Below are 85602 nucleotides of genomic sequence, written 5' to 3'. Positions count from 1 at the left end.
AGGACACGGCGCCCGCCGAGAGCTACACCCTAGAGTTCGTCGGCAGCGTCAGATGTGTATAAGAGACAGCTGGGGGTCGGGGCGGCCGTCGCCGCTCCCTGGCCGAGCGTGCAGAACGAGCCCGCCACCGCGACCGTGACGCCGGTGCCGGGAGATGCGACGATCGTCTGCAACGGAGCCTTTCGGGCTCTGGGACGCGACTCGAGTCAGGCGGATCTGCTCGTCTCTGCGGCCGCCCCGGACCTGCGGGTCGACGACCGCGACCACGAGACCAGCACCACAGACCTCGCCATGCCCGGTGTGCTCGGCGGAGAGGGCGCGAAGAGCATCACGGCTGCGGTCGCCGACCGCACGGCGCCGCTGATCTCCGCAGCGGAGTCGGTGAGTCTCGACGAAGAGGATCTGCGCGGATACGCCGCCGCCCCCTGCCGTGAGGCCGGGATGCGCTCGTGGCTCGTCGGCGGCGACGGATCGACGGGATCGTCCGATGTGATCCTGCTGTCGAACCCCGCCGACGTCGCCTCGACCGTGGAGCTCAACGTCTACGGCGCCCAGCGGAGGACGACGACCAAGATCGTGCCGCCGAAGACCCAGATCACGCTCACCCTGGCATCCGTCGCCGGGGCCGAGTCCCGTCCGGTCATCGAGGTCGTCGCCGCCGGGGCCCCGGTTCGCGCGGCGCTCCAGTCGGCGCACGTGCGCACGCTCGACGCGGTCGGCATCGACGTGCAGGACGGCGTCGGCGGCGCGCAGCGGAGCCTTCGTCTGCTGGGTGCGCACTCGCAGCCCATCTCCGACGGCGACGACTCCACCGGCATCCTGCTGCGCCTCCTCGCACCCGACGAGGACGCCACCGCGACCGTGCGCGTCCGCGGCGCCGACGGCACCGCGGGCTCCGACGAGTACGTGGTCGAGCTCACCGCGGCCACGCCCACCGAGGTCTCCCTGACCGGGATGGGCGCGGGCGCGCACGACATCGAGATCGACGCGACCGCCCCGGTCGTGGCCGGCGCCCGCCAGACCGCACGTGCGCAGGGTCGCGAGGACTTCGCCTGGATGCTGCCCGCCCCGCAGCTGACCGGCACCGTGCCGTTCACCGTTCCCCGTGGCGCGTCGGCGACACTGTACCTGAGCAGCGCCGAGGAGAGCACCACCACGGTGACGCTCGCGGGGATCGACGAGCGGATCGTGGAGCTGCCCGCCGGCGGTGCGGAGCAGATCCCGCTGCAGCCCGGCGAGCACGTGCTCAGCTCCGACGGAGCAGTGCACGCCGCGGTCGGCCTGCTCGGCGATGCGGCCATCGCGGGCTGGCCGCTGTGGGCGCCGCCGGCGACGCAGCAGCCGATCGTCGTGCGCCCCTGACGCGCGCCGCCCGCCCCGTGCCGTCAGAGGGTGGGCGCTGGGTGGTTCAGTGGTCGCGACCGTCCGGACCGAGCTCCCACGGCTCGCGTCCGACATACTCGGCCGCGGCGTGGAACACCGCGCTCTCGACGGCCATGCGGCGATGGGCCGCGTCGTCATGCCCCTTCGGCAGCAGGCGCTCGATGGGAACCCGGTACAGCGTCACGCGCTGCGCGGCCGGATCCGCGCGCCAGAGCGGGATGCCGTCGGCGCGATCGTGCGCGGGCATCGCGGCGATCTCGAAGCGGACGTCGCGCAGCTCCTCCCAGGTGCCGCGGAGGTACTCGACAGCGCTGCCGACCGTGATCTCGAACCGGTCGAGTCGCCCGTCGAGTNNNGGCGCGGGGGAGGAGCGGCGGGCGGGCATGCCGAAAGTCTATGCGCTGCCGCGCGGCTGCACCTCTCATACGCGACCCGGTCATAGTGTGGAGGCGATGGACGACAGACTCCGCCTCGACCAGAGACCGCGCTTCGATGAAGGACCGCGCCTCGACGCGCACCTGGCCGTCGACGAACGGCTCTGCTCGAAGGTCGCCTGCGCGCGCGAGGCGGTCGCCACGGTCACCTTCGACTACGCCGATCAGATGGCCGCGCTCGGTCCGCTCGGACCTGGCAGCGACCCGCACGCGCACGATCTCTGCGCGCAGCATGCGGAACGGCTCTCGGTGCCCGCCGGCTGGCTGGTGATCCGCCACGAGGCGATGCGCTCGTGACGCATCCCGTGACGAGGTGCGCGCGGGCGTGACCGTGCGCGGGTGACCGAGGCGAACCTCAGAGCCCGATGCGTCGTCCGCTCAGGCGCTCGGCGCGCTCGTCCGCGAGCGCCAGCGCTCGTCGCTCCCGCTCCCGGCGCAGCACCGTGATCCCGAGCAGCAGCTCCTCCGGCGTCACCGCGGGCAGCGGCGAGATGTACGACTGTGCCTCGCGGGCGAGCTCGTGCGCAACGCTGGCGCGCGCCGACGGCGACAGACGCTGCGCGTTGGCGAGGAACTGGGAGATGCGACGGGCGAGCCGGTCGGGCATCCGCGCGACGTCGGCCACGGTCGCCCAGCCCTGCAGCGACGGCGGCAGATGCGGCTGGTGCGAGGGCAGAGCGGGTGTGCGCACGCGCTGCGAGTAGGTGCCGGCGACGAGGTCGCCGAGCCGCTGGGAGCGCGCGGTGAGCGCCCCGGTGATCACCGCCGCGCCACCGAAGGTCATGTAGACCTCGAGCACGCCCACCAGGGCGCGGATGAAGCTGTGGCGGAAGGTGATCGCCCCGCCGTCGACGCGCACGATGCGGCCGCCGACCGCGAGCTTGCCGACGCTGCGGCCGCGCATCGCGACCTCGACGGTGACCGGCAGCACGAGGAAGCTCAGCACCGCCGCGCAGATCATCAGAATGCGGAAGGTGTGCTCGCTCAGCAGTCCCTCGGTCATCAGCCACACCTGCACGAAGGTGACAGCGAGGAAGACGGCGAACCCGATGGCCATGTCGATCAGCGCGCCGGCGGCGCGCAGCACGAAGCCGACCGGCTGCACATCGATCGCGACGGCTTCGCCGGACAGGATCTCCTGTTCATCGGTGATCGTGGCGGACATGAGTACAGTAAATCAGGTGGATGCCGACGCCCTCGCCGATGCTCGCCGCCCGGAATGGGAACGGCTCGATGCGCTGAGCCGCAGACGGCGGCTGAGCGGCGCCGAGGTCGACGAGCTGATCGTCCGCTACCGCGCGGCATCGGCCGATCTCGCCGAGCTGAAGACCTCGGTCGGCGACTCCCCGCAGGGCGCGTATCTCTCGACGATCCTCGCCGCCGCACGACTGAGGTTCACCGGAGCGGGTGACAACGTGCTCGCGCAGGCGGCGCGGTTCTTCGCGCTGCAGCTGCCCGCGGCGCTCTACCGGATCCGCTGGACCACCGGGGTCATCGCGATCGCCTTCCTGCTCGTGGTCTCGATCACCGGAGCATGGATCGCCTCCGACCCGGCGCTGATCGCGACGCTCGGGCCGCCCGACGTGCTCAGACAGTACGCCGAAGAGGACTTCGTCGACTACTACGGTCCGATGGCGTCGTTCGCCGGAATGGTGTGGCTCAACAACGCCTGGATCGCCATGCAGTGCGTGCTGTTCGGGGTGACGGGCGTCTGGCCGGTCTGGATGCTGATCCAGAACGCGTTCGGGCTCGGAACCTCGGCGGCGGTGATGTCGGCCTACGGGCACCTCGACACGATGGTGCTGCACATCCTGCCGCACGGGCTGCTCGAGCTGACCGCGATCTTCGTCGCGGCCGCCGCCGGCCTGCACATCTTCTGGGCGTGGGTGGTCCCGGGCCGACGCACCAGGGCCGAGTCGCTCGCCGCAGGGGGCCGTTCCCTCGCCACGGTCGCGATCGGCCTGGTCTTCGCCCTGTTCCTCTCGGGCCTCGTCGAGGGCTTCGTGACCGGCTCCGATCTGCCGTGGCCGGTCAAGATCGGGATCGGAGCGGTGGCTCTGGGCGCGTTCCTCTTCTACATGCTCGTCGTCGGGCGGCGCGCGGCACGCCGAGGCGAGAGCGGTGACCTCGTCGAATACGAGGCGGGCACGCCGACGCTCACGGCCGGCTGAGCGGCACCTCGCCGCCGTCCGACTCGTCACCGTCCGACTCGTCACCGTCGGGCTGCACACCCTCGGAGTCCACTGTGCCGTCGAACAGCGCACGGTACGCGACCCCGACGGCCGCGGCCGCGAGGGCGGGGAAGACGAGGAACACCCAGAGCTGCGCGAGCGGATCGATCCCGCCGTAGATCGCCGTCGCGATCGAACGGGCGGGGTTCCCGGCGCCCCCGGCGACCGGGATGGCGACGAACTGGACAGCGGCGAAGGTGAGACCGATCGCCACGCCGGCCGCTGCGCTGCGGCGCACGGGGTGCGTCACGCTGAGGAAGACCAGCACGAGCAGGACCGTGAGGATCACCTCGATGACGATCACCGCCGGCATCCCGAATCCGCCCGGCGAGAGCGTGCCCCATCCGGTGCTCGCGAACCCGGCGTCCTGAACCCGCTCCAGCCAGCGCTCGGGTCCGAACAGGCCCACGACGATGAGTGCCGTCGACGCGATCACGGCGCCGACGACCTGGGCGAGCACGTACGGCAGCACGTCGCGCCACGCCAGGCGGCCGGCAGCGGCGGCGCCGATGGTGATAGCGGGGGAGAAGTGCCCGCCGGAGATCCCCGAGAACGAGCTGAAGGCGGCGAGCAGGGCGATGCCGAACGCCAGGGCGACCGTGAGGTTGACCGCGGACCCCGCCCCCGGATCGACGAACAGCATGGCGGTGAACAGCGACGCCCCGATGCCGAGGAACACGATCAGGAACGAGCCGAAGCCCTCGGCGGTGAGTCTGGCGCCGCGCGAGGCGGCCGCCGCTGCGTCGGACGTGCGGGGTTCGGTCATGCCGGTTCTCCTCATCCTGCCGGCGTCGCGCCGGATCGTCCTTCGATGATCCCGCATGGCGATGCGAGCCGGGCCGGCACACGCCGAGGCCCCTTCATCGCGGGGATGAAGGGGCCTCGGGTTCGCGGGGCTGGGACTACTCGCCGATCCCGATCGGCTCGGGCTCGCCGATCGGTGCGCCGGCGAGCGCACGCAGCTGAGTCTCGAGGTCCTGATCGACCTGGCCCCAGTACCAGAAGAAGCGCTCCTGGATGGCGGGCACGGTCAGTCCGTTGTACTGACCGACGAGGGTCTGCACGAAGCGCTCGCGCGCCTCGTCGTCGAAGACCTCGCGGTACAGGATGCTGGCCTGCACGAAGTCTCCGTCGTCCTCGCGCAGCGTCGCCGCCGAGCGCACCAGCTCGCCGTCCGACTCCCAGCTCGCCTCGACACCGAGCAGCGGGTCGGCCTCAGGGCCGCCGGCCGCGCCGTACGAGTTCGGGGTGTACACCCGGTGCTCGGCGGGCGCGTAGTGGTACTGCATCTGACCCTCGTGCATGTAGTTGCGCACCTGGGCCGCGTGCGGCTGGTTGACCGGCAGCTGGTTGAAGTTCGCGCCGATGCGGTAGCGCTGCGCGTCGCTGTACGAGAACACGCGGGCCATCAGCATCTTGTCGGGCGAGATGCCGGTGCCGGGAACCTGGTTGCCGGGCGAGAAGGCGGCCTGCTCGATCTCGGCGAAGAAGTTCTGCGGGTTGCGGTTCAGCGTGAACGTGCCCACCTTGATGCGCGGGTAGTCCTTCTTCGACCAGGTCTTGGTGAGGTCGAAGGGGTTGAAGCGGTAGGTCTTGGCCTCTTCGTACGGCATGATCTGCACGTAGACGTCCCACTTGGGGAAGTCGCCGCGCTCGATCGCCTCGTAGAGGTCGCGACGGTAGTAGTCGGCGTCCTCGCCCGCGATGCGCTCGGCCTCGCCGGCCGACATGCGCTCCACGCCCTGGTGGGAGAGGAAGTGGTACTTCACCCAGAAGCGCTCGCCCTGTGCGTTGACCCACTGGTAGGTGTGCGAGCCGTAGCCGTTCAGGTGACGCCACGAGCGCGACAGGCCGCGGTCGCCCATCACGTAGGTGACCTGGTGGGCCGACTCGGGGGAGAGGGTCCAGAAGTCCCACTGCATGTCGGCGTCGCGCAGACCCGACGCGCCGAGACGCTTCTGCGAGTGGATGAAGTCGGGGAACTTCATCGCGTCGCGCAGGAAGAAGGTCGGGGTGTTGTTGCCGACGATGTCGAGGTTGCCCTCGGTGGTGTAGAAGCGCAGGGAGAAGCCGCGCACGTCGCGCCAGGTGTCGGGCGAGCCCTGCTCGCCGGCGACGGACGAGAAGCGCAGCAGCGTCTCGCTCTTGGCGCCCGGCTGGAAGACGGCCGCGCGGGTGTACGCCGAGACGTCCTCGGTGACCTCGAACTCGCCGAATGCTCCGCCGCCCTTGGCGTGCGGGTTGCGCTCGGGCACGCGCTCGCGGTTGAACGAGGCGAGCTTCTCGACCAGGTAGCGGTCGTGCAGCGCGGTGACGCCGTCGGCGCCGACGGTCAGCGAGTGCGCGTCGCTCGCGACGGGCGTTCCTGTCTGTGTGGTGGTTGCGGGCTTGTCAGCCATTGCCGTTCCTTTCGCATTCATGACAGAGGGCTCGGTACGTGACCGCGGCTTCGAGAATCCTCATGCCGTGGTCGTGGGAGGGGTGCAGGCAGGGGGCGGCGCCGACCGCGCAGGCGACGTCTTCGACGCGGCCGCAGCTGACGCACTGCAGGTGGTGGTGGTTGTCGTCGCTCGGCAGCTCGTACAGCGCGCTGCCGACGTCGGGCAGGTTCACGCGCTGCACGACGGCGGCGTCGGTGAGATCGTTCAGGATGCCGTGGACCGTCGCCAGCGCGATGCCGGGAAGCGTGTCGCGGATGCCGGTGAAGACGAGGTCCGCCGAGGCGTGCGGTCTTTCGGCGAGAGCCTCGAGCACCCTGGTCCGCTGCACGGTGACGCGCAGTCCGGCGTCGCGCAGGCGCTGCTGCGCAGCGGTGTCGGAGAGGGCCATGCCCCCACCTTATTCTGAATCACTCAGAAAAGCGAATGATTCGCGTCAGCGTGTCAGAGGCGTCCTGCGGCCTTCAGCTCGAGGTATCGGTCGGCGATGCGCGGCGGCAGCTGCTCCGGATCCGCGGCGATCGCCTCCCCGCCGGCGCGGCGGATGGCGTCGGCGACGACCTGCGCATCCGCCATCGTCTGCTCGGCCGCGGCGGCGAGGTAGACGTCCGCCCTGGACTCGCGGCGGCGGGCGAGCTCGCCGATGGCGTCGTCGGTCACCGAGCCGACGAGCACGGTCGTCGCGCGCGACGCGATCGGGAACGCGCCGAGGAACCCGCGGGCGGTCTCCGCCGCATCCTGCGCGGTGAGGACGACGATCAGCGACGGTCGGGTGGTGAGCGTGCGGATCGCGGCGAACGCGCCTGCCCAGTCGGTGTCGACCAGGCGGGCGTGCACCGGGGCCATCGCATCGGTCAGCGCGGGCAGCAGCGCCGCGCCTTCGACTCCGCTGACGCGCGCGCGGGTCACCCGGTCGTACATGAGCAGGTTGATGTGATCGCCCGCACGGGCGGCCAGGGCCGAGAGCAGCAGGGCGGCCTCGAGCGAGGCGTCCAGCCGAGTGCTGTCGCCGACCCGGGCGGCGGCGGTGCGGCCCGTGTCGATCAGGATGACGACCTGACGGTCGCGCTCCGGGCGCCAGGTGCGCAGCATGGTGGTGCCGGCACGTGCGGTCGCGCGCCAGTCGATCGAGCGGATGTCGTCCCCGCGCACGTACTCGCGCAGTGAATCGAACTCGGTGCCCTGCCCTCGCACCTGGATCGACGTGTTCCCGTCGAGCTCACGCAGCCGCGCGAGACGCGAAGGCAGGTGCTTGCGCGAGCTGAACGCCGGCAGCACCCGCAGCGCCCCCCGCACGTCGTGTCGGGCCTGTCGGCCGGCGAGCCCCAGCGGTCCGCGGGAGCGCACCATGACGAACTCGGCGGCCAGCTCGCCTCTGCGACGCGGCAGCAGCGGCACCTCGACCCGGCGCCGCTCACCCGCGGGGATGCTGAGCTGCGCGCGCTCCTCAGGGGCGCCGGCCGTGGGCTGCCACGCGTCGCGCAGCTGCCCGCGGAGCGCGCGGGAGCCGATGTTCTGCACGGCGACGGTTGTCTGCACCGGCTCGCCCAGCCGCGCGCGTGCGGGGATCGACCGGGTGACGATCAGCGAGCGCGGGCTCGCCGCCGTCATGACGTCGATGGTCACGAGCAGCCCGCACAGCAGCAGCCAGCCTCCGAACACCGCCCACGGCGACGCACCGGCGGCGCCGAGCAGCGCCGTCGGCACGACCCCCAGCGCGATCAGCGGGGCGAGAAGAGCGGTGACGAACATGTCAGATCGGCACCCGGGTCTGCTGCACCACGGACTGCAGCACGGCGTCGGCGGAGACGCCCTCCATCTGGGCATCCGGTCGCAGCTGCAGTCGGTGCCGCCACACGGGCATGAGCATGGTCTGCACGTGATCGGGGGTCACGGCCGTGGAGGCGTTCAGCCAGGCCCACGCTTTGGCTGCCGCGAGCAGCGCGGTCGAGGCGCGCGGGCTGGCACCCAGCTCGACCGACGGCGACTGCCGCGTGGCGCGGGCGAGGTCGACGACGTACCCCAGCACGTCGTCGTTGACCTGGACGCGAGCGGCCGCGTCCTGCGCGGCGCGGATCTCGTCGGCGGTCACGGCCGCCTCGATGCCCGTCAGCAGGCGCGGGGAGAATCCGCCGGCGTGCAGCCGCAGCACCGAGACCTCGGCGTCGCGCTCTGGCATCCCGACGACGAGCTTCATCAGGAACCGGTCGAGCTGGGCCTCGGGCAGGGTGTACGTGCCCTCGTGCTCGACGGGGTTCTGCGTGGCGGCGACGAGGAACGGTTCGGGAAGCGGGCGGCTCAGCCCGTCAGCCGACACCTGTCGCTCCTCCATCGCCTCGAGCAGCGCGGCCTGCGTCTTCGGCGGGGTGCGGTTGATCTCGTCGGCGAGCAGGATGTTCGTGAACACCGGTCCGGCACGGAACTCGAACTCGCCGGTGCGGGCGTCGTACACGAGCGAGCCCGTGACATCACCGGGCATGAGGTCGGGGGTGAACTGCACCCGCTTGGTGTCGAGTCCGACCGCGCGGGCGAAGCTGCGCACCACGAGGGTCTTCGCGACCCCGGGCACACCCTCCAGCAGCACGTGACCGCGCGCCAGCAGCGCCACGAGCAGACCGGTGACCGTGCCGGCCTGCCCGACCACGGCCTTGTCGACCTCGGTGCGGACGCGGTGCATCGCCTGACGAAGCGCGTCGTCGTCCAGTGCCGCGGTGGGGGTGATGCTCTCGTCGCTCACGGGCGATTCCTTTCGGTTTGGGCGGCCCAGACCGCCGTCTCGAGTTCGGCGAGTCGTCTGGCGAGCTCGACGAGCTCGCGATCGTCGGCCGGCGCGGGGCCGCCGAGCAGGTCGTGCAGGGATCCGCGCGGCACGCCGAGGCGGTCGGATGCCGCATCCGCGACCTCCTCGGCCGTCGCCCGCGGGCTGAGGGCGAGACGCGTCGCGAGCCTGGCCCTCGTGCCCGCTCGGATCGCGGCGGCGGCATGCGGAGCGTCCGCCGCCTTCGCCGTGAGGCGCGCGCGGCCGTGCATGGTCTCGGATGCCCGGACCGTCACGGGCAGCGACTCGGCGACCAGCGGGCCGAATCGTCCTCCGCGCCACCAGATCGCGGCGATTCCGGCGAGGAGCAGCAGCAGGATGGCGGGTGTGAGCCAGGCGGGGGTCAGCTCGCCGAGGGTCGCGGGAGTGTCTGCCGCACGGTCGCCGTCCTCGAGCGACCCGACGTACCAGACCACGTGATCGGTCTGTGCGAGCAGGGCGAGCCCGAGCGCGGCGTTGCCGTCTTCGGCGAGATGGCGGTTGGAGAGCATGCGGGTCGCCTCGATGAACGAGATCCGTGCTCCCTCGCGTTCGGCGACGAGCAGGGCGGCTGCGCCGTCCGCGTCGCGGAAGCAGCCGTCGACGTCGTCGGCCGGCTCGAACATCCGCTCGGCCTGGACACCGCCCGTGTCGGCGAACTCGGGTCGATCGCAGCTCGCCTCGACCGCATCGAGGCCGCCGGCACCGGTGCTGGCTGCTCCGGTGCCGAGATCGAGGAGCTCGAGCATGCGGGCGCTCGTGCCGAGCAGCACGACGCGGTCGGCCTCGTCGAGCAGATCGAGCACCGCGTCGTCGGTGAGCGCCACCGGGTCGGTCAGCACCAGCGTGCTGCCGGGATCGAGCGCGGCGCCGGCAGCGGTGCGGCTGCGCACCACCTCGACCTCGGTGCCCTGCTGTCGCACCAGTTCGGCCACGGCCTTCGCACCGCCGGGCGCCGGCGACTCCGGGTTGAGGACGCCCTCGAGCGAGGGTGCCGTGGTGACCAGGCGCAGCGAGAGCAGTGCGATGCCGATCAGCAGGGCGACGACGAGCACCCATCCCCGCACGTTGCCGCGGCGGCCCTGGGGTCGCGCAGCGGCGGTGCTGTCGGGGACGCCGGGTGCCGAGACGGCGAGGCTCATGCGTGCACCGCCTGCGTGTCGGCGCCGAGCCGCGGGGCGGTCGCCTGGATGTGCTCGTCGGCTGCGGCGAGCTCGCGGTAGTCGGTCTCGCTCGCAGTCGTGCCCAGGTAGCGCACCCGATCGAAGAGGGTGGCGGCCTCATGCAGCGACTCGGTGAGCTGGGGGAGAGCGGGCGCCGCCTCGCGCGCGATGCCCTGTGCTGTGGCGCCGGGAGCCGGATCGATCAGATCTCGCTCGAGCAGCCCCCTGGCGAGCGCCCGGAAGCGCAGCACCACAGCGTCGTTCCAGTCGCCGTCGCGCGCTCGGCGCTCGGCATCGGCGCGCAGCTGGGTGGCGGAGCGATCGTTCTTCTCCCCGAGCAGATCCGTGCCGCCGCGCACCGTCCGTGACGCGCGGGGTCGGCCCCACACGAGGAGGGCGACGACCACCGCGGCGACCACGACGATCGTGATCAGCGTGAGCGCCAGGGGTGCGACGGCGCCTGTGCCGTCGCCGCCGAACAGGCCGAAGAACCACTCGGCCACGTCGGCGGCGAGCTGGTCGAACCAGTTGGGCTTCGCCGCCTGGTACTCCGCCTTGGACAGCTCCTCCTGCGCACGCCGGCGCGCCTCGTCACCGTCGGGGACGAACACGTCTGCGGCGGTGAGCAGTGCGATCATCCGGCTCCGCCCGGCGCTGCCCAGTCATCCGAGGGCGGTGTGGCGGTCGGGGCGGCCGCCGCGGGCGGTGCGGGTGCCCCCGCCGCGGCGGAGGGCGACGTCGGCTGCGGCTGAGCGGCGTAGGGCGGCAGCGCCTGAGGGGCCTGCGGCGGTGCCGGATACGCCTGCGGCGGTGCCTGATAGGGCTGCCCGGGGTATGCCTGCGGTGGGTACGGCTGTCCGGCGTACTGCTGTCCGGGGTATGCCTGCGGTGGGTACGGCTGCCCCGCGTATCCGGCGACCGGCCGCCTGGGCGGGGGAGTCTTCGACACCGCGCGTGCCGGATCGACCGCGTACGGGTCGCCGAGCTCGGTGTCGGGCGCACCGTGCGCGCTGCGCTCGACGAAGGCGATGAGCGTCTGGTCGAGACCCTCGTACCGCATGCGGCTGTCGAGGTAGATGAGAGTCGCGCCGGTGCCCTGCACGACGAGCGTGATCGCCTGCACGGCGAGGACGAGGATCTGCGGGAGGATCGTCAGCGCCAGGAAGCCGATCACCTCGCTCTCATCCGGCGACCCGGACGGCGCCATCACGCCTCCGAGCACGCCCGAGAGGATCGACCCCGGCACGCTCACCACCTGCGCGGCCAGCCCCATGATCGCGCTGATCAGGAACATCACTCCGAGCGCGGGCCAGAACCGGCCCCGGATGAGCCGCCAGGAGCGCACGAGCGCCGCGCCGAGCGTCGCCTTCTCGAGCACCAGCGCAGCGGGCACCACCAGCAGCTTCGTGCTCAGCCACACGACGAGCGGGATGCTGGCGAGCACGAGCAGCACGATGAGCCCGACCGCGAGACCGATCGAGCTGTTCGAGAAGTCGCTGCCGGCCATGATCGCGACGGCGGCGCCGCCGACGGCGAGCATCCAGAGCAGCACGGCGAGACCCTGCAGCAGGGCGTAGCCGAACAGACGCCAGAACGCCGGGCGCACCCGCGACCACAGGGAGCGCAGCGGGGCCTTCCGGCCGAGCGCGGCGAAGGACACATCGGCGGCGACGAGACCCTGCACGATCGAGGTGAAGGCGACACTCGCCAGCGTCAGCACGACGCCCACCACGATGCCCAGCGCGACGGTGCCGGCGATGATCGGACCCTGGTCCGGCGAGCCGGCCGGCACGCTCGCGATCCGCGCCGCCGAGAAGCCGGCGACGAGCACGATCACCACGACGGCGATCGCGGTGATGCCGAACTGCACGGCCACGGCGAATCCGAACAGCACCTTGGGGTTGTGCCGAAGAGCGCTGAACGACCGCCCCAGGATCATCCCGAACGTCATCGGATGCAACGGGATCGCACTCTTCTTCGGTGCGGGGGTCCAGACCTGACCGCTCATTCGCACTCCCTCCCTGCGCCCTCCCATCGTGGCACACCGCCCGGTGGGCACGTGCGCCCGCCTCCGCGCGGGCGAAGCATTCTCAAGTAGGCTGATCCGAGTCGCCTCACAGGGCGCTGCCGGTGCCGCACAGGGAAGAAAGCTGAGGCTGAGCGGAACATGACCTCTCGTATCCTCGTGGTCGACGACGACACGGCGCTCGCCGAGATGATCGGCATCGTGCTGCGCACCGAGGGCTTCGAGGCGCTGTTCTGCGCCGACGGCGCGCAGGCGGTCGACGAGTGGCGCTCGAGCCGTCCCGACCTCGTGCTCCTGGACCTGATGCTGCCGGGGATGGACGGCATCGAGATCTGCACCCGCATCCGTGCCGAGTCCGGTGTGCCCGTCATCATGCTCACCGCCCGCAGCGACACGGCGGACGTCGTGCGCGGTCTCGAGGTCGGCGCCGACGACTACATCGTCAAGCCGTTCAACCCGAAGGAGCTGGTGGCGCGCATCCGCACCCGGCTGCGGCCCGCGCCCCAGACCGAGACCGAGGTTCTGCGGGTCGGCGACCTGACGATCGACGTCGACGCGCACGAGGTGCGCCGGGGAACGGCACCCATCGCGCTGACGCCGCTCGAGTTCCAGCTTCTGGTCGCCCTGGCATCCAAGCCGCAGCAGGTCTTCTCCCGCGAGATGCTGCTCGAGCAGGTGTGGGGCTACCACTACAAGGCCGACACGCGCCTCGTGAACGTGCACGTGCAGCGGCTGCGTGCGAAGGTCGAGCTCGACCCCGACAACCCCCGCATCGTCACGACGGTTCGCGGCGTGGGCTACCGCGCCGGCAGCGTCGGCTAGGTCCGATCGTGGCCGTGAACCCTCCGACGCGCGTCACCGCCGCGCTCTGGGGCGGGCCTCGCCGGTGGCCGGAGGTCGTGTCGGCGCTGTGGCGCACCTCGATGCGCTTCCGTGCGACGGCGACCACGCTGCTGCTCACGTCGCTCGCGATCTTCATCATCTGCGTGGTGATCGCTCTGGTGATCCGCGGCGACCTCTTCGAGTCGCGCAAGGACGAGGCGCTGCACAACGCCAGAGCAGCGGTGTCCGCCGCGCAGAAGCAGCTCGACTCGGGGCAGACCGGCGACGACCGCGCCACCATCGCCGCGGTGTGGGGCGAGGCGCAGCGTGTGCTGGGCCGCACGGCCTCGTCGAGCCGCATCGTGGGCTTCATCTCCTCGGCCCAGGGCGACGGCTACACGCCGACCGGCTTCCGCAGTCTGGAGTACTCATCGGGGCAGATGGCGCTGAGCGACGAGCTGCGCACGCGCGTGCAGCAGGTGACGACGCGCCAGGCGTGGCAGTCGATCGCCCTGCCGCAGCCTGACGGCACCGTCGCCGCGGGGATCGTCGTCGGCCAGCTGCTCGAGTTCCGCGGGGTCGGCACCTACGAGGTCTACATCGCCTACGACCTGGTCGACGCCGACGAGACCCTGCTCTTCGTGCAGCGCACGCTCTGGTTCGCCGGGATCACGCTCGTCGCGCTCATCACCGGCATCCTGTGGCTGGTGCTGCGCTCGGTGTCCGCGCCGATCATCGAGGCGGCCGAGACCAGTGAGCGTCTCGCCGCGGGCGACCTCGAGGTGCGCCTGCCGGTGTACGGCGAGGACGAGCTCGCCAGCCTCGGACGCTCGTTCAACGCCATGGCCGACAGCATTCAGAGTCAGATCAAGGAGCTCGCCGAGCTCTCGCTCGTGCAGCAGCGCTTCGTGTCGGACGTCTCGCACGAGCTGCGCACGCCGCTGACGACGATCCGCCTGGCCGCCGAGATGATCAACGACACCAGAGACGAGTTCGACCCGGTCACCGCCCGCACCGCAGAGCTGCTGCACACGCAGGTGCAGCGCTTCGAGACGCTGCTGGCTGACCTGCTCGAGATCAGCCGGTACGACGCCGGATCCGTGCAGCTCGAGGTCGAGGCGACCAGTCTCGCCCAGCTCGCGGAGGAGATGGTCGACGAGATGCGGCCGCTCGCCGCGACACACGGGACTGAGCTGCGGCTGGTGGCGCCTGGCGGCTATTCGCCGGTCGACATGGATCCGCGCCGCGTGCGCCGGGTGCTGCGCAACCTCATCGGCAACGCGATCGAGCACGGCGAAGGCGAGCCCATCGTGATCACCGTCGACAGCGACCAGCGCGCCGTGGCGATCGGCGTGCGGGATTTCGGACTCGGGATGCGCCCGGAGGACGCCGAGCACGTGTTCGACAGGTTCTGGCGGGCCGATCCGTCGCGCAAGCGCACGATCGGCGGGACGGGGCTGGGACTGTCGATCGCGCTCGGCGACGCCAGACTGCACCGCGGCACGCTGGAGGTGTGGTCGGAGCTCGGGGCGGGCACGAACTTCGTGCTGACGATTCCCCGAGGCCCGGACGTCGAGGTCGGCCGCGGGCCGGTGCCGCTGGAGCCGACGGAGGTCGTCGTCGACCTCGTCGACGTCACCGAGCCGATCACGCTGCGCGGTGTGCGGGACATCCCTGACGGCAGCAGCCGGGGAGCGGATGCCGGAGACGATCGGCGCCGCGATGCCGGCGACCCGGCGGAGAAGGGACGGCAGCCATCATGAGCTCGCGCACCGGCATCCGTCTCCTGTCGGCGATCGCCACCGCCCTTGCCACCGCCCTCCTGCTGGCCGGCTGCACCGGTCTGCCCACGACGGGCCCGCCCAACGCCGGACTCGCTGTGGGGGAGGAGATCGAGGAGCCTCCGTTCTCGTTCATCGCCGAGGGGCCGGAGCCGGGGGCGGGGCCGGCACGCATCGTCGAGGGCTTCCTCGACGCATCCATGTCACCGGCGGATTCGTGGGGCATCGCGCGGAAGTTCCTCACCGACGACTTCCAGAGCGCCTGGAAGCCCGACGCCGGCGTCACGATCGACAGGTCGGTCGAGAACCGCGACTACGACTCGACGGTCGAGCCGGATGACGAGGATGCGACGTCGGCGGAGGTCAGCGTCTCACTCGCGCAGGTCGCGAGCGTCGACGGCACCGGCGCCTACACCGCCGACACCGGCACGGCGACCGCCACCTACCGGCTCGTGCGGGAGGAGGGCGGCGAGTGGCGGATCTCCGAGGCCCTCGACGGCATCACCCTCGACATCGACACGTTCGGGCAGGTGTACGAGAAGTTCTCGCTGCAGTACTTCGACCCCACCTGGAGCCACCTCGTGCCCGACGTGCGCTGGTTCCCGCGACGGGCGGCCATGGCGACGACAGTGGTGCGAGCGCTGATCTCCGGCAAGCCGAGCGAATGGCTCGCCCCGGCTGTGCGGCCGTTCTCGTCCGACGTCGAGATGGTCGGCGACGCGGTCACGGTCGACACGTCCCAGGTGGCCTCGGTGCCGCTGAACCGCGCCGCGCTCTCCGCGTCGCCCACCGACCTGGCCCGGATGCGCACCCAGCTCGAGGCGAGTCTCGAGGGGGCAGGGGTGACCGAGGTGCGTCTGCTGGTCGACGGAGTGCCGCTCGACGCGGACCGCATCACCGTCGAGGACCCGATCATCGACCCCGGCGTGCTGGTGCTCGGCGACGAGATGTTCGGCATCGCCACCTCCGGCGGCGAGATCGCCCCGGTCAGCGGCCTCACGGCGCAGATCGCGAAGATCGCCGACCCGATCGCCGCCGTCGACGTCTCGGCCGACGCGCAGCTCGCCGCGGTGCAGCTGCGCGACGGGCGCGTGTTCGCGGTCAGCGAGGGTCACACGAACCAGGTCGACGGTCGCGGCGGGCTGGTCGCGCCGTCGCTGGATCCGTTCGGCCTGATCTGGACGGCGCCGGCATCGAACCCTGCCGCGGTGCAGGTCTCGACCGCGCAGGCGGATCCGTCGACGGTGTCCGATGCCTGGCCGTCGGCGGACGCCATCAGCCAGCTGCGCGTCTCGGCAGACGGCGCGCGGGTCGCGGCGGTCGTCACCTCCGGCGGTGAGCGCCGGCTGGTCGTCGCATCGGTGATCCGCGATGAGGAGCAGCGTCCGATCAGCCTCGGCACGCCCTACTACGAGGTGGCGCAGCTCTCGGGCGCGGTGCAGGGGCTGTCGTGGGTCGGCGCCGACGCGGTGGCGGTGCTCAGCGCCACCCCCGACCCGACGCTGACCACGCACATGATCGGCGGGCCCTCGGCCGTGTCGTCGGCGCCGGCTGGGGCGACAGCCCTGGCGGGCGCGAAGACGGTCACGGGGGTGCGCGTGCTGTCGACCGACCAGTCGGTGTACGCGCAGCGCGGCTCGTTCTGGCAGGAGGCCATCTCAGACGTGCGGGTGCTCGGCACCAGAGCGGGCTACTGACTCGTCCTGCACCGGATGCCCGTGCGGCCGGGCTCTCCCCGATACGCGCGCAGCGCGGGATCGGGCCGGCGACCGATCCGACACAGTCGAGTCATGGATGCGGATCCCTGGCGCCGGATCGGCGGCGACGCGCTCGCGCTGCTGCTCGCCGCGACCTGCCCCGGATGCGAGCGTCCCGGCACGCTCCTGTGCGATGCGTGCCGGATGCTGCTGCGTGCCGAGCCGCACGAGGTGCGCACCCCGACCGGCATGCCCGTGCACGCCGCCCTGCGATACGAGGGCGTGCCCGCGCGCGCGATCAGACGCCTGAAGGAGGACGGCGCCACCATGCTCGCCCGCCCGCTGGCAGCCTCGCTGGCCGGCATCCTGCGCACCAGGGCGGCCGGTGCGCTCATCGTGCCGGTGCCGACGAGTCGTGCCGCGTTCCGGCGGCGGGGCTACCGGGTGCCCGAGCTGCTGGTGCGGCGCGCCGGTGCCACGGCGCACCGGCTGCTGGTGTCCGCACGGCGCACGGGAGACCAGCGCGGGCTCGATCGCGAGGCACGCGCTCGCAACGTCGCGGCGAGCATGCGCGCCGCTCGGCGCGGGCACGGGCGGGTCGTCATCGTCGATGACGTGGTGACGACGGGCGCGACGCTCGACGAGGCGGCACGGGCGCTGCGCGCCGCCGGGTTCACCCCGGTGTGCGCGATCGCGCTCGCCGCGACGCCGCGCCTGCGCGACACGGCGATCTCATCGTGAACGGATAGTGACATGGGGGTGCACGACGACTAGCGTAGGTGGACACAAGGCGACCGCGGTCCGCCCTTGGCCGGGCGGACCGGGACAAGGAGACAGTGATGGAAACGAGCATCGTCGGCGTCGGAGTGAGCATCTCCGACCGATTCCGCACCGTTGTCGAAGAGAAGACAGCCCGTATCCAGACGCTCGCCCCGCGAGCGCAGCGACTCGAGATCAAGGTCACCCATCGTGCCTATCGCAACGGGCGGATACCCGATGAGACGGTCGAGCTCACCCTGCTCAGCAAAGGGCCGGTGATCAGGGCGGAGGCCGTCGACCCCGACAAGTTCGCGGCGTTCGACATGGCGCTCGACAAGCTCGCCGAGCAGCTGCGTCGCGCCAAGGAGAGGCGCATCGACGGCCGCAACCACCCCCGCGGTGCTCACTTCGAGAAGGAGAGCGGCTCCCTCGCCGGAATCGACGTGCAGCCGGCTTCGGTCGACGTGCTGCGCGCCGTGGCGACCGGAGCGATCCCGGTGCAGGCGGACGAGGAAGAGGAGTACTCGCCCGTCGTCATCCGCACGAAGAGCTTCGACGCCGAGTGGATGACCGTCGAGGAGGCCGTCGACCGCATGGAGCTGGTCGGGCACGACTTCTTCCTGTTCGTCGACGCGCGCACCGACCACCCGAGCGTCGTCTACCGCCGCAAGGGCTGGGACTACGGCGTCATCTCGCTGACCACGGCGGCCCCGCCCGAAGAGGCGATCGCCTCCTGAGACCGCACGAGGCGCCTTCCCACGGGAAGGCGCCTCGTGTCTGCGGTGCCGGCCTCAGTCGAAGATGCCGTCCAGGAGGCTGCCGATCACCAGGCCGCCGAGGACGCCGCCCATGATGTCGCCCCCGCCCATCCCGCTGCGGCGGCCTCCGCCGCCGTTCCAGCCGTCGCCGCCCCAGCCCTGGTTCTGCGGGCGGGACGAGTCGATGTCGCGCTGAGCGAGCTGCAGAGCCTCGGATGCCAGCAGCGCCACGCGCCGGGCGGCCGCCAGGGCCTGCTCGCGGGTGTCCTCGGCGGGGAGCATCGCGGGGACATCCATCCGCAGCCGCTCGGCCTCGGCCAGTCGCGTTCGCGCGTCGGCGCCGATCCACCCGCGGTGCCCGGCGATGAGCCCGCGCGCGACACCCAGCTGACGGTCGGCATCGTCGAGAGCGTGCTGCACGTGATCGAGCGAGGGGAGCGGGTTCTGAGCGCGGTACTGCGCCTTGGCGATCGCCTCGTCGAGGGCGGTGTTGGCTGCGCGCAGCTGCGTGAGCTCCGCGAACGGATCGTTGCGCGTGCCGGCCGGGGCGAGCGCGAGCAGCGCCGTCTCGAGCTCGCCGGTGGCCTTCGCGACCTCCGGCGTCTGCGGTGCGTTGCGGGCGGCGGCGATGTCGCCGCGGGAGTCGGCCACCACGTCCGCGAGGGTGGACTCGGCGCGCAGCGCCTGGATCTCGAAATCCTCGACGGCATCCAGCAGAGCGCCGGCGCGGCGCACCGCCTCCGTGGCGGTCTCGAGTGCGAGGTTCGCCTCCTCGTTCTGTCGTGCCGCGCGACGGCGCTCAGAGACGTCCGCGCCGTGCGTGGCGAAGGCGAGCAGCTGCTCCGCCTCGTCGCCGGAGGAGGCGATGCGGCGCATCGCGGTCTCCGCGTAGCGCGACGAGAGACGCTCGATCGTCGCGCGCGCCTGGGGGATCCTCGACGCGAGGGTCTCGGCATCCCGCCGCACCTGCGCGATGATCTCGGGGGCACGGCGCACCTTCGCGACCGTCTCGGCGAGCTCGCCGGTCTTCTCGTCGAGGAGGTTCTCCGCCCACTCGCACAGCTGGACGATGCGGGCGTTGCGGGTGCGCAGCTCTTCGACCGTGTCGGGGATCTCGTCGTGGTTCAGCTGGTGCAGCTGGAACGCCTCGCGCAGGTGCGTGCGCACCGAGGTGAGCGCATTGCCGAGGTCGGCTGTCAGCGACTCGCCGAGCTCTGCCTGGGCGAAGGCGAGCTCATCGGACGTGGTGCGAATGCGCTCGTCCGCCGCGACCAGCGACTGCTCGGCGCGGCGTGCGAGATCCGCGTCCTGCGCTGCGAGCGCCTCATCTTCACGTCTGCGTCTGCCCCAGAATCCGGCCATGTCACGATCCTACGGTCGCCGGACGATGCGCGCGCTGTGCATCCGATGCGCCGTTCGCGAACACCGCCCTCTCCGGGGGACGGATGCCGCGGGCGCAGGCTCAGGCGAGCGCCTTCGCCGGACGCCCGCGCTTGGGGCGCTCGGTCGACAGCTCCAGCTGCAGCGCGTGCTGCGGATGCTCGCTGAGACGCTGCTCGATGTGATCGAGCCAGCGCAGCTCGGCCTCGGCGGCGAAGATCACCGAGTCGGCCACCAGGGAGCGCGCGAGCTGCTCGGGGCCGTCGGCGCTCTGCCTGGCGTCGTTCAGCCGCGTCAGCCGGGCGAGCGACGCCGTGCGCTGGTGCCGGATGACGCGCGCGACGTCGACGCCGGGCAGCGTGACCGCCACGGCCAGCTTGACCGCGAGCTCGTCGCGCGTGCCGCGCCCGCGCTCGACCGGGCGATCCAGCCAGGTGCGCACCTCCGCCCGCCCCGCGGGCGTGATCTCCCAGTAGACGTGACCGTGCTCATCGACTGCGCCCCTGGCGACGAGCCCGTCGCGCTCGAGTCGCTCGAGGGTGTTGTAGATCTGGCCCACGTTCAGCGGCCAGGTGGAACCCGTGCGCCGGTCGAACTCGGAGCGCAGCTGATAGCCGTAGCACGGTCCTTGATCGAGGATGGCGAGCAGGCTCTGGCGGACGGACATGGCGACTCCTCGACCGGCCACGCCGGTATTGCGTTTCTCGGTATATGCATATCCGGAAACATCGAGTCCCGGCGGGAGCTCGCGCGGCGTGTCCGTTCGCCGTGAGCGTGCGCCGACCCGCGGGTGCACAGCGTGCGCAGGTCACGCGCCGGTAACATGGCAAAGCATGTCCGGTGCAGACCTTTGCTCCGGGACGTATATCCAAGGGAGACATCCGTGGCGAATCCTCTCGAGAAGCTGCTGCGCGCGGGCGAGGGACGCATCCTCCGTCGGCTCAAGCAGATCGCGAAGGCCGTGAACGCGCTCGAAGACGACTTCGAGAAGCTCAGCGACGACGAGCTGCGGAACGAGACAGCCGAGCTGCGCGCGCGATTCGACAAGGGGGAGACCCTCGACCAGCTGATGCCGGAGGCGTTCGCCGCCGTGCGCGAGGCCGCCCGCCGCACCCTGGGGATGCGCGCGTACGACGTGCAGATCATGGGCGGTGCCGCGCTGCACTTCGGCAACATCGCCGAGATGAAGACCGGTGAGGGAAAGACGCTCGTCGCCGCCTTCCCCTCGTACCTCAACGCCATCGCCGGCAAGGGGGTGCACGTCATCACGGTGAACGACTTCCTCGCCTCGTACCAGTCCGAGCTGATGGGGCGCGTGCACCGCGCCCTGGGCATGACCACGGGAACCATCGTCTCGGGCCAGACCCCGGAGGTGCGCCGCCAGCAGTACGCGGCCGACATCACCTACGGCACGAACAACGAGTTCGGCTTCGACTACCTGCGCGACAACATGGCGTGGCGCAAGGAGGACCTCGTCCAGCGCGAGCACTTCTTCGCGATCGTCGACGAGGTCGACTCGATCCTCATCGACGAGGCACGCACACCCCTGATCATCTCCGGCCCCTCCTCCGGCGAGGCGAACCGCTGGTTCACCGAGTTCGCGAAGATCGCGCGCACGCTCGAGGTGGGCGTCGACTACGAGGTCGACGAGAAGAAGCGCACCATCGGCGTCCTCGAGCCCGGCATCGAGAAGGTCGAGGACTACCTCGGCATCGACAACCTCTACGAGTCGGCCAACACCCCGCTGATCTCGTTCCTGAACAACTCGATCAAGGCCATCGCGCTGTTCAAGCGCGACACCGACTACGTCGTGATGAACGACGAGGTCATGATCGTCGACGAGCACACCGGCCGCATCCTCGTCGGGCGACGCTACAACGAGGGCATCCACCAGGCCATCGAGGCCAAGGAGGGCGTCCCCGTCAAGGCGGAGAACCAGACGCTGGCCACCGTCACGCTGCAGAACTACTTCCGGCTGTACGGGAAGCTCGCCGGCATGACCGGAACCGCCGAGACCGAGGCGGCCGAGTTCATGTCGACCTACAAGCTCGGCGTCGTCCCCATCCCGACCAACCGCCCGATGATCCGCAAGGACCAGCCGGACCTCGTGTACAAGAACGAGCAGGCGAAGTTCGCGCAGGTCGTCGAGGACATCGCCGAGCGCCACAAGGCCGGTCAGCCGGTGCTCGTCGGCACGGTGAGCGTCGAGAAGAGCGAGTACCTGTCGCGGCTGCTCGCGAAGATGGGCGTCAAGCACGAGGTGCTCAACGCGAAGAACCACGCACGCGAGGCGGAGATCGTCGCGCTCGCCGGGAAGCTCGGGGCGGTGACCGTCGCCACGAACATGGCCGGTCGAGGCACCGACATCATGCTCGGAGGAAACGCCGAGTTCCTCGCCGTGCAGGAGCTCAAGGCCAAGGGTCTCGACCCGGAGGAGACGCCCGAGGAGTACGAAGCCGCGTGGGACGACACCTACGAGGCGATGAAGAAGCAGGTCGCAGAAGACGGCGTCAAGGTCGCCGAGGCGGGCGGCCTCTACGTGCTCGGCACCGAGCGCCACGAGTCGCGGCGCATCGACAATCAGCTGCGCGGGCGCTCGGGCCGTCAGGGAGACCCCGGCGAGAGCCGCTTCTACCTCAGCCTCACCGACGACCTGATGCGTCTGTTCCAGTCGGGCGCCGCCGAAGCGATCCTGGCGCGCACGAACTTCCCCGACGACGTGCCCATCGAGTCGGGGCTGGTCAGCCGCGCCATCCGCAGCGCCCAGTCGCAGGTCGAGGCGCGCAACGCCGAGATGCGCAAGAACGTGCTCAAGTACGACGACGTGCTGAACCGTCAGCGCGAGGCGATCTACGCCGACCGTCGTCAGATCCTGCACGGCGACGACATCGCCGACCGCGTGCAGCACTTCATCGAGGACGCGATCGGCGGCATCGTCGACGACCACACGAGCACCGGCCACACCGAGAGCTGGGACTTCGACGCGCTGTGGGCCGAGCTCAAGACGCTCTACCCGATGGACGTGACGATCGACGAGGTCGTGGCCGAGGCCGGAGACCGCAAGGGCGCCATCACCGCCGAGGGTCTCAAGCGCGAGCTGCTCTCCGACGCGCGGATCGCGTACGAGAAGCGCGAGGAGGCGCTCGGAGAGGCCGCGACGCGTGAGCTCGAGCGCCGCGTCGTGCTGCAGGTGCTCGACCGGCGCTGGCGCGACCACCTTTACGAGATGGACTACCTCAAGGACGGCATCGGACTGCGCGCCATGGCGCAGCGCGACCCGCTGATCGAGTATCAGCGCGAGGGGTACGCGATGTTCCAGGCGATGATGGGTCAGATCAAGGAGGAGTCGGTCGGCTACCTCTTCAACCTCGAGGTCGAGGTGCGTCGCGCCGGCGACGACCACACCGAGGTCGAGGCCAAGGGTCTGGTCGACGAGCAGCCCGTGCAGAAGCTGGAGTACTCGGCGCCGAACGACGCCGGCGACGTCGAGGTGCGCAACGAGAGCGGTCAGGTGCAGAAGGCCGCCACCGCCCGCGCCTCTGCGCGCGGTGCGTTCGGCCAGTCGGTGGATGCCGATGAGCAGCCCGCCGGCAACCGCGAGCAGCGCCGGGCGCAGAGCAAGAAGAAGAAGTAGCAGCCGGTACGGCACAAGGGCCGGTTCCTGACGGAACCGGCCCTTCGTGCATCCGGATCAGGAGGTGAGCGCGCGGAACTCCGTCCAGATCGATGCGCAGTCCTCACGACCGGACTCGAGGTGGACCATGTCGAGCGTCGAGGTGTCGCTGCCGTCGAGGTAACGGCGCAGGTGCACGTCGCTGAAGCCGTTCTCGCCCGCATCCACGTGCGTGGAGGCGTAGTAGCAGGTGGTGATCCCCGCCCACATCATCACGCCCACGCACATCGGGCAGGGCTCGCACGTCGCGTACATGACGTGGCCGGACAGGTCCAGCGTGTTCAGCTTGCGGCAGGCCTCGCGGACGGCGACCATCTCGGCATGGCCGGAGATGTCGGTGTCCTTGATCACGGTGTTCCCGACCGCCACCACGATCTCGCCGTCCGGACCGACCAGGGTGGCGCCGAAGGGCCCGCCGGTGCCGGCGCGCAGCCCTTCCAGGGTCGCGGCCACGGCGGGCGCGAAGTAGGCGTCCAGCGTCTCGGGGGAGGGGGTGTGCTCTGTCATCTCTGTCTCCTTCTCTTGTCTTGTCTTCGTCGTGACTCATCCGCGCTCAGGCGGCGGTCGATCGGCCGCCACCGCGACGGGCGATGAGCATCAGGGCGGTGTACCCGGCGAAGCCGATGATCAGGCCCGAGAAGAACGCGAGGTTGTTCGCCTGGACGAAGAACTCCACCGACGCGATGCCGGGCAGGCGACCGGCCATGGTGATCGCGAAGCTGGCGATGAGCACGCCGAGTGCGCGCCAGTTGTAGGCGGGCAGCGAGCCCTTCTCTCCGCCGCGGTAGTCGGCGTAGATGCCCTCGATGTCGAGGGTGCGCCGCCGCTCGAGGAAGTGCGAGGCGAGCATGATGCCCACGATGGGACCGAACATCGACCCGATCAGCGAGTAGAACAGGAAGAGCGCGTCGGTGTTCTCGACGAACTTCCACGGCACGATCAGCGTGCCGATGACCGCGGCCAGGATCGCGCCGCGACGCAGCGTGAACACCTTCGGCAGCTGTGCGGTCAGCTGCAGCCCGGCCGGGAGCATGTTGCCGAACACCACGAACGCGATGGCGCCGACGTTCATCGCGAGGATCAGCAGCACCACCACGAACGGATTGCCGACGCCCTCGTTGATGGCCTGGATGAAGACTCCGGGGCGGTTGATGTCGACGTCGCCGCCGGAGACGACCTGCAGCGCCGCGACGAACGAGACCGTGACCAGGGCGAACAGCAGATACGACCCGATCACTCCGATCGGGAATCCGATCGCCGGTGCCTTCATCGAGGTGGCGTTGCGGGTGTAGTCGCCGGTGTTGACGATGGGACCCGCCCAGTTCGACACCAGGATCGACACGCAGGTGATGAAGATGAGCGGGGTGACGGGGGCGTCGACCACACGAGTGGAGAACACCGCGCCGAGGCCACCGGCGTTGACGATCGCGAGGACGACGGCGATGACCACGAGGATGTACACGGCCGGGTTGGCCCAGTTGCTGAACCTGCCGAGGAAGGCCTGCCCGCCCAGGAACAGCCCGACGGTGATGATCCAGGTGACCACGTACGAGATCGCCGTCGGGATGGGCAGCCCCAGGATGTCGGCGCCGCCGCCGATCTGCGAGAAGCCGGGCCAGATGGTCTCGAAGACCACGTCGAAGGCCTGCGCGGAGGAGACGCTGGTGATGCCGAAGAACATGAATCCGGCGATGATGCCGCGCACCCAGGTGGGGATCAGTGCGCCCTTGTGGCCGAAGGCCTCACGCAGCTGCATCGCGAAGGGCACCCCGTACTTCGCCGCGGCCTGTCCGTTGAGGACGTACCCGATCGAGACGATGACTGCGGCGGTCATGATCGCCGCGACCACCTGCCACGCGTTGAGCCCGAGGGCGAAGAAGGTCATCACCGTGAAGTACGACAGGATGTTGTGGATCGGCCCCATCCAGACGGTGATGAACTGCGGGGTCTTCCAGGAGCGATCCTTCGGACGGATCGGCAGGACGTCGTCGGCGTAGCCGCGCGCCGCGTAGGCGGCGATCCGGTCGGCACCGGGATCGACCAGCGCGGAATCGATGGTGGGGGAGGACATGGCCATCCGTTCTCGTGTGCACCGATTCTGCGGTATCCGGCGGGTCCGGGCTCGGTGCGCGCCCGGACCCGCCTTCGTGTCAGCCCCTGGTGGACTGGATCAGCGACGGCGAGACGGCGCTGCTGAGCGTGATCTCGTCGGTATCGCTGAAGGTCACGGTCGTGCCGGTGGTGCGATCCTGGATCCACTTGGCCACGAACAGCGCCGCGACCATGAGGTAGGCCACGAGGAACATCACATGCGAGTCGCTGAGATCCCAGGCCTGCGGGAGGCTGGGCACGGCGGCGTGGATGACCCCGAAGAAGGCGAGGATGCCGGCCAGCCCGCTGACGATCGCACCGAGCATCGGCTTGTTGCGGATCGCGAAGATCGCGATCATGCCCCAGAGCAGCGATGACAGCGGTGCGCCGTTGCCGAGCGTGGAGATGCCCGAGAAGTAGGTGCCCGCGGAGTTGAGTGCGTCCGCACCCACCTCGGCGGCGTTCGTGCCCACCGACTTCAGGGTGTTGCCCACGAGGCTGTTGGCCCAGTTCGCGATCCAGGGGAACAGTGCGACGAAGATCACCGGCAGCTCCACCTTCGGCGTCTCACGCACCGACTGCGCGGCGGTGACGATCCCGATGTAGATCAGGATCGGCGCGATCGCCGCCATCGGGACCACCGACAGCAGCAGGGCGCTCATGCCGAACAGGCCCACGGCGAACATCGTGATGCCGTTCAGCATCGTGTAGCCGATGCCGGCGCCCATCTCCTTGTACGCCGTGTGGCCGATGTACACCGTCACCGGGTACGGGTTGCCCATCAGAGCGCCGATCATCGTCGCTCCGCCGTTGACCAGCATCACCGGGCGCGCCCGGTAGTGATCGCCCGCGGCCTCGGCGGCCTCGATGTTCTCCAGGTCGAACACGTAGTTCGCCAGCGCCAGCGGCACGGCCGACGCGAGGTACGGTGCGGAGTGCGCGACACCCTCGACGAAGCTGCCGATGGCCACCTGCGGCGGGTGCCAGCCGGCGTACACGAGCGCGGACTGCACGGCCTCGGGCGTCTGCAGCCCGAATGCCCAGGCAGCGGCCGTACCCACGATCAGCAGCAGCAGCCCGGTGGGGACCCTGCCGAGGAACGGCGCGCGGCCGAACCAGTTCATGAACACGATGACGAGCACGACGAAGGCGACCACCGGGAACTGGAAGGTCTGCAGCATCGGGTTCATCGCCAGCAGCAGCAGCCCGAGGCCCGCCAGGCACGCGAGCAGCACCGAGCGGGGCACGGCGCGGCGCAGCAGGTCGCCGAAGAACGATCCCACGAAGAGGATCAGTCCCTCGAGGAAGCCCCACACCAGGCCGATGCCCACCGCCAGCTCCGCATCCTGCGTGGTGGAGTACACCGGCAGGATGACGAGGAAGGTCACGGTGAAGATCGACGGCGCGCTCGGGCCCGAGGGCAGGGCGACGACGTCGCCCCGACCCTCCTTGGCCGCCAGCCGCCGAGCGAACCAGACGTACATCGACGAGGTGATCAGGATCGCCAGTCCGAACGCGGGAGCGATCCTGCCCACGACCATGCTCACCGGCAGGCCGGCCATGGTGAGCAGGGCCGTGAAGGTGATGATGTTCGTCAGGTTGTTGGTGAACAGCGCGAAGAACGCCGCGATGTCACCCTTCTTCCACCACCTCAGCTCGGATCCCGCAGCGGCGGGCGCGAGCGCGGTCATGGCTTCACCGTGTCGACGAGGGTGCGCAGCGCCTTCTGGAAGGCCTCGACCGGCGGGTGCGTGATACCCGCGCCGATCATGCCGATGCCCGGCTCCTTGTGCGCGATGGCGGTGTTGATGATCGGCAGGATGCCGGTCTCCATCACCTTGCGCACGTCGATGCCGGAGGGCACGCCCATGAAGTCGAGCGCAGGGATCGTGATGTTCGGGTTGTTGCCCGTGGTGATCGCGTTCATGGTGCGCGAGTAGCCCATCGCCTCCTCGACGGTGCCGCCGACCAGGGCGACGATCGCCGGGGCTGCGGCCATCGCGAAGCCGCCGATCCCGAAGGTCTCGGTGATGGCCGAGTCGCCCATGTCGAGCCCGGAGTCCTCGCGGGTGTAGCCGGCGAACATCGGTCCGATGACCTCCTGCGCGGGGCCGGTGAACCACTGACCGCCCGTGCCGGCGACCCGGATGCCGAACTCGACCCCGTTGCGCGCCATGGTGGTCACGATCGTCGAGTTCTCGACGCCCTGCGCGGCATCCATCGACGCCTTCGCCGCGACCATCCAGGTCGGTCCGGAGAAGTAGTCGGAGGAGGCGACGAAGTCGAACACCTCGCGCTTCTCCTTCGTGGTGAAGTCGGTCTCGAGGATGTACGGCGCCAGTGCCTGGATCAGCAGGGTGGTGCCGGCGACGTTGCGGTTGTGCGCCTCGTCACCCATGTGCAGCGCCTGCGAGAGCATCAGGCGCAGATCGAGACCGTCCTCGTTCAGCGCCATGGCGCCGGCGAGCACCGGTCCGAACACGTCGCGCATCCAGTTCAGCCGATCGATGACCGACTGGTCGTTGGCGCCGAAGCGGAGGATCTTCGACAGCTGCTCGGACAGGTTGGTGTACGCGGTGTTCCCGTGTGCGCGGTTGGTGACCTTGTGCACCCACATGCTGGCGCTGGTGACACCGGCCATCGAGCCGACCGACTGGTGCTCGTGGCACGGCGAGAAGGTGATCTCGCCGGAGGCGGCGAGCTCGAACGCCTCGTCGACGTCCTTCGCCAGGCCCTCGAACACGAGTGCACCGGTGACGGCGCCCTTCATCGGGCCGGACATGCGGGTGAACTCGATGGGCGGACCCGCGTGCAGGATCGTCTTCGCGGTCATGCCCGGCACGGTGTCGATCGCCTGGCCGAAGCCCTCCAGGAAGGGCTGCGCCGACAGGATGCGATCGAGCGCCACCTGGTTGGCCGCGTCGATCTTCTCGGCGATCGCGGGATCCTCGAGCCGGCCCAGCGCGGCGACGACGTCGGGGTCGCCGCCACCCGGCGGGGTCCAGTCCATGAGCACGGGCTCGACGCCCTGTGCCCTGAGATCATCGGCGAACATGTCGAGACCCAGGTTCACCGGCCTCAGTGTGGAGGAGAACAGATCGTTGACGCTCATCAGTTGTCACCCTTCGCGACGAATTCACGGGCCAGCAGCCCGAGGTTGGTGGAGGAGGAGGCGATGGTCACGCCGGCGGCCTCGAGCTGGGCGACCTGGTCGGCGAGAGCCGGGGTGTCGAGGTCGGTGCCCAGCACGTAGCCGAGGATCTCCAGGTGGTGTCCGCGCTCGGCGGCGATGGCCTTGGCCTCGGTGATCGCGGGGATCGTCACGCCCACCGGGTCGGCGTGCGAGCCGAAACCGAGCACGAAGTCCATCGCGATGACGCCGACCGAGGGGTCCTTGGCCTCTTCGACGATCCGCTGCAGGCGCAGCGAGGGGTCGATCATCGGGTGCGGGCGCCCGTTGGTGAAGTCGTCGTCGCCCATGTCGAGGAAGGTGTGCTCGCGCGAGGGGTCGGTCGCGCCGATGCGGCGAGCCGGGTCCTTCTGGATGTTCGAGTACACGTTGTCGTACTTCGCGAGCGCCGCGAACATCGACTCGTCGCACAGCGTGCCGCCGCAGAACAGGCCGCGCACGTACTTCTGCTCGGGGGCGAGCTTGGCGCGCACCTCCTCGACCAGCGGGATGTTCAGCGGGTGCTTGTCGAGCGTCGACTCGTCGATGCCCGAGGCGACGACGGCGGCGATGGCCAGCGGCTTGGTGCCGGCGGTGACCATGGTCACGTTGTCGTAGCCGGACTCGGTGCGATCCGACCCCAGGAAGGTGACGAACACCGGCTTGGACGCCTCGCCGGCGACGGCGAGTACCTTCTCGGCGACGTCCTCGGCCGGGGGCTTGGAGACGATCACGATCACGCTCGTCTCGGGGTCGGCGTCGAGCGCGCGGATGCCGTCGATCATCGAGATGCCGCCGATCTCGGTGGACAGGTCGCGGCCGCCGGTGCCGATGAGCTGGGAGACGCCGCCGCCGAAGTCGTGGATGCGCACCGAGACCTCCTGGCTGCCGGTGCCCGAGGCTCCGACGATGCCGATGCTCCCGCGGCGCACGGCGTTGGCGAACGCGAGGCCGGTGCCGTTGATGATGGCGGTTCCGCAGTCGGGCCCCATCACGATCAGGCCCTTCTCGTGCGCGAGCCGCTTGAGCGAGAGCTCGTCCTCGACGGGGACGTTGTCCGAGAAGATCATCACGCTCTTCCCGGCGTTCAGCGCCTTGCGCGCCTCCCGAGCGGCGAATGCGCCGTTGACCGAGATCAGCACGAGGTTCGTGTCGGGTGCCTCCGAGAACGCGCCGTCCAGAGTGCGGTAGCGCACCTCGTGCGCTGCGGCGGCGCCTTTGTCCTTGCGGGCGAGGATGTCGTTCACAGCCTCGATCGCCGCCTCGATCGTGTCGTCACTCGCGTCGATCACGATCATCAGGTCGCTGGGACGCGCGTCGTCCACGGCGGGGTCATCGACGCCGACGTTGGCGAGCACCTCCTTGTTCATCGGCGTGGCCATGCCCAGCAGGGCCTGGGTCACGCCCTCGACGGCGTTGGCCTTGGTGCTCATCGACATGAGCGAGACCGAGTCGAGGTACGTGTTCTTCCTGATTTCGATGTGTCTGGTCATCGTCTTCCCTTCCGGAATGTCGTTCAGGCCTGGTGGTTCTCGAGGATCGCCACGATCTCGTCGAAGCCGCGCTCGCGCGCCAGCTCGACGGGGGGCACGCCCCACGGATCGGGCATGCCGGGCTTCGCGCCGTGGGCGAGCAGGAGCTCGACGATCTGCTGGCGGACCGGGCCGCCGTCGCCGAGGATGATGGTCTCGATCAGCGCGGTCCAGCCGAGGTTGTTGGTGAGGTTGACGTTGATGCGGGTGTTCTCGAGCAGGTAGCGCACGACCTCGAGATGACCCTTCTCGGCGGCCGGGGTCAGGCCGTTGCCGCCCATGCGCGTGAGGCGCTTGAGGTCGGCGCCGGCGTCGACCACCGTCTTCACCAGCTCCAGATCGTCGTTGATGCAGCCGTACAGGAACGGGTTCGAGCAGGTCTGATCCTGGGCGTCGATGTCCACGCCCTCGGCGATCAGCGCGCGCACCACCTCGAGGTGGCCGCCGCGGGCCGCACGCAGGATCGCGGAGGCCTCTTCGCGGTCCACCGCGTTCCGGTCGGCGCCGTCGGCGAGGGCGGCGCGGACGCCGTCCAGGTCTCCGGCGGCGGCGCTGTCGAGATAGCGCTCCTCGATCGTGGTCGCAGTGCTCATCGGTGATCTCCTTCGGTGAATGGTGAGGGTCGGGGGATGTCGAGGGCGAGGACGACGCCGAGGCGGATGCCGGTCAGCAGGTCGTACCCGGATGTGTGGCCGATCTCGGCCGTGTGCGCGGCGGCGCGGTGCATCGCCCGCTCGTCGCCGGCGATGATCGCGCCGACGAGATCGTGCAGGCGCGCCCGCGCGCGACCCTCGAGGGCGGCGCGCAGGGTGACGGCGCTGAGCAGCGTGGTGCGCTGCTCAGCGGATTCGGCGACGAGACGCAGCGGATGCCGCAGCGCGGTGAGCCCGAAGCCGGGGTGCGCGGCGACGAAGGCGAGTCCGGACAGCACGTCATCACCCGACGGGGTGAGGCCCTCGCCGAGGCCGAGCAGACGAAGCGCGGCCGCCGTCGTCGCCTCCGCCGCGTCCGGTTCGCCGTCGAGCAGGGCGCGCGCGGTGCGTGTCAGGCGACGGATGCCGGCGCTCAGGGCATCCGCCGCGAGTGCTCCGAACGGCGTGCTGGCGGCCGGCGAGGGCACCCCGTCCAGTACGGCCAGCGCGGCGGGGAGGCCGACGGGGACGCCGGCGTCGGGCGTGAGCGACCGGGCGCCATCCGGCGCGAGCAGAACCCGAACCAGCGCTCCGCCGGACAATGACAGCGCGTTCCTCGTGATCCGCACGTCGTCTCCGACTCGCGCCCCGCTCAGCGCCGACCAGTCCGCGGCGTGCAGGCGCACCGTCCACGGCGCGTCGTCGAGCGACTCGTGCGCCAACGCGATCAGACCGTCGCCGACGCGGAGGTTGACGACCCGGCCGTGCACCGAGTGCACCGCACCGCGCGTGCCGGCCGCGACGGCGACAGGGCCGGTGCTGTGCGGCTGGGCACGGCTGCCGCCTGAGAGCGTCTCCTCAAGCGCGGCATCCCAGCTGCTCGCGCTCAGCGCGACAGGGGTGGCGACGGGGGTCATCGTCTTCTCTCCGAGGCGTCCGCTTCGTTCGGGATGTCGAGGAAGGGGCGCTGTGAATGTCTTGGTTATAGGTATACCATTTGTCTGGATGGAATACCATCCTCGACTCTGGGATACCAAGTCGGCTCAACAAGGGAGACAGAATGCGTATCGTGGTGGCTCTGGGCGGCAACGCTCTCGCGCGGCGTGGCGAGCCGATGACCGCCGAGTATCTGCGGGCCAACGTCCGTTCCACGTGTGAGGCGCTCGCCTCGCTCGCGAGCGAGAACGAGATGGTCATCACGCACGGCAACGGGCCCCAGGTGGGCCTGCTCGCGCTGCAGAACCTCGCCTACCAGGACGTCGCCGCCTATCCGCTCGACATCCTCGGTGCCGAGACCCAGGGCATGATCGGCTACGTCGTCCAGCAGGAGCTGTCGAACGCGCTCAACGGTGCGCGCGAGGTGGCCGGCATCATCACCACCACGATCGTCGACGAGTCGGACCCCGCGTTCGAACGCCCCACCAAGCTCATCGGACCGCAGTACTCCGCGCACGACGCCGCGGAGGCGGCGGCGGAGTACCGATGGACGATCGCCAAGGACGGCAAGGCATTCCGCCGCGTCGTGCCCTCGCCCAACCCCCTCGCGATCGTGCAGGCCCCGCTGATCCGCCGGCTGCTCGAGGCCGGCAGCCTCGCGGTGTGCGTCGGCGGAGGAGGGGTGCCGGTTCGCGTGGACTCGAAGGGCCGTCACGTGGGCGTGCAGGCCGTCGTCGACAAGGACCTCGCATCCGCAGCGCTCGCCGCCGACATCGGCGCCGACACGCTGATCATGCTCACCGACGGCGACTACGTCAGCGAGAACTGGGGGACACCGGAGCAGCGCGACATCCACACCGCCTCCGCTGACGCCGTGGCCGCGATGACATTCGCCGAGGGCTCGATGCAGCCCAAGATCGACGCCGCCATCCGCGTGGCGCGCGCGGGTGGACGCACGCTGATCGGCCCGCTCGACCGGCTCGACGATCTGCTCGCCCGCCGGATCGGCACCGAGATCGTGCCGACGCTGAAGGAGGGCATCCGCTGGGTCGAGAAGACGCCGGCCAAGACCGCCTGACCGGCTTCTCTCCCGTCGGGATGCGAGGATGAGTGCGTGGGAAGAGCAGACGACCGGGAGCTGGAGTCCAGCAGGGTCGCGTCGTGGTTGCGCGACGCGATCCTCGACGGCGACCGGGAACCGGGCAGCAAGCTGATCGAACGCGACCTCGCGAGCGAGTTCGGCGTGAGCCGCGTGCCGGTGCGCGACGCCCTGAAGATGCTCGAGGCCGAGGGGCTCGTCGAGTTGCGGCCGCGCACCTGGGCCATCGTCCGCGAGTTCACGGCCGCCGACCTCGCCGATCTCGATGAGGTCCGCCAGGTGCTCGAGCCGATGGCGTTCCGCCTCGCCGCGGAGCGCCATCGCCGTGACGGACTGGATCGCCTGCAGCTCGCCCTGCAGGAGGAGCAGGACAGTGCCGCTCACGACGACCGGCTCATCTCGCGCCGCGCTGCCGCCGACTTCCACGAGATCGTCGTGGAACTCGCCGACAATCGGCTGCTGGCGGGCCTCATGCAGAGCATCCGCAGCCGCCTGCGCTGGTCGCTCGTGCAGCACGACGACCTCGTGCACATCGCCGACGAGCATGTCGCGCTGTTCGAGGCGATCCGCGACCGCGACGGCGACAGGGCCAGCAGGCTCGCGCACGCCCACGTCGACAGCAGCCGCCGCGAGCGGCTGTCGCACGCGGCATCGCTGCGTCTGCCCCCGGTATCCTTGCGGAATGACACGCCGCACTCTTGACCAGTCGTCGAAGCTGAGGAACGTTCTCTACGAGATCCGCGGCAAGGCACTGATCGAGGCGGCGCGGCTCGAGTCCGAGGGGCATCAGATCCTCAAGCTGAACACCGGCAACCCGGCGACCTTCGGCTTCGAGGCCCCGCACCAGATCGTGCGCGACATGCTCGCCGCCCTGCCGACCGCGCACGGCTACAGCGAGAGCAAGGGCGTGATCACGGCCCGACGCGCGGTCGTCAGCCGCTACGAGGAGATCGACGGCTTCCCGCGCTTCGACCCCGACGACGTGTTCCTGGGCAACGGCGTCTCCGAGCTGATCACGATGGTCATGCAGGCGCTGCTCGACGAGGGCGACGAGGTGCTCATCCCCGCCCCGGACTATCCGCTGTGGACGGCGATGACATCGCTCGCCGGCGGCACCCCGGTGCACTACCTCTGCGACGAGCAGAACGGCTGGCAGCCCGACCTCGAGGACATCCGATCGAAGGTGACGCCGCGCACCAAGGCGATCGTCGTCATCAACCCCAACAACCCCACCGGCGCGGTGTACTCCAGGGAGGTTCTCGAGGGCATCGTGCAGATCGCGCGGGAGAACGATCTGCTGCTGCTCTCCGACGAGATCTACGATCGCATCCTCTTCGACGAGGCGACCCACATCCCTACCGCCACCCTCGCCCCTGATCTGCTGTGTCTCACCTTCAACGGGCTGTCCAAGACCTACCGTGTGGCCGGCTACCGGTCGGGGTGGGTCGTCATCACGGGGCCGACCTCGCACGCACGCGGGTTCCTCGAGGGGATCACCCTGCTGGCATCCACTCGGCTGTGCCCGAACGTGCCGGCGCAGTACGCGGTGCAGGCTGCGCTCGGAGGGGTGCAGTCGATCGACTCACTGATCGCGCCGACCGGCCGACTGCACGAGCAGCGCGACATCGCATGGCGAGGACTCGAGGCCATCCCCGGCGTCAGCTGCGTGAAACCGGCGGGAGCGCTGTACGCATTCCCCCGGCTGGACCCCGAGGTGCACGAGATCCGCGACGACGAGAAGCTCGTCTACGACCTGCTCGTGTCGGAGAAGATCCTGCTGGTGCAGGGCACCGGGTTCAACTGGGCCACCCCCGACCACCTGCGCGTCGTCACGCTGCCGGAGGCGCGCGTGCTCAGCGAAGCCGTCGAGCGCCTCGGAAACTTCCTCGCGAGCTACCGCCAGTGACCTCCGCTCGGGCGCCGAGACCGGCGGCGACGCGTCGCACGGCGCTCACGAGCTGAGAGCGCGGCGAGACGTCCGCGATCGCTCTGGCGTGCAGCGCCGCGGCATCGGCCGCCCGCTGGTCGTGCGGAACGAAGGCGACGTCGTCGATGCCGGCGAAGCGGCTCAGCGTGCGACGGATCTGTCCTCTGGCGTCGATGCCGAGCGGACCGGGGCGTGCGCGGTTGGCCACGACCGTGACGGGGGTATCGCCCACGAGGTGACGCAGCTCGGTGTACCCGCGCAGGAACCGGCTGACGCCGAGCGGGTCGGCGCCGAGCACGGCGACCACGGCGTCGGCCTCGAGCAGCACGGCGGCGGTCGCGGCGTGCCGCTGCGGCGCATCGGGTCCGAGCTGATCGTCATCCTCGTCGAACGCGGCCGCGACGTCGACGACGATCTCGTCCTGCCAGTCACGGGCGACGGCGAGCGTGGCGCGCAGCCGCGCGGCGGCGAGCTCGGGCCATCGACTGGGGCGATTCAGCCCGCCGAGCACATCCAGCACGCCCGCCGATGTCTCCAGCGGCACGGCGAGGCGGGACAGCTCGGCGACGTCCAGACTGCCGAGCTGGGCGCGCCGGCACGCGGCCGCGAGACCGGGGGATTCATCGCCCAGCCCCAGCTGCAGCGCCACCGACGGAGCCACGCTGTCAGCGTCGACCAGCGCCGTGCGGCGCCCGGCCCGGATCAGCTCCACGGCGAGCTGGATGGCCATCGTGGTGCGCCCGGGGGCGCCGTGCGGCCCCCACACCGCGAGAACACGAGGCGGCCGGGCGGGATCGGAGGACCCGTCCGCGGTGGCGCCGGCGGTGATCGTGGCGAGGACCCGCGCTCCCGGTGTGTCGAACGGCAGCGGTGCGGGCAGGCCGAAGCGCGATGCGATCCGTGAGTCTGCCGCGCCGACCGGCACCACCCGCACGCCGGCGCGATCGCAGGCGCTGACCAGGTCGGATGTCAGCAGGGACCGGATCGGCGGGACGAGCAGCGCGTCGATGCCGCTCAGCTGCAGCGCGGGCACGGCGTCGTGTGGCACGACCGTGACCTGTGCCCCCTCGAGCTCGAGATCGGTCGCGAGCAGCGCCGCATCGGCGCCGTCGTCGACGATGATCAGGTTCATCGCGACCCCGCCCCCGTCGGGACGATCGAGATGGCGTCCCCGCCGGTGATCGCGGCCAGCACGTCGGCGACGTCGTCCCGGTCGACGACGACCTCGACGTCTGTGCGCGCTCCGGCGAGCATGCCGTCCTCCTCGGCGACGCGCGCGATGACCGCGTCCGCGACGAGGATCCGCGGCGCCTCGAATGCGCGTCCGTCCTCGAGCGGGGGAGCATGCCACAGCTCGACCACGGCCCCGCCCGTCACGTCGGCCGGCACGGCGGTGCTTCGGATCACCACGGATGTGGTGCGCAGGTCGTCCGGGTCGCCCACGGCGGCGAGCGGCACCAGCTCGCCGGCGGTGAGCGTGCGCACCGCGACAGCGCCCGACTCGAGGCTCTGCGGAGCGAGGTACGAGTCGCCGAGCGCGCCGAGCCCCACCTCGACGACCTGGAGCTCCGCGGAGCTGATCGTCTCACCGGGAAGCACCGTTCTCGTCGCCTGCAGGACCGGGGTGGTCTGGCGCGAGGTCGACACCAGCAGCCAGACGCCGGCGACCGACGCGACCACGAGCACGACGCCGATCAGGAATCGCAGATCGCCGAAGAACGCACGCGGGGAACGGGAGCGGATCATGCAGACATCGTCACAGAAGTCGGACGACCGCCGCCGAAGTTATCCACAGCGGCCGGTCGATGACGGCTTTCATGCCACGTCGGGGGAGAATGAATGCATGTCCCAGGCACCCAGAGACACTCCGCGCTTCCTCGCGCCCGCGCAGGTGGCGGAGCTTCTCAGCATCGAGGTCGACGAAGTCATCGACCTCGTGCACGAGGGGCGTCTGCGGGGCTCGCAGGTCGGATCGCCGCCCCGCTGGCGGGTGGAGCACGCCAGCCTCCCCGATTACCTCGACGCGCAGTCCGAGGAGGCGCGCCGGATGGCGCTCTGGCGGCAGTCCAATGAGGCCAGCTTCCCCGAGGTCTGGGGAACCGCGCCGCTGCGCAGGGACTGACCTCGCTCGCTCGCCGCCGCCGTCCGCTCAGACGACGCCCGACGCGTCTTCCACGCGCACCCAGCTGAGCGAGACGAACGGGATGCTGCGGAATCCGCGCACCGAGCGCACGCGCCGCGGCTCGTGCGGATCGTGCAGCGCGAGATCGAGATGATCCGCGCCCGCGCGGTCGATCGTGCCGTGCTGAGGATCCCCGGAGCGCCTGCCGACCGTGACCGCCACGCGCCGCCGCGCGAGATCGCGCAGCACGAACCCGAGCGTCATCCGCCCGCGCAGGCCGCTGTCCGGTGCACCGGGGGAGAGACTGGCGAGCAGGGTCCCGTGGTCGACCGCGAGCGACTCGATCGCATCCAACGGGGCGATCCGCATCCGCGAGTCCCCGCCCGCGCTCACGCCGACCCAGTCGGCGCCGACGACGCGCAGCACGGCATCCCACCGCTCACCGCCCGCCAGTTCGAGCATCATCCTGCCCTCGGTCGCGCTCATCGCCCGCAGGCGGTCATGCAGTGTCAGCTTCGAGATGCGCAGCCGCTCGGACTCGGCATCCAGCGCCGCGCGCTCGGCCTCCCACTCGGCCGCGAGCTGGCCCTCGAGGTCATCGAAGAGATGCTCCCATTCCACGCTGTCGACAGTAGAGGAGAACACATCCGGACGATGCGGGTTATCCACAGCCGGGTGCGAACACCCTCGGCACAGCAGACGCCCTGTGTTATTTTCGTGGGGTTCGCTACGAAGATGAGCAGCACCACGCGCCGGGGGGTATCGCGCAATGACGACGACGTTGAACGAGTACTTCGCTCCGCAGCCGACCTCGGCGGCCGAGCTGCCCGATCCGGTGCCGCTGCTGCGCAGCCTGACGCAGGGGGCTCTGGAGGTCCTCGCCGGTGTGCGCGAGGTCGATCAGCTCGCGCGATGGTTCAGCGAAGACGCGTTCCGCGCCCTGGTCACCCGAGCGAACCTGTCGGCCCGCGCGCGCAGCGCCCGCAACCAGGCTCCCACGCGACCCAGCTTCCAGATCCTCTCGATTCGCGAGAGCGCCCCGGTCGACAACGTCATCGAGGCGGTCGTGGTAGTAGCGGGGCCCGGACGCACGCGAGCGGTGGCGATCCGGCTGGAGGGCTTCGACGGGCGCTGGCGGGCCAGCTCCCTCGCCATCCTCTGAATGCGTCTCCGCGCGCCAGTAGGCTGAATCCGTGTCAACACTCAGCGACCTCGTCCACGCCCAGGGTCTCCTCACGGATGCCGATGTCGAATGGCTGCACCGCCTGGCCGGCGACGGCCAGCTGCTGGCCGACCTCGCCTCCGCCGACATGGTGATCTGGATCAAGACCTCCGACGGCTCGTTCATCGCGGTCACCCATTCGCGCCCCAGCGGCGCCGCCACGCTGTTCTACCGTGATCTCGTCGGCGAGAAGGTCCGCCCGCAGTGGCGCACCCAGGTGCAGGCGGCCTCCGAATCCGGGACGATCGTCGACTCGTCCTCACCGGACTGGTTCGAGGAGACCCCCACCCGCGTCCGCGCCGTGCCGATCCGCCGCCGCGAGGGCAACGACGAGGGCGAGATCATCGGGGTCCTGACCCGGCACACCAACCTCGGCGAGGTGCGGATGCCGTCGCGCCAGCAGATCAGCTTCGACGAGTGCGCGAACGACCTGTTCCACATGATCGCCTCCGGAGAGTTCCCCGATCTGTCCGCTCCCACCGCGCCGCGCCGCGGTGCGCCGCGCGCCTCCGACGGACTGATCCGGCTCGACGTCGACGGCATCACGACGTTCGCGAGCCCCAACGCGCTGTCCGCGTTCAATCGGATGGGCTTCGACGACGAGCTCGAGGGGGAGTCGCTGGCCGAGGTCACCACGCGGCTCGTCCCTCCGTCGCGTCAGGTCGACGAGTCGCTGCCCGTGGTGGTGACCGGCCGGGCTCCGTGGCGCACCGACATGGAGGCGCGTGGCGTCACCGTGTCGCTTCGAGCCATCCCGCTCAAGGATCGCGGCACCCGCATCGGCGCCATCGTGCTGTGCCGCGACGTGTCGGAGCTGCGTCACCAGGAGCAGGAGCTGATCACCAAGGATGCGACGATCCGCGAGATCCACCATCGAGTGAAGAACAACCTGCAGACGGTCGCCTCGCTGCTGCGCATCCAGGCGCGGCGCACGCATTCGGACGAGGCGCGTGAGGCGCTCACCCAGGCGATGCGAAGGGTCGAGTCGATCGCCGTCGTGCACGACACGCTGGCCAGTGGGCTCGCTCAGACCGTGGACTTCGACGAGGTCTTCGACCGCGTGCTCAAGCTCGTCGCAGAGGTCGCCGCCGCGCCCAACACGCGCGCACGCACGCAGCTCGAGGGGCGCTTCGGCGTGCTGCCGAGCGAATACGCGACACCGCTGGCGCTCGCGCTCACCGAGGTGGTGACCAACGCCGTCGAGCACGGGCTCGCGGGCCAGGAGGGCATCGTGCGCATCGAGGCGACCCGCACCTCGGAGCTGCTGCGCGTGACCGTGGCGGACACCGGGCACGGTCTGCCCGAGGGACGGGTGGGTCAGGGGCTCGGCACGCAGATCGTGCGCACGCTGATCCAGGGCGAGCTCAGCGGCAGCATCGAGTGGAAGGGTGCGGAGGGAGAGGGCACCGAGGTGATCATCGAGATCCCGATGCGCTGGATCTCCGTCTGACCCTCGTCCCGCCGCGAGCCGCCGGCACACGGATGAGCGCCGGTCATCCCGCAGGATGACCGGCGCTCATCCGATCGTGTGCGCTCGGAGCCCCGAGCGGAGCGGCTGCGTCAGCCGGCGCGGCGTGCGCGGGCCGCGCGGCGCTTGAGCGCGCGGCGCTCGTCTTCGGACAGACCGCCCCACACGCCCGAGTCCTGGCCGGACTCGAGGGCGTACTGCAGGCAGATCTCCGTGACGGTGCAGGTGGCGCAGACGGCCTTGGCCTTCTCGATCTGATCGACAGCGGGGCCGGTGTTCCCGACGGGGAAGAACAGCTCGGGGTCGACGGTCAGGCAGGCTGCTTTATCGCGCCAGTCCATACGGGGGCTCCTCAGAGATAGGTGTTTCGGTGCGGGGCGCCGTTCTCGCGGCGCGCAGATCGGGTGAGCGGATCGGGGTCGGCTACCCTGGTGATGCGGGCGATCGCCCGCCCCACTCCGATGTGGGAGCACATGGCTTGTTCCATTGTGTTACAGAAACCATCTGAAATCAAGGGTTTTTCCACAGCTCTTGAGAGGAGTCCCCGTGCGCACTTCCGGCCCGACCATCGCCGCAGCCATCGTGCTCGCCCTCGAGGCGATCGCCCTCGGGGTGGTCTGCATCATCGAGCTGCTGGCACTGGGGGCGGGCGAGGCATCGTCGACCGTCGGCGGCATCGCGCTCATCGTGCTCACACTGATCGCGGCCGGCGCCCTCGGTGCGTTCGCGTGGGGCACCCTGCGTCGCGCCTCGTGGGCGCGGTCGGGGGGAGTGGTGTTCCAGGTCCTCGGTGTCGCCCTCGGGCTGGCATCCCTCAGCCTGGAGCCGAAGGTGTGGCTGTTCACGCTCGGCGTCGGCGGGACGGCACTGATCGGTCTGGTGCTGCTGATCACCGCGACGCGGCGCGACGGGGAGTCGGACCCGCGGCTGCACCGTGGCGCAGAACCGAGCGCTCGGGACTGAGCCCGAGCCGGAGGGCCGAGCGAGACACCGAGCCCTGACCTCAGGCGTCGATGCCGAGGATCTTGCGCAGTCGGGCGACGTGACCGGTCGCCTTCACGTTGTACTGGGCCGCGCTGATCGTGCCCTGCTCGTCGATGACGAAGGTGGAGCGGATGACGCCTTCGACGACCTTGCCGTAGTTCATCTTCTCGCCCCACACGCCGTACGCCAGGTGCACCGCGTGGTCGGGGTCGCTGAGCAGCGTGAAGGTGAGCCCGTCGCGCTCGCGGAACGCGCGCAGCTTCTCGGGCTCGTCACGGGAGACGCCGACCACGGTGTACCCGGCGGCCTGCAGCGATGAGATGCTGTCGCGGAAGTCGCACGCCTGCGTCGTGCAGCCCGGAGTCATCGCCGCCGGGTAGAAGTACAGGATGACCTTCTGGCCGCGCAGATCGGCGAGCGAGACGGCCCTGCCGTCCTGATCGAGAAGCGAGAAGTCGGGGGCGGGGGTACCGGGTTCCAGGCGAGTCGTCACCCGGCCAGCCTATCCGGCGAAGGTGGCCAGCAGTCGCTGCAGAGACTCCAGGCGAGCCTGTCCCGTCTCGCTCAGCTCGCCGTCGGCCGCGGCTTCGTTCAACGCGCAGTCCTCCGCGTCGGCCAGGTGCGTGCATCCGCGCGGGCAGTCCGCGGCGATCTGCGCGAGCTCGGTGTACGCGGTGAGGATGTTGGCGGGATCGACGTGTCCGAGCCCGAACGAGCGGACACCGGGGGTGTCGATCACCCACCCGCTGCCCGCGGCGCCGACGTAGCGCAGCGACACGGTCGACGACGACGTGTGCCGGCCGCGGCCGGTGACCTCGTTGACGTGTCCGGTCGCGCGGTGCGCGTCGGGGACCAGCGCGTTCACCAGCGTCGACTTGCCCACCCCGGAGTGACCGACGAACACCGTGGAGTGGCCCACGAGGGCCTCGCCGATCTCGTCGACGGGCATCTGCCCTCGCGCGCTGGTGAACACCGTCAGATCCAGGCCATCGAAGTGGGAGAGGAAGTCGGCGGGGTCGGCGAGATCGGTCTTCGTCACGACGAGCAGCGGGCGGATGCCGGCATCCAGCGCCGCGACGAGGTATCTGTCCACCAGGCGCGCTCGCGGCTCGGGATCCGCCGCCGCCACGACCACGAGCATCTGATCGGCGTTCGCGACGATGACCCGCTCGACCTGGTCGGTGTCGTCGGCGCTGCGGCGCAGCAGCGAGGTGCGCTCGACGATGCTCACGATGCGGCCGAGGGTGCCCTCGTCGCCCGACAGGTCGCCGACCACGCGGGCGCGGTCCCCGGTCACGATCGGCGTGCGTCGCAGCTCGCGGGCCCTCGCCGCGGTGATCATGCGCTCGTCGGCGGTGTCCTCGTCGAGCAGCACGCTGTACCGGCCGCGATCGACTCCGAGGATGCGTCCGATGACCGCATCGTCGTGGGCGGGGCGGCGTTTGGTGCGCGGGCGATTCGCCTTCGGGTTGGGGCGGGTGCGGATGCGGCTCTCGTCGAAGTCCTCGACATCGTCGAGGTCGTCGTCGCCGAGCCAGCTCACGCGATGGCGCCCGTCAGCATGCGCTCCCACAGCTGGGTGAACTCGGGCAGCGTCTTCGCGGTCGTGCCGATGTCGTCGATCTCGACCTCCGGGACACGCAGGCCGATGAGCGCGCCGGTGGTCGCCATCCGGTGATCGTGGTGCGCCGGCCAGACACCGCCGCGCAGCGGCCGCGGGATGATGCGCAGGCCGTCGGGCAGCTCCTCCGCCTCCCCGCCGAGGGCGCGGAGGTTGTTCACGAGCGCCGCGATCCGGTCGGTCTCGTGCGTGCGGATGTGCGCGACGCCGCGGATGGTGGTGGGGCCGTCGGCGAAGGCGGCGAGACCGACGATGGTCGGGGTCAGCTCGCTCGCCGCCGACAGGTCGATGTCCAGGCCCCGGATTCCGTCGCCGGCGCGCACCGTGAGCGCACCGCCGTGCCGGCTGGTGTGGGCGCCGAGGGCATGCAGGATGTCGGGCAGCAGGGCCCCCGGCTGGGTGGAGTGCAGCGGCCAGCCGGTCACCGTGACCTCTCCGCCGGTCACCAGCGCTGCGGCGAGGAACGGCGCGGCATTGGACAGGTCGGGTTCGATCGCGATGTCCTTCGCCCTCGGCACGCCCGCCTCGACGAGCCACTCGCCCGCGGCGGGACGCTCGATGCGGATGCCCCGTCGGCTGAGCGACTCGATCGTCATGTCGATGTGGGGCAGGCTCGGCAGGTGCTCGCCGGTGTGCACGAGGTGCAGTCCGACGTCGAAGCGTGGCGCGGCGAGCAGCAGCCCCGAGACGAACTGGCTGGACCCGGAGGCGTCGATCTCGACCCTGCCCCCGCGGATGCGCCCGTGCCCGCGCACGGTGAACGGCAGCGACCAGGTGCCCTCGTCGTCGATGTCGACGCCCAGATCGCGCAGCCCGGTGATCAGCGCGCCCATCGGACGGTGCAGGGCGCTCTCATGTGCGGTCAGGTGCACCTCGTCGTCGGCGAGCCCGGCGAGCGGAGCGACGAAGCGCATCACGGTTCCGGCCTGGCCGCAGTCGACCGTCACCCCGCCACGCAGACGGCCGGGCGTGATGAGGAGGTCGGGGCCGAAGTCGCCGTCGGACGGCTCCTCCTCGATACCCACTCCGAGCTGGCGCAGCGCCTCGATCATGCGTCGGGAGTCGTCCGAGTGCAGCGGACGGATCAGCCGGCCCGGTCCGTCGGCGATCGCGGCGATCACCAGTTCGCGGTTGGTGAGCGACTTCGAGCCGGGGACGGTGACGGACGCGCGCACGGCGTGCTCGGCGACCGGGGCGACGTACCGGCCTCGAGCGGGTGCAGGGGAATACCGTTCAGTGCTCATCGGTTCTAAGCCTAGTGAAGCCTGCGACAGACGGAGAGGAGAAGACACATGACGGCGAGTGCCCTGCGCGACCGCACCGACGATGTCTCTGCTGACGACGTGCTCTCCCGCCTAGACTGGCCGGTGATGGACGAGACAGCTTCCCGCGATCCTCGACGCGACTTCGAGGAGCAGGCGATCCCCTTCATGGATCAGCTCTACGCGGCAGCCATGCGCATGACGCGCAACCCGGCCGACGCTGCCGATCTCGTGCAGGAGACCTTCGTGAAGGCCTACGGCGCGTGGTCGACGTTCACGCAGGGGACGAACCTGAAGGCGTGGCTGTACCGCATCCTCACCAACACGTACATCAACCTCTATCGCAAGCGTCAGCGCGAGCCGTTCCAGAGCGCGATCGACGACCTGGAGGACTGGCAGCTCGGCGGCGCCGAGTCGACGACGGCATCGCACAGCCGCTCGGCCGAGGCGGAGGCGATCGACCACATGCCGGCGTCGGTCGTGAAGGATGCCCTGCAGGAGGTGCCCGAGGACTTCCGCCTCGCGGTCTACCTCGCCGACGTCGAGGGATTCTCCTACCAGGAGATCGCCGACATCATGAAGACCCCCATCGGCACCGTGATGAGCCGTCTGCATCGTGGCAGGCGCATGCTCCGCGAGCTGCTGGCCGACTACGCCGCTGAACGGGGAATCCGCGCGGCCGAACCGAGGAGCAGAAAATGAGCGACTGCGGCTGCGAGAAGGCGCGCCGGGATCTGGAGGAGTACCTCCGCAACGAGGTCTGCCGTACCGCGCACACCGAGATCCGCGAGCATCTCGAGAACTGCGAGGCGTGCAAGGACGAGGCGCTGGTGGCGAAGACCCTCACCGATGTCGTGGCACGCGCCTGCAAGGAGATCGCGCCCGAAGAGCTGCGCGATCAGGTGCTCGCCCGTCTGCGGGCCGCGCAGGCGACGCACTGAGGGCGAGATCGCGTCCCTCTAGGCTGGGTGGATGACCGCACCGGAAGAGACCATCATCTCCGTCGACCCGGATTCGCAGCGCCGCCTGCGCGAGAGGGGCCTGGACTATCGCATCGCCGACATGGCGGTGCATGCCGACGCGGAGGGCTTCCTCCGCGCCGACTCGCGTGGCTTCCTCGATGAGGATCCCACCGACGCCGAGCTGGCGCAGGCGCGGGAGACGATGCGCGCACGGCGCAACATCGGCGTCTACGATCCGGCGGCCGGAACCTGGCCGATCGCGACGGTCAACAGCTGGGTGACACCGCTCACCCTCCCCGGTGGGGAGGTCGACATGTGGGCGATCAGCTCGGTGACCGTGGCGGGCACCCATCGTCGACGAGGCATCGCGCGAGACCTGCTCGAGGGCGAGCTGCGAGCGGCCGCGCGGGCCGGTGCGCCGCTCGCCGGGCTCACCGCATCCGAGGCGACGATCTACGGCCGATACGGGTTCGGCCCCGCGGTGCCCGTGATGCGGTTCACCCTCGACACGGCACGCGCCGGCTGGGCCGGCGGGGAGGCATCGGCGGGGCGCCTCGTCTACGCCGACAAGCAGACCCTCGCCGACGATCTCGAGCGGCTGCACGAGGCATCGCGCTCGCACCGCTCCGGGCAGATCGCGGGGTGGCGCGGGAGGTGGCAGCGCATGGCGGGCCTCGCTGCGGGGGACAAGGAGGCCGCCGCCGTGCGCGGTGTGCGGTTCATCGATGCGGACGGCGCCGTGCAGGGCGCCATGGCGTACACCCTCGCCGAGCTTCCGGGCGGGTTCCGCTCGGAGATGCGGATCCGCTCGATCATCACGGCCTCCGACGAGGCGCTGCGCGCGATCTGGCGCTTCGTCGTGCAGCACGATCTGGTCACCACGGCCCGCGTCGACCTGCGTCCCCTCGACGACCCGCTGCCGTGGCTGGTGGCGGACCAGAGGGCGGTCACCGCCGAGGTGCACGACCACGGGTGGCTGCGGGTGCTCGACATCGAGGCCGCGCTCGGCGCACGCACCTACAGCGCGCCGCTCGACATCGTGCTGCGCGTCGAGGACCCGCTCGGGTTCGCTGCCGGCGACTGGCGCATCAGGATCGACGAGAGCGGCCGGTGCCGGATCGCCGCGACGTCGGATTCGCCGGACGTCACGCTCGGCGTCGTCGAGCTCTCGACGATCTACGCCGGGGGAGTGTCCGCGTCACAGCTCGCCGCAGCCGGCCGGGTGCACGGCGACGGCGACGCGCTGAGCGCGCTCTCGCGTGCGTTCCTGACCGCCCCGGCGGTCCTGCTCGGCATCTGGTACTGACCGGCAGCAAAAGACGGGAAAGGCCGCAGCCCTCCGAGGAGAGCTGCGGCCTTCCGCATCCGCTCGCGCGTCAGCCGACGGTCAGCGCCGTCTTCAGCAGGGCGACCTGCTCGGTGGCGTGCACCTTCGACGAGCCGGTGGCCGGCGACGCCGCAGCCGGACGCGTCACCGCGTGGAACGGGCGGGGGCCGGGCACCTCGGCGAACTGCAGCGCCAGGAACGGCCAGGCACCCTGGTTCTCGGGCTCGTCCTGAACCCAGACCAGCTCGGCGTTCGGGTACGAGTCGGTGATCGCCTTCAGCTCGTCGATCGGCGTCGGGTACAGCTGCTCCAGCCGCACCAGCGCGATCTCGGGGTTCGGGTTCTTCTCGAGCTCGCTGCGCAGATCCCAGTGGATCTTGCCGGAGTGCACGAGCACGCGCGTGACGGCGCTGCGGTCGAGACCGCGGTCGTCGTCGATCACCGGCTCGAAGCGGCCGGCGGTGAAGTCCTCGACCTCGCTGGTCGCACCGCGAAGACGCAGCATCGCCTTCGGGGTGAAGACGATCAGCGGCTTGCGCGGACGGGCGTACGCCTGGCGGCGCAGCAGGTGGAAGTACGACGCGGGCGTCGACGGGCGCGCGACGTACATGTTCTCCTGCGCGCACAGCTGCAGGAAGCGCTCCATCCGTGCGGAGGAGTGGTCGGGGCCCTGACCCTCGTACCCGTGCGGCAGCAGCATGACCACGCTGGACTGCTGGCCCCACTTCTGCTCGGCGGCCGAGATGTACTCGTCGATGACCGACTGGGCGCCGTTCGCGAAGTCGCCGAACTGCGCCTCCCACAGCACCAGTGCGTCGGGGTTCTCGACCGAGTAGCCGTACTCGAACCCGAGCGCGGCGTACTCGCTGAGCAGCGAGTCGTAGACGAAGAAGCGGCCCTGGCTGTCGGACAGGTTGGCCAGTGGCAGCCACTCCTGTCCGTTGCGCCGGTCGTGCAGCACCGCGTGCCGCTGCACGAACGTGCCACGGCGGGAATCCTGTCCGGCGAGACGCACCGGCGTTCCCTCGACCAGCAGCGATCCGAAGGCCAGCAGCTCGCCGAAGCCCCAGTCGATGCCGCCCTCACGGCTCATCGTCACACGCTTGTCGAGCTGCTGCTGCAGCTTGGAGTGGACGGTGAAGCCGTCCGGCTTGTTCGCGTGCGCGTCTCCGATCAGGTGCACCACCTCGAGCGGCACGCCGGTGACGTCGGGAGCGCCCACCTGCGCATCGACCGGCGGCAGGTCGGGGGCGATCGGCGTCGCTCCGGTCTCGGCAGCGTGCGTCTCGGCGAAGGCGATCTCGAGGCGGTTCTGGAAGTCCGCCTTGGCCTGGTCGTACTCCTCCTCCGTGATGTCGCCACGGCCGACGAGGCCGTCGGTGTACAGCTTGCGCACCGACCGCTTGGCCTGGATGAGGTCGGTCATCAGCGGCTGCGTCATCGACGGGTCGTCGCCCTCGTTGTGACCGCGGCGGCGGTAGCAGACCAGGTCGATGACGACGTCGCGGTGGAAGCGCTCGCGGTACTCGAACGCCAGCCGCGCGACGTGGATGACCGACTCGGGGTCGTCGCCGTTCACGTGGAACACCGGAGCCTGGATGGTCTTCGCCACGTCGGTGGCGTACACCGACGTGCGCGAGTCCGTCGGCAGGGTGGTGAAGCCGACCTGGTTGTTGACCACGATGTGCACGGTGCCGCCGGTGCGGTAGCCGCGCAGCTGCGACATCTGCAGGGTCTCGACCACCACGCCCTGACCGGCGAAGGCCGCGTCGCCGTGCACGAGGATCGGCAGCCAGGCGAAGGTGCCGATCGGCTTGCGGTCCTGCTTCGCACGCACGATGCCCTCGAGCACGCCGTCGACGGTCTCGAGGTGCGACGGGTTGGCGGCGAGGTAGACGGGCAGCTCGGCACCGTCCTCGGCGACGAACGTGCCCTCGGTGCCGAGGTGGTACTTGACATCGCCCGAGCCGCGCTGGTTGCCGGGCGTCAGCGATCCCTCGAACTCGCGGAAGACCTGGCCGTACGTCTTGCCGGCGATGTTGGTGAGCACGTTGAGGCGGCCGCGGTGCGCCATGCCGATGGCCGCGCCGTCGAGGCCGGCGTTCGCCGCACCCTGCAGGATCTCGTCGAGCAGCGGGATCAGCGACTCGCCACCCTCGAGCGAGAAGCGCTTCTGCCCGACGAACTTCGTCTGCAGGAACGTCTCGAAGGCCTCGGCCTCGTTGAGCTTGCGCAGCACGCGCAGCTGCTCGTCGTGGTTCGGCTTGACGTACTTGACCTCGAGCTTCTCCTGGAACCACCGGCGCTGCTCGGGATCCTGGATGTGCATGTACTCGATGCCGAGGGTGCGGCAGTACGAGTCGCGCAGCACGCCGAGGATGTCACGCAGCTTCATCACGCGCCGGCCGCCGAAGCCGCCGGTCACGAACTCGCGGTCCAGGTCCCAGAAGGTGAGCCCGTGGCTCTCGATCTCGAGGTCGGGGTGCGAGCGCTGCACGTACTCGAGCGGGTCGATGTCGGCCATCAGGTGACCGCGCACCCGGTAGGAGTTGATCAGCTCCTGCACGCGCGACTGCTTGTCGACGCGCTCCGCCAGGTCGACGGCGATGTCGGCGTTCCAGCGGATCGGCTGGTAGGGGATACGCAGCGACGCGAAGATGTCCTCGTAGAAGCTGCGCTCGCCGATCAGCAGCTCGTGCACCTTCTTGAGGAACTCGCCCGAGCCGGCCCCCTGGATGACGCGGTGGTCGTAGGTGCTGGTGAGCGTGATGGTCTTGCCGATGCCCAGCTCGGTGAGCGTGCGCTGGCTCGAGCCCTGGAACTCGGCCGGGTAGTCGAGGGCGCCGGCGCCGATGATGCAGCCCTGGCCCTTCATCAGACGCGGCACGGAGTGCACCGTGCCGATGCCGCCCGGGTTGGTCAGCGAGACCGTGGTGCCGGCGAAGTCGGCGGCGGTCAGCTTGTTGCTGCGGGCGCGGGCGATGAGATCCTCGTAGGCCGACAGGTACTCGCCGAAGGTCATGGTGTCGGCGCGCTTGATGCTCGGCACGAGCAGGGCGCGGGTGCCGTCGGGCTTGGGGATGTCGACGGCGATGCCGAGGTTGACGTGCGCGGGCGCCACGACCGACGGCTTGCCGTCGACCTCGGCGTAGAACACGTTCTGGCTCGGGAACTCCTTGAGCGTGCGGATCAGCGCCCATCCGATGAGGTGGGTGAAGCTGACCTTGCCGCCGCGGGTGCGTGCCATGTGGTTGTTGATGACGATGCGGTTGTCGATCATCAGCTTCGCGGGGATCGTGCGCACGCTCGTCGCCGTCGGCACCGACAGCGACTGGTCCATGTTGGCTGCGAGGGTCTTCGGCATGCCGCGCAGCGGCGTGACGCGCTCCTCCTCGGCGGGCGCCTCGTCCTTCGCCTCGCGCTTGGGCGCCTGAGCGGGGATCGGCGCCTGCTTGGCGGGCTTCGCCGTCGTGCGCGCGACCGGCTGAGCGCCGATCACGGGGATGGGAGCGGTGACGGGGTGCGCGGGTTCCGCCGGCGCATCGCCGGCAGGCTGAGCCGCGGCATCCGGCGTGTACTGCTCGAGGATCGGCCACCACTCCTTGTCGACCGAGTTGCGGTCCTTCTGGAACTGCTCGTAGAGCTCATCCACGAGCCAGGAGTTGGCTCCGAACCCCCCGTCGCCACCGACGCCGGTCACCTGGTTCGACACGCTCTATCGCCCTCTTTCGTCGCTGAAGCTCTCGTGCCACCCGTCGCCGAATGCAGCGCCAGGGTCGCACTTGCGTAACAGTCATCAAGCCTAACGCCAAACGGATTCCGAATCGCCCGCGCCGCTGACCGTTTCGCCCCATCCGGCACAGCCGCATTCTGTAAGATCGGGCGAACTATGGACGACCCTCCTTCTTGCAGTACACCGCCCCACTGCCCGCTCCTCGAGGGACTCGAGGGACACAGCTGATGGAATTCCTGCTGTTGGGCGTGGGGCTGCTGCTCATCGTGGGGACGGGCCTCTTCGTCGCCAGCGAGTTCGCTCTGGTCAACCTCGACCGGGCGGAGCTCGAAGCACGTCAGGCGAGGGGTGAATCCCGCCTCAGCCTGACGATCCGCGCACTGAAGATCACGTCGACCCATCTGTCGTCAGCGCAGCTGGGCATCACGCTGACCACCCTCCTGACCGGATACACGATGGAGCCCGCCATCTCGAAGCTGCTCGCGCCGCTTCTCGACGCGTGGGGCATCCCGGATGCCGTGGCGACGCCCGTCTCGGTGACGGTGGCGATGCTCATCGCGACCTTCCTCTCGATGATCCTGGGCGAGCTCGTGCCGAAGAACTTCGCGCTCGCGCTACCGCTGGCCACGGCGAAGCTGGTGATCCCGTTCCAGACGGCGTTCACGGCCGTCTTCAAGCCCGCCATCGTGCTGCTCAACGGCAGCGCGAACGGGGTGCTGCGCAGCATCGGCATCGAGCCGAAGGAGGAGCTCTCGGGATCACGGAGCGCCGAGGAGCTCTCCTCGCTGGTGCGCCGCTCCGCGAGCCAGGGGGTGCTCGAGAAGGACACCGCGACGCTGCTCGATCGGAGCCTGAACTTCGCCCGCCTCACCGCCGACGACATCATGACGCCGCGGCCGAGCATGCACGCCATCTCGGTGGGCGACTCGGCTGACGACGTGATCCGCCTCGCCAGGCGCACGGGCCACAGCCGCTTCCCGGTGTACGACGACGACCTCGACGACATCACCGGTGTCGTGCACGTGAAGGCCGCCGTGTCGGTGCCGCGCGAGAAGCGCGCCGAGGTCCCCGTCGGCGCGCTGAGCACCGAGCCGCTGCGGGTGCCCGAGACCGTGCACCTGGACGTGCTGGTCGCCGAGCTGCGCACCAAGGGGTACCAGATGGCCGTCGTGGTCGACGAGTACGGCGGCACCGCCGGGATCGTCACGCTCGAGGACCTCATCGAGGAGATCGTCGGCGAGGTGTCCGACGAGCACGACCGCTCCCGCGCGGGCATCGTGCGCCGCGTCGACTCGATCACGTTCCCCGGTGAGCTGCGTCCGGACGAGCTGCGCTCGCGCACGGGGATCGAGGTCCCCGAGGGCGAGGTCTACGACACCGTCGCCGGCTACATGATGAGCCTGCTCGAGAGGCTCCCGGTGATCGATGACGAGGTGCGGATCGACACCGGCGTGCTGCGCGTCGTGCGGATGGACGGCCGGCGCATCGACCGCGTCCGCTACACCGCCGACCCGGCCGCGGACGCGATGGAGGAGGAGCGATGAGCGACTGGGCAGGACTGGTATGGCTCGTCGTGCTGCTCGCCGCGAACGCCTTCTTCGTCGGCGGCGAGTTCGCCGTCATCTCCGCGCGCCGCTCGCAGATCGAGCCGCTCGCCGAACGCGGATCCAGGGCGGCGAAGACCGCGCTGTACGCGATGGAGCATGCCACGCTCATGCTCGCCACCTCGCAGCTGGGCATCACGATCTGCTCGCTGCTGATCCTGAACGTGTCGGAGCCGGCGATCCATCACCTCCTCGAGGTGCCGATGCACGCCCTCGGCTGGGATCCGGCGGTGATCTCCGTGAGCGCCTTCGTGATCACGCTCGCGCTCGTGTCGTTCCTGCACGTCGTGTTCGGCGAGATGGTGCCGAAGAACCTCGCCTTCTCGATCCCCGACCGCGCCGTGCTCATGCTCGCGCCCCCGCTGGTCTGGGTGTCGCGCGTGTTCCGCCACATCATCTGGGCGCTGAACGGCATCGCGAACGGCGTGCTGCGCCTGTTCGGCGTCGAGCCGAAGAACGAGGCGGCCTCGACGTTCACGCTCGAGGAGGTCGCGACGATCGTCGACCGCTCGCGGCGCGAGGGCGTGCTCACCGACTCGTCGGGCGCCGTCGCCGCGGCCGTGGAGTTCACCGACAAGAAGGCACGCGACATCGCCGTGCCGCTCGCCGACCTCATCACGCTGCCCGAGACGGCCACCCCGGAGGACGTCGAGCGGGCGGTCGCGCGCTACGGCTTCTCGCGCTACGTGATCGTCGACGACGAGCAGACGCCGATCGGCTACGTGCACCTGAAGGACGTGCTTCGCGTGGCGGAGGGGCCCGAGCCAGACGAGAAGATCTCCCAGCCGCTGCCGGCCAAGCGCATCCACCACATGCTGCCGGTGCAGGAGGAGACCGACCTCGAGGACGCCCTCGCCTCGATGCGCCGAGCCGGGCGTCACCTCGCCAAGGTGCGCGACCGCTCGGGCGCGACCACCGCGGTGCTCTTCCTCGAGGACATCCTGGAGGAGCTCGTCGGCGAGGTGCAGGACGCGACTCGCCGCGGTCACGGACGCTGATCCGAGCCTGACACGCGCCGGCCCCGGCAGGTCATCCCTGCCGGGGCCGGCGTGCGACGTTCAGCGCCAGTGCGCTCGCCGGTACTGCGGCGGCCAGGGCACCTCGGCGCCCAGCTCGTGGGCGGCGCGCAGCCCGAAGTGCGGATCGCGCAGCCACTCCCGGCCCGCGAAGATCGCGTCGGCGGCGCCCGAGGCGAGGACCTGCTCGGCCTGCTCGCCGCTGGTGATCAGCCCGACGGCGGCGGTGGGCACGCGGCCTCCCGCGCGCACGGTCTCCGCGAACGGCACCTGGAAGCCGGGGCGGTAGTCGATCCGCGGTCGCGCGACGATGCCGCCGCTCGACACGTCGACGAGGTCGGCACCGGCATCCATCGCCCAGACGGCCACCTGCGCGGCCTGCTCGGGAGTGAACCCGCCCTCGGCGTAGTCGGTGGCCGAGAGTCGCACGAAGACCGGTGTCGCGGCGCCGGCGACCGCGCGCACCCGCTCGACGATGCGCAGGAGCAGGCGGGCGCGGTTCTCGAGCGGCCCGCCGTACTCGTCGTCGCGCACGTTCGACAGCGGCGAGAGGAACTCGTGCAGCAGGTAGCCGTGCGCGCCGTGCACCTCGAGCGCGTCGAATCCGGCATCCAGGGCGCGTCCGGCGGCGTCCGCGAACGCGTCGACGATCCGGTCGATGCCGGCCGCGTCCAGAGCCGCCGGAGGGGCGTACCCGTCGAACGCGATGGCGGAGGGGGCGACCGTGGGCCAGCCGCCGTCGGCGACCGGCACGGTGCCGTGCTGGTCGGCCCACGGCCACCAGGTCGAGGCCATCCGCCCGGCGTGGGCGAGCTGGATGCCGATCAGACCGCCGCGCTCGTGGGCATCGTCGACGACGAGGGCCCAGGCGTCGCGCTGCTCGTCGTTCCAGATGCCGGTGTCGCGCGGCGAGATGCGTCCTTCGGGAACCACGCCGGTCGCCTCTGCGACGATCAGCCCGGCGCCGCCGGACGCGAACTGCGCCAGGTGCGTGCGATGCCAGTCCTGCGGCACGCCGTCGACGGCGCTGTACATGCACATCGGCGACACCCACAGCCGGTTGGGCAGGGTGAGGGAGCGGATGGTCAGGGGCGTGAAGAGCAGGGGAGTGGGAAGTGTGGTCACACCACGACGCTAACGCCAGGACGCGGGGGCAGGGCGCGCTACCGTGGTGTTCATGCTGCGGGAGTGGACCAGAGCCGACACCAGCGAGCTGCTGCGCGTGCCGACCGCTGACGACGACAAGTACTCGCGCGGTGTGGTGGGCCTGCGCACCGGCTCCGCGTCGTACCCCGGCGCCGCCGTGCTCGGGGTCGAGGCGGCCTGGCGGGCCGGGGCGGGGTACGTGCTGTACACCGGCGGCGCGCGCGATGCCGTGCTGGCCCGGCGGCCCGAGACCGTCGCCAGGGATGAGGCCGGACGGACGCGGGTGGGCGCATGGGTGATCGGCTCCGGGACGGACGCCGAGCACCGCGACGAGCACGAGCGCACGGCGCTCGAGGAGATCCTGCGCGGTGATGTCGCGGTGGTCGTCGACGCGGGCGCGCTGGATCTGGCTGCACACGCGACCGCCCCGATGGTGCTCACACCGCACGCCGGCGAGTTCCGGCGGCTGCGCGCCGGGCTCGGACTCGAGGACGTCGACCTCGCCACCGAGGACGCCCGCGTCGCGGGGGTGGTCGAGACGGCATCGCGGCTCGGTGCGACCGTGCTGCTCAAGGGCTCCCGGACCGTGATCGCCGGTCCCGACGGCGAGCCGATCGTCATCGGCGACGCCCCGGCGTGGCTCTCCACCGCCGGTTCCGGCGATGTGCTGGGCGGTGTCATCGGCGCGCTCATCGCCGCCGATCCCGCCCGCACCCTGGCGGTGTCGGCGGCGGCTGCCGTCTGGCTGCACGGGCGCGCGGCGGCACGGGCATCCGGAGTCGCGGGCGGATCATCGGCAGGGGGTCGGGCGGCCGGGCATCCGATCGTCGCGCTCGACGTCGCCGAGGCGCTGCCCGGCGCCATCGGCGAGCTGCTGTCATGACACCGGGGCCGCAGAGGTGACGTCGCGACCCTGGGCGGTGTGGGCGGCGTTCCTCCTCGTGCACGCGGGGGTCGCGGCGGCCGGATGGCTGCTGCCGAGCCAGCCCATGGGAGATGTGGTGCTCGTCTACCAGCCGTGGTCGCAGGCCGCGCTCGACGGCGACGCGATCGTGGGCATCACCGAGAGCTGGGTGTACCCGCAGCTGGCGCTGCTGCCGATGCTGGCCGCCCATCTGCCCGCGCTGCCGTTCGTCCCGCTGCTGGGGGCGCCGGGGGCGTATCTGGTGGGCTGGGCGCTGCTGGTGACCGCGTGCGACGCGCTCGGTCTCGTCGTGCTGCTTCGCGGCGGAGGTTCCGGCCGTCGCTCGGCCGCGTGGTTCTGGGTCGCTGCGATGCTGCTGCTCGGCCCGATCGCGATGTACCGGATCGATGCGATCACCGTGCCGCTCGCCCTGGCGGGGGGACTGTGGCTGGTCTCGCACCCGCGTCTGGGTGCGGCCGCCCTCGCCGTCGGCGTGTGGATCAAGATCTGGCCTGGTGCGCTGCTGGTCGCGGCGATCGCCGCCGGCCGGCGCGGTCTGCAGCTCGCGGTCACCGCGGTCGCGGTCTCCGCCGCCATCGCCGCGGCACTGCTGACCCTGGGGGCCGGCGAGCGGCTGCTCGGATTCATCACCGCCCAGACCGGCCGGGGGCTGCAGATCGAGGCGGTCGCCGCGACGCCCTTCCTCTGGGCGGCGGTCGCCGGCGAGGCGCGCATCGAGTACAGCTTCGACATCCTCACGTTCCAGATCGAGGCGACGGGGGCGGCAGCCGTCGCCGCCGCGACGACGCCGGCGATGGTGGTCGCCGTGATCGGCATCCTGGCGCTCGGGGCTCTTCGCGCCCGTCGAGGTGCCGCGTGGCCGCGCCTGCTTCCCCCGCTCGCGCTCGCCCTCATCGCCGCACTGATCGTCACCAACAGGGTGGGCTCGCCGCAGTTCACCACCTGGCTCATCGCTCCCGCGATGCTGTGGATCGTCTTCGACCGCCAGCGCGCGCACACGGCGACCGCCCTCGTGCTGCTGCTGTGCGCCCTGACGTTCTGCATCTACCCGCTCACCTACGACGGCCTGCTCGCCGCGCACCCCGTGCCGGTGCTGCTGCTGAGCGTTCGCAATGCCATGCTCGTGGTGACGCTCATCGTGGCCGTGCGTGCGGTGCTGCAGACGCCCACCGCGCGTCGCTGACGTGTTCGACCACGCAACAACAGGAGGAACCATGCTCGTCGCATTCTCCGTCGCCCCTTCCGGCGACGCCCGCTCGAGTGACTCGGTGCACGACGCCGTCGCGGCCGCGGTGCAGGTGGTGCGCGAGTCCGGTCTCGCGCACCGCACCACCAGCATGTTCACGGAGATCGAAGGACCCGACTGGGACTCGGTGATGGACGTGGTCAAGAGGGCCACCGAGGCCGTGATGCCGTTCGGATCCCGTGTCTCGCTCGTGCTCAAAGCCGACATCCGTCCCGGCTACAGCGGCGAGCTGGATGCCAAGATCGAGCGCCTCGAGAGGGCCATCGACGCATCGGCCGACCCTGAGGCGACCGGCCGGTAACATGGGCGGGTGACTCCCTCGAATCTCTCGAGGGGGGCGGCGATGAGGGCGCTCCTCTCCCTCGCCGTCGGCAGCTTCGGCATCGGCATGACCGAATTCGTCATGATGGGCCTGCTGCCCGAGATCGCCGAAGACCTGCTGCCCGACCTCTGGGCGGTGAGCAGCGAGCAGGCGATCGGTCAGAGCGGTGTGCTCATCTCGCTGTACGCGCTCGGCGTCGTGATCGGCGCGCCCACCATCGCCGGAGCCGTGGCGCGCTTCTCGCGGCACCGGGTGATGCTGGTGCTCGCGATCGCGCTGACCCTCGGCAACGCGCTCACCGTGGTGCTGCCGGGCTTCGGACTGGTCGGCGCCTCGAGACTGCTGGCCGGGCTGCCGCACGGGGCGTACTTCGGCATCGGCGCGCTCGTCGCGGCCGACGTGCTCGGCCCCGGCAAGCGCGCACAGGGCGTCGCGTTCATCCTCACCGGGCTGACCGTCGCGAATGTCGTCGGCGTGCCGGTGGGCACCTATCTGGGGCAGCAGTGGGGCTGGCGCACCGCGTTCCTCGTGGTGACCGGTGTGTTCGCCCTCGCGGCGGTGTGCATCGCGCTGTTCGTGCCCCCGCACCCGGGAGACCCCGGCCGGACGCTGCGCTCGGAGCTGAGCGTGTTCCGGGTCCCGCAGGTCTGGCTGACACTCGGGATGGGGGCGATCGGCTTCGGCGGATTCTTCGCCGTGTACAGCTACATCTCCCCGCTGGTGACCGAGGTCGCCGGCGCTCCGCAGTGGGTCGTTCCGGTGACCCTGGTGCTGGTCGGGGTGGGGATGACCGTCGGCAACCTGGCGGGCGGGCGCCTGGCCGACCGCGACCTGCGTCGCACCCTGGTCTGGGGCCTCGCCGCGCTCGCCGCGGTGCTCGTGCTGCTCGCCCTGCTGGCGTTCTCGGTGGTCGCGCTGATCATCACCGCCACGCTCGTCGGCGCGATCGCGGCGGTGCTGAGTCCGGCGATCCAGACCCGCCTGATGGATGTCGCCGGCGACAACCAGTCGATCGCGGCGGCGCTGAACCACTCCGCGTTGAACATCGGAAACAGCCTGGGGGCGTTCCTGGGCGGTGTGGCGATCTCGCTCGGCTTCGGCTTCACCGCACCGGAGTGGGTGGGGGCGGTGCTCGCCGCGCTCGGGCTCGGGATCGTGCTGCTCGCCTACCGGGCGCAGTCGTCCGCACCGGTGGCGGTGGCGGCGGGGCGCGAGCACTAGAGTTTCCGGCATGGATGCCACGATGCGCGTCGCCGGCACGGCCGTCGTCCTGCGCGACGGTGCGGACGGTCTGGAGGTGCTGCTGCTGCGCCGCCCCGCCACCGGGTCGTTCCCCGGCGCCTGGGTCTTCCCCGGCGGGCGCGTCGACCCCGATGACGAGCGGGAGGGCGGCGGCGAGGAGGGTGCGGCGCTGCGCGCGGCCGTGCGCGAGACCCGCGAGGAGGCCGGCATCGGCATCCGCGATCTGGTGACCCTCTCCCGGTGGGTGCCGCCGGCGGAGACGCCGGTGCGGTTCCGCACCTGGTTCTTCCTCGCTCGAGAGAGCGGGGAGCGGCTGCGACCGAACCCGGGCGAGATCGAGGAGGCGGTCTGGATGACGCCCGCTCGCGCGTTCGAGCGGCACGCGACGGGGGAGCTCACGCTCTTCCCGCCGACATGGGTCACGCTGCATGCGCTGCGGGAGCACCCCACCGTGAACGACGCCTGGGCGGCGGTCAGCGCTGTCGCGCGCTACGAGACGCGGATGCAGCGGCTCGAGCGCGGGATGCGCGCTCTGTGGGCGGGGGATGAGGAGCATCCGGACGAGCCGGGTGCTCCGGGGGCGCGGCACCGGCTGACCATGAGCGACCTGCCCTGGGTCTACGAACGCGACTGACCGGCGTTCCGGGTCGGGTCACGACGCGAGCAGACGCTCCAGGTGCGCGCCGACCGGTTCCGTCTCGATGAGGAAGCCGTCGTGTCCGAAGTCGCTGGTGAGCACGACGGCCTCGTCGTCGATGAGGTTCGGGATGCTGCGCGCGATGCGCTGCTGTCCGTCGACGGGGAACAGGCGGTCGGTGTCGATGCCCAGCACGAGGGTGCGCGCGGTGACCGTGTGCAGCGCCTGCTCGACCCCACCGCGGTCGCGGCCGATGTCATGCGAGTTCATCGCCTCGACGACCGTGATGTAGCTGTTCGCGTCGAAGCGGCGGGTGAACTTGTTGCCGTGGAAGTCCAGGTACGACTCGACCGCGAAGCGTCCGCCGCGTCCGAGAGGCGACACATCCGACTGCCAGGAGCGCTGGAACCGCTGGTTCAGCTCGATGGGGCTGCGGTAGTTCAGCAGCGCCATCCGCCGCGCCAGCGCGAGGCCGCGGTGCGGGCCCTCGCCGAGGGCGGCGTCGTAATACTCGCCGCCGGCGAAACGCGGATCCATCCGCACGGTCTCCAGCTGCACGAAGTTCAGGGCCAGCTGGTCTGCGGTGGTCACCGGGGGAGAGGAGAGCACCGCCAGGCGCTCGACGCGCTCGGGCTGCATCACCGCCCACTCCAGCGCATGCATGCCGCCCATCGAGCCGCCGATCACGGCCGCCCAGCGTTCGATGCCGAGGGCGTCGGCGAGGCCGATCTGCGCCGAGACCTGGTCGCGGATGGTGAGATACGGGAAGCGGGATGCCCATTCCCGACCGTCCGGGGCGATGCTCGCCGGTCCCGTCGAGCCCTGGCATCCGCCCAGCATGTTCGGGGCGAGGACGAACCACCGGTCGGTGTCGATCGCCGACCCGGGGCCCACGATGTCCTCCCACCATCCGGCGGTGGGGTGACCGGCGCCGGCCGGGCCGCGCGCGTGGCTGTCGCCGGTGAGGGCGTGCAGGATCAGGACGGCGTTGTCGCCCGCCTCGTTCAGCTCGCCCCAGCTCTCCCACGCCAGGCGGGTGGCGGGCAGCAGCTGACCGTTCTCGGTGCGGAAGTCGCCGAGGAACGTGAACCGTCGCCCGCCCGCGGGGTCGCCGTCGCGCCAGGCGCCGGTCGCCGGGGGTCGCGCGCGGAGCAGACGCACATCGGCCTCGGTCACCGGAGCCGACGGCACCGTGTCCTCTGAGGTCGTCTGCCAGTCCATGCGTCCATTCTCACCTGTGCGCCTGTCGGCCCGCGGCAGGTTACGGGTGGGCGGTTCGCTGCCACGCACGGATGCCCCGGACCGAACGGTCCGGGGCATCCGGGTGCGCAGCGGAGAGACTCAGGCGCGAGCGGCCTCCGCGACGCGACGCGCGGCGTTCAGCGCGCTGTCGAGGTCGGCCTTGAGGTCGTCGATGTTCTCGATGCCCACCGAGAGGCGCACCAGGCCGGGGGTGACGCCGGCCGAGAGCTGCTGCTCGGGCGACAGCTGCGAGTGCGTGGTCGACGCGGGGTGGATGACGAGCGAGCGCACGTCGCCGATGTTGGCGAGGTGGCTGAACAGGCTCAGGCTGTTCACGAACTCGCGACCGGCCTCGACACCGCCCTTCAGCTCGAACGACAGCACCGCGCCGACGCCCTTGGGGGCGTACTCGTTGGCCTTCGCGTACCAGGGCGACGAGGGCAGACCCGAGTAGTTCACCGAGGCGACGTCGTCGTGGTTCTCGAGCCACTCGGCGATCTCCTGGGCGTTCTGCACGTGTCGCTCGATGCGCAGCGACAGGGTCTCGATGCCCTGGATGAGGTTCCACGCGCTCTGCGGCGAGATCGCCGATCCGAGGTCGCGCAGCAGCTGCACGCGGGCCTTGATGATGTACGCGAGCCCGTCGCCGACCGCGGTCGTGTACGAGGCGCCGTGGTACGAGGGGTCGGGCTCGGTGAGGCCGGGGAACTTGTCGACGTGCTGCGACCACGCGAAGGTGCCGCCGTCGATGATCGCGCCGCCGATGGTGGTGCCGTGGCCGCCGAGGAACTTGGTGACCGAGTGCGTGACGATGTCGGCGCCGTGCTCGAACGGGCGGATGAGGTACGGGGTGGCGATCGTGTTGTCGACGATCAGCGGCACGTCGTGCTCGTGGGCGACGTCGGCGACGCCGCGGATGTCGAGCACGTTGATCTTCGGGTTGCCGATCGTCTCGGCGAAGAACAGCTTGGTGTTCGGACGCACGGCGGCGCGCCACTCGTCGAGGTCGTCCTGGTTCTCGACGAAGGTGACCTCGACGCCCAGCTTGGCGAGGGTGTACTTGAAGAGGTTGTACGTGCCGCCGTAGATGGCGCTGGATGCCACGAAGTGGTCGCCGGCCTCCGCGATGTTCAGGATCGCGAACGTCGATGCCGCCTGGCCGCTCGAGAGCACGAGGGCTCCGGTGCCGCCCTCGAGCGCCGCGAGGCGCTGCTCGAGCACATCCTGCGTCGGGTTCTGGATGCGGGTGTAGATGTTGCCGAACTCGGCCAGCGCGAACAGGTTCGCGGCGTGGTCGGCGTTGTCGAACACGTACGAGGTGGTCTGGTAGATCGGCGTCGCACGCGCTTTGGTGACCGGGTCGGGCGCGGCGCCCGAGTGGATCTGCTTGGTCTCGAAGCGCCAGTTCTCGGCTGCGGTCATGACGTGCTCCCAGGGTTCGGGTCGTGGGGTCGTTCGGCTGGATGCCTGGAAGCGACACTACGAAGCCGCGCGCCGGCCGACAACCGACGGGAAATGTTACGTAACACAGCGCGATGACGGGATATGGCCGTGGTTGCGCATACGGTGGAGGACATGGTGATCAGACGTGCCGTGGTGACCGGAGCCAGCTCGGGTATCGGAGAGGCGACCGTGCGCGTGCTGCGCGCGCAGGGGTGGGAGGTCGTGGGTGTCGCGCGGCGGCCGAAGCGCCTTGCGCGGCTGGCAGCCGAGACCGGCGCATCGACCATCGCGTGCGATCTGACCGATCCGGATGCCGTCGCCGCGCTCGTCGCCGAGCTCGACCGCACCGGTCCCGTGCACGCGCTCGTGCAGGTGGCCGGCGGCGCTCGAGGCACCGACAGCGTCGAGCAGGGTTCCATCGACGACTGGCAGTGGATGTACGACGCCAACGTGCTCACGACGCAGCGGCTCGTGGCGGGCCTGCTTCCGCTGCTGCGCCGGGCCGCGGCTGCCGACGGCCACGCCGACACGGTGTTCGTGACCTCGACGGCCGCGCAGAGCGCGTACCCGGGCGGCGGTGGGTACAACGCAGCCAAGGCGGCGGAGTCGATGCTCGTGAAGGTGCTGCGCCAGGAGCTGCACGGCGAGCCGATCCGGGTGGTCGAGGTCGCGCCGGGCATGGTGCACACCGAGGAGTTCGCGCTCAACCGCCTGGGCGGAGACGTCGCTGCAGCAGAATCGGTCTACGACGGGGTCGCCGAGCCGCTGATCGCGGATGACGTCGCCGAGCTCATCGCCTACGCGCTGAACGCGCCGCGGCGGGTGAACCTCGATCTGGTCACGATGCGTCCGCTGGCACAGGCCGCGCAGCATCTGCTGGCACGCGGCACGCTGCACGTGCGCACCGACGACTGATGCGCCGCACGCTCGCCGAGCTCGCCGAGGACGGCTCGATCGACCCCGGCTGGGCACAGGCTCTCGAGCCCGTGCAGCCGCTCATCGCCGAGCTGGGCGACCGGTTGCGAGCCGAGCAGGCAGCGGGACGCGGCTATCTGCCGTCAGGGGACGACGTGCTGCGCGCCTTCCAGTGCCCGCTGGCCGATGTGCGGGTGCTGATCACCGGACAGGACCCGTATCCGACCCCCGGTCACCCGATCGGCCTGTCGTTCGCCGTCGACCGCGACGTGCGCCCGCTGCCGCGCAGCCTCGCCAACATCTACCGGGAGCGCGCCGACGACCTCGGCCTGACTCCGCCGCCGCACGGAGACCTCACGGCGTGGAGCGACCAGGGCGTGCTGCTGCTGAACCGCGTGCTCACCGTGCGCCCCGGCGCACCGGCATCCCACCGCGGGTGGGGATGGGAGAAGGTGACAGAGCACGCGATCCGCGCGCTCGTCGCCCGCGAGCAGCCCCTGGTCGCGGTGCTGTGGGGGAAGGATGCCGCGGCGCTGAAGCCGCTGCTCGGACAGACGCCCACGGTCGAGTCCGCGCATCCGTCGCCGCTGTCGGCGCGCCGGGGCTTCTTCGGCTCCCGACCGTTCTCCCGAGCGAATGCGCTGCTGGAATCCCTGGGCGCCCGACCCGTCGACTGGCGTGTGACGGGGGAGGCGTGAGCGAGCTGCGGGTGCGTCCGGTCGCGGATGCCGATCTGCCGGCGATCCGCGACATCTACAACCACTACGTGCGCTCGTCGACGGTGACCTTCGATGAGGTCGAGTCGACTGTCGCCGACTGGGAGGGCAAGGCCGCTCGGATCGCCGACGCGGGCATCCCGTTCCTCGTCGCCGAGACGGCGGAGGGGGAGCTGCTCGGGTACGCGCTCGGAGTTCCCTGGTCGGCGAAGTCCGCCTACCGCTTCACGATCGAGAATTCCATCTATCTCGCGCCCTCGGCGGCCGGCCGGGGAGTGGGCTGGGCGCTGCTGGCCGTCTTCCTCGACCGATGCCGGGATGCCGGGCTGCGCCAGGTCATCGCCGTGATCGCCGACCGCGGAGCCGAGGCGTCGACCGCACTGCACCGCAAGGCGGGCTTCGTCGACGCAGGGCGCCTCACGGAGGTGGGGGAGAAGTTCGGGGAGCGGCTGGGCGTGCTCTTCCTGCAGAAGGCGCTGTAGACGACGCGTGCACTCGCCGCCGGACCTCCCGGACGGGGCGGGCCGCCGGGAAGGGCCCGGTCACACCGACGGGATGACCGGCACGGCCGCGAGCAGGCGCTTCGTGTACTCCTGCGCCGGGTGCTGCAGCACCGCGGACACCGTCCCGCGTTCCACGATGCGGCCGTCCTTCATGACCGCGACGGTGTCGCTCAGGTGCTGCACGAGTCCGATGTCGTGCGAGACCGTGATCATCGTCAGGCCCTCCTCGACGCGCAGCCGGGAGAGCAGGGCGAGGATCTGCGCGCGCACGGTGACATCGAGCGCCGACATCGGCTCGTCGCCGACGAGGATCCGCGGTCGGTGCACGATCGCCCGTGCCAGGGCGATGCGCTGGCGCTGCCCGCCGGAGAACTCGTGCGGATGCCGGTCTGCCATGTCGGCGTCGAGTCCGACCTGCACGAGAACGTCCCGAACCCGCGCACGATGGTCGCCGGCGATGTCGAGTGCCCAGAGCGGCTCTCCGATGATCCGCCCGACGCTCATGCGCGGATCCAGCGATGCGTACGGGTCCTGGAACACCAGCCCCGTGTCCCGGCGCAGCCAGTGCAGCGACCTGGCGCTCGCCGAGGAGTCGACGTCGCGTCCGGCGACCCGCACCCGACCGGTCGACGGACGGTCGAGAGCGAGCAGCAGGCGCACGAGAGTCGACTTGCCGGAGCCGGATTCGCCGATGAGTCCGAGCGATTCGCCCTCGGCGACCTCGAGATCGGTCGGGTGCAGGGCGATGCTCGTACGCGGCCGGTCGAACATCGTGCGCCGTCGCACCCGAAAGCTGCGGCTGAGACCCTCGGCGACGATGAGTCCGCGGTCGGCGTGCGCGGGCGAGCTCATGATCCCGGCTCCTCGTCGCGGGCATCCGCTCGCCACAGCGTCGCCGTCGCGTCGCGCAGCAGCGCCTGGGTCACCGGCGACGCCGGCGAGCGGAGCAGCGTCGAGATGGGCGCCTGCTCGACGACCCGACCGTGCTCGAGCACGACGGCGTCGGTCGCGACCTGGGAGAGCACGGCGAGGTCGTGGGTGATGAACACGAGCGACATGCCCTGGTCGGTGACGAGGCCGAGCAGCAGCTTGAGCACCTCGGCCTGGATGGTCACGTCCAGGGCCGTGGTGGGCTCGTCGGCGATGAGCAGCCGCGGGCGGCAGGCCAGCGCCATCGCGATGGCCACCCGCTGCCGCTGACCGCCGGACAGCTGATGGGGGTACCGGTCGACGATCGACGCCGGGTCGGGCAGCTGCACCCGGGCCGCTTCGGCGACGGCACGCTCGCGCGCCTCACGTCGGCCGATCCTCTCGTGGATGCGCACGGACTCGGCGATCTGCCTGCCCACCGTGCGGATCGGGTTGAGGGCGGTGCGCGGCTCCTGGAAGACCATGCCGATCTCGTCGCCGCGCAGGCGGGCGAGATCGCGGTCGGGCATCCCGACCAGCTCGACGCCGTCCCAGCGGATGCTGCCGCTGACCCGCGCATCCTCGGGTAGCAGCCCGAGGATCGCCAGCGCGGTCACCGACTTGCCCGAGCCGGACTCGCCGATCAGTCCGAGCCGCCGGCCGTCGGCGACCGTGAACGAGACGCCGTCGACCACGCGTCTGCCGTCGAGCTCGACGACCAGCGATTCGACCTCGAGAGTCATGCCACCACCTCCGGGACGTGCAGCTGCGCCGAGCGGCGTGAGAGCGTCGGGTCGGTCGCCTCGCGCAGCGCGTCGCCGAGCAGGTTCAGACCCAGCACGGTGAGGGTGATGGCCAGGCCCGGCCAGACGACGGTGAGCGGATGCACGCCGATGTAGCGCTGCAGATCGGCCAGCAGCGTGCCCCAGGACGCCTCGGTGAGCGACGCGCCGAATCCGAGGTACGACAGTCCCGCCTCGGCGAGCACGGCGACCGCCATCGACCACGACAGCTGCACGATGAACACCGGGGCGATGTTCGGCAGCAGGTGGTGCAGCAGATTCTGGCCGGCGCTGAGTCCGGATGCCCGACCCGCGAGCACGAAATCGCTCTGCTGCACGCGCCGCAGCTCGGGGCGGGTGACGCGGGCGATGCTCACGCCGAACCCGATCCCCACCGCGAAGACGACAACCCACAGCGACCCGCCCCAGACGGCCGAGATCATCATCGCGATCATCAGCACGGGGAAGGCGATGAGGATGTCGACCAGCACCGCGATGCTCTCGCGCAGCCACCTCGCCGTCAGCGCCCCGAGGGCGGCCAGCGATACGCCGACGAGGGTGGCGACGATCCCTGCCCCGACGGCGACGAAGGCCGTCGTGCGGGCGCCCGCCATGATCAGGCTGAGGATGTCCCGTCCGGTGCCGTCGGTGCCGAGCAGGTGCGGCCAGCCGGGCGGCGCCCAGCGCCCGCGCACGTCGGAGAGCATCGGGTCGAACGGCGTCCAGAACACCGAGACGGCCGCGGTCAGCGCGATCGCGCTCACGACGAGCACGGCGAACCTGCCCGTCCACGACGACAGCAGCGCACGCAGCCAGCGGGGCATCAGCTCTCCTCCGCTCTCTGTCTCGGATCGACCGCACGGTGCACGAGATCGACGACGAACCCGATGATCAGCACGAACCCGGTGAGCACCAGCAGCTCGCTCTGCACCTTGACCAGGTCGCGGGTGCCGACGTCGGCTACGAGCATCCGGCCGATGCCGGGCAGCGTGAACAGCTGCTCGATGACGACCGAGCCCACCACGATCCCGGCGACCTGCACCCCGAGCACGGTGACGATCGACAGGCCAACGGCGGGCAGGCCGTGGCGGATGAGCGCCTGACGGCGGGTGAGCCCCTTCGCCGCCGCGGTGCGCACGAAGTCCTGTCCGGCAGCCTGCAGGGTGGCGCTGCGCACGAAGCGCATGAGCATCGCGCCCTCGACGATGCCGATCGTGAGCGCGGGAAGCAGCAGCGACTGGAAGGCCTGGGCGGGCGTGGCCCATCCGGAGCGGGGGAAGCCCTGCGCGGGCAGCCAGTCGAGCCCGTGTGCGAAGACGACGACCAGCATCATCCCGGCCCAGATCACGGGAACGGCGGCGAGCGCCTGTGCCGCGAAGCTGAGGGCGGTTCCGCCCGCCCGCCCGCGCAGCAGGGCGGATGCCACGCCGAACGGCACCGCGATGAGCAGGGCGATCGACAGGGCCATCAGGCCGAGGGGGATGGTCACGCGCGACTTCTCGACGAGCTCGGCCCCGACCGAGGCGCCGCTGAGCTGCGAGACGCCGAGATCGCCGCGCAGGATGCCCGCGATCCAGTCGCTGTACTGCGCGAGCAGCGGCTTGTTCAGGCCGAGGGATTCGCGCAGCGCCTCGACGGTCTGCGGGTCGGCCTGAGTGCCCGCGATGAGCTGCGCGACATCCCCGGGGAACACCCGCAGGGTGAGGAAGATGATCGCGCTCGACACGAGGAGCCCTGCGATCAGCAGGACCCCCCGAGTGAGCGCGTAGCGGATCACTCCGCGGACTTCGTCACGCCGGCGAGGTCGATGCGCGAGTTGATCGAGTCGGTCGGGAAGCCCGACACGGCGGCGGTGTGCGCGGTGAGCGTGGCGCCGTTGTACAGCCAGTCGGCCGCGTGGTCCTCCGAGACGATGCGCGCAGCCTTCTTCAGCAGCTCCGCGGACTTCTTCGGGTCGGTCTCCGTCTGCGACTGCGCGTACAGCTTCTGCACCTCGGCGTCGTCGTATCCGAAGTAGTAGTCGGGATTGGCGAAGTTCACGAAGTCACGCGGCTCCACGTGCAGCACGAAGCTGAGCTCGTAGTCGTGGTTCGTGTACACGTCCTCGAGCCACGTCGGGAATTCGACGCGCTTCACCTCGAGCGACACGCCCACCTTCGCGTAGTCGGACACGAGCACCTGAGCAGCCGTCGTGCCGTAGAACGACGGGATGGTGAGGGTGAGGTCGAGCTTCTCGTGACCCGCCTCCTTCAGAAGCGTCTTCGCCCGCGCGGGATCGTAGGGTGCCACGTCGCTGAGGTCCTCGTACCCCGGGTCGAGCTCGGGGATCGGCCCGTAGAGCGTCTGACCGGCGCCGATCGCCTCGACCAGCGCCTCGTGGTCGACGGCGAGGCGCAGCGCCTCGCGCACCCTCACGTCATCGAGGGGGGCCTTGCGGTTGTTGAAGGCGAGGGTCGCCTTGTCGGTGGTGCGACCGGTCGTGATCGTGAAGTCGCCGGTGTCCTCGAGCTGCGAGACGAGGTTCGGGTCGACGGCGGTGAGCACGTCGAGCGTGCCGTCCAGTGCCGCATTGACCCCGGCGGTGAAGTCCGGGATGTACTCGAACACGACTTCGCCGATCGTCGCCTTGTCTCCCCAGTACTCGTCGTACCTGTCGAAGGTGATGGCGCTGCCCTTGGCCCAGCGATCGAGCACGAACGGCCCCGTGCCGTTCTCGTCGTTCTTCAGATCGGTCGTGTCGCCGTTCTTGAACACGAGACCGGCGGGGCCGGTGAGGGTGAAGAGGAAGTTCTGGTCGGGCTGCGTGAGGGTGATCCTCACCGTCTGCGCGTCGGGAGCCTCGATCGAGGCGACGCCGGCGAACTCGGCGTTGCCCTGCACACTGGCATCCGTCCTGACCGTCTCGTACGAGGCGACCACGTCGGCCGAGGTGAGCGGGGTGCCGTCGTGGAAGGTGACGCCCTCGTTGAGGGTGAAATCGTAGGTCAGCCCGTCGGCCGACACCTCGTACGCGCTCGCCAGGCGCTCCTCGATGTCGTTCTCCTGCGTGCGGGTGACGAGCCCCTCGTAGATGTTGTCCACGAGCACCTGCTCGAGGGCGGCGCCGCTGGTGTGCCGGATGTCGAGGTTGGTCGGCTCGAGCACGAGTCCGACGGTGAGGGTCGCGTCGGGGTCGGCCGGAGCGGAGGCCGTCGGCGTCGGCTCGGCGGCCGGCGTGCAGGCGCTGAGCGCGAAGACGCCGGCGGCGAGGAGGCCGAGCGCGGCCGATCCGGCGGTGAGCCTGGTGGGGGAAGCAGACAAGGGTCGTCCTCTCGAAGTGGTGCGGGGCGCGGTCAGCGCGTCTCGCTGGTCAGAGCGCCGGTCACGATGGCGGCGAGTGAATCGGGGGCCGTCTCCTGGACGTTGTGTCCGGCGTCCACGGTGATGACGGCGGCTGCGGGAAGGTGCTTCCGGAAGGCGGCGACATCGGCGTCGCCCAGGAAGCCGCGCTCACCGCGCACGAGGGTGACGGGGGCGGCGACGGCGGCGAGCTGCGTCCACCGCGCGCCACCGGATGCCGCCTGCTCATTCTTCAGCGAGTCGAACGCCGATGCGATGATCCGCGAGAAGTGATGCTTCCACTCCACGCGACCGTCATCGCGCACACGCGTGTTGAAGAAGACCCCGCGTTCGGTGTCGGCTCGGCTGCCGCCGAAGCCGAACGCCTGAGCGCGGTCGACCGCCTCGTCGCGCGAGGCGAAGTCGGTGACCGCGTAGAAGTCGCGCAGCACCGCCGGCGCCGCATCGGTGTCGAGGCCGGGGACGATGTCGACCAGCACCAGCTCGCGCACCCGCTCCGGATGCTGGGCTGCCACCACCTGGGCGGTGAGCCCGCCCAGCGAGTGGCCGACGAGGATCTGCGGGCGCGGTGCCCAGTGAGCGAGAGCGTGAGCCACGTCGTCGGCGAGCACGGCGGGGGAGTAGTCGAGGTCGTCGCGCCACGACGAGTCGCCGTGACCGGCGAGATCGATCGCGATCGCCGGGCGGCCGAGCAGCAGCGCGACCGCGTCCCAGGTGTGCGCGTTCAGGCCGGCGCCGTGCAGCAGCGTCACCTCGGGGTCGCCGAGGCCGAATCGCAGAGCGCTGAGAACCCGTCCGTCGGGAAGGGTGATCGCGATACGCTCGGCGTGGGGCACGTCGGTGCCGAGGGTCTGCGCCTGGGCGGGCAGATAGCGGAACTCGCTGGTGTCTTGGACCACGGCCATATTCTGCTCTTGCGGCGCCGCCTCGGAGAAATGCCGGATCATTGTGCATGACTTAGGTCTTCATTAGACTGCTGATTGCTCAGTCAGAGCGAATTTAACTGGGCGGATTGTACTCGGACGGTTTCCGTCGCCCGTGCGCGCCGCGCGTAGGCTGGAGGGATGAGAATGCCCCTGACCGGAGTGCGCGCATGAGTGCGCTCGAGGTGGGCGGCGTGGCGAATCTCCGCGACGTCGGCGGCATCGTCGCCGGCTCCTCGCGGGTGCGCTCCGGAATGCTTCTGCGCTCCGGCCACCTCGCACACCTCACGGCCGACGGTCGGGAGGTGCTCGCGCAGCGTGTGCGACACGTCGTGGATCTCAGGGACGACGCCGAGGTCGAGCGCGAACCGTCTGCGCTCACCGGGGTGCCTGTCACCCGCATCCCGCTGTTCCTCGGATCGGTCGGATCGTTCTTCGCGCTGAACATGGACCTCGCCGCGATGTACCGTCACCTGATCGACGAGTCCGCGCCCCGGCTCGTCGACGCGGTGCGCGTCATCGCCGCCGGTGAGCCGACGCTCGTGCACTGCACCGTCGGCAAGGATCGCACCGGCGTCACCGTCGCCCTGGCGCTCAGCGCGGTCGGCGCAGATCGGGATGCCGTGATCGCCGACTACGCGCTCACGGCCTCCCTGCTGCCTCGCGAGCGGAACCGGGCGGTCGTGCAGTACCTGCGGGCGCACCTGCCGGACGCGACGAATGCCGTGCAGCTCGCGACCGAGTCGCCCGCTCCCGTGATGGCGGCGCTGCTTAACGAGATCGACGAGCGCTACGGATCTGCGGCCGCCTATCTCCGCGATGCGGGTATGAGCGACGACGAGCTGCACGCGCTCGCGAATGCTCTTCTCGAGTGACCGTTCGTGGACTGAGGTTAGGCAACCCTACATCGGTGGTAAAGTGAATCCATCATGGGCACCACGCAGACGCACGCAGGCAGCCGCGCCGCACGCCGGGCATCCCGTCGACCGCAGGTCCAGCACCTGATCACGGCAGATGAGTACTCGCTCGCCGACCTCGAGCTCGCCCTTGCCACGCTGCCGATGTGCGCGGTCGGACGCGTCTTCATCGAGGTGCCCGAGGCCTCTGACATCGGTGTGATCACGGCGCCGCCGCGGATGACCGTGACCTGGCTCGCGCGCACCCGCAGAGGTGCCCGGCCGCGCGCGACAGGGGAGGCCCTCCGTCGCGCGGCGATCGCGTGGGCGGACGAGATGCTCTGCGACGAATCCGGTGCCGGCCTGCGCACCGAGGTCATCCTGCTCGGCGGCTGGCTGAGCACCGTCGACATCGTCGACCACCTGACGAATGTCCGCGACGTGCCCGCGGAGGCGATCCACGCCCCGTCGCGCTACGGTCTCTTCTCCGACTGACCTGTCCCGCGCGCACGCGGAACGTAGCCGCCGTCCTCGAGGCCCGCTTCGATCTCGAACCTGTTGCGAAGCGGGTTGCGCCCTGCGAGCAGGTAGAGCACGGGCATCAGGAACCCGTATCGGCGCCACTGGCGCTTGTGCACGGCCTCGTGCCTGAGCACCGCGTCCGACGGGTCGCGGTCGCCGGTGAGGAAGCATCCGCCCACGCAGACGCCGCCTCGCGCGAAGGCCCAGGCCGGCAGGCCGCGGAACACCCAGAGCCCCTCCCGGCGCTGCACCCGTCCCGTGCTCCACAGCGAACCCCACACCCACCCGACGGCGGTGCCCCAGGCGTAGCCGAGACCGCTGATCGGCGAGTCCAGCAGCAGGCTCGGCAGCAGCCGGTCGATGCGACGCCCGCGCTCGAGTGCCCGATCCGCGTCGGCGCGCCACGAGGTCGTCATGCCACCGCGCCGATCAGACGAAGGATCGCACCGAGATCGAGCACGGCGTCGGCCGGACTGCGCGGTGCGAAACCGGCGATGGTCGCGCCGGCGAAGGGCACCTCCTCGCGCAGCCGCCGCAGCGCGGCGGCCAGATCGGCGGCAGTCACGCCGAACGGTGCGGCTTCGGATACGCCTTCGAACTCCGCGGGGTCGAGCACGTCGACGTCGATGTGCACCCACACCCGCCGCGCACCCGTCGCGCGCACCGCCGCGGAGACGGCGCTCGGATCCCCCAGGCTTCCTGGGGAGAGCAGGGTGACCCGGTCGAGGGCATCCCGCTCGGTGTCGTCGATGGAGCGAGCGCCGAGCAGGATGACGCGCTCGGCGGGGATGCCAGGCGAGAGGGCGAGCTGCGGCTCGCCCTCTCCCATCACCGCCCGCAGCGCCATGCCGGCGAATGCGCCGGAGGGCGACGTCGGCGCATCGTTCAGGTCGGGGTGCGCGTCGCACCACAGCACCGCGAGATCCGAGGTGTCGATCGCCGACAGGGCGAAGGCGCTCACGCTGCAGTCGCCGCCGACCACCACGGTGTGCTCGGCGGTGGCGGCCAGCTGCTCTGCGACGAGCTCGCGGGTGCGCAGCAGGGCGCTGAGGCGACGGATGCCGGTGCCGAGCGAGTCGCCGGCCTCGAGCGGCACGTCCAGCGTGGTCGTGTCGCGACGCGGCAGGTCGTCGGCGATCGCGGCGGCGCCGTCGATGAGCAGCATGGCGCGGGTCGACGGCGAGCCCTGCCACTGCGGGACGATCAGGAAACGGGTCATGGTCTCTCCGAGGGGAGAAGGCGGGGTGGATGCCGGTGTGCGGCATCCACCCCGGTGATCACTCTGCTTCGAGGGCGGCACGCGGAGTGCCGCCGGACTTGAGCTCGGCCAGACGGGCTTCGACCTCGGTCAGCTCGCCGAGGTCTTCGAGGCTCTCGAACTGCGCGTCGAGCGAGGAGGCCGCGATCTCGGCCTTGCCCTGTGCGAGGGCCTCCTGGCGGCGGATCTTGTCTTCGAAGCGGCCGAGCTCGCTGGTGGGGTCGAGCACGTTGATCGAGCCGATGGCATCCTGCACCTTCGTCTGCGCTTCGGCGACCTTCGCGCGGGCGAGCAGCTCGCTGCGCTTCGTCTTGAGCTGCCCGAGCTTGTCCTTCATGCCGTTCAGCCCGCTCTTGAGCTTCTCGACGATCTCGGTCTGGGCGGCGATCTGCGGCTCGGCGGCCTGCGCGTCGCGCTCCTCGCCGATCTGGCGCTGCAGCGCGATCTTGGCGAGGCTGTCGAACTTGTCCGCGTCGGTGGTGTTGCCCGCGGCACGCAGCTCGTCGGCCTTGCGGCTGGCGGCGAGGGCCTTGTTGCCCCACTCGCGCGCCGCACGCACATCCTCTTCGTGGTCGCGTTCCAGCAGTCGCAGGTTGCCGATCGTCTCGGCGATCGCGGACTCGGCATCGGCGATGTTGTTGCTGTAGTCCCGCACCAGCTGGTCGATCATCTTCTGCGGATCCTCGGCCTGGTCGAGGAGCGAGTTGATGTTCGCGCGGAGGAGGGTCGAGATGCGTCCGAAGATGGATTCCTTTGCCATGTTCATTCCTTTGCTTTCTCAGGTTGTCGTGGTCGTTGGTCGTAGAAGGAGGTGGACTCGGGAAGCTGTCAGAACGCCCCGCCGCCGCCGCTGCTGCCGGAGCTGCCGCCGAAGCCGCCGACCGAGAAGCCGCCGCCTCCGCCGCCGCCGCCGAAGAATCCGCCGCCGCCGCTGCCGCCTGAGCTCCAGCCGCCGCCTCCGGAGCCCCAGCCCCCGCCCCAGCCGCCGCCGTGGTGGCCGCCGGTGGCCTGGCCGATGAGGATGCCGCCGAGGAGCGCGCCGAGCGTGTCGCCGCCTCGACCGCCGCCGCCGGTGAACCCCGAGTAGTCGCTCTGCGCGATCCGGATGGCCTCCGATGCCAGGGCATCCGCCCGCTGCGCGAGTGCGAGCGCGCCGACCGGATCGACTCGAGCGACCGATCTCGCCTGGTCGAGCGTCGCCTGTGCTTCGGCGAGCCGGGTGCGGGCGGTCGACGAGATCGATCCGCGACGATTGAGGATGAAGCTCTCCGCGGTGGAGATCTGCACCTCCGCCCGCCGGACCGCGTCGCCGAGCATGCTCACCGCCCGGGCGATCCTGGCCTGCTCGTCGCGGCCGTGCTGGATCACCGCGTCGATCGACGTGTTCGCCGCCTCCAGCACCCGCAGCGCGTCGAGAGGGTCGCGTCCGGAGGGCGCCAGCATCGCCTGAGCCTGCTGGATGCCCTGGAGCGTCGCCGCGACCGCCTGAGCGATGCCGCCCTGGGGGTCGGGGAGGGAACGAGCTGTCTGCACGTCGGCGTTCAGCTCCGACACCAGCGCCCCGGCCCGTTCGTCCGCCGCCTGCAGGTCGCTCTGCAGCTTCTCGATCGCGTCCTCGAGCTGGGTGGCCTGCTGCACGGCGCCTTCTGCCGCGCGCACGGCGACCGCGGCGTCGCCGGTCTCGCCCGCAGCGATCAGCGCGTCGGCCTCCCGGATGCGCTCGTCGGTGAAAGCCATCCGCGAGCGGGCCTCGGCCGTGTTGCCGACGACGGGTGAGATCGCGGACGGCGCGTAGACCGCGGCGAGGTCGGCGAGGATGCGGTCGGCGCGTTCGATCTCCGCACCGGCGGCCGCGCGCAGACGGCGCACGTTCTCGAGAGCGGCAGGAGCGTTCTGCTCGAGCTCACGCAGCTCGTCGAACTCGGTCTTGCGCTCCTCCAGCACCTGCGTCGAATCCGAGCACAGCTGCAGGATGCGCTGGTTCCATTCGATGCGCTGCTCGTCGGAGTCGGGAATCTCGTCGTCCAGCTTCTGCTGCAGCGAGAACGCCTCGTCGAGGTTGGAGCGCGACGTCCGCAGAGCGAGCAGGAAGGGGCCGATCACCTCGTCGCCGAACTGCGCCCTGGCGTACTCCATCTCCTGCTCGCTGGTGCGCACGAGGTCGTCGGTGCGCACCAGCGCGATGTTCGCCTGCCTGCCGAGCTCGGCCAGCTGCGCCTGCTTCGCCGCCCTGTCCGCGGCGCGCTTGCGGGCACGGCGCACGAGCAGCAGGGCGACGACGATCACGACGATGATCACCACGACGGTCCCGACGACGACCGCTGCGCGTGCGGCGGTCTCGGCGGCGCGCTGCTGCTGCTCGGCCGCGCGCCGGGGCTCGAGCACATAGATGTCGTACGCCTTGTCGGCGCCGGCGACCACGGCGCCGCTGAAGTCGCTGTTCGACAGATCCGGTCGCATCGCGGCGAGGATCTCATCGCGCTGCTCGACGCTCATCTGCCCTGCGTCCGGGCGGTACATCGTGTAGTTGCGCCCCTCGGTCGACACCGAGATGAGGTACTGGGTGTCGCTGAAGCCGTTGCCCTTCGCCGTTCGGGTGGTCCACTCGGCAGGATCCGCGGGCGAGGTGTACTGCGGGACCATCACGAAGAAGAGGTCGATGCCGGCCTCGTCGCGAAGCCTGTCGAGGGTGGCCTCGGCATCCGCTCGATCAGAGGTGGAGATGACGCCGCTGCGATCGGTGATCTGCCCGTCGAGCTCGCCCGGGTCGGTCGCGGAGGCCGTGCTCAGCGTCAGCGCCCCCAGCAGAACACCGAGCAGGACCGCGGCCGCGGTCCGCCACCGATTCGTCATAGAGTTCCCTCCGGCCCGCAGGCGTGCACCATGGCACGAGTCTATGCACTGGGCACGACAGGCGACAGCATCCACGGCGGGTTCGCCGTTCGCCCTCAGCGCAGACGCATACGCTGGGAGGCATGGACGACATGTACGGTTCCGACGTGCTCGCCGGCGGGTGGCGCCAGCGCGGTTTCGCCAAGACGACCGAGGTCGCGGCAGAGAGGGATCTCGTCGTCGAGGTCGCACAGGACGGCTACTGCGGCGCGGTCACCCGGGTCGAGGCCGGCATGGTCGAGCTCGAGGACTGGAAGGGACGTCGGCGCAGCTTTCCGCTGGGCGGCGGGTTCATGATCGACGGCAAGCCGGTGAAGCTCGTCGTTCCGAAGGTGAAGCAGTCGGGGCCTCGGCGAACGGCATCCGGATCCTTCGCCGTCGCCGACGACCGGGCCAGGGTGGCGCTGCCCAGCCGCATCCTCGTCGAGGGGCGTCACGACGCGGAGCTCGTCGAGAAGGTCTGGGGAGCGGATCTGCGAGTGGAGGGCGTCGTCGTCGAATACCTGAGGGGCCTCGACCTGCTGGACGAGCTGCTCGCGGACTCGCCGCCGTCCGCCACCCGGCGCTACGGCGTGCTGGTCGATCATCTGGTGCCCGGTTCGAAGGAGACGCGCATCGTCGAGCAGATCATGCGCGGCCCGCACGGTCGGCACCTGAAGATCGTGGGCCACCCGTACATCGATGTGTGGCAGTGCGTGACCCCGGCGGCCATGGGCATCCGCTCCTGGCCCGAGGTCCCGCGCGGCACCGACTGGAAGACGGGCATCTGCCGTGCCTTCGGCTGGCCGTCAGACGACCAGACGGACATCGCGCACGCCTGGAAGCGGATTCTCGGGCGCGTCACCACCTACCGAGACCTCGAGCCGGCACTGCTAGGCCGGGTCGAGGAGCTCATCGACTTCGTGACGGCGCCCGCGCCGTGAGCGGCCGGTCGAGAGGTCTCCCGGTGGGGGAGGGCACGGGTCCCCGGTATCCTCGAGGGATGCCTGAGCCCCGGATCTTCCGCGATGAGCCCGTCTCGTTCGTGCGGCGCAGCGGCCGCATGTCGGAGGCGCAGGAGCGGGCATTCGAGGAGCACGCGCCGTTCTATCTGCTCGATGTCCCCCGCGATGTCGCCTTCACCTCGGTGCATCCCGAGGCGCGGCTCGATGTCGCGGCCGAGTACGGCCGCGAAGCGCCGCTCATCGTCGAGATCGGCTCGGGCCAGGGTCATGCCATCATCGCCGCCGCGTCTGCCACGCCGCACACCGACTTCCTCGCCGTCGAGGTCTTCCGGGCCGGCCTGGCACGCACCATGCTCGACGCCGCAGCCGTCGACGTGCGCAACCTGCGCCTGATCGAGGCGAACGCTCCCGAGGTGCTCTCGACATATCTGCCCGAGGGGTCGGCCTCCGAGGTGTGGATCTTCTTCTCCGACCCCTGGCACAAGAAGCGCCACACCAAGCGACGTCTGATCCGCCCCGGTTTCCCGGCGACCGCCGGGCGTGCGATCGCGGACGGGGGTCTGCTGCGCCTGGCCACCGACTGGGAGGACTACGCCCTGCAGATGCGCGAGGTGCTCGACGATGCGCCCGAGTTCGAGCGCGCGTTCGACGGCGACTGGGCCGAGCGCTTCGAGGGTCGCGTCATGACAGCCTTCGAGCGCAAGGGCATCGCCAAGGGGCGCGAGATCCGCGACCTGACCTATCGCCGGGTGTCGCGGGTGTGACGACGACCGGCTGGCGCAGCATCCCTCCGGCCGCTCTGGTCTGCGCGGCCGCTCCGGCGTTCTTCGTGCTCGGCTGGACGTGGGTCGGATGGCTGCTGCTGGCCGCAGGTGTCGGCACAGCGGCTCTGCTCGAGCGCGGCGCCGTCCTCGTACGGCATCATCGCGACCGGGATGCAGGCGAGCAGGGTGCGCCGTCGCTGACCAGGGACCTGGCGCTGATCGGCATCGGCATGCTCATCGTGCACGCCATCTCACTCGAGGCGAAGCTCGACAATCTCGCGATGCTGCGATTCACGCTCGCGCTCGGCGGAGCCGTGCTCGTGCCGTATCTGCTGTCGCGGTTCGCGTTCGGCGACCGCGCGATCTCGTTCCCGTGGCGCACGGGCAGGCGCTGGGCGCTGTGGCAGTGGGCGTGGCTGGTCGCGGTGCTCGTGCTCGGCTGGCTGATCCTGCCGTACTACTTCATCACCAGCGGCGTCTATCAGAACTGGCCGGTGGTCGACTCGCCCGACCTGATCGCTCGGCTGTTCGTCGGGGTCGGCGCGGTCGGCATCTGGGACGAGCTGTTCTTCATCTGCACCGTCTTCGCGCTGCTGCGCCGGCACATGTCGGCGATGAGCGCGAACGTGCTGCAGATGATCGTGTTCGTGTCGTTCCTGTGGGAGCTGGGGTACCGGGCCTGGGGGCCGGTGCTCACCATCCCGTTCGCGCTGCTGCAGGGCTGGATCTTCCTGCGCACGCACTCGCTCGCGTACGTCGTCACCGTGCACCTGCTCTTCGACGCCGTCGTGTTCGCGGTGCTCGTGCACGCGCACAACCCGGGTCTGCTGCCGTTCTTCCTCGTGTGAGCATTCCCGGGGTGCCGGGTGCCGCGCGCGGCGCCGCCGGTCGCGGGCGCGTGCAATCCGCTCATCCCGCAGCTGGTAGGCTCGTCCGGTACGCCTCCGTAGCTCAGCGGATAGAGCGCCGGTTTCCGGTACCGTAGGTCGCAGGTTCGATTCCTGTCGGGGGCACGTATCAGAAGAAGACCGTCCACCGGGCGGTCTTCTCTCGTCTCCGGCAGCGGAATCGCGAGAGGAGCGCTGCGATGACGAGACGGTACAGGGTCGGGGACCACGTCAGCTGGAACTCCGAGGCGGGGCGGGTGCGCGGGCGCATCACCACGGTGCACACCGCGGACTTCGAGTTCAAGGGCCGCACGCGACGCGCCAGCGACGACGAGCCGCAGTACGAGATCAAGAGCGACAGGACCGACCACATCGCGGCGCACAAGGGCAGCGCGCTGACCCTGCTCGACGACTGAGCGATGATCCTCACCGTCGGCCACTCCACCCACCCTCTCGAGGAGTTCACCGGTCTGCTGCGCGCGGCCGATGTGGGCGCGGTGATCGACGTGCGCCGCCTGCCCGGCTCGAACCGGTACCCGTGGTTCAACGCCGATGCCCTCGCCGCCTCGCTGCCCGAGCAGGACATCCGGTATCTGCGCATCGAGCAGCTGGGCGGACGCCGGAACCTGCAGCGCGATGTCCCCGACGAGGTCAACGGGATGTGGCGCAACCGCAGCTTCCACAACTACGCCGACTACGCGCTGAGCGGCGAGTTCGCCGAGGGCGTCGATGAGCTGCTGGCCGTCGCGGAGGACGTCGCCGGGGCAGCGGCGGTGATGTGCTCGGAGGCGGTCTGGTGGCGCTGCCACCGGCGGATCATCGCCGATCATCTGCTGGCGCGCGGTGTCGCCGTGGGCCATCTGATGCCGGACGGCCGGGTGGCGGAGGCGACGCTGACGCCGGGCGCGGAGCCCAGGGACGGCACGGTCGAGTACCCCGTGGCCGGCTGACTACTTCGCCGGCTTCGGCTTGACCTCGTCGGCCGCGGTCACCGGGGCGGTGCGGAAGCGCTCGAGCGCCGCGGCGACCCTCTCGGCGAGGTAGGCGTGACCGGCATCGGAGAGATGCTTGCGCCCGGCGCCGACATCGATCAGCTGCAGGTAGTTCGCCTCGGTGATCCACTCCTCCTGCACGGGGGAGATGTAGCGCCAGCCGCGCGTCGCCGCGAGGTCGGCGAGGTCGCGGTCGATGCGCGCCGTCGACGCACCGACCGGCAGCTCGTGCGGCGCAGGTCCGAGGATGACGATGGGCACGTCCGGATACCGGGCGACCACGGCATCCCACACCGCGTTCACCGCGGCGGGGTATGCGGCCGCGTCCGACAGACGGTCGTTGATCGATCCCTGCAGGATGATCAGATCGGGGTCGATCCACGACTCCAGCTCGGCGACCCGGGTGAGGAAGTCCGGCCCATCGAGCCCTGGGCGCTGGTAACCGCTGCCGCGCACCCCGCGCACCACCGTGTCGCCGGGGATGAGCCGGGCGAGACGATACGCGTAGCCGTTCGTCGGGACGGTCGCCGCCGACCCGTAGGTCCACGAGTCGCCGAAGACGAGCACCTCGGGATCGTCGGGGAGCGTCAGAGCCACCGGCGAGACGCCGTTCTCGGCCGCGGCGACCGGAGCGGTCTCCGCGGGCGGCAGCCAGGGACGAGTGATGCCGAGGGTGACGGCGAGCGCGACCGCGAGGGCGCCTCCGAGCGCGAGGGCCGTGCGACGCCGTCGGGTCGGCGAGTGCAGGGTCATGAGAAGAGCGTAAGCGACGGATGCCGGCTACTTGGACGTCCCCTGGGTGACGGAGCCCTGCAGCTGACGCTGGAAGAAGATGTACACCAGCAGCACAGGGGCGATCGTGATGATCACGGCGGCGAACAGCGCGCCGAAGTCCACGGCGTATCCCGCGGCGGACGCGAACGCCGCCATGCCCTGCGAGAGGACGTACTTCGCCTGATCGGTGTTCAGCGCGACGGGCAGCAGGAACTGGTTCCAGAGGCCGAGGAAGTTCAGGATCGCCACCGCGGCGAGTCCGGGCTTCGCCATCGGCAGCATCACCTGGAAGAAGGTGCGCCATTCGCTGGCTCCGTCGACGTACGCCGCCTCCTGGATCTCGTACGGCAGGGACTTGAAGAACGAGAACAGGAAGAAGACCGTGAACGGCAGCGCGAAGGCCACGTAGGTGAGGATCAGCCCCGGCAGCGTGTTCAGCAGGCCCATGCCCTGCAGGATGAAGAACAGCGGCACGATGGCGAGGAACACCGGGAAGGTGAGTCCCGCCAGCATCAGGTAGTAGATCACGCGGCTGCCCGGTACCGAGAAGCGGGCGAGCACGTAGGCGCACATGGCGCCCAGCAGCATCACCAGGATGAGAGCGGCACCCACGACGATGACCGTGTTCAGGAACATCTGCCCGAAGTTGTACTTGCCCCAGGCGGAGGCGTAGTTGTCGAGGTTCCACTGCGCGGGCAGCCCGAACGGGGACGCGAAGATCTCCCTCGTGGACTTGAACGAGCTCAGCAGGGTCCACAGCATGGGCAGGATCACCACGATCGCCCAGATGGTCAGCACGACGTGCGACACCGCGCCGACGACGCGATCCCCCGGGGTCGACCTGGCCTTGCGGTCGACGCCGCCCTCGCGGCGCGCGCGTCGGGGGTCGACGGCGATCAGGGTCCGGGTCTGCTGGCTCATGCTCGGCCTCCGTCGTCCTTGCCGCCGGTGAGACGGTTCACGAGGAACACCGCCGCGGCGAAGATGAGTGTGATCACGGCCAGCACCACGCCCATGGCGCTGGCGAGGCCGAACTGGCCCTTCTCGAAGGCCGTGCGGAACAGGTACTGGCTCATCACGAGGGTGCTGTTGCCCGGCCCGCCGGTCGCGTTCAGCGCCACCATGTAGACGTAGGCGTCCAGCGCCATGATGCCGAGGTAGATGTAGGCGGTCTGCACGTTGTCGCGGATGAGCGGCAGCGTGATCGACACGGTCGTGCGGAACCGGCCCGCGCCGTCGATGCGCGCCGCCTCGTAGATCTCGGCGGGCACGCCCTTGATCGCCGCGATGAACAGCACCATGTAGAAGCCGATCATGCCCCACGCCATGACGAAGATGGAGGCACCCATCGCGGTGCGCTCATCGCCCAGCCAGGCGAAGTCGTTCATGTCGATCCCGGCCGCCCCGAGCAGGCCGTTCAGCAGGCCGCTGGGGGTGTAGATCATGCTCCACAGGATGCCGATGACGATCGCGGGGATGACGTACGGGAAGAACGACACCACCCGGTAGAAGCTGGACGCGCGCAGCCCGCGCACCTGACCGCTGCTCGGGCCGCCGATGGTGATCATGCTCGCGAAGACGAGCGCGATCGTGAGCGTGATCAGCGGCAGCACGATGGCGAGCAGGATGTTGTTGCCCATCGCCTGCATGAAGGTCGCGTCGGCGAAGAGCTTCACGAAGTTCTTCGCCCCGATGAAGTCCATCTCGGGCGTGAAGCCCGTCCAGTTGGTCATCGAGTAGTACACGGCCTGCACGAACGGCGAGATCACGAAGATCAGGAACACCGCGACCGGCAGGCCGAGGAACACCAGCAGGAAGGAGATGTAGTCGAAGGTCAGCGGGCGCCGCCCGAGGCGGGGCGGCTTGCGCCGCCCCGCCCGGGCCGCCGTCACGGCGACGGTGTCCAGCGCCGCGTCGACACCGGGAGCAGTGGTCACTTGATCTCGATCTTCTTGATGGAGTCGTCCTCCCGCACCTTGTCGACCAGGGCCTGCAGCTGCGTGGTGAGCGTGGCGACGTCCATCTTTCCGTCCAGGAACGAGTTCCAGATCGGCAGCTGGTCGCTGTTCATGCCGTACAGGTTCGTCGACTTGATGGTGAACACGTTGCCGTCGGCGGCGGCGATGATCTCGGACTGCGAGACCAGCGCGGTGGAGCCGAAGCCGTCGGCGGGGACGGTGTCCTTGACGACCGTCGGCGCGAGCTTGCTCTTGGCGAAGTCGGTCGCCGCCTCCTTGGACAGCATGGTGCGCAGCAGCTCCTTGCCGCCCTCGGGGTTCTTCGCCTTCGACGGCACGATGAACGGCTCGCCCGCCTCGACGCGGGCCGTGCCCGCGGGCGTGGTCTGGTTGCCGTCCAGAGGCAGCTCCGAGATGCCCTTCATCTTGAAGCCGTCGGCCGTCTGATCCTTCATCTCGTTCTCGATCCACGAGCCGGACGGGTACAGCAGCGCCTCCTGTGCGTTGCTCCACTGCGCCTGCGCCTCGGTGAACTGCGTGCCCGAACCGCCGGGCTTGACGTAGCCGGCCTGGATCAGCTCGTAGAAGATGTTCAGGATGTCCTGCAGCACGGGGTGCGACCACGCGTCCTCGGCGAGGTTCTCCAGCGGCAGGCGCACGTCGTCGCCGGCCTGCACGACGGCCGAGTCGATGACCATCGTCTGGTAATAGGTCGCCGCCTCCTTGCCCCACAGGAACAGGTACTTGCCCTGCTCCTTCGCCTTGGCGCCGAGGTCCTTCAGGTCCTGCCAGCTCGTGGGCACCGACCAGCCGTTCTCCTCGAAGAGGCTCGAGGAGTACCAGATGCCGTAGACCGTGAGCACGTAGTTGAGGGCGACGAACTTGCCGTCGAACGTGCCCGGATCCTTCACGCCGGAGAACACCGTGTCGGCGATCTTCTCGCCGTCGGTGTTGTTCGCCTCGAGCACATCGTCGAGCTCTTCGAGCTGATCGAGGATGGTGTTCCATCCGATCGAGTTGGCGCCCGAGTTGTCGATCAGGTCCGGCGGGTTGCCGCCGACGAACCGTGGCTGCAGCTCGGTGGCGATCTTCGTCGAGGGCGAGACCTTGACGGTCACGCCGTCCAGGCCCTTGCTCTTCTCCATCAGCTTCGCGGAGTTCTCGACGTAGTCGATGCCGTAGCCGCCGTTGAAGATCACCGCATCGACCTTCGAGTTGGCTGCCACGCCGAACGGGTTGTCGGCTGTGACTTCACCGGCCGGGCCCTTCTCGCCACCGCCGCCGCCGGGAGCGGCGCACGAGGCGAGGGTGGCGCCGAACGGCAGCAGCAGCGCTGCGGCTGCCGCACCGCGCAGCAGGTTGCGACGGCTGATGGATGCGTCCTTGATGTCCATCTCATTACCTTCCGTTGTGGATGTGAATCGGTGTTGGGGGTCGGGTTCTTCAGCGACCTCAGGGCCCGGTGGTGTCGGGCCGGTGCGCGCGCGGTGCGCGGCGGTGCGGGGCCACGGCCATGGCGCTGGCGGCCAGACGGGTGGCGGCCACCCCGAAGGTCTGCTGTGCGGCGAGCACGTAGAGCAGGTCGAGCACGAGCAGCTGGGAGTGCTTGACCGACAGGTCGTCGGGGCGCAGGTAGGCGGTGGGCTCCGCCGTGGCGAGCGAGATGTCGGCGAGTGCGGCGAGGGGCGAATCGATGTCATGCGTGATCGCCACGGTGAACGCTCCTGCCGACTGAGCCTGGGAGAGCATCTGCACCGTCTCCTCGGTGCGCCCGGTGCTGGAGATGCCGATCGCGACCGACGACTGATCCTGCAGCACCGCGCTGGTGAGTCCGTCGTGCACGTCCGACCAGCAGTGCGCGTTGACGCCGATGCGGTAGAGCCGCCCCTGGAACTCGCGAGCCATGACCCCGCTGCCGCCGACGCCGTAGATGTCGACGTGACGCGCCGCGGTGATCGCGTCGGCGGCGCGCAGCACCGCGTCGAGGTCGAGGCCCCTCGCCGTGCTCTGCAGGCTCTCGACGTGCAGGTTCAGCAGCGTCTGCAGGATCTTGCCTGGCTCGTCGGAGGCGCTCAGCTCGCGACCCATGTCGGCATGCCAGCTCTCCTCGGCATCGCCGCGGCCGATCTCGGAGGCCACTCCGACCCGGAACTGGGTGTATCCGTCGAAGCCGAGTGCGCGGCAGAAGCGGGTGACGGTGGCAGCGGACGTACCGGCGCGATCGGCGAGTTCGGTGATGGTCAGCTCCACGGGAGCCGCCGGGTGATCGGCGACCACGTCGGCGATCCTGCTCATGGCCGCGGGCATGGTGCGCCGGCGATCTGCGATGCGCCGTGCGATCGTCAGGCCGTTTCCGATGTCGCGGGTCCGTGGCACCATTGCCTCCAGGTTCGTCGGGGGGCGGGAGCGCGAGCTCTCGTCCGGAATCCCCGTTGCACTGAAAACTATTCTCATGCGACGAAAACGTCAAACACCGCCACGTCACGAATGAATCACGAAGGGCTCCAGCGCGTGTGCGCGCCCGGGTTTCCGGCCGGGGATGCGGCGAGCCGTAGACTTGATCCCCTATGAACCCTGAAGCCCTCTCCGCCGCCGTCCTCGCCGTCCTCGACCCGATCGCGGCCTCGCTGCGACCGGATGAGGCCCTCGGCGTCGACGCCGCGGACATCGTGCTCGAGCGTCCGCGCAATCGCGACCACGGAGACTGGTCGACGAACATCGCGATGCGCGTGGCCAAGCGGCTGGGGTCGAACCCGCGCGAGCTGGCGCAGCGGATCGCCGACGGCCTGACGAGGACCGACGGCATCCAGGCCGTGGAGGTCGCCGGACCCGGCTTCATCAACATCCGCCTCGAGGCGGGCGCAGCAGGCGCCCTCGCGAAGACCATCGTCGAGGCGGGGGACGCGTACGGCACCAACGACTCCCAGGACGGGGTCTCGGTGAACGTCGAGTTCGTCTCCGCCAACCCCGTCGGGCCGCTGCACATCGGTCACACCCGCTGGGCAGCCCTGGGCGACTCGATCGTGCGTCTGCTGCTCGCCAGCGGAGCCGACGCCGTGCGCGAGTACTACATCAACGACGCCGGGGTGCAGATGGAGCGCTTCGCGCTGTCGATCCTCGCGTCGGCCAAGGGCGAGCCGACGCCCGAGGGCGGCTACCCCGGCGAGTACATCGCCGAGCTCGCGAAGCGCGTGCTCGCCGCGCACCCCGGCCTGCTCGAGCTGCCCGAGGCCGAGCAGCTCGTGATCGCCCGTGACCAGGCGTACGAGTATCAGCTCGCCGAGATCCGGGCATCCCTCGACGCCTTCAACGTGCCCTTCGACGTCTGGTTCTCCGAGCGCACCCTGCACGCCCAGGGCCCCGAGGGGCCGAGCCTCGTCGATCAGGCGGTCGACCGTCTGCGCGACCAGGGTCATGTCTTCGATGAGGACGGTGCCGTCTGGGTGCGCACCACCGACTTCGGCGACGACAAGGATCGGGTCATCCGCCGCTCGAACGGCGAATACACGTACTTCGCCGCCGACGCCGCCTACTACCTCAACAAGAGCGATCGCGGATTCCAGAACAAGATCTACCTGCTCGGCGCCGATCACCATGGCTACGTGCATCGTCTCAAGGCGATCGCGGGGGCGGCCGGCGAGGATCCGGAGAAGAACATCCAGGTGCTCATCGGCCAGCTCGTGTCGGTGCGCGGTGCCCGCCTGTCCAAGCGCGCGGGCAACATCATCGAGATGGATGACCTGCGGGCATGGATCGGCACAGACGCGCTGCGCTACGCGCTCGAGCGATCGCCGGCCGACTCGCCGCTCGATCTCGATCCCGAGCTGCTGCAGAAGCGCACGAACGACAACCCGGTGTTCTACGTGCAGTACGCGCACGCGCGCACGCACAACGTGGCGCGCAATGCCGCGGACTCCGGCGTGGACCGCTCGGAGTTCGCTCCCGAACTGCTCACCCACGAGACCGAGAGCGCTCTGCTCGGGGCGCTGCAGGAGTTCCCCCGCCTGGTGGCGTTCGCAGCCGAGGTGCGCGAGCCGCACCGCATCGCGCGCTACCTCGAGGAGCTCGCGGGTCTCTACCACCGCTGGTACGACAACTGCCGGGTCATCCCCAAGGGCGACGACCCGATACAGACGGTGCACCGCACCCGGCTGTGGCTGAACGACGCCACCGGTCAGGTGCTGCGCAACGGTCTCGACCTGCTCGGAGTCTCGGCCCCCGAGAGGATGTGACAGCATGACGAACACGACCGCCGTCAGGCGTCGGCCGCGCTGGCCCTGGGTCGTGCTCGTCATCGTGCTCGTGTTGGGGGCTCTCGTCGCCGTCGGCGAGCTCGTGGCGCGGGCGGCGGTGCCGAACACGATCCGCTCGCTCGTGATCTCCCACCTCGACCTGCCGGCTGAGCAGCAGCTCGACGTGCAGGTGCCCGGCGTCATCCTGCCCCAGCTGATCTCGGGCACGCTGGACGAGGTGAAGCTCGCTTCGGACGAGGTGACGATCGGCGGCATCACCGGCTCCGCTCGGGTCACCGCGAGCGAGGTGCCCGTTTCGGGCGGTGCGCTGGGGGCCGCGCAGGGCACCGTCTCGGTCGACCAGGACGAGTTCGCGTCGCTGCTCGACGCGTCGCAGCTGCCCGTCTCGGGCATCGAGCTGGCGGCGCCGAACGCGACGATCGAGGCCGACCTCGAGCTCTTCGGCAGCCGGATCCCGGTCGGGCTCACGGTCACCCCCGCGGCCGATGACGGCGACCTGCTGCTGACTCCGGTCTCGCTCATGTTCAACGGCGCGGCGGTGGACCTGGACGCCGTCTCGGGTCTGGCCGGAGCGGCGGGAGCCGCGATCACCGAGCCGCAGCGCATCTGCGTCGCCGATCGTCTTCCTGCCGGCATCACCCTCACCGGCCTGCGCATCGAGGGCAGCCGGGCTGTGGCTGACATCGCCGCCGACGGCCGGATCACGGTCGACTCCACGCTCCTCGATCCCGGCACCTGCCCCCGCCCCTGACCCTTCGGGTCCCTGACCCTTCGGGTCCCTGACCGTCTTCAGGGCCCTGAGCCTCTTTGGGGCCCTGAGCCTCTTTGGGTCCCTGACCCTCTTTGGGTCCCTGAGCCTGCCGAAGGGCCGCCCGCTTGGGATCCCTGACCCTCTTTGGGTCCCTGAGCCTGCCGAAGGACCGCCCGCTTGGGATCCCTGACCCTCTTTGGGTCCCTGAGCCTGCCGCAGGACCTGTCACTTTGGGGGTCCTTGAGCCCCTTTGGGTCCCTGCGCCTGTCCAAGGCCTCCTCGCTTGTGATCCTGACTGGATCGTGCTGAAGCGCCTCCCTTTATGGGTCCCCGTCTCTGCCGAAGGCACGGCGGACGCGCCCTCGGGACTCC

General features: G+C 70.3%; 83 protein-coding genes and 1 tRNA gene. 39 read left to right on the top strand and 45 right to left on the bottom strand.

The window, feature by feature from the left end; genetic code table 11:
• Nucleotides 1-54: 54 nt before the first annotated feature.
• On the top strand, nt 55-1362 hold the full coding sequence (locus BFN01_RS03280) for a DUF5719 family protein (protein WP_143187137.1): 1308 nt from the start codon (nt 55-57) through the stop codon (nt 1360-1362).
• Between the two features lie 539 nt (nt 1363-1901).
• Entirely contained in the window at nt 1902-2114 is a 213-nt protein-coding gene (locus tag BFN01_RS03270; RefSeq protein ID WP_071641540.1) for a DUF3499 family protein, read from the top strand.
• Between the two features lie 58 nt (nt 2115-2172).
• On the opposite strand, the gene BFN01_RS03265 is transcribed toward BFN01_RS03270, so the two are convergent.
• Entirely contained in the window at nt 2173-2982 is an 810-nt protein-coding gene (locus BFN01_RS03265) for an RDD family protein (protein ID WP_071641514.1), read from the bottom strand.
• A 16-nt stretch (nt 2983-2998) separates the two neighbouring features.
• On the opposite strand from BFN01_RS03265, the gene BFN01_RS03260 reads away from it, so the two are divergent.
• Nucleotides 2999-3988, top strand: a complete 990-nt coding sequence (locus BFN01_RS03260; RefSeq protein WP_071641512.1) for a stage II sporulation protein M — start codon at nt 2999-3001, stop codon at nt 3986-3988.
• Here the strand turns inward: BFN01_RS03260 and BFN01_RS03255 are convergent.
• The 8 genes from BFN01_RS03255 to BFN01_RS03220 all read right to left on the bottom strand — a co-directional run bounded on the left by BFN01_RS03255 (nt 3975) and on the right by BFN01_RS03220 (nt 12454).
• A complete protein-coding gene (locus BFN01_RS03255) occupies nt 3975-4814 on the bottom strand; it encodes an aquaporin (RefSeq protein ID WP_071641510.1) in 840 nt (279 codons plus the stop codon). The genes BFN01_RS03260 and BFN01_RS03255 overlap by 14 nt on opposite strands.
• A gap of 136 nt (nt 4815-4950) precedes the next feature.
• Nucleotides 4951-6447, bottom strand: a complete 1497-nt coding sequence (locus BFN01_RS03250) for a catalase (protein WP_071641508.1) — start codon at nt 6445-6447, stop codon at nt 4951-4953.
• Complete coding sequence (locus tag BFN01_RS03245) at nt 6440-6877, bottom strand: Fur family transcriptional regulator (protein ID WP_071641506.1); 438 nt, start codon at nt 6875-6877, stop codon at nt 6440-6442. The genes BFN01_RS03250 and BFN01_RS03245 overlap by 8 nt, the downstream gene beginning before the upstream one ends.
• 53 nt (nt 6878-6930) lie before the next feature.
• Nucleotides 6931-8238 carry a DUF58 domain-containing protein gene (locus BFN01_RS03240; protein WP_071641504.1) on the bottom strand — a complete coding sequence of 436 codons (1308 nt, stop codon included), beginning with the start codon at nt 8236-8238 and terminating at the stop codon, nt 6931-6933.
• A 1-nt stretch (nt 8239) separates the two neighbouring features.
• On the bottom strand, nt 8240-9163 hold the full coding sequence (locus BFN01_RS03235) for a MoxR family ATPase (protein WP_083428620.1): 924 nt from the start codon (nt 9161-9163) through the stop codon (nt 8240-8242).
• Between the two features lie 56 nt (nt 9164-9219).
• Entirely contained in the window at nt 9220-10425 is a 1206-nt protein-coding gene (locus tag BFN01_RS03230; RefSeq protein WP_083428615.1) for a DUF4350 domain-containing protein, read from the bottom strand.
• The gene (locus tag BFN01_RS03225) at nt 10422-11084 is read right to left on the bottom strand and encodes a DUF4129 domain-containing protein (protein WP_071641502.1); all 663 of its coding nucleotides are present in this window, start codon (nt 11082-11084) and stop codon (nt 10422-10424) included. The genes BFN01_RS03230 and BFN01_RS03225 overlap by 4 nt, the downstream gene beginning before the upstream one ends.
• Nucleotides 11081-12454, bottom strand: a complete 1374-nt coding sequence (locus tag BFN01_RS03220; protein WP_071641499.1) for a hypothetical protein — start codon at nt 12452-12454, stop codon at nt 11081-11083. The genes BFN01_RS03225 and BFN01_RS03220 overlap by 4 nt, the downstream gene beginning before the upstream one ends.
• 159 nt (nt 12455-12613) lie before the next feature.
• Here BFN01_RS03220 and mtrA point away from each other — a divergent pair, with 159 nt between their 5' ends.
• The 5 genes from mtrA (at nt 12614) to hpf (ending at nt 18268) form a co-directional block, all read left to right on the top strand.
• Nucleotides 12614-13294 (top strand): MtrAB system response regulator MtrA, encoded by a 681-nt coding sequence (mtrA, locus tag BFN01_RS03215; protein ID WP_071641497.1) that lies wholly within the window; start codon nt 12614-12616, stop codon nt 13292-13294.
• Between the two features lie 14 nt (nt 13295-13308).
• The gene (gene mtrB / locus BFN01_RS03210; RefSeq protein ID WP_256221013.1) at nt 13309-15057 is read left to right on the top strand and encodes an MtrAB system histidine kinase MtrB; all 1749 of its coding nucleotides are present in this window, start codon (nt 13309-13311) and stop codon (nt 15055-15057) included.
• Nucleotides 15054-16772 carry an LpqB family beta-propeller domain-containing protein gene (locus BFN01_RS03205; RefSeq protein WP_071641493.1) on the top strand — a complete coding sequence of 573 codons (1719 nt, stop codon included), beginning with the start codon at nt 15054-15056 and terminating at the stop codon, nt 16770-16772. The genes mtrB and BFN01_RS03205 overlap by 4 nt, the downstream gene beginning before the upstream one ends.
• Before the next feature lie 93 nt (nt 16773-16865).
• Nucleotides 16866-17513 carry a ComF family protein gene (locus BFN01_RS03200; protein ID WP_071641491.1) on the top strand — a complete coding sequence of 216 codons (648 nt, stop codon included), beginning with the start codon at nt 16866-16868 and terminating at the stop codon, nt 17511-17513.
• Between the two features lie 98 nt (nt 17514-17611).
• A complete protein-coding gene (gene hpf, locus BFN01_RS03195) occupies nt 17612-18268 on the top strand; it encodes a ribosome hibernation-promoting factor, HPF/YfiA family (protein ID WP_071641489.1) in 657 nt (218 codons plus the stop codon).
• Nucleotides 18269-18322: 54 nt separating this feature from the next.
• On the opposite strand, the gene BFN01_RS03190 is transcribed toward hpf, so the two are convergent.
• Both BFN01_RS03190 and BFN01_RS03185 read right to left on the bottom strand, forming a co-directional pair.
• Entirely contained in the window at nt 18323-19651 is a 1329-nt protein-coding gene (locus BFN01_RS03190; RefSeq protein WP_071641487.1) for a hypothetical protein, read from the bottom strand.
• Between the two features lie 100 nt (nt 19652-19751).
• Nucleotides 19752-20336, bottom strand: a complete 585-nt coding sequence (locus BFN01_RS03185; RefSeq protein ID WP_071641485.1) for a PadR family transcriptional regulator — start codon at nt 20334-20336, stop codon at nt 19752-19754.
• Nucleotides 20337-20552: 216 nt separating this feature from the next.
• Between BFN01_RS03185 and secA the strand changes: the two genes are divergently transcribed.
• Nucleotides 20553-23303 carry a preprotein translocase subunit SecA gene (gene secA, locus BFN01_RS03180; RefSeq protein ID WP_071641483.1) on the top strand — a complete coding sequence of 917 codons (2751 nt, stop codon included), beginning with the start codon at nt 20553-20555 and terminating at the stop codon, nt 23301-23303.
• Between the two features lie 57 nt (nt 23304-23360).
• Here secA and BFN01_RS03175 read toward each other — a convergent pair whose 3' ends face one another.
• From BFN01_RS03175 to BFN01_RS03145, 7 genes are all read right to left on the bottom strand, one after another.
• Nucleotides 23361-23849: a nucleoside deaminase gene (locus BFN01_RS03175; protein ID WP_083428614.1), complete on the bottom strand. Its 489-nt coding sequence runs from the start codon at nt 23847-23849 to the stop codon at nt 23361-23363.
• A 46-nt stretch (nt 23850-23895) separates the two neighbouring features.
• The gene (locus tag BFN01_RS03170) at nt 23896-25413 is read right to left on the bottom strand and encodes a cytosine permease (protein ID WP_071641532.1); all 1518 of its coding nucleotides are present in this window, start codon (nt 25411-25413) and stop codon (nt 23896-23898) included.
• A gap of 79 nt (nt 25414-25492) precedes the next feature.
• On the bottom strand, nt 25493-27124 hold the full coding sequence (locus BFN01_RS03165) for a xanthine permease (RefSeq protein ID WP_071641481.1): 1632 nt from the start codon (nt 27122-27124) through the stop codon (nt 25493-25495).
• Nucleotides 27121-28545, bottom strand: coding sequence for a DUF1116 domain-containing protein (locus BFN01_RS03160; protein ID WP_071641479.1), 1425 nt, complete (start codon nt 28543-28545; stop codon nt 27121-27123). Before BFN01_RS03160 ends, BFN01_RS03165 begins: the two co-directional genes overlap by 4 nt.
• Nucleotides 28545-30095, bottom strand: coding sequence for an acyl-CoA synthetase FdrA (fdrA, locus tag BFN01_RS03155; protein ID WP_071641477.1), 1551 nt, complete (start codon nt 30093-30095; stop codon nt 28545-28547). Before fdrA ends, BFN01_RS03160 begins: the two co-directional genes overlap by 1 nt.
• 23 nt (nt 30096-30118) lie before the next feature.
• Complete coding sequence (locus BFN01_RS03150) at nt 30119-30727, bottom strand: ankyrin repeat domain-containing protein (RefSeq protein WP_071641475.1); 609 nt, start codon at nt 30725-30727, stop codon at nt 30119-30121.
• Complete coding sequence (locus tag BFN01_RS03145) at nt 30724-31683, bottom strand: DUF2877 domain-containing protein (protein WP_071641473.1); 960 nt, start codon at nt 31681-31683, stop codon at nt 30724-30726. Before BFN01_RS03145 ends, BFN01_RS03150 begins: the two co-directional genes overlap by 4 nt.
• Nucleotides 31684-31826: 143 nt before the next feature.
• Between BFN01_RS03145 and BFN01_RS03140 the strand changes: the two genes are divergently transcribed.
• The 3 genes from BFN01_RS03140 to BFN01_RS03130 are packed head-to-tail and all read left to right on the top strand — an operon-like array spanning nt 31827 to nt 34707.
• Nucleotides 31827-32780, top strand: coding sequence for a carbamate kinase (locus tag BFN01_RS03140; protein WP_071641471.1), 954 nt, complete (start codon nt 31827-31829; stop codon nt 32778-32780).
• 36 nt (nt 32781-32816) lie between these two features.
• Nucleotides 32817-33503 (top strand): GntR family transcriptional regulator, encoded by a 687-nt coding sequence (locus BFN01_RS03135; protein ID WP_071641470.1) that lies wholly within the window; start codon nt 32817-32819, stop codon nt 33501-33503.
• Nucleotides 33484-34707, top strand: a complete 1224-nt coding sequence (locus BFN01_RS03130) for a pyridoxal phosphate-dependent aminotransferase (protein ID WP_071641467.1) — start codon at nt 33484-33486, stop codon at nt 34705-34707. Before BFN01_RS03135 ends, BFN01_RS03130 begins: the two co-directional genes overlap by 20 nt.
• Here BFN01_RS03130 and BFN01_RS03125 read toward each other — a convergent pair.
• Both BFN01_RS03125 and BFN01_RS03120 read right to left on the bottom strand, forming a co-directional pair.
• Nucleotides 34655-35860, bottom strand: a complete 1206-nt coding sequence (locus BFN01_RS03125) for a hypothetical protein (protein ID WP_071641465.1) — start codon at nt 35858-35860, stop codon at nt 34655-34657. The genes BFN01_RS03130 and BFN01_RS03125 overlap by 53 nt on opposite strands.
• Nucleotides 35857-36474 (bottom strand): SAF domain-containing protein, encoded by a 618-nt coding sequence (locus BFN01_RS03120; RefSeq protein ID WP_071641463.1) that lies wholly within the window; start codon nt 36472-36474, stop codon nt 35857-35859. Before BFN01_RS03120 ends, BFN01_RS03125 begins: the two co-directional genes overlap by 4 nt.
• Before the next feature lie 97 nt (nt 36475-36571).
• Here BFN01_RS03120 and BFN01_RS03115 point away from each other — a divergent pair, with 97 nt between their 5' ends.
• Entirely contained in the window at nt 36572-36850 is a 279-nt protein-coding gene (locus BFN01_RS03115) for a helix-turn-helix domain-containing protein (RefSeq protein ID WP_071641461.1), read from the top strand.
• Nucleotides 36851-36877: 27 nt separating this feature from the next.
• Here the strand turns inward: BFN01_RS03115 and BFN01_RS03110 are convergent, their stop codons facing one another.
• A complete protein-coding gene (locus tag BFN01_RS03110) occupies nt 36878-37495 on the bottom strand; it encodes a hypothetical protein (protein ID WP_256221011.1) in 618 nt (205 codons plus the stop codon).
• Nucleotides 37496-37619: 124 nt separating this feature from the next.
• Here BFN01_RS03110 and BFN01_RS03105 point away from each other — a divergent pair, with 124 nt between their 5' ends.
• Together BFN01_RS03105 and BFN01_RS03100 are read left to right on the top strand one after the other, a co-directional pair.
• Nucleotides 37620-38012 (top strand): Rv3235 family protein, encoded by a 393-nt coding sequence (locus BFN01_RS03105; protein WP_071641457.1) that lies wholly within the window; start codon nt 37620-37622, stop codon nt 38010-38012.
• Nucleotides 38013-38043: 31 nt separating this feature from the next.
• Complete coding sequence (locus tag BFN01_RS03100) at nt 38044-39522, top strand: sensor histidine kinase (protein WP_071641455.1); 1479 nt, start codon at nt 38044-38046, stop codon at nt 39520-39522.
• Between the two features lie 110 nt (nt 39523-39632).
• Here BFN01_RS03100 and BFN01_RS03095 read toward each other — a convergent pair whose 3' ends face one another.
• On the bottom strand, nt 39633-39881 hold the full coding sequence (locus tag BFN01_RS03095) for a WhiB family transcriptional regulator (RefSeq protein WP_071641453.1): 249 nt from the start codon (nt 39879-39881) through the stop codon (nt 39633-39635).
• A gap of 11 nt (nt 39882-39892) precedes the next feature.
• Entirely contained in the window at nt 39893-40015 is a 123-nt protein-coding gene (locus BFN01_RS15725) for a hypothetical protein (protein ID WP_256221010.1), read from the bottom strand.
• 71 nt (nt 40016-40086) lie between these two features.
• On the opposite strand from BFN01_RS15725, the gene BFN01_RS03090 reads away from it, so the two are divergent.
• Nucleotides 40087-40503: a hypothetical protein gene (locus BFN01_RS03090; protein WP_071641451.1), complete on the top strand. Its 417-nt coding sequence runs from the start codon at nt 40087-40089 to the stop codon at nt 40501-40503.
• Nucleotides 40504-40543: 40 nt separating this feature from the next.
• On the opposite strand, the gene bcp is transcribed toward BFN01_RS03090, so the two are convergent.
• The 3 genes from bcp to aroA are packed head-to-tail and all read right to left on the bottom strand — an operon-like array spanning nt 40544 to nt 43389.
• Nucleotides 40544-41017, bottom strand: a complete 474-nt coding sequence (gene bcp, locus BFN01_RS03085) for a thioredoxin-dependent thiol peroxidase (protein WP_071641449.1) — start codon at nt 41015-41017, stop codon at nt 40544-40546.
• Between the two features lie 9 nt (nt 41018-41026).
• A complete protein-coding gene (gene rsgA, locus BFN01_RS03080) occupies nt 41027-42067 on the bottom strand; it encodes a ribosome small subunit-dependent GTPase A (RefSeq protein WP_071641447.1) in 1041 nt (346 codons plus the stop codon).
• On the bottom strand, nt 42064-43389 hold the full coding sequence (gene aroA / locus BFN01_RS03075) for a 3-phosphoshikimate 1-carboxyvinyltransferase (RefSeq protein WP_071641444.1): 1326 nt from the start codon (nt 43387-43389) through the stop codon (nt 42064-42066). Before aroA ends, rsgA begins: the two co-directional genes overlap by 4 nt.
• 48 nt (nt 43390-43437) lie before the next feature.
• On the opposite strand from aroA, the gene BFN01_RS03070 reads away from it, so the two are divergent.
• Genes BFN01_RS03070 through BFN01_RS03060 form a run of 3 tightly spaced genes read left to right on the top strand, consistent with a single transcriptional unit; the run spans nt 43438 to nt 45675 of the window.
• Nucleotides 43438-44109 carry a sigma-70 family RNA polymerase sigma factor gene (locus BFN01_RS03070; RefSeq protein ID WP_071641442.1) on the top strand — a complete coding sequence of 224 codons (672 nt, stop codon included), beginning with the start codon at nt 43438-43440 and terminating at the stop codon, nt 44107-44109.
• On the top strand, nt 44106-44348 hold the full coding sequence (locus BFN01_RS03065) for a zf-HC2 domain-containing protein (RefSeq protein ID WP_071641440.1): 243 nt from the start codon (nt 44106-44108) through the stop codon (nt 44346-44348). Before BFN01_RS03070 ends, BFN01_RS03065 begins: the two co-directional genes overlap by 4 nt.
• A gap of 31 nt (nt 44349-44379) precedes the next feature.
• A complete protein-coding gene (locus tag BFN01_RS03060) occupies nt 44380-45675 on the top strand; it encodes a GNAT family N-acetyltransferase (protein WP_071641438.1) in 1296 nt (431 codons plus the stop codon).
• Nucleotides 45676-45745: 70 nt separating this feature from the next.
• Here BFN01_RS03060 and BFN01_RS03055 read toward each other — a convergent pair whose 3' ends face one another.
• Nucleotides 45746-49408 carry a multifunctional oxoglutarate decarboxylase/oxoglutarate dehydrogenase thiamine pyrophosphate-binding subunit/dihydrolipoyllysine-residue succinyltransferase subunit gene (locus BFN01_RS03055; RefSeq protein WP_071641436.1) on the bottom strand — a complete coding sequence of 1221 codons (3663 nt, stop codon included), beginning with the start codon at nt 49406-49408 and terminating at the stop codon, nt 45746-45748.
• 248 nt (nt 49409-49656) lie between these two features.
• Here BFN01_RS03055 and BFN01_RS03050 point away from each other — a divergent pair, with 248 nt between their 5' ends.
• Together BFN01_RS03050 and BFN01_RS03045 are read left to right on the top strand one after the other, a co-directional pair.
• Nucleotides 49657-50973, top strand: a complete 1317-nt coding sequence (locus tag BFN01_RS03050) for a hemolysin family protein (protein WP_071641434.1) — start codon at nt 49657-49659, stop codon at nt 50971-50973.
• Entirely contained in the window at nt 50970-52031 is a 1062-nt protein-coding gene (locus BFN01_RS03045; protein ID WP_071641432.1) for a hemolysin family protein, read from the top strand. Before BFN01_RS03050 ends, BFN01_RS03045 begins: the two co-directional genes overlap by 4 nt.
• 60 nt (nt 52032-52091) lie before the next feature.
• Here the strand turns inward: BFN01_RS03045 and BFN01_RS03040 are convergent, their stop codons facing one another.
• Entirely contained in the window at nt 52092-53174 is a 1083-nt protein-coding gene (locus BFN01_RS03040; RefSeq protein ID WP_071641430.1) for an NADH:flavin oxidoreductase/NADH oxidase, read from the bottom strand.
• A 52-nt stretch (nt 53175-53226) separates the two neighbouring features.
• On the opposite strand from BFN01_RS03040, the gene BFN01_RS03035 reads away from it, so the two are divergent.
• From BFN01_RS03035 to BFN01_RS03015, 5 genes are read left to right on the top strand one after another with little or no spacing between them, the layout of a single operon-like run.
• The gene (locus BFN01_RS03035; protein WP_071641530.1) at nt 53227-54078 is read left to right on the top strand and encodes an ADP/ATP-dependent (S)-NAD(P)H-hydrate dehydratase; all 852 of its coding nucleotides are present in this window, start codon (nt 53227-53229) and stop codon (nt 54076-54078) included.
• A 16-nt stretch (nt 54079-54094) separates the two neighbouring features.
• Complete coding sequence (locus tag BFN01_RS03030; RefSeq protein WP_083428612.1) at nt 54095-55303, top strand: hypothetical protein; 1209 nt, start codon at nt 54095-54097, stop codon at nt 55301-55303.
• 31 nt (nt 55304-55334) lie between these two features.
• On the top strand, nt 55335-55667 hold the full coding sequence (locus BFN01_RS03025) for a thiamine-binding protein (RefSeq protein WP_071641427.1): 333 nt from the start codon (nt 55335-55337) through the stop codon (nt 55665-55667).
• Between the two features lie 42 nt (nt 55668-55709).
• The gene (locus BFN01_RS03020) at nt 55710-56909 is read left to right on the top strand and encodes an MFS transporter (protein ID WP_083428611.1); all 1200 of its coding nucleotides are present in this window, start codon (nt 55710-55712) and stop codon (nt 56907-56909) included.
• Nucleotides 56910-56919: 10 nt separating this feature from the next.
• Nucleotides 56920-57564: an NUDIX domain-containing protein gene (locus tag BFN01_RS03015; protein ID WP_071641424.1), complete on the top strand. Its 645-nt coding sequence runs from the start codon at nt 56920-56922 to the stop codon at nt 57562-57564.
• A gap of 18 nt (nt 57565-57582) precedes the next feature.
• Here BFN01_RS03015 and BFN01_RS03010 read toward each other — a convergent pair whose 3' ends face one another.
• Together BFN01_RS03010 and BFN01_RS03005 are read right to left on the bottom strand one after the other, a co-directional pair.
• Nucleotides 57583-58788, bottom strand: a complete 1206-nt coding sequence (locus BFN01_RS03010) for a homoserine O-acetyltransferase (RefSeq protein WP_071641422.1) — start codon at nt 58786-58788, stop codon at nt 57583-57585.
• 120 nt (nt 58789-58908) lie between these two features.
• On the bottom strand, nt 58909-60231 hold the full coding sequence (locus tag BFN01_RS03005) for a bifunctional o-acetylhomoserine/o-acetylserine sulfhydrylase (RefSeq protein ID WP_071641420.1): 1323 nt from the start codon (nt 60229-60231) through the stop codon (nt 58909-58911).
• A 153-nt stretch (nt 60232-60384) separates the two neighbouring features.
• Between BFN01_RS03005 and BFN01_RS03000 the strand changes: the two genes are divergently transcribed.
• The 3 genes from BFN01_RS03000 to BFN01_RS02990 are packed head-to-tail and all read left to right on the top strand — an operon-like array spanning nt 60385 to nt 62365.
• Nucleotides 60385-61167 carry an SDR family oxidoreductase gene (locus BFN01_RS03000; protein WP_177243790.1) on the top strand — a complete coding sequence of 261 codons (783 nt, stop codon included), beginning with the start codon at nt 60385-60387 and terminating at the stop codon, nt 61165-61167.
• Entirely contained in the window at nt 61167-61865 is a 699-nt protein-coding gene (locus BFN01_RS02995) for a uracil-DNA glycosylase (protein WP_071641416.1), read from the top strand. Before BFN01_RS03000 ends, BFN01_RS02995 begins: the two co-directional genes overlap by 1 nt.
• On the top strand, nt 61862-62365 hold the full coding sequence (locus BFN01_RS02990) for a GNAT family N-acetyltransferase (RefSeq protein ID WP_071641414.1): 504 nt from the start codon (nt 61862-61864) through the stop codon (nt 62363-62365). The genes BFN01_RS02995 and BFN01_RS02990 overlap by 4 nt, the downstream gene beginning before the upstream one ends.
• A 60-nt stretch (nt 62366-62425) precedes the next feature.
• On the opposite strand, the gene BFN01_RS02985 is transcribed toward BFN01_RS02990, so the two are convergent.
• The 6 genes from BFN01_RS02985 to BFN01_RS02960 are packed head-to-tail and all read right to left on the bottom strand — an operon-like array spanning nt 62426 to nt 68321.
• Nucleotides 62426-63238, bottom strand: a complete 813-nt coding sequence (locus tag BFN01_RS02985; RefSeq protein WP_083428610.1) for an ABC transporter ATP-binding protein — start codon at nt 63236-63238, stop codon at nt 62426-62428.
• Nucleotides 63235-64038, bottom strand: coding sequence for an ABC transporter ATP-binding protein (locus tag BFN01_RS02980; RefSeq protein ID WP_071641412.1), 804 nt, complete (start codon nt 64036-64038; stop codon nt 63235-63237). The genes BFN01_RS02985 and BFN01_RS02980 overlap by 4 nt, the downstream gene beginning before the upstream one ends.
• Nucleotides 64035-64901 carry an ABC transporter permease gene (locus BFN01_RS02975; protein ID WP_071641410.1) on the bottom strand — a complete coding sequence of 289 codons (867 nt, stop codon included), beginning with the start codon at nt 64899-64901 and terminating at the stop codon, nt 64035-64037. Before BFN01_RS02975 ends, BFN01_RS02980 begins: the two co-directional genes overlap by 4 nt.
• Nucleotides 64901-65854 (bottom strand): ABC transporter permease, encoded by a 954-nt coding sequence (locus BFN01_RS02970; RefSeq protein WP_071641408.1) that lies wholly within the window; start codon nt 65852-65854, stop codon nt 64901-64903. Before BFN01_RS02970 ends, BFN01_RS02975 begins: the two co-directional genes overlap by 1 nt.
• On the bottom strand, nt 65851-67377 hold the full coding sequence (locus tag BFN01_RS02965; protein ID WP_071641407.1) for an ABC transporter substrate-binding protein: 1527 nt from the start codon (nt 67375-67377) through the stop codon (nt 65851-65853). Before BFN01_RS02965 ends, BFN01_RS02970 begins: the two co-directional genes overlap by 4 nt.
• 32 nt (nt 67378-67409) lie before the next feature.
• Complete coding sequence (locus tag BFN01_RS02960; protein WP_071641405.1) at nt 67410-68321, bottom strand: alpha/beta fold hydrolase; 912 nt, start codon at nt 68319-68321, stop codon at nt 67410-67412.
• A 188-nt stretch (nt 68322-68509) separates the two neighbouring features.
• Between BFN01_RS02960 and BFN01_RS02955 the strand changes: the two genes are divergently transcribed.
• Together BFN01_RS02955 and BFN01_RS02950 are read left to right on the top strand one after the other, a co-directional pair.
• Nucleotides 68510-69214: a tyrosine-protein phosphatase gene (locus BFN01_RS02955; protein ID WP_071641403.1), complete on the top strand. Its 705-nt coding sequence runs from the start codon at nt 68510-68512 to the stop codon at nt 69212-69214.
• A 54-nt stretch (nt 69215-69268) separates the two neighbouring features.
• Nucleotides 69269-69730: an SIP domain-containing protein gene (locus tag BFN01_RS02950; RefSeq protein ID WP_071641401.1), complete on the top strand. Its 462-nt coding sequence runs from the start codon at nt 69269-69271 to the stop codon at nt 69728-69730.
• Here BFN01_RS02950 and BFN01_RS02945 read toward each other — a convergent pair.
• From BFN01_RS02945 to BFN01_RS15975, 4 genes are all read right to left on the bottom strand, one after another.
• Nucleotides 69709-70173, bottom strand: coding sequence for a Fe-S oxidoreductase (locus tag BFN01_RS02945; protein ID WP_071641399.1), 465 nt, complete (start codon nt 70171-70173; stop codon nt 69709-69711). The two genes, BFN01_RS02950 and BFN01_RS02945, sit on opposite strands and share 22 nt — an antisense overlap.
• A complete protein-coding gene (locus BFN01_RS02940) occupies nt 70170-70976 on the bottom strand; it encodes an arginase family protein (protein ID WP_071641397.1) in 807 nt (268 codons plus the stop codon). The genes BFN01_RS02945 and BFN01_RS02940 overlap by 4 nt, the downstream gene beginning before the upstream one ends.
• Nucleotides 70977-71034: 58 nt before the next feature.
• Complete coding sequence (locus BFN01_RS02935; RefSeq protein ID WP_071641524.1) at nt 71035-71775, bottom strand: PspA/IM30 family protein; 741 nt, start codon at nt 71773-71775, stop codon at nt 71035-71037.
• Between the two features lie 68 nt (nt 71776-71843).
• On the bottom strand, nt 71844-73868 hold the full coding sequence (locus BFN01_RS15975; RefSeq protein WP_071641395.1) for a TPM domain-containing protein: 2025 nt from the start codon (nt 73866-73868) through the stop codon (nt 71844-71846).
• Between the two features lie 122 nt (nt 73869-73990).
• On the opposite strand from BFN01_RS15975, the gene BFN01_RS02925 reads away from it, so the two are divergent.
• The 6 genes from BFN01_RS02925 (at nt 73991) to BFN01_RS02900 (ending at nt 77452) form a co-directional block, all read left to right on the top strand.
• Complete coding sequence (locus BFN01_RS02925; RefSeq protein WP_071641393.1) at nt 73991-74830, top strand: DUF3097 domain-containing protein; 840 nt, start codon at nt 73991-73993, stop codon at nt 74828-74830.
• Between the two features lie 59 nt (nt 74831-74889).
• A complete protein-coding gene (gene trmB / locus BFN01_RS02920) occupies nt 74890-75615 on the top strand; it encodes a tRNA (guanosine(46)-N7)-methyltransferase TrmB (RefSeq protein ID WP_071641391.1) in 726 nt (241 codons plus the stop codon).
• A complete protein-coding gene (locus BFN01_RS02915) occupies nt 75612-76463 on the top strand; it encodes a CPBP family intramembrane glutamic endopeptidase (RefSeq protein ID WP_071641389.1) in 852 nt (283 codons plus the stop codon). Before trmB ends, BFN01_RS02915 begins: the two co-directional genes overlap by 4 nt.
• 92 nt (nt 76464-76555) lie before the next feature.
• Nucleotides 76556-76628 (top strand) — tRNA-Arg (locus BFN01_RS02910).
• 74 nt (nt 76629-76702) lie between these two features.
• Complete coding sequence (locus BFN01_RS02905; protein WP_071641387.1) at nt 76703-76918, top strand: DUF2945 domain-containing protein; 216 nt, start codon at nt 76703-76705, stop codon at nt 76916-76918.
• Between the two features lie 3 nt (nt 76919-76921).
• Nucleotides 76922-77452 carry a DUF488 family protein gene (locus tag BFN01_RS02900; RefSeq protein WP_071641385.1) on the top strand — a complete coding sequence of 177 codons (531 nt, stop codon included), beginning with the start codon at nt 76922-76924 and terminating at the stop codon, nt 77450-77452.
• On the opposite strand, the gene BFN01_RS02895 is transcribed toward BFN01_RS02900, so the two are convergent.
• Genes BFN01_RS02895 through BFN01_RS02875 form a run of 5 tightly spaced genes read right to left on the bottom strand, consistent with a single transcriptional unit; the run spans nt 77453 to nt 82605 of the window.
• Entirely contained in the window at nt 77453-78247 is a 795-nt protein-coding gene (locus BFN01_RS02895) for an SGNH/GDSL hydrolase family protein (RefSeq protein ID WP_071641383.1), read from the bottom strand. It abuts the gene before it with no gap.
• A 27-nt stretch (nt 78248-78274) separates the two neighbouring features.
• Nucleotides 78275-79189, bottom strand: a complete 915-nt coding sequence (locus tag BFN01_RS02890) for a carbohydrate ABC transporter permease (RefSeq protein ID WP_083428609.1) — start codon at nt 79187-79189, stop codon at nt 78275-78277.
• A complete protein-coding gene (locus tag BFN01_RS02885) occupies nt 79186-80175 on the bottom strand; it encodes a carbohydrate ABC transporter permease (protein ID WP_071641520.1) in 990 nt (329 codons plus the stop codon). Before BFN01_RS02885 ends, BFN01_RS02890 begins: the two co-directional genes overlap by 4 nt.
• 26 nt (nt 80176-80201) lie before the next feature.
• Nucleotides 80202-81620, bottom strand: a complete 1419-nt coding sequence (ngcE, locus tag BFN01_RS02880; RefSeq protein ID WP_071641380.1) for an N-acetylglucosamine/diacetylchitobiose ABC transporter substrate-binding protein — start codon at nt 81618-81620, stop codon at nt 80202-80204.
• A 58-nt stretch (nt 81621-81678) separates the two neighbouring features.
• A complete protein-coding gene (locus tag BFN01_RS02875) occupies nt 81679-82605 on the bottom strand; it encodes a MurR/RpiR family transcriptional regulator (RefSeq protein WP_071641378.1) in 927 nt (308 codons plus the stop codon).
• A 188-nt stretch (nt 82606-82793) separates the two neighbouring features.
• On the opposite strand from BFN01_RS02875, the gene argS reads away from it, so the two are divergent.
• Nucleotides 82794-84458 (top strand): arginine--tRNA ligase, encoded by a 1665-nt coding sequence (argS, locus tag BFN01_RS02870; RefSeq protein WP_071641376.1) that lies wholly within the window; start codon nt 82794-82796, stop codon nt 84456-84458.
• Nucleotides 84459-84462: 4 nt separating this feature from the next.
• Nucleotides 84463-85230, top strand: coding sequence for a DUF2993 domain-containing protein (locus BFN01_RS02865; RefSeq protein ID WP_071641369.1), 768 nt, complete (start codon nt 84463-84465; stop codon nt 85228-85230).
• The last annotated feature ends 372 nt before the right edge of the window (nt 85231-85602 follow it).

Source organism: Microbacterium sp. AR7-10 (assembly GCF_001878835.1).
GTDB classification, from domain to species: Bacteria; Actinomycetota; Actinomycetes; order Actinomycetales; family Microbacteriaceae; genus Microbacterium; species Microbacterium commune.
The sequence above is the reverse complement of the archived record's forward strand: the minus strand, read 5'-3'. Positions and strand labels throughout refer to the sequence as shown.

Excerpts from the sequence above, each read along its gene's own strand:
- BFN01_RS03060 (WP_071641438.1), top strand. The coding sequence starts at position 44,380 with ATGACCGCACCGGAAGAGACCATCATCTCCGTCGACCCGGATTCGCAG.
- BFN01_RS03035 (WP_071641530.1), top strand. The coding sequence starts at position 53,227 with ATGCTGCGGGAGTGGACCAGAGCCGACACCAGCGAGCTGCTGCGCGTG.
- aroA (WP_071641444.1), bottom strand. The coding sequence starts at position 43,389 with ATGAGCACTGAACGGTATTCCCCTGCACCCGCTCGAGGCCGGTACGTC.
- BFN01_RS02925 (WP_071641393.1), top strand. The coding sequence starts at position 73,991 with ATGGACGACATGTACGGTTCCGACGTGCTCGCCGGCGGGTGGCGCCAG.
- BFN01_RS03220 (WP_071641499.1), bottom strand. The coding sequence starts at position 12,454 with ATGAGCGGTCAGGTCTGGACCCCCGCACCGAAGAAGAGTGCGATCCCG.
- BFN01_RS03105 (WP_071641457.1), top strand. The coding sequence starts at position 37,620 with ATGACGACGACGTTGAACGAGTACTTCGCTCCGCAGCCGACCTCGGCG.
- BFN01_RS02955 (WP_071641403.1), top strand. The coding sequence starts at position 68,510 with ATGAGTGCGCTCGAGGTGGGCGGCGTGGCGAATCTCCGCGACGTCGGC.
- fdrA (WP_071641477.1), bottom strand. The coding sequence starts at position 30,095 with ATGACCAGACACATCGAAATCAGGAAGAACACGTACCTCGACTCGGTC.
- BFN01_RS02980 (WP_071641412.1), bottom strand. The coding sequence starts at position 64,038 with ATGACTCTCGAGGTCGAATCGCTGGTCGTCGAGCTCGACGGCAGACGC.
- BFN01_RS03160 (WP_071641479.1), bottom strand. The coding sequence starts at position 28,545 with ATGAGCGTCAACGATCTGTTCTCCTCCACACTGAGGCCGGTGAACCTG.
- BFN01_RS03255 (WP_071641510.1), bottom strand. The coding sequence starts at position 4,814 with ATGACCGAACCCCGCACGTCCGACGCAGCGGCGGCCGCCTCGCGCGGC.
- BFN01_RS03205 (WP_071641493.1), top strand. The coding sequence starts at position 15,054 with ATGAGCTCGCGCACCGGCATCCGTCTCCTGTCGGCGATCGCCACCGCC.
- BFN01_RS03045 (WP_071641432.1), top strand. The coding sequence starts at position 50,970 with ATGAGCGACTGGGCAGGACTGGTATGGCTCGTCGTGCTGCTCGCCGCG.
- BFN01_RS02950 (WP_071641401.1), top strand. The coding sequence starts at position 69,269 with ATGGGCACCACGCAGACGCACGCAGGCAGCCGCGCCGCACGCCGGGCA.
- BFN01_RS02975 (WP_071641410.1), bottom strand. The coding sequence starts at position 64,901 with ATGCCCCGCTGGCTGCGTGCGCTGCTGTCGTCGTGGACGGGCAGGTTC.
- BFN01_RS03125 (WP_071641465.1), bottom strand. The coding sequence starts at position 35,860 with ATGAACCTGATCATCGTCGACGACGGCGCCGATGCGGCGCTGCTCGCG.
- BFN01_RS02960 (WP_071641405.1), bottom strand. The coding sequence starts at position 68,321 with ATGGCCGTGGTCCAAGACACCAGCGAGTTCCGCTATCTGCCCGCCCAG.
- BFN01_RS03145 (WP_071641473.1), bottom strand. The coding sequence starts at position 31,683 with ATGACCCCCGTCGCCACCCCTGTCGCGCTGAGCGCGAGCAGCTGGGAT.
- BFN01_RS03140 (WP_071641471.1), top strand. The coding sequence starts at position 31,827 with ATGCGTATCGTGGTGGCTCTGGGCGGCAACGCTCTCGCGCGGCGTGGC.
- BFN01_RS03150 (WP_071641475.1), bottom strand. The coding sequence starts at position 30,727 with ATGAGCACTGCGACCACGATCGAGGAGCGCTATCTCGACAGCGCCGCC.
- BFN01_RS02890 (WP_083428609.1), bottom strand. The coding sequence starts at position 79,189 with ATGAGCCAGCAGACCCGGACCCTGATCGCCGTCGACCCCCGACGCGCG.
- BFN01_RS02995 (WP_071641416.1), top strand. The coding sequence starts at position 61,167 with ATGCGCCGCACGCTCGCCGAGCTCGCCGAGGACGGCTCGATCGACCCC.
- BFN01_RS03225 (WP_071641502.1), bottom strand. The coding sequence starts at position 11,084 with ATGATCGCACTGCTCACCGCCGCAGACGTGTTCGTCCCCGACGGTGAC.
- BFN01_RS15725 (WP_256221010.1), bottom strand. The coding sequence starts at position 40,015 with ATGTGCTCCCACATCGGAGTGGGGCGGGCGATCGCCCGCATCACCAGG.
- BFN01_RS02935 (WP_071641524.1), bottom strand. The coding sequence starts at position 71,775 with ATGGCAAAGGAATCCATCTTCGGACGCATCTCGACCCTCCTCCGCGCG.
- BFN01_RS03115 (WP_071641461.1), top strand. The coding sequence starts at position 36,572 with ATGTCCCAGGCACCCAGAGACACTCCGCGCTTCCTCGCGCCCGCGCAG.
- BFN01_RS03170 (WP_071641532.1), bottom strand. The coding sequence starts at position 25,413 with ATGTCCTCCCCCACCATCGATTCCGCGCTGGTCGATCCCGGTGCCGAC.
- BFN01_RS03010 (WP_071641422.1), bottom strand. The coding sequence starts at position 58,788 with ATGGACTGGCAGACGACCTCAGAGGACACGGTGCCGTCGGCTCCGGTG.
- BFN01_RS03120 (WP_071641463.1), bottom strand. The coding sequence starts at position 36,474 with ATGATCCGCTCCCGTTCCCCGCGTGCGTTCTTCGGCGATCTGCGATTC.
- trmB (WP_071641391.1), top strand. The coding sequence starts at position 74,890 with ATGCCTGAGCCCCGGATCTTCCGCGATGAGCCCGTCTCGTTCGTGCGG.
- BFN01_RS03230 (WP_083428615.1), bottom strand. The coding sequence starts at position 10,425 with ATGAGCCTCGCCGTCTCGGCACCCGGCGTCCCCGACAGCACCGCCGCT.
- BFN01_RS02905 (WP_071641387.1), top strand. The coding sequence starts at position 76,703 with ATGACGAGACGGTACAGGGTCGGGGACCACGTCAGCTGGAACTCCGAG.
- BFN01_RS03050 (WP_071641434.1), top strand. The coding sequence starts at position 49,657 with ATGGAATTCCTGCTGTTGGGCGTGGGGCTGCTGCTCATCGTGGGGACG.
- BFN01_RS03015 (WP_071641424.1), top strand. The coding sequence starts at position 56,920 with ATGGATGCCACGATGCGCGTCGCCGGCACGGCCGTCGTCCTGCGCGAC.
- BFN01_RS03235 (WP_083428620.1), bottom strand. The coding sequence starts at position 9,163 with ATGCACCGCGTCCGCACCGAGGTCGACAAGGCCGTGGTCGGGCAGGCC.
- BFN01_RS03250 (WP_071641508.1), bottom strand. The coding sequence starts at position 6,447 with ATGGCTGACAAGCCCGCAACCACCACACAGACAGGAACGCCCGTCGCG.
- BFN01_RS03130 (WP_071641467.1), top strand. The coding sequence starts at position 33,484 with ATGACACGCCGCACTCTTGACCAGTCGTCGAAGCTGAGGAACGTTCTC.
- BFN01_RS03185 (WP_071641485.1), bottom strand. The coding sequence starts at position 20,336 with ATGTCCGTCCGCCAGAGCCTGCTCGCCATCCTCGATCAAGGACCGTGC.
- BFN01_RS03200 (WP_071641491.1), top strand. The coding sequence starts at position 16,866 with ATGGATGCGGATCCCTGGCGCCGGATCGGCGGCGACGCGCTCGCGCTG.
- BFN01_RS02895 (WP_071641383.1), bottom strand. The coding sequence starts at position 78,247 with ATGACCCTGCACTCGCCGACCCGACGGCGTCGCACGGCCCTCGCGCTC.
- BFN01_RS02945 (WP_071641399.1), bottom strand. The coding sequence starts at position 70,173 with ATGACGACCTCGTGGCGCGCCGACGCGGATCGGGCACTCGAGCGCGGG.
- BFN01_RS03190 (WP_071641487.1), bottom strand. The coding sequence starts at position 19,651 with ATGGCCGGATTCTGGGGCAGACGCAGACGTGAAGATGAGGCGCTCGCA.
- BFN01_RS03065 (WP_071641440.1), top strand. The coding sequence starts at position 44,106 with ATGAGCGACTGCGGCTGCGAGAAGGCGCGCCGGGATCTGGAGGAGTAC.
- BFN01_RS03240 (WP_071641504.1), bottom strand. The coding sequence starts at position 8,238 with ATGTTCGTCACCGCTCTTCTCGCCCCGCTGATCGCGCTGGGGGTCGTG.
- BFN01_RS03265 (WP_071641514.1), bottom strand. The coding sequence starts at position 2,982 with ATGTCCGCCACGATCACCGATGAACAGGAGATCCTGTCCGGCGAAGCC.
- BFN01_RS02875 (WP_071641378.1), bottom strand. The coding sequence starts at position 82,605 with ATGGTGCCACGGACCCGCGACATCGGAAACGGCCTGACGATCGCACGG.
- BFN01_RS03025 (WP_071641427.1), top strand. The coding sequence starts at position 55,335 with ATGCTCGTCGCATTCTCCGTCGCCCCTTCCGGCGACGCCCGCTCGAGT.
- BFN01_RS15975 (WP_071641395.1), bottom strand. The coding sequence starts at position 73,868 with ATGACGAATCGGTGGCGGACCGCGGCCGCGGTCCTGCTCGGTGTTCTG.
- BFN01_RS03005 (WP_071641420.1), bottom strand. The coding sequence starts at position 60,231 with ATGACCGCAGCCGAGAACTGGCGCTTCGAGACCAAGCAGATCCACTCG.
- argS (WP_071641376.1), top strand. The coding sequence starts at position 82,794 with ATGAACCCTGAAGCCCTCTCCGCCGCCGTCCTCGCCGTCCTCGACCCG.
- ngcE (WP_071641380.1), bottom strand. The coding sequence starts at position 81,620 with ATGGACATCAAGGACGCATCCATCAGCCGTCGCAACCTGCTGCGCGGT.
- BFN01_RS03245 (WP_071641506.1), bottom strand. The coding sequence starts at position 6,877 with ATGGCCCTCTCCGACACCGCTGCGCAGCAGCGCCTGCGCGACGCCGGA.
- BFN01_RS03070 (WP_071641442.1), top strand. The coding sequence starts at position 43,438 with ATGACGGCGAGTGCCCTGCGCGACCGCACCGACGATGTCTCTGCTGAC.
- BFN01_RS03000 (WP_177243790.1), top strand. The coding sequence starts at position 60,385 with ATGGTGATCAGACGTGCCGTGGTGACCGGAGCCAGCTCGGGTATCGGA.
- BFN01_RS03020 (WP_083428611.1), top strand. The coding sequence starts at position 55,710 with ATGAGGGCGCTCCTCTCCCTCGCCGTCGGCAGCTTCGGCATCGGCATG.
- BFN01_RS02865 (WP_071641369.1), top strand. The coding sequence starts at position 84,463 with ATGACGAACACGACCGCCGTCAGGCGTCGGCCGCGCTGGCCCTGGGTC.
- BFN01_RS03165 (WP_071641481.1), bottom strand. The coding sequence starts at position 27,124 with ATGACCGCGCTCGCGCCCGCCGCTGCGGGATCCGAGCTGAGGTGGTGG.
- BFN01_RS03095 (WP_071641453.1), bottom strand. The coding sequence starts at position 39,881 with ATGGACTGGCGCGATAAAGCAGCCTGCCTGACCGTCGACCCCGAGCTG.
- BFN01_RS02985 (WP_083428610.1), bottom strand. The coding sequence starts at position 63,238 with ATGAGCTCGCCCGCGCACGCCGACCGCGGACTCATCGTCGCCGAGGGT.
- hpf (WP_071641489.1), top strand. The coding sequence starts at position 17,612 with ATGGAAACGAGCATCGTCGGCGTCGGAGTGAGCATCTCCGACCGATTC.
- BFN01_RS03175 (WP_083428614.1), bottom strand. The coding sequence starts at position 23,849 with ATGACAGAGCACACCCCCTCCCCCGAGACGCTGGACGCCTACTTCGCG.
- mtrA (WP_071641497.1), top strand. The coding sequence starts at position 12,614 with ATGACCTCTCGTATCCTCGTGGTCGACGACGACACGGCGCTCGCCGAG.
- BFN01_RS02900 (WP_071641385.1), top strand. The coding sequence starts at position 76,922 with ATGATCCTCACCGTCGGCCACTCCACCCACCCTCTCGAGGAGTTCACC.
- BFN01_RS02940 (WP_071641397.1), bottom strand. The coding sequence starts at position 70,976 with ATGACCCGTTTCCTGATCGTCCCGCAGTGGCAGGGCTCGCCGTCGACC.